General features: G+C 58.0%; 101 protein-coding genes, 1 tRNA gene, 3 pseudogenes and 1 riboswitch (1 of these 106 only partly in view). Of the genes and pseudogenes, 55 read left to right on the top strand and 50 right to left on the bottom strand.

Annotated features, from left to right (window positions below):
- The 5 genes and pseudogenes from WD823_RS09010 to rsmG form a co-directional block, all read right to left on the bottom strand.
- A pseudogene (locus tag WD823_RS09010) lies at positions 1-197 on the bottom strand (hypothetical protein); the annotation flags it as partial.
- A 63-nt stretch (positions 198-260) separates the two neighbouring features.
- Positions 261-638: a hypothetical protein gene (locus WD823_RS09015; RefSeq protein ID WP_368429152.1), complete on the bottom strand. Its 378-nt coding sequence runs from the start codon at positions 636-638 to the stop codon at positions 261-263.
- Between the two features lie 79 nt (positions 639-717).
- A complete protein-coding gene (locus WD823_RS09020; RefSeq protein ID WP_368429318.1) occupies positions 718-1,527 on the bottom strand; it encodes a ParB/RepB/Spo0J family partition protein in 810 nt (269 codons plus the stop codon).
- 41 nt (positions 1,528-1,568) lie between these two features.
- A complete protein-coding gene (locus WD823_RS09025; protein WP_368429153.1) occupies positions 1,569-2,345 on the bottom strand; it encodes a ParA family protein in 777 nt (258 codons plus the stop codon).
- A gap of 21 nt (positions 2,346-2,366) precedes the next feature.
- Entirely contained in the window at positions 2,367-2,951 is a 585-nt protein-coding gene (rsmG, locus tag WD823_RS09030) for a 16S rRNA (guanine(527)-N(7))-methyltransferase RsmG (protein ID WP_368429319.1), read from the bottom strand.
- 183 nt (positions 2,952-3,134) lie between these two features.
- On the opposite strand from rsmG, the gene WD823_RS09035 reads away from it, so the two are divergent.
- A complete protein-coding gene (locus WD823_RS09035) occupies positions 3,135-3,710 on the top strand; it encodes a DUF2914 domain-containing protein (RefSeq protein WP_368429154.1) in 576 nt (191 codons plus the stop codon).
- Here WD823_RS09035 and WD823_RS09040 read toward each other — a convergent pair.
- The 3 genes from WD823_RS09040 to WD823_RS09050 all read right to left on the bottom strand — a co-directional run bounded on the left by WD823_RS09040 (position 3,672) and on the right by WD823_RS09050 (position 6,874).
- On the bottom strand, positions 3,672-4,307 hold the full coding sequence (locus WD823_RS09040; protein ID WP_368429155.1) for a hypothetical protein: 636 nt from the start codon (positions 4,305-4,307) through the stop codon (positions 3,672-3,674). The genes WD823_RS09035 and WD823_RS09040 overlap by 39 nt on opposite strands.
- A 195-nt stretch (positions 4,308-4,502) precedes the next feature.
- Entirely contained in the window at positions 4,503-6,377 is a 1,875-nt protein-coding gene (mnmG, locus tag WD823_RS09045) for a tRNA uridine-5-carboxymethylaminomethyl(34) synthesis enzyme MnmG (protein WP_368429156.1), read from the bottom strand.
- An 83-nt stretch (positions 6,378-6,460) separates the two neighbouring features.
- Complete coding sequence (locus tag WD823_RS09050; protein ID WP_368429157.1) at positions 6,461-6,874, bottom strand: hypothetical protein; 414 nt, start codon at positions 6,872-6,874, stop codon at positions 6,461-6,463.
- Positions 6,875-7,134: 260 nt separating this feature from the next.
- Between WD823_RS09050 and WD823_RS09055 the strand changes: the two genes are divergently transcribed.
- From WD823_RS09055 to WD823_RS09065, 3 genes are read left to right on the top strand one after another with little or no spacing between them, the layout of a single operon-like run.
- Complete coding sequence (locus tag WD823_RS09055; protein ID WP_368429158.1) at positions 7,135-8,070, top strand: AAA family ATPase; 936 nt, start codon at positions 7,135-7,137, stop codon at positions 8,068-8,070.
- Positions 8,070-8,987: a DUF58 domain-containing protein gene (locus tag WD823_RS09060; RefSeq protein WP_368429159.1), complete on the top strand. Its 918-nt coding sequence runs from the start codon at positions 8,070-8,072 to the stop codon at positions 8,985-8,987. The genes WD823_RS09055 and WD823_RS09060 overlap by 1 nt, the downstream gene beginning before the upstream one ends.
- A complete protein-coding gene (locus WD823_RS09065; protein ID WP_368429160.1) occupies positions 8,984-10,963 on the top strand; it encodes a DUF3488 and DUF4129 domain-containing transglutaminase family protein in 1,980 nt (659 codons plus the stop codon). Before WD823_RS09060 ends, WD823_RS09065 begins: the two co-directional genes overlap by 4 nt.
- Positions 10,964-10,984: 21 nt before the next feature.
- Here WD823_RS09065 and mnmE read toward each other — a convergent pair whose 3' ends face one another.
- From mnmE to rpmH, 5 genes are read right to left on the bottom strand one after another with little or no spacing between them, the layout of a single operon-like run.
- Positions 10,985-12,331 (bottom strand): tRNA uridine-5-carboxymethylaminomethyl(34) synthesis GTPase MnmE, encoded by a 1,347-nt coding sequence (mnmE, locus tag WD823_RS09070; protein WP_368429161.1) that lies wholly within the window; start codon positions 12,329-12,331, stop codon positions 10,985-10,987.
- Between the two features lie 10 nt (positions 12,332-12,341).
- Complete coding sequence (gene yidC, locus WD823_RS09075; RefSeq protein WP_368429162.1) at positions 12,342-14,012, bottom strand: membrane protein insertase YidC; 1,671 nt, start codon at positions 14,010-14,012, stop codon at positions 12,342-12,344.
- Positions 14,005-14,256 carry a membrane protein insertion efficiency factor YidD gene (gene yidD / locus WD823_RS09080; RefSeq protein ID WP_368429163.1) on the bottom strand — a complete coding sequence of 84 codons (252 nt, stop codon included), beginning with the start codon at positions 14,254-14,256 and terminating at the stop codon, positions 14,005-14,007. The genes yidC and yidD overlap by 8 nt, the downstream gene beginning before the upstream one ends.
- Positions 14,241-14,606 (bottom strand): ribonuclease P protein component, encoded by a 366-nt coding sequence (gene rnpA, locus WD823_RS09085; protein ID WP_368429164.1) that lies wholly within the window; start codon positions 14,604-14,606, stop codon positions 14,241-14,243. Before rnpA ends, yidD begins: the two co-directional genes overlap by 16 nt.
- A gap of 1 nt (position 14,607) precedes the next feature.
- On the bottom strand, positions 14,608-14,742 hold the full coding sequence (rpmH, locus tag WD823_RS09090; protein ID WP_368429165.1) for a 50S ribosomal protein L34: 135 nt from the start codon (positions 14,740-14,742) through the stop codon (positions 14,608-14,610).
- Positions 14,743-14,954: 212 nt separating this feature from the next.
- Between rpmH and dnaA the strand changes: the two genes are divergently transcribed.
- From dnaA to gyrB, 3 genes are all read left to right on the top strand, one after another.
- Positions 14,955-16,301 carry a chromosomal replication initiator protein DnaA gene (dnaA, locus tag WD823_RS09095; protein ID WP_368429166.1) on the top strand — a complete coding sequence of 449 codons (1,347 nt, stop codon included), beginning with the start codon at positions 14,955-14,957 and terminating at the stop codon, positions 16,299-16,301.
- Between the two features lie 237 nt (positions 16,302-16,538).
- A complete protein-coding gene (gene dnaN, locus WD823_RS09100) occupies positions 16,539-17,639 on the top strand; it encodes a DNA polymerase III subunit beta (protein WP_368429167.1) in 1,101 nt (366 codons plus the stop codon).
- Between the two features lie 90 nt (positions 17,640-17,729).
- Positions 17,730-20,165, top strand: a complete 2,436-nt coding sequence (gyrB, locus tag WD823_RS09105) for a DNA topoisomerase (ATP-hydrolyzing) subunit B (RefSeq protein WP_368429168.1) — start codon at positions 17,730-17,732, stop codon at positions 20,163-20,165.
- A gap of 124 nt (positions 20,166-20,289) precedes the next feature.
- Here gyrB and apaG read toward each other — a convergent pair whose 3' ends face one another.
- From apaG to WD823_RS09145, 8 genes are all read right to left on the bottom strand, one after another.
- Positions 20,290-20,673: a Co2+/Mg2+ efflux protein ApaG gene (apaG, locus tag WD823_RS09110; protein WP_368429169.1), complete on the bottom strand. Its 384-nt coding sequence runs from the start codon at positions 20,671-20,673 to the stop codon at positions 20,290-20,292.
- A gap of 57 nt (positions 20,674-20,730) precedes the next feature.
- A complete protein-coding gene (locus tag WD823_RS09115) occupies positions 20,731-21,138 on the bottom strand; it encodes a DUF2784 domain-containing protein (RefSeq protein ID WP_368429170.1) in 408 nt (135 codons plus the stop codon).
- Positions 21,135-21,968 (bottom strand): symmetrical bis(5'-nucleosyl)-tetraphosphatase, encoded by an 834-nt coding sequence (locus WD823_RS09120; protein ID WP_368429171.1) that lies wholly within the window; start codon positions 21,966-21,968, stop codon positions 21,135-21,137. The genes WD823_RS09115 and WD823_RS09120 overlap by 4 nt, the downstream gene beginning before the upstream one ends.
- Complete coding sequence (gene pip / locus WD823_RS09125) at positions 21,968-22,930, bottom strand: prolyl aminopeptidase (protein WP_368429172.1); 963 nt, start codon at positions 22,928-22,930, stop codon at positions 21,968-21,970. The genes WD823_RS09120 and pip overlap by 1 nt, the downstream gene beginning before the upstream one ends.
- 205 nt (positions 22,931-23,135) lie before the next feature.
- Entirely contained in the window at positions 23,136-23,981 is an 846-nt protein-coding gene (gene metF / locus WD823_RS09130; protein WP_368429173.1) for a methylenetetrahydrofolate reductase [NAD(P)H], read from the bottom strand.
- Positions 23,982-24,061: 80 nt separating this feature from the next.
- Complete coding sequence (gene ahcY / locus WD823_RS09135) at positions 24,062-25,486, bottom strand: adenosylhomocysteinase (protein ID WP_368429174.1); 1,425 nt, start codon at positions 25,484-25,486, stop codon at positions 24,062-24,064.
- A gap of 16 nt (positions 25,487-25,502) precedes the next feature.
- Positions 25,503-25,590, bottom strand: a riboswitch (S-adenosyl-L-homocysteine riboswitch).
- Between the two features lie 33 nt (positions 25,591-25,623).
- Complete coding sequence (metK, locus tag WD823_RS09140) at positions 25,624-26,811, bottom strand: methionine adenosyltransferase (protein ID WP_368429175.1); 1,188 nt, start codon at positions 26,809-26,811, stop codon at positions 25,624-25,626.
- 100 nt (positions 26,812-26,911) lie between these two features.
- On the bottom strand, positions 26,912-27,322 hold the full coding sequence (locus tag WD823_RS09145; RefSeq protein ID WP_368429176.1) for a rhodanese-like domain-containing protein: 411 nt from the start codon (positions 27,320-27,322) through the stop codon (positions 26,912-26,914).
- A gap of 66 nt (positions 27,323-27,388) precedes the next feature.
- On the opposite strand from WD823_RS09145, the gene WD823_RS09150 reads away from it, so the two are divergent.
- Positions 27,389-28,153 carry a tRNA 2-thiocytidine biosynthesis TtcA family protein gene (locus tag WD823_RS09150; protein WP_368429177.1) on the top strand — a complete coding sequence of 255 codons (765 nt, stop codon included), beginning with the start codon at positions 27,389-27,391 and terminating at the stop codon, positions 28,151-28,153.
- Between the two features lie 84 nt (positions 28,154-28,237).
- Here the strand turns inward: WD823_RS09150 and WD823_RS09155 are convergent, their stop codons facing one another.
- From WD823_RS09155 to WD823_RS09165, 3 genes are read right to left on the bottom strand one after another with little or no spacing between them, the layout of a single operon-like run.
- Positions 28,238-29,077: a M48 family metallopeptidase gene (locus tag WD823_RS09155; protein ID WP_368429178.1), complete on the bottom strand. Its 840-nt coding sequence runs from the start codon at positions 29,075-29,077 to the stop codon at positions 28,238-28,240.
- Between the two features lie 11 nt (positions 29,078-29,088).
- A complete protein-coding gene (locus WD823_RS09160; RefSeq protein WP_368429179.1) occupies positions 29,089-29,595 on the bottom strand; it encodes an SH3 domain-containing protein in 507 nt (168 codons plus the stop codon).
- Positions 29,592-31,442 carry a CHASE2 domain-containing protein gene (locus tag WD823_RS09165; RefSeq protein WP_368429180.1) on the bottom strand — a complete coding sequence of 617 codons (1,851 nt, stop codon included), beginning with the start codon at positions 31,440-31,442 and terminating at the stop codon, positions 29,592-29,594. The genes WD823_RS09160 and WD823_RS09165 overlap by 4 nt, the downstream gene beginning before the upstream one ends.
- 74 nt (positions 31,443-31,516) lie before the next feature.
- Here WD823_RS09165 and WD823_RS09170 point away from each other — a divergent pair, with 74 nt between their 5' ends.
- On the top strand, positions 31,517-32,482 hold the full coding sequence (locus tag WD823_RS09170; protein WP_368429181.1) for a lipid A biosynthesis acyltransferase: 966 nt from the start codon (positions 31,517-31,519) through the stop codon (positions 32,480-32,482).
- Positions 32,475-33,389: a lysophospholipid acyltransferase family protein gene (locus WD823_RS09175; RefSeq protein ID WP_368429182.1), complete on the top strand. Its 915-nt coding sequence runs from the start codon at positions 32,475-32,477 to the stop codon at positions 33,387-33,389. The genes WD823_RS09170 and WD823_RS09175 overlap by 8 nt, the downstream gene beginning before the upstream one ends.
- A gap of 85 nt (positions 33,390-33,474) precedes the next feature.
- On the opposite strand, the gene WD823_RS09180 is transcribed toward WD823_RS09175, so the two are convergent.
- The 7 genes from WD823_RS09180 to def form a co-directional block, all read right to left on the bottom strand.
- A complete protein-coding gene (locus tag WD823_RS09180; RefSeq protein WP_368429183.1) occupies positions 33,475-33,786 on the bottom strand; it encodes a tetratricopeptide repeat protein in 312 nt (103 codons plus the stop codon).
- A 2-nt stretch (positions 33,787-33,788) separates the two neighbouring features.
- Positions 33,789-35,156: a sigma-54-dependent transcriptional regulator gene (locus tag WD823_RS09185; RefSeq protein WP_368429184.1), complete on the bottom strand. Its 1,368-nt coding sequence runs from the start codon at positions 35,154-35,156 to the stop codon at positions 33,789-33,791.
- On the bottom strand, positions 35,153-37,534 hold the full coding sequence (locus WD823_RS09190; protein ID WP_368429185.1) for an ATP-binding protein: 2,382 nt from the start codon (positions 37,532-37,534) through the stop codon (positions 35,153-35,155). Before WD823_RS09190 ends, WD823_RS09185 begins: the two co-directional genes overlap by 4 nt.
- Positions 37,516-38,085 (bottom strand): DUF4390 domain-containing protein, encoded by a 570-nt coding sequence (locus WD823_RS09195; RefSeq protein ID WP_368429186.1) that lies wholly within the window; start codon positions 38,083-38,085, stop codon positions 37,516-37,518. Before WD823_RS09195 ends, WD823_RS09190 begins: the two co-directional genes overlap by 19 nt.
- Entirely contained in the window at positions 38,063-39,412 is a 1,350-nt protein-coding gene (rsmB, locus tag WD823_RS09200; protein ID WP_368429187.1) for a 16S rRNA (cytosine(967)-C(5))-methyltransferase RsmB, read from the bottom strand. The genes WD823_RS09195 and rsmB overlap by 23 nt, the downstream gene beginning before the upstream one ends.
- A complete protein-coding gene (fmt, locus tag WD823_RS09205) occupies positions 39,412-40,341 on the bottom strand; it encodes a methionyl-tRNA formyltransferase (RefSeq protein WP_368429188.1) in 930 nt (309 codons plus the stop codon). Before fmt ends, rsmB begins: the two co-directional genes overlap by 1 nt.
- Before the next feature lie 63 nt (positions 40,342-40,404).
- On the bottom strand, positions 40,405-40,992 hold the full coding sequence (gene def / locus WD823_RS09210; protein WP_368429189.1) for a peptide deformylase: 588 nt from the start codon (positions 40,990-40,992) through the stop codon (positions 40,405-40,407).
- A gap of 308 nt (positions 40,993-41,300) precedes the next feature.
- Between def and WD823_RS09215 the strand changes: the two genes are divergently transcribed.
- From WD823_RS09215 to WD823_RS09235, 5 genes are all read left to right on the top strand, one after another.
- On the top strand, positions 41,301-42,410 hold the full coding sequence (locus WD823_RS09215; RefSeq protein WP_368429190.1) for a LysM peptidoglycan-binding domain-containing protein: 1,110 nt from the start codon (positions 41,301-41,303) through the stop codon (positions 42,408-42,410).
- Between the two features lie 156 nt (positions 42,411-42,566).
- Positions 42,567-43,697, top strand: a complete 1,131-nt coding sequence (gene dprA / locus WD823_RS09220) for a DNA-processing protein DprA (protein ID WP_368429191.1) — start codon at positions 42,567-42,569, stop codon at positions 43,695-43,697.
- A gap of 26 nt (positions 43,698-43,723) precedes the next feature.
- Positions 43,724-44,206, top strand: a complete 483-nt coding sequence (locus tag WD823_RS09225; protein WP_368429192.1) for a DUF494 family protein — start codon at positions 43,724-43,726, stop codon at positions 44,204-44,206.
- A 211-nt stretch (positions 44,207-44,417) separates the two neighbouring features.
- The gene (topA, locus tag WD823_RS09230) at positions 44,418-46,745 is read left to right on the top strand and encodes a type I DNA topoisomerase (RefSeq protein WP_368429193.1); all 2,328 of its coding nucleotides are present in this window, start codon (positions 44,418-44,420) and stop codon (positions 46,743-46,745) included.
- 144 nt (positions 46,746-46,889) lie between these two features.
- On the top strand, positions 46,890-48,083 hold the full coding sequence (locus tag WD823_RS09235; protein WP_368429194.1) for a murein transglycosylase A: 1,194 nt from the start codon (positions 46,890-46,892) through the stop codon (positions 48,081-48,083).
- Positions 48,084-48,123: 40 nt separating this feature from the next.
- Here WD823_RS09235 and rnd read toward each other — a convergent pair whose 3' ends face one another.
- The gene (gene rnd, locus WD823_RS09240) at positions 48,124-49,242 is read right to left on the bottom strand and encodes a ribonuclease D (RefSeq protein ID WP_368429195.1); all 1,119 of its coding nucleotides are present in this window, start codon (positions 49,240-49,242) and stop codon (positions 48,124-48,126) included.
- Positions 49,243-49,326: 84 nt separating this feature from the next.
- Here rnd and WD823_RS09245 point away from each other — a divergent pair, with 84 nt between their 5' ends.
- From WD823_RS09245 to lpdA, 6 genes are all read left to right on the top strand, one after another.
- Positions 49,327-49,854 carry a hypothetical protein gene (locus WD823_RS09245; RefSeq protein WP_368429196.1) on the top strand — a complete coding sequence of 176 codons (528 nt, stop codon included), beginning with the start codon at positions 49,327-49,329 and terminating at the stop codon, positions 49,852-49,854.
- Complete coding sequence (gene mpl / locus WD823_RS09250; RefSeq protein WP_368429197.1) at positions 49,854-51,209, top strand: UDP-N-acetylmuramate:L-alanyl-gamma-D-glutamyl-meso-diaminopimelate ligase; 1,356 nt, start codon at positions 49,854-49,856, stop codon at positions 51,207-51,209. The genes WD823_RS09245 and mpl overlap by 1 nt, the downstream gene beginning before the upstream one ends.
- A gap of 55 nt (positions 51,210-51,264) precedes the next feature.
- Positions 51,265-51,909, top strand: coding sequence for a thiol:disulfide interchange protein DsbA/DsbL (locus WD823_RS09255; protein WP_368429198.1), 645 nt, complete (start codon positions 51,265-51,267; stop codon positions 51,907-51,909).
- 192 nt (positions 51,910-52,101) lie between these two features.
- Positions 52,102-54,951: a 2-oxoglutarate dehydrogenase E1 component gene (locus WD823_RS09260; protein WP_368429199.1), complete on the top strand. Its 2,850-nt coding sequence runs from the start codon at positions 52,102-52,104 to the stop codon at positions 54,949-54,951.
- 18 nt (positions 54,952-54,969) lie between these two features.
- Positions 54,970-56,244, top strand: coding sequence for a 2-oxoglutarate dehydrogenase complex dihydrolipoyllysine-residue succinyltransferase (gene odhB, locus WD823_RS09265; protein WP_368429200.1), 1,275 nt, complete (start codon positions 54,970-54,972; stop codon positions 56,242-56,244).
- A gap of 121 nt (positions 56,245-56,365) precedes the next feature.
- Positions 56,366-57,814 carry a dihydrolipoyl dehydrogenase gene (lpdA, locus tag WD823_RS09270; protein WP_368429201.1) on the top strand — a complete coding sequence of 483 codons (1,449 nt, stop codon included), beginning with the start codon at positions 56,366-56,368 and terminating at the stop codon, positions 57,812-57,814.
- Between the two features lie 269 nt (positions 57,815-58,083).
- Here lpdA and WD823_RS09275 read toward each other — a convergent pair.
- Positions 58,084-58,160 (bottom strand) — tRNA-Arg (locus tag WD823_RS09275).
- A 489-nt stretch (positions 58,161-58,649) separates the two neighbouring features.
- Here WD823_RS09275 and WD823_RS09280 point away from each other — a divergent pair.
- A pseudogene (locus WD823_RS09280) lies at positions 58,650-58,898 on the top strand (cytochrome c5 family protein); the annotation flags it as partial.
- Positions 58,899-59,081: 183 nt separating this feature from the next.
- Here the strand turns inward: WD823_RS09280 and WD823_RS09285 are convergent.
- Positions 59,082-60,596 carry a YifB family Mg chelatase-like AAA ATPase gene (locus WD823_RS09285; RefSeq protein WP_368429202.1) on the bottom strand — a complete coding sequence of 505 codons (1,515 nt, stop codon included), beginning with the start codon at positions 60,594-60,596 and terminating at the stop codon, positions 59,082-59,084.
- A 78-nt stretch (positions 60,597-60,674) separates the two neighbouring features.
- Entirely contained in the window at positions 60,675-60,914 is a 240-nt protein-coding gene (locus WD823_RS09290; protein WP_368429203.1) for an accessory factor UbiK family protein, read from the bottom strand.
- A 272-nt stretch (positions 60,915-61,186) separates the two neighbouring features.
- Here WD823_RS09290 and WD823_RS09295 point away from each other — a divergent pair, with 272 nt between their 5' ends.
- Genes WD823_RS09295 through WD823_RS09305 form a run of 3 tightly spaced genes read left to right on the top strand, consistent with a single transcriptional unit; the run spans position 61,187 to position 63,727 of the window.
- Positions 61,187-61,921, top strand: a complete 735-nt coding sequence (locus WD823_RS09295; protein ID WP_368429204.1) for a TorF family putative porin — start codon at positions 61,187-61,189, stop codon at positions 61,919-61,921.
- Between the two features lie 60 nt (positions 61,922-61,981).
- Positions 61,982-62,320, top strand: a complete 339-nt coding sequence (locus WD823_RS09300) for a P-II family nitrogen regulator (RefSeq protein ID WP_368429205.1) — start codon at positions 61,982-61,984, stop codon at positions 62,318-62,320.
- A gap of 30 nt (positions 62,321-62,350) precedes the next feature.
- On the top strand, positions 62,351-63,727 hold the full coding sequence (locus tag WD823_RS09305; RefSeq protein WP_368429320.1) for an ammonium transporter: 1,377 nt from the start codon (positions 62,351-62,353) through the stop codon (positions 63,725-63,727).
- Between the two features lie 54 nt (positions 63,728-63,781).
- Here the strand turns inward: WD823_RS09305 and WD823_RS09310 are convergent, their stop codons facing one another.
- From WD823_RS09310 to speE, 3 genes are all read right to left on the bottom strand, one after another.
- The gene (locus WD823_RS09310) at positions 63,782-65,203 is read right to left on the bottom strand and encodes a YdgA family protein (protein ID WP_368429206.1); all 1,422 of its coding nucleotides are present in this window, start codon (positions 65,201-65,203) and stop codon (positions 63,782-63,784) included.
- A 71-nt stretch (positions 65,204-65,274) separates the two neighbouring features.
- Complete coding sequence (locus WD823_RS09315) at positions 65,275-65,511, bottom strand: CDGSH iron-sulfur domain-containing protein (RefSeq protein ID WP_368429207.1); 237 nt, start codon at positions 65,509-65,511, stop codon at positions 65,275-65,277.
- A 132-nt stretch (positions 65,512-65,643) separates the two neighbouring features.
- Positions 65,644-66,495 carry a polyamine aminopropyltransferase gene (speE, locus tag WD823_RS09320; protein ID WP_368429208.1) on the bottom strand — a complete coding sequence of 284 codons (852 nt, stop codon included), beginning with the start codon at positions 66,493-66,495 and terminating at the stop codon, positions 65,644-65,646.
- Between the two features lie 91 nt (positions 66,496-66,586).
- On the opposite strand from speE, the gene speA reads away from it, so the two are divergent.
- From speA to WD823_RS09350, 6 genes and pseudogenes are all read left to right on the top strand, one after another.
- Complete coding sequence (gene speA / locus WD823_RS09325; protein WP_368429209.1) at positions 66,587-68,479, top strand: biosynthetic arginine decarboxylase; 1,893 nt, start codon at positions 66,587-66,589, stop codon at positions 68,477-68,479.
- Between the two features lie 93 nt (positions 68,480-68,572).
- Positions 68,573-69,685: a PQQ-dependent sugar dehydrogenase gene (locus WD823_RS09330; RefSeq protein WP_368429210.1), complete on the top strand. Its 1,113-nt coding sequence runs from the start codon at positions 68,573-68,575 to the stop codon at positions 69,683-69,685.
- A 247-nt stretch (positions 69,686-69,932) separates the two neighbouring features.
- Positions 69,933-70,301, top strand: a pseudogene (locus WD823_RS09335) (arginine decarboxylase); the annotation flags it as partial.
- Between the two features lie 111 nt (positions 70,302-70,412).
- Positions 70,413-70,946 carry a Panacea domain-containing protein gene (locus WD823_RS09340; protein ID WP_368429211.1) on the top strand — a complete coding sequence of 178 codons (534 nt, stop codon included), beginning with the start codon at positions 70,413-70,415 and terminating at the stop codon, positions 70,944-70,946.
- Between the two features lie 3 nt (positions 70,947-70,949).
- The gene (locus tag WD823_RS09345) at positions 70,950-71,411 is read left to right on the top strand and encodes a hypothetical protein (protein ID WP_368429212.1); all 462 of its coding nucleotides are present in this window, start codon (positions 70,950-70,952) and stop codon (positions 71,409-71,411) included.
- Between the two features lie 3 nt (positions 71,412-71,414).
- Positions 71,415-71,510, top strand: coding sequence for a hypothetical protein (locus WD823_RS09350; protein ID WP_368429321.1), 96 nt, complete (start codon positions 71,415-71,417; stop codon positions 71,508-71,510).
- A 71-nt stretch (positions 71,511-71,581) separates the two neighbouring features.
- On the opposite strand, the gene WD823_RS09355 is transcribed toward WD823_RS09350, so the two are convergent.
- From WD823_RS09355 to WD823_RS09365, 3 genes are all read right to left on the bottom strand, one after another.
- Positions 71,582-72,766: an AIPR family protein gene (locus tag WD823_RS09355; RefSeq protein ID WP_368429213.1), complete on the bottom strand. Its 1,185-nt coding sequence runs from the start codon at positions 72,764-72,766 to the stop codon at positions 71,582-71,584.
- Between the two features lie 177 nt (positions 72,767-72,943).
- Positions 72,944-73,579 (bottom strand): DNA-3-methyladenine glycosylase, encoded by a 636-nt coding sequence (locus WD823_RS09360; protein ID WP_368429214.1) that lies wholly within the window; start codon positions 73,577-73,579, stop codon positions 72,944-72,946.
- Positions 73,580-74,121: 542 nt separating this feature from the next.
- The gene (locus tag WD823_RS09365) at positions 74,122-74,748 is read right to left on the bottom strand and encodes a hypothetical protein (protein ID WP_368429215.1); all 627 of its coding nucleotides are present in this window, start codon (positions 74,746-74,748) and stop codon (positions 74,122-74,124) included.
- A gap of 258 nt (positions 74,749-75,006) precedes the next feature.
- On the opposite strand from WD823_RS09365, the gene WD823_RS09370 reads away from it, so the two are divergent.
- A complete protein-coding gene (locus WD823_RS09370; protein WP_368429216.1) occupies positions 75,007-75,450 on the top strand; it encodes a DUF4124 domain-containing protein in 444 nt (147 codons plus the stop codon).
- Positions 75,451-75,515: 65 nt separating this feature from the next.
- Here the strand turns inward: WD823_RS09370 and WD823_RS09375 are convergent, their stop codons facing one another.
- The gene (locus WD823_RS09375) at positions 75,516-76,367 is read right to left on the bottom strand and encodes an alpha/beta fold hydrolase (protein WP_368429217.1); all 852 of its coding nucleotides are present in this window, start codon (positions 76,365-76,367) and stop codon (positions 75,516-75,518) included.
- Between the two features lie 53 nt (positions 76,368-76,420).
- On the bottom strand, positions 76,421-77,314 hold the full coding sequence (locus WD823_RS09380) for a hypothetical protein (RefSeq protein WP_368429218.1): 894 nt from the start codon (positions 77,312-77,314) through the stop codon (positions 76,421-76,423).
- 186 nt (positions 77,315-77,500) lie between these two features.
- Between WD823_RS09380 and WD823_RS09385 the strand changes: the two genes are divergently transcribed.
- Positions 77,501-77,686 carry a hypothetical protein gene (locus WD823_RS09385; RefSeq protein WP_368429219.1) on the top strand — a complete coding sequence of 62 codons (186 nt, stop codon included), beginning with the start codon at positions 77,501-77,503 and terminating at the stop codon, positions 77,684-77,686.
- Here the strand turns inward: WD823_RS09385 and WD823_RS09390 are convergent.
- Both WD823_RS09390 and WD823_RS09395 read right to left on the bottom strand, forming a co-directional pair.
- The gene (locus WD823_RS09390) at positions 77,667-78,449 is read right to left on the bottom strand and encodes a transporter (protein ID WP_368429220.1); all 783 of its coding nucleotides are present in this window, start codon (positions 78,447-78,449) and stop codon (positions 77,667-77,669) included. The genes WD823_RS09385 and WD823_RS09390 overlap by 20 nt on opposite strands.
- Positions 78,450-78,555: 106 nt before the next feature.
- On the bottom strand, positions 78,556-79,023 hold the full coding sequence (locus WD823_RS09395) for a cytochrome C (RefSeq protein WP_368429221.1): 468 nt from the start codon (positions 79,021-79,023) through the stop codon (positions 78,556-78,558).
- 710 nt (positions 79,024-79,733) lie between these two features.
- On the opposite strand from WD823_RS09395, the gene WD823_RS09400 reads away from it, so the two are divergent.
- From WD823_RS09400 to WD823_RS09410, 3 genes are read left to right on the top strand one after another with little or no spacing between them, the layout of a single operon-like run.
- Positions 79,734-80,693, top strand: coding sequence for a tripartite tricarboxylate transporter substrate binding protein (locus tag WD823_RS09400; protein ID WP_368429222.1), 960 nt, complete (start codon positions 79,734-79,736; stop codon positions 80,691-80,693).
- Positions 80,694-80,736: 43 nt separating this feature from the next.
- Entirely contained in the window at positions 80,737-82,245 is a 1,509-nt protein-coding gene (locus WD823_RS09405) for a tripartite tricarboxylate transporter permease (RefSeq protein ID WP_368429223.1), read from the top strand.
- Positions 82,238-82,699 carry a tripartite tricarboxylate transporter TctB family protein gene (locus tag WD823_RS09410; protein WP_368429224.1) on the top strand — a complete coding sequence of 154 codons (462 nt, stop codon included), beginning with the start codon at positions 82,238-82,240 and terminating at the stop codon, positions 82,697-82,699. The genes WD823_RS09405 and WD823_RS09410 overlap by 8 nt, the downstream gene beginning before the upstream one ends.
- 158 nt (positions 82,700-82,857) lie before the next feature.
- Here the strand turns inward: WD823_RS09410 and WD823_RS09415 are convergent, their stop codons facing one another.
- From WD823_RS09415 to WD823_RS09430, 4 genes are all read right to left on the bottom strand, one after another.
- Complete coding sequence (locus WD823_RS09415; protein ID WP_368429225.1) at positions 82,858-83,445, bottom strand: SPOR domain-containing protein; 588 nt, start codon at positions 83,443-83,445, stop codon at positions 82,858-82,860.
- A gap of 114 nt (positions 83,446-83,559) precedes the next feature.
- Entirely contained in the window at positions 83,560-85,320 is a 1,761-nt protein-coding gene (gene argS / locus WD823_RS09420; protein ID WP_368429226.1) for an arginine--tRNA ligase, read from the bottom strand.
- 112 nt (positions 85,321-85,432) lie between these two features.
- Complete coding sequence (locus tag WD823_RS09425; protein WP_368429227.1) at positions 85,433-86,101, bottom strand: hypothetical protein; 669 nt, start codon at positions 86,099-86,101, stop codon at positions 85,433-85,435.
- Positions 86,101-88,632 (bottom strand): penicillin-binding protein 1A, encoded by a 2,532-nt coding sequence (locus WD823_RS09430; protein WP_368429228.1) that lies wholly within the window; start codon positions 88,630-88,632, stop codon positions 86,101-86,103. Before WD823_RS09430 ends, WD823_RS09425 begins: the two co-directional genes overlap by 1 nt.
- A 259-nt stretch (positions 88,633-88,891) precedes the next feature.
- Here WD823_RS09430 and WD823_RS09435 point away from each other — a divergent pair, with 259 nt between their 5' ends.
- From WD823_RS09435 to WD823_RS09510, 16 genes are all read left to right on the top strand, one after another.
- Positions 88,892-89,968: a pilus assembly protein PilM gene (locus tag WD823_RS09435; protein ID WP_368429229.1), complete on the top strand. Its 1,077-nt coding sequence runs from the start codon at positions 88,892-88,894 to the stop codon at positions 89,966-89,968.
- A complete protein-coding gene (locus WD823_RS09440; RefSeq protein WP_368429230.1) occupies positions 89,965-90,540 on the top strand; it encodes a PilN domain-containing protein in 576 nt (191 codons plus the stop codon). Before WD823_RS09435 ends, WD823_RS09440 begins: the two co-directional genes overlap by 4 nt.
- Positions 90,537-91,163 carry a type 4a pilus biogenesis protein PilO gene (locus WD823_RS09445; protein ID WP_368429231.1) on the top strand — a complete coding sequence of 209 codons (627 nt, stop codon included), beginning with the start codon at positions 90,537-90,539 and terminating at the stop codon, positions 91,161-91,163. Before WD823_RS09440 ends, WD823_RS09445 begins: the two co-directional genes overlap by 4 nt.
- Positions 91,164-91,166: 3 nt before the next feature.
- Positions 91,167-91,685 carry a pilus assembly protein PilP gene (locus tag WD823_RS09450; RefSeq protein ID WP_368429232.1) on the top strand — a complete coding sequence of 173 codons (519 nt, stop codon included), beginning with the start codon at positions 91,167-91,169 and terminating at the stop codon, positions 91,683-91,685.
- A gap of 28 nt (positions 91,686-91,713) precedes the next feature.
- Entirely contained in the window at positions 91,714-94,335 is a 2,622-nt protein-coding gene (gene pilQ / locus WD823_RS09455) for a type IV pilus secretin PilQ (RefSeq protein WP_368429233.1), read from the top strand.
- A gap of 81 nt (positions 94,336-94,416) precedes the next feature.
- Positions 94,417-94,959, top strand: coding sequence for a shikimate kinase AroK (gene aroK / locus WD823_RS09460; protein WP_368429234.1), 543 nt, complete (start codon positions 94,417-94,419; stop codon positions 94,957-94,959).
- On the top strand, positions 94,940-96,025 hold the full coding sequence (gene aroB / locus WD823_RS09465; RefSeq protein ID WP_368429235.1) for a 3-dehydroquinate synthase: 1,086 nt from the start codon (positions 94,940-94,942) through the stop codon (positions 96,023-96,025). The genes aroK and aroB overlap by 20 nt, the downstream gene beginning before the upstream one ends.
- Positions 96,025-97,173, top strand: coding sequence for a deoxyguanosinetriphosphate triphosphohydrolase (locus tag WD823_RS09470; protein WP_368429236.1), 1,149 nt, complete (start codon positions 96,025-96,027; stop codon positions 97,171-97,173). Before aroB ends, WD823_RS09470 begins: the two co-directional genes overlap by 1 nt.
- A gap of 456 nt (positions 97,174-97,629) precedes the next feature.
- Positions 97,630-102,180 (top strand): glutamate synthase large subunit, encoded by a 4,551-nt coding sequence (gltB, locus tag WD823_RS09475; protein ID WP_368429237.1) that lies wholly within the window; start codon positions 97,630-97,632, stop codon positions 102,178-102,180.
- Positions 102,173-103,618, top strand: coding sequence for a glutamate synthase subunit beta (locus WD823_RS09480; RefSeq protein ID WP_368429238.1), 1,446 nt, complete (start codon positions 102,173-102,175; stop codon positions 103,616-103,618). The genes gltB and WD823_RS09480 overlap by 8 nt, the downstream gene beginning before the upstream one ends.
- Before the next feature lie 85 nt (positions 103,619-103,703).
- Positions 103,704-104,771: a uroporphyrinogen decarboxylase gene (hemE, locus tag WD823_RS09485; RefSeq protein ID WP_368429239.1), complete on the top strand. Its 1,068-nt coding sequence runs from the start codon at positions 103,704-103,706 to the stop codon at positions 104,769-104,771.
- Between the two features lie 349 nt (positions 104,772-105,120).
- The gene (locus WD823_RS09490; protein ID WP_368429240.1) at positions 105,121-106,464 is read left to right on the top strand and encodes a GGDEF domain-containing protein; all 1,344 of its coding nucleotides are present in this window, start codon (positions 105,121-105,123) and stop codon (positions 106,462-106,464) included.
- A gap of 102 nt (positions 106,465-106,566) precedes the next feature.
- On the top strand, positions 106,567-107,832 hold the full coding sequence (locus WD823_RS09495; RefSeq protein WP_368429241.1) for a GGDEF domain-containing protein: 1,266 nt from the start codon (positions 106,567-106,569) through the stop codon (positions 107,830-107,832).
- 94 nt (positions 107,833-107,926) lie between these two features.
- Positions 107,927-108,478: a hypothetical protein gene (locus WD823_RS09500; RefSeq protein ID WP_368429242.1), complete on the top strand. Its 552-nt coding sequence runs from the start codon at positions 107,927-107,929 to the stop codon at positions 108,476-108,478.
- A 62-nt stretch (positions 108,479-108,540) separates the two neighbouring features.
- Positions 108,541-110,514 (top strand): bifunctional aldolase/short-chain dehydrogenase, encoded by a 1,974-nt coding sequence (locus tag WD823_RS09505; RefSeq protein ID WP_368429243.1) that lies wholly within the window; start codon positions 108,541-108,543, stop codon positions 110,512-110,514.
- A gap of 212 nt (positions 110,515-110,726) precedes the next feature.
- Positions 110,727-111,119 carry an MAPEG family protein gene (locus tag WD823_RS09510; RefSeq protein ID WP_368429244.1) on the top strand — a complete coding sequence of 131 codons (393 nt, stop codon included), beginning with the start codon at positions 110,727-110,729 and terminating at the stop codon, positions 111,117-111,119.
- Between the two features lie 204 nt (positions 111,120-111,323).
- Here WD823_RS09510 and WD823_RS09515 read toward each other — a convergent pair whose 3' ends face one another.
- Positions 111,324-112,007 carry a hypothetical protein gene (locus WD823_RS09515; RefSeq protein ID WP_368429245.1) on the bottom strand — a complete coding sequence of 228 codons (684 nt, stop codon included), beginning with the start codon at positions 112,005-112,007 and terminating at the stop codon, positions 111,324-111,326.
- Between the two features lie 337 nt (positions 112,008-112,344).
- On the opposite strand from WD823_RS09515, the gene WD823_RS09520 reads away from it, so the two are divergent.
- From WD823_RS09520 to WD823_RS09530, 3 genes are all read left to right on the top strand, one after another.
- Positions 112,345-112,923 carry an ANTAR domain-containing response regulator gene (locus tag WD823_RS09520; protein WP_368429246.1) on the top strand — a complete coding sequence of 193 codons (579 nt, stop codon included), beginning with the start codon at positions 112,345-112,347 and terminating at the stop codon, positions 112,921-112,923.
- Positions 112,924-113,191: 268 nt separating this feature from the next.
- Complete coding sequence (locus WD823_RS09525; protein WP_368429247.1) at positions 113,192-114,625, top strand: CmpA/NrtA family ABC transporter substrate-binding protein; 1,434 nt, start codon at positions 113,192-113,194, stop codon at positions 114,623-114,625.
- A 37-nt stretch (positions 114,626-114,662) separates the two neighbouring features.
- A protein-coding gene (locus tag WD823_RS09530; RefSeq protein ID WP_368429248.1) for an ABC transporter permease crosses the window boundary here: on the top strand, positions 114,663-115,343 show its 5' portion. It continues 309 nt past the right edge of the window; the window shows 681 of its 990 coding nt (coding positions 1-681); it begins with the start codon at positions 114,663-114,665; the stop codon falls past the right edge of the window.

Genomic DNA, 115,343 nt, shown 5'->3' on the forward strand with positions numbered 1-115,343 from the left:
AGCATGCCGACGTCGGTGTTGCACGGCATTAATTCAAATTCGCCTTCGAAACGGCGCGCCAGAAAATCAGATGGCAATGACGTCCGCAAGGTAAGCCGCAATTCTGGCTGGCGACGACGCCAAGCGTTGACCACGGCCGCCGCTTTGGCAGCGTGGCCGAATCCGTGCGACGACAGGGCAACCAGGAGATGAGTCATGCGAGGGCAGCCAGCGCTTCCGCTATACCGCGTGATTCAGAAACAAGAATTTTCTGAAACGGATTACTTCTGTTCCCCCGGCGTCGCCGGGATGGATTCCGTTTTTCCGGTTATTTTTTCAGATTTTTTTGTAGCAAGTTCGCGGGAGAGTTTTTGCGCCGCGTCAATTTCTTCCGCAGTCATCTGCGCCTTCAGGACATCGCGGCGTTTGACCGCCAGCGCATTGCCGTTGTCCGCGGCACGCAGATACCATGCTAGCGCCGTGACATTGTTCTTCGGCATGTTGAAGCCGAACTCATACAGGATGCCCATTTCCAGTTGCGTGTCGACATTGCCTTGCTCCGCCGTCACACGCATTTTTTCGAGTGAAGCGTCGTCGGCCGCGCTCGATATGCCGGTAGCGAACAAACATAAGATGAACACCGCGACAGCCTTTCTCATCAGGTCCTCCGATACCCTTACCCGAAGCTTCCCTCTCTACATATTTATAGTCTGCAAATCGAGGCCTCGGCAAGGCGGATCAACGGATATGCGCCAAAATCCCGTCAAGTTCGTCGAGGGTATTGTATTCGATCACCAGCCGGCCCTTGCCTTTGGCATTGTGCTGGAAACGAACCTTGGTTCCCAAGGTGTCCGACAACCGCTGCGCCAACGCGCGGGTATCGGGGTCCATGCGCCCGCCGGACGATTTGTGCCCCGGAGGTCTCGCGAGCAGACGACGTACGAGATTTTCCGTCTCGCGCACGGATAATCGCTTGTCGACCACCTGCCGCGCTGTCTGGATCTGTTGCTTGCCTTCGAGAGCAAGCAGGGCACGCGCGTGTCCCATGTCCATATGTCCGTTGTCGAGCAGGTCACGCACTTCGCTGTTCAGCGTGAGCAGCCGGAGCATATTGGTGACGGCGGCGCGCGAGCGGCCCACGGCCTCGGCCACCTGCTGGTGGGTCATGTGAAAGTCATCGATCAGACGCGTGAACGCGTTAGCCTCTTCGATGGGGTTCAGGTTCTCGCGCTGAATATTTTCAATCAGCGAGATGGCGATGGCCGCTTCATCCGGAATCTTGCGCACCACCGCGGGCACAGTTTCAAGGCCAGCAAGCTGCGCTGCGCGCCAGCGCCGTTCGCCGGCGATGATTTCGTATTGCCCTCCGGACAGCGGGCGCGCCACGATCGGCTGCACCACGCCCTGGGCCCTGATCGAGGCGGCGAGTTCCTCCAGCGCTTCGGGATTCATGTGTGTGCGCGGCTGGTATTTTCCGCGTTGCAGCAGGTCGATCGGTATCTGGCGCAGCTCTTCCCGTTCCGCCGGTGTTTCATAGGCGCTGAGCAGGGCATCGAGACCACGACCGAGGCGATGTGGTTTTTTGGTTATCACGCGGCCACCGATTTATGGTCGCGGCGCAGCATCTCGCCCGCGAGCGCGAGATAGGCCTGGGCGCCCTTCGATTGCATGTCATAGGTGATCACGGGCTTGCCGTGCGACGGTGCTTCGGCCAGCCGGATATTGCGCGGAATGATGGTGCGATAGAGTTTGTCGCCGAAGTGTTGTTTCAATTGCGCCGAGACTTCGTTGTCGAGATTGTTGCGCGGGTCGTACATGGTGCGCAGCAATCCTTCAATCTCAAGCGAAGGGTTCAAGGTTTCGCGAATCTTGCGAATGGTGTTGAGCAGCGCGGTGAGCCCCTCCAGAGCATAATACTCGCACTGCATGGGAATCATCACCGCTTGGGCCGCAACCAACGCATTGATCGTAAGCAGGTTTAATGCCGGCGGACAATCCACAAACACGTATTCATACTGCGCACGGATATTCTCGAGCGCAAAGCGCAGGCGGCGTTCGCGCCGTTCGAGTTCGATCAGCTCCACCTCGGCGCCGGACAGCCGGCTGTTCGACGGCACCAGATCGTATCCGCCCTCGACGGTCACGAGCGCGGCCTCGATCGGCTGCAGGCCGAGCAGAACTTCATAAGTGGTGATGGGATGGGCTTCCTTGTTGATGCCGCTGCCCATCGTGGCGTTGCCCTGCGGGTCGATGTCGATCAGCAGCACGCGTCTTCGCGTCTTGGCCAGCGAGGCCGCCAGGTTGATGCTGGTCGTGGTCTTGCCGACCCCGCCTTTCTGATTGGTGATTGCGACGACCTTGCCCATCGGGCAGACACTCCTTCCCCATTAATTTGTCGGCGCCAGGATGACCAGATGCCGCGCGGCATCCAGGCCCGGTATGCGCAGTGCCCGCACTTCCGCCTGGTAGCCGTCCGTAACCGCCGCCAGTTCTTCCTGTGGAAACACGCCTTTCATGACCAGAAACCGGCCCTGGGTTGTACACAGGTGCCGGCTGGCGGCCAGCATATCAGGAATGGACGCGAATGCGCGAGCAATCAGCGTATCGAATTTTGTCTCCGGATGGAATTTTTCGACGCGCTCCTGCACGACCGCAACGTTTTTCAGCCCCAGGTCGTGCATTGCCTGGGTGGCGAAACGCGTTTTCTTGGCGTTGCTGTCAAGCAAGGTAAATTCGAGATCGGGACGGGCCAGCGCCAGCGGTATACCGGGGAGGCCCGCGCCGGTGCCGATATCCAGCACCCGGAGGCCATGCAGGAACGGCAGCACCGTCAGGCTGTCGAGCAGATGCCGCGCTACCATCTGCTCGGGCTCGCGCACCGCCGTGAGATTATAAGCCCGGTTCCACTTTTCAAGTAGTTCGAGGAATAGCACCAGCTTGGAACGCACCGGGGAGTCGAGCTCAAGGCCCATCTCGCGTAAACCCTGCTGCAATTGCTTCTCAAGTTTCAAGCCATCCCTGCCTTTATTTTTGAAGATTATTTCCTGTCTCCGGTCCCGGAATCCATGCCGTTGCTCCACCGGCGCTACCGGGAGCGTCATTCGTGAACTAAGCTCGCCTTAGAGACCGGTTAAAATCGAGCCAACGGAGAAACCGTGAAAGTCGTATATTCAACCATTATTCTTGCCGCCCTGGTGGCGCCATTCTATGCGCCGGCGACTGAGAACGCCCCTCCGCCGTCCAGTGGTCGTGAAAACAGGGCGGAAAGCCCGTACCCGGGGGGCGGCGAAAATCCGTCGGTGGTGCGGGATGGCCAGGTGACACATGCCGTTTTCACCACCGCTGTAATCAACCGTGAGCCGATCGACAGACTTTTCAGCCTCACCAACGATAAGACCCGGGTGTATTATTTCACGGAAATTCAAAACATGGCCGGTCAGACGGTCCGGCATCGGTGGGAGTATCAAGGCGAGATTGTGCTCGATTACCTCTTTGAGATCGGCACGGATTCGTGGCGGATTTATTCCGTCAAAACCCTCGACCCGGCATGGGTGGGGGAATGGAAGGCCTCGGCTGTGGATGCCGCGGGCAGCAGTCTCTGCGTCAATACGTTTACCTATCTGGAACAGCCGAATGCCGAGAAGGGCACACCGGATAATACGGGCAGCAGACGGGCGGCGGGCAACGCGTCCTCAGATGTGGCGCACAAACCACCACAACACGATCGCTGAAAACAGGGCGAGCAGGGTGATCAGGCCACCCCAGAGACGGGGTTGGGTGCGCACCAGGTTATCGAGCGGGTAATGCGGCGTTTCGAGCGGTTTGGACGCCTGGCGCATTGATACCCAGCGATTGACGGCTTCGGCCCAGCCCCGCAGCGTGCCGAGTTGAAACAGCGCCATCAGCCCCACGACGAGCGCCAACACCGCTCCGAGCAGTATGACGATGATCGTGCCGATCCAAATCAGCTCCCATGCACCGCTCGAAAATGCCACGCCGCTGTAAAGGCGGGCGATCAGTCTGCCACCTTCCGGGATGCTGACCGCCGAAATAAAGATCGTCCCCTTGATCAGGATGAGCGCGGCGCTGACGAGCAGAATCGCGCCGAGTATGCGTGGATATCGCAGCAAGGTCCGATCCGTCTGATGCGGGGTGGCGAGCGGTTTGGTCATCGCGCGCGTTGAAATCCAGCGATTGGCAAAACTGAAAACGCCGCCCAGCTTTTGCGGTGCCACGAGCAGCAACACCCCTATGAAAAAAGCAAACAGATTGCCGGCAATGAGCAGCAGGACCAGGTAATACAGCGGGCTGTCCGGGGTGATCGACATTATGTCGCCTCCTGTGCGATATCGTAGACGGGTATGCCACCGTCCTTTCCAGTTTAGCCGCTGAGATAGGTCGTGCAGGCCTGCGCACTTACCCGAGGCGACACCTTTTTATATCGTTTTATATCGGCTGTGGCGGCCGTGCTTCGAAAAAGCAATGCCTCGGACGGGATCCGCGATCCGCCTCGAGAGTTTGTACTAGGCGCTGCGGCGGCGCATGTGCACCAAGAGCAGCGAGACGGCCGCGGGCGTAATTCCAGAGAGGCGACTGGCCTGACCCAGGGTGGCGGGGCGGTGCGCCGCCAGCTTTTGGCACACCTCGATCGAAAGTCCGCGCACGTTCTGGTAGTCGAAATCCGACGGCAGCGCGGTTTCCTCGTGCCGCCGGTGCAGCGCAATCTCCTCCTGCTGGCGATCGATGTAACCGGCGTACTTGGCCTGGATTTCAAGCTGTTGCGCCACGTCAGGTTCGGGTATGGCGGAATCTTCGCCGCTCACGGACGTGAGCGCCGCATAAGAAACACCGGGACGGCGCAACAGCTCCATGAGGGTCGCGGCGTGTGCCAGCGGCTGTCCGAACACGCGCACGGCATCCGCTTCGGTCAACGATTCCGGCACGAGCCAGGTTTTATTCAAGCGTTCCTGTTCGTGCGCGATGGCATCACGCTTCTCGCTGAAACGCCGCCAGCGTGTCTCGTCGATCAGGCCGAAGTCGCGGCCGATCTCGGTCAGACGCAAATCGGCGTTGTCCTCGCGCAAGGCCAGACGGTATTCGGCGCGCGAGGTGAACATGCGATAGGGTTCGGTCACGCCGCGCGTGATCAGGTCGTCGAGCATCACACCGAGATAAGCCTGATCGCGCCGCGGCCACCACGGTTCCAGTCCGCGCACCTGGCGTGCGGCGTTGAGACCGGCGATCAAGCCCTGTCCGGCGGCCTCCTCGTATCCGGTCGTGCCGTTGATTTGTCCGGCAAAGAACAATCCCGTCAAGGCCTTGGTTTCCAGCGTGGGTTTCAGATCGCGCGGATCGAAATAATCGTACTCGATCGCATACCCCGGGCGCGTCAGCTCCGCGCGTTCAAATCCCTTGATGGATCGCACCAGGTCCCACTGCACGTCGAACGGCAGGCTGGTGGAGATGCCGTTCGGGTATACCTCGTGGGTGTTGAGCCCTTCGGGCTCGACGAAAATCTGATGCCGGTCCTTGTCGGCGAAACGCACGATCTTGTCCTCGACCGAGGGGCAGTAGCGCGGTCCCACGCCCTCGATCACGCCGGTGTACATCGGCGAGCGGTCGAGTCCGGCGCGGATGATCGCGTGCGTGCGTTCATTCGTATAAGTGATGTGGCAACTCACCTGGCGCGGATGCTCATCGCGCGAACCCATGAACGAAAATACCGGCGTCGGCTCATCGCCCGGTTGTGATTGCAGCACCGTGTAGTCAATCGTGCGGCCGTCGAGCCGCGGCGGCGTGCCGGTTTTCAGGCGTCCGACGCGAAACGGCAGTGCGCGCAGGCGCGCGGCCAGCGCATTCGACGGCGCATCGCCGGCGCGCCCGCCCTGGTAGTTCGACAAGCCGATGTGAATCTTGCCGCCAAGAAAAGTGCCGGTCGTGAGCACCACCGCGCGGGCGCGGAATTCGATGCCCATTGCCGTCACGACACCGATGACGGCCTGTCCTTCCACAACCAGGTCTTCGACGCTTTGCTGGAACAGGGTGAGATGGTGCTGATTTTCCAGGAGCGCGCGCACCGCCGCCTTATACAGTGTGCGGTCGGCCTGCGCGCGCGTGGCGCGCACCGCCGGGCCCTTGCGCGCATTCAATATGCGGAACTGGATGCCGGCACGGTCGGTGGCGTGCGCCATCACCCCGCCGAGCGCGTCGATCTCCTTGACCAGGTGCCCCTTGCCGATGCCGCCGATCGCCGGGTTGCACGACATCTGGCCGACGGTTTCGATATTTTGCGTGAGCAGCAGGGTCTTGGCGCCCAGGCGCGCGGACGCCGCGGCGGCTTCGGTGCCGGCATGGCCGCCGCCGATGATGATGACATCGTAATGTTCCGGGTGCAGCATGGAATCAAAGACAGGCTAGGTGCGTGACATCATAGCAAGGATGCACCGAGGTGCCTATGCGCTCCGTCAGTCTACAGGCGGGTTTAGTAGTGAAAATGGTCCAGTAATAATCCAGCTCCTGTCAGATTTACGTCCTCCTTCACGGTTTTCAGGATCTCAAGCTCGCCGATTTTGGGCCGCTTGAGATCGTGCAGGATCATGTCCGGGCGCGGGCTTTTCGCGGGGTCCTGGTAGTCGCCGCGGCGGTAGAAATAATCGAGCGCCCGCTCACCGTCGCTCACGACGTGAACCGGGTTGGCCAGGCGGACTTCTTTGAACGCAAGCAGGGTCAGCTTGAGTGTGCGTCGTTGTCCTCCACCGGCAAGATGTGGACCGGTGCCGCGGTCTCGCCCAGGCGGGACCGATTTCTTCGTCGATTTTTTCTTCCGTTGCGCGACCACTTGAATCCTTTTAACCGCGGTCATCGTAATGCGCAGGATGTCGGATCCCAAATCCATTTGGCGCCATCGCCTCACTCCCCATCCTTAAAGAAAGCAATTTATTGAAAGCACGCACTGCATCGCCAACATGCATACTCTCGAATTAATGTTGGTCACCCCTTTCATTGGCAAGTCGCATGGTTATAGCCCGACTATTCATGGGTCGGCCCCAGTTACTTGCCCTGCCGGAGACGGAACCGTCCGGAACGGGGATGTGCCACAGGCCCCACTTTGGGCTAGTCTTATGGCGATAGCCGCTTCAATCGAATGGAATCGCCATGGCCCTTGCTCCCGAAAAACACGCAAAACCAGCCCATATCCTGGATACGGTGATCAACCGTATCGGGCACATTGTCCTGGGCAAGGAACACCAGGTGCGACTGGCGCTTGCCTGCCTGCTGGCCCGCGGTCACCTGCTGATCGAGGACCTCCCGGGCGTGGGCAAAACCACGCTCGCCCACGTGCTGGCCAAAGTACTGGGGCTGCAGTTCAAGCGCATCCAGTTCACGGCCGACCTGCTTCCGGCCGATATCCTCGGGGTGTCCATTTACCAGGCCGAAGGAAAAAATTTCGTTTTCCATCCCGGGCCCCTGTTTACCCAGCTGGTATTGGCGGATGAGATCAATCGCGCCACACCCAAAACCCAAAGCGCGTTGCTCGAGGCCATGGAAGAGCGCCAGGTTACGGCCGAAGGCGTGACCCACAAACTGCCCAAGCCGTTTTTCGTCATCGCGACGCAGAACCCGCATCATCTGATCGGAACCTTTCCGCTGCCCGAGTCACAACTCGACCGGTTTCTCATGCGCATCGAGATGGGTTACCCGGATCGCGCCGCGGAGCGCGCTCTGCTGAAAGGCCGTGACCGGCGCGAACTGGTTGAATCGCTACAACCCGTTATCGGCCCCGACACACTGGCGAGCCTGCAGCCGGTGGCCGCGTGCGTCCACGTGGCGGAACCGTTGCTCGACTACATTCAGAATTTGCTGGATGCCACCCGCCGCGCTGGCGCATTCGCCGAGGGGCTATCGCCGCGCGCCGGACTCTCCCTGCTGGCCGCCGCCCGATCCTGGGCCATGCTGGCGGGGCGCGACATGGTGCTGCCGGAAGACGTGCAGGCGGTAGCGCCGTCCGTGATCGGGCACCGCCTGCGTTCTCCCGCCGGAGATCGCGCGGTTTCTATCACGCGACTGCTTGAATCCGTGCCGATCCCCTGATGTCCGCCGTGCCTGCGCCCAATGACGTGGTGCTGGGGCGCCGGCAGCTGTTCATGCTGCCGACCCGCTTCGGGTTGCTGTTTGCGGCGCTGCTCGTGGTGCAGTTGCTCGCCGCCATCAATTACGGCAACGGGCTCGCCTACGCCCTGACCTTTCTGCTTGGTTCGCTGGCCGTGGTGTCAATGCTCTACACCCACCGCAATCTGATCCGCCTGCGACTGGTCGCCGGAATCTCCGCTCCGGTGTTCGCCGGCGAATCCGCCGTGTTCCGGATTAATCTCATGAACGACAGCGACACGCCGCGTTTCGGCGTCATCGTGATGCACGATAAAAACGCGGTCGCCCGCAGGGACATCATGGCGCGAAGCTCCGCCGCGATCGAGCTGCCGGTGCCGGCCGGGAAACGCGGTTATCTCAAGATGCCGCCCATTACCGTGACCACCCATTTTCCGCTGGGCCTGCTTTACTCGTGGTCGCGGCGTGTGGAGCTGAATCAATTTTGCCTGGTCTATCCGCGTCCCGCGGAACCCACGACGCGGCATACCCGCGCGCTGGATTCATTTGAGGCCACACAGGGACTTGACGCCGGCGGTGACGATTACATCGGCACCCGCGAATTTCGTCCCGGTGATTCGCCGCACCATGTTGACTGGAAGGCGGCGGCACGCGGCAAAGGCTGGAGCATCAAGCAGTTCGGCGGCGGCTATCACTGCTCCGTGTGGTTGGATTGGGACACGCTTGAAGGCCTGGATGTCGAACCGCGATTGCGCGTACTGACGCGCTGGGTGCTGGATGCCGAACACGAAGGCATGCTTTACGGCCTGCGACTGCCGGATAAAACCGTGTCACCTTCGAACGGCGAACATCATCAGCAGGAATGCCTGCGGGCACTCGCGCTGTTTGGACTTAAGCCATGAACACCGTTCACGACCGGAGTGTGCTACTCAGTCTCCTGGTTGCGGGGGTCGGCGCAGTCGCGCCCCATGTGCCGGAAATGCCGCCGTGGATCGTGGCGGTGTTTGCCGCGGGCGCCGTCTGGCGCTATCTCATCGACACGCAGCGATGGCACCGACCGGGCCGCTTCGTGCGTGTGGCGCTGATGGTGCTGGTGATCGTGGGGATTTTCCGGCAATACGGCACGCTGCTCGGACGCGATCCGGGAATCGCGTTGCTGATCACCCTGCTAGGGCTGAAGTTTCTCGAGCTCAAAACCCAGCGCGATGCGGTGGTCACCCTGTTTGTTTATTATCTCGTCATTCTCGGCAGTTTTCTTTATTCGCAATCGCTGTGGCTCGGTTGCTGGGCGCTGGTTGCCGTGACCGCGAGCACGATGGCGCTTATGCATCTCATGCAGCCAACGGGACTCACCCTGTTTTCGCGTCTGCGACTGTCCGCCGTTATGCTGGCCAAGGCGGTACCGCTGATGATCGTCGTGTATCTCCTGTTTCCGCGCATCAGCGGCACGCTCTGGGGGTTGCCGGCAGACGCCTACAGCGGCCTGACGGGCATGTCCGACATCATGCAGCCGGGCAGTATCCGGAGCCTGAGCGAATCGTCCGAGATCGCCTTCCGCGCCACCTTTGAGGGCGCGCCTCCCCCGCTGCGCGAACTCTACTGGCGCGGGCTGGTGCTCACGGATACGAACGGACGCGGCTGGAGCCGGGCCGCCCCCGCGTCCCCGGCGGAATCGATTTCGTTCACCCCGTTGAACGATCCGGTGACATACCAGGTAACACTCGAACCGAGCAACAAGCCGTGGATGCCGGCACTCGAACTGCCTGGCATGCGGCCGAAAGGCGCGCGCTACCAGCCTGACTTCACGCTGGAACACCGCGATGCGATTCGCGAACGCTTGAACTATACCCTGACGTCCTACACCCGTTACCGCACCGGTGAACTGGCTGTCGCGGAGCGCGCGAAGACACTGCGATTGCCCGAAAACGTCAGTCCGCGCACGCGGGACCTGGCCGAACAGTGGCGCCGGGAGAATTCGAATCCGGCCTCGGTGGCGCGGGCGGCGCTGGATTATTTCAACCGGGAGAACTTTGTTTACACACTTAACCCGCCCTTGCTCGGCGACAACCCGGTGGATGAATTTCTGTTCACCACGCGCCGCGGATTTTGCGAGCATTACGCGGCGGCATTCGTGACGCTCATGCGCGCGGCCGGCATACCCAGCCGCGTCGTCATCGGTTACCTCGGCGGCGAAGTCAACACGGCCGGAAATTATCTGATCGTGCGCCAGTCCGATGCGCACGCCTGGGCGGAGATTTGGTCGCCGGCGCGCGGCTGGATGCGCGTGGACCCGACCGGCGCCATCGCACCCGAGCGCATTGAACTGGGATTTGACGCGGTGCGCCGACTCGAGCTGCAAGGCGTAGCGCTGGGCCGACTGCCCACCGATGCCGTATTGCGCGCGCTGCAGCTGGGTTGGCTTGAATACGTCGCGCTGCACACGCGCTGGTATTGGGATATCTCCCATTTGGCCTGGTACCGCTGGGTGGCGGACTACGGCAAGGAACGCCAGGAAAAATTTCTCATGTCCCTGGGCATTGAAAAAATTTCCTGGGGCCGGTTGTTCAGTCTGTTGCTCGCATGCGTGCTGCTGATCACCCTGGGGTACGCGCTCGTGTTGTGGCGCACGAAGAAATCTTCTGATTTTGCGCTCGCGCTTTATCGGCGGTTCTGTGGAAAACTCGCGCGCGCCGAGTTAGTGCGCGCGCCCCATGAAGGCCCGCTCGATTTTGCCCGGCGCTGCGTAAACCGGCGACCCGATCTGAGCCAACAGGTGCGCATCATCACAGACAATTACCTGCGCGCGCGTTACGGCGCAACGGTGCAATCGGATACCTTGCGCGCGCTTAAGCGCGAAATAAGAAGATTTCAGGCATAAGCAAAACGATCCGCGCGGATATTATTTACCGATGCAAAAACTGGAAAAGATTCGCCCGAGCAGATCATGCGGCGTGAATTCCCCGGTGATTTCTCCCAGCGCCCGCTGAGCAAGGCGCAATTCCTCCGCCAGCAGTTCGCCCGCACGCGATTCCTTGAGCTGTAACCGGCCGCGCGCAATGTAAACTTGGGCGCGGCGTAGAGCGTCCAGGTGCCGGCGCCGGGCGATAAAAGTGCCCTCTCCTGCGGGTTGAAACCCCATGCATTCCTTGAGATGCCGGCGCAGCACATCGAGCCCGGCGCCCGTTTTCGCCGAGAGCGAGATTTCTGTCGCCTCGGGGGGGCCGGCAATCCCGGGTGCGCGCCCGGTCAAATCGATTTTATTGCGGATCACGGTACGGGAGAGACGGGGCGGAAGAAGTTTCAGTACTTCAGCCGGGATACTCCCGCCGAGGGTATCGTCCAGCACCAGCAACACCCGGTCCGCGCGCTCCATTTGATCGCGCGCGCGGCGGATCCCTTCGGTCTCGATCTCGTCGCGCGACGCGCGCAGGCCGGCGGTATCCACCACGTGCAGCGGCATGCCGTCAAGGTGGATGCGCTCGCGCAGCACATCGCGCGTGGTGCCGGGAACGGGACTGACAATCGCGGTATCGGATTGCGCCAGCGCGTTCAGCAGGCTCGACTTGCCGGCGTTCGGCGGGCCGGCCAGCACCACCGTCATGCCGTCGTGCAGCAACACCCCCTGCTGCGTGGAGGCCAGAAGCTTCTCGATGTCCCGCACTAGCATCTCGAGCTCCTGCGTCACGCGCTCATCCGCCAGAAAATCGATTTCCTCTTCCGGAAAATCGATCGCGGCCTCGACATACAGGCGCAGGCGCGTGAGACCTTCGACCAGCGCGTGCACGCGCCGGGAAAATTCACCCTCGAGCGACCGCATGGCCGAGCGTGCCGCCGATTCGGAGCCGGCCTCGATGAGATCGGCCACCGCCTCGGCTTGAGCAAGATCGAGTTTGCCGTTCAGAAACGCGCGCTCGGAAAATTCACCGGGGCGCGCGGCTCGCGCGCCAAGTGCGAGCGCGCGGTCGAGCAACATGTCCAGCACCACCGGGCCGCCATGTCCGTGAAGTTCCAGCACGTCTTCGCCGGTGAAGGAATGCGGTGCGGGGAAAAACAGTACCAGGCCCTGATCGATGGGCTGGCCGGCGGCGTCGAAAAATTTTGCGTACGTGGCGTGGCGTGCGCCTGGGAGTCGGACCAGCATGTCTTTAGCGATCGTGCGCGTCTGCGGGCCGGAGAGCCGGACGATGCCGATGCCCCCGCGTCCGGGTGGTGTGGCGATGGCCGCGATGGTATCGGTGCCCGCCACGGTATTTAGGCTATTTCGCCTGGCCCTCGACGACGCGGGTGATGCGCCACTGCTGCGCGATGGACAAGATGTTGTTCACGGTCCAGTACAACACCAAACCCGCGGGGAAAAACAGGAAGAACACGGTGAACATGAACGGCAGGATCATGAATACCTTCTGCTGGACCGGATCGACCGGTTGGGGGTTCAGCTTTTGCTGCACGAACATCGATGCACCCATGATGATCGGCAGGATGTAATACGGGTCCTGGGCGGAAAGGTCCTTGATCCACAAAATCCACGGAGCCTGGCGCATCTCGACGCTTTCCAGCAGCACCCAGTAAAGCGCGATGAATACCGGGATCTGAATCACTATCGGCAAACAGCCACCGAGCGGATTGATCTTCTCCGTTTTGTATAGCTCCATCATGGCCTGATTAAGTTTCTGACGATCGTCGCCGTATCGTTCCTTCAGTGCTTGCAATCGCGGCTGCATCTTGCGCATGTGCGCCATGGATTGGTAGCTCTTTGCCGACAACGGATAGAAGGCCGCCTTGATCAGTACGGTGAGCACGATGATGGCCCAGCCCCAGTTACCCAGCAGCCCATGAATGGCGGACAGCAACCAGAACAATGGCGCTGAAATTACCGTAAGCCAGCCATAGTCCACGGTAAGGTCCATCCCTTCGGGCAGGGTCTTGAGTATCTTGTGTTCCTTGGGGCCGACATAGAGACTCACTCCGATGATGCCGGTTTCACCCGGAGCCACTTTCGTCGGTGTGATATTTTTGAATCCAAGAACATAACGGGCGCCCTCCAGCACCATGGTATAAAACTCGTTGCGCTGATCCTTGGGCAGCAGCCACGAGCCCACGAAATAATGCTGCAACATGGCCACCCACCCGCCGGTAACCTCGCGCTTCAGCGGTTTGCTGGCCATGTCGTCGAGCGAAATCTTTTCGTACTTGTTCTCTGGCGTGTAGATCGCGCCGCCGGTATAGCTCGGGATTACGGTTAAGAAACCCCCCGTTTCCACGTGCCCGCGTTGAAATTGGCCATAGAGGTATCCAGCCCACTCGTTATGGGTGACATTTTTTACTTGAAACTCGAGATCCACCACATAGCTGCCACGGCGAAAAATATAAATCTTGGTGTACTGCACGCCATCGGGGGCGCGATAAGCGAGCGGTACCCGCAAAGAGTCCTGACCGTCCGTGAGAATGAAACGTTCGGCATTGGCCGAAAAATTAGTTTTGTGATTCGGGAATTCGCCTTTCGATCCGATAAGACCCGACTGGGCCACATACAGATCTTTGCCTGCCTCCTGCATCAGCGGAAAGGGTTGTTCGGGTTTATTCAGTTCCACCGGATATTGGCGGAGATACAGTTCGCGCAGATCACCGCCGTAGGTATCGATGATCGCGTCAAACAGATCGGTGCGGACCTGAAGTCGACTGCCCCGGGTCAAAACCTCTGTGGGTCTGGGTGCCGGGCCGGTATCCGGGGCGGCGGTGAGTGCCGGCGCTTGGGGGAGATCGGGCGCGGGTGTCGAGCCGGCGGAAGGCGCCATTTTAGTGGTTGCGGGTGGCGCCGAAGTTGCCGTGCTCCCGGGACCGACAGTTTTTTCCTGCTCCCAGGCCTGCCAGATGAGCATCAGGACCATGGCGAGCGCAAAAAACAGAAACAGACGTTGATTATCCATGTTTGGCCGTGGGCATTCGCCCGGCGCGGTCTGCGAGTGGAACCGGATCGTATCCCCCGGGATGCCACGGGTGACAGCGGGCAAGCCGGCGCGCGGCCAGCCATAATCCGCATGCCGTGCCGTGTGTTTCGATGGATTCCACAGCGTATTGGGAGCAGCTGGGATAGAACCGGCAATGGTTGCCCAGCCAGGGGCTCAGAAGATAGCGGTATCCGCGGATAATTCCGATCAGGATCTGTTGCACTGAAGTTCGACCTTTTCCCAAAATTGATCCAATGATGTTCGCAACACGGCGGTCTCTGCCCCGCCCGCCTTCGGGCTGGCTACGACCACAATATCCAGCCCGTTCAGTCTTTGCTGGCTACCACGGAATGATTCGCGTATCTGGCGCTTGACGCGGTTGCGAACCACCGCCCGGGGAGACGTCTTGCGGGAGACGATGATACCCAATCGCCCGTGGGGACGAGGGGTGCGAAGCGCGTAGACACCAAAAAAAATATCGCGCCACCGCCAATCGCTTTTCAGAGTCGCCGTGTATTCCCCCGGCCGCAGCAGCCGATGCGATTTGGGCAGTCCGCTGCGGGCATTCGTCAATCTAAACGCCCAGTCGTGTGCGACCCTTGGCGCGGCGCGCGGAGATTATCCGTCGGCCACCCTTAGTTTTCATGCGCGCGCGAAATCCGTGTGTGCGTTTGCGTTTAAGCACGCTTGGCTGATATGTACGTTTCATCGGGTTCGGTTCTTAACTCGTTGTTGGATTGTCGCCGCGGTGTTCAATCTCGCAGCAAAGGGCGGCAAACTTACTGCCTCCCGTCAACGTTTGTCAACAGAATATTGCGCTAACTGTTTGTAATCACAGATGTCGGATTCTTCCTGTGGATAACTCATCGGTTAGCGGTTAGACTTCACTCTCCTCTTGTAAGCGTAAATTAAAACTCGAATGTGATGTCGCCCGTCTGGAAAAAGTGCCTGGAACGGCTCGAGGAGGAACTGTCTGCACAACAGTTCAACACTTGGCTGCGCCCGCTGCATGCCGTTCAGGATGGCCAGTCACTTCGCTTGCTGGCCCCGAACCGGTTTGTCATGGATTGGGTCCGTGACCGCTTTTTTGAACGTATTGCGGAACTGACCGGCGAATACAGCGGGGGAGCGCTTACGGTACAAGTTGAGGTAGGAAGCCAGTTACGAATAAACGACAGTGTGCGAATATCGAAAGCTGTCGTCAGTACCCGTCCGGCGGCAACCGCTGCCACGCGATTACCTTCCATTATCGGGCGTCTGGATCCCGAATTTACGTTTGAAAATCACATAGAAGGGAAATCCAATCAGCTGGCGCGGGCGGCAGCGAAACAGGTCGGTGAAAATCCTGGTGGGGCGTTTAATCCGCTTTTTATCTACGGCGGCGTGGGCTTGGGGAAGACACATCTCATGCAAGCGGCGGGTAACCTGATGCTAAAGCATCGACCGGATGCCACCGTGGCCTATATTCACTCCGAGCGTTTTGTCGCCGACATGGTTAAGGCGCTGCAGCATAATGCGATTGGAGAATTTAAGAAGTTATATCGAAATCTCGACGCTTTGTTGATTGACGATATCCAGTTTTTTGTCGGCAAGGAGCGATCTCAAGAAGAATTATTCCACACTTTCAATGCATTACAGGAGTCCAAGCGGCAGGTTATCATCACCGCAGATCGTTTTCCCAAAGAGCTGGTTGGAGTTGAGGAACGTCTAGTTTCGCGTTTCGGTTCCGGTTTGATCGTCTCGATTGAACCGCCTGAATTAGAAACGCGAGTGGCCATACTGATCAAGAAGGCGAAACAAGAAAGTGTAGAGCTCCCGGAGGATGTTGCTTTTTTTATTGCCAAGCGAGTTCGGTCAAATGTCCGTGAACTGGAAGGGGCGCTCCGCCGCATCCTTGCCAGTGCCTTCTTTACCGGTAAGGCGATCGATGTCTCCCTCGTGGGTGAGAGTCTCAAGGATCTTATTTCTTTCCAGGAACGTTTGGTTACGATAAATAATATCCAGAAAACAGTCGCTGAGTATTTCAAAATCCGGGTTTCAGATTTGCATTCGAAAAACCGCTCACGCCACGTTACGCGCCCACGCCAATTCGCCATGGCGTTGTCGAAAGAACTGACTGACCACAGTCTGCCTGAAATAGGCGATGCCTTTGGGGGCCGCGACCATACTACGGTATTACATGCCTGCCGCAAGGTGGTGGAGCTTAAAGCAAAGGATTCGCACGTTAATGAAGATTACAGCAACCTGCTCAGGATACTCACCACCTGATTATCAGGTTTGCTTTTTCTGGTGATAACTATGTGAATGGTATTTATAGAATCCCAGCGTCCCGGTATTATTCAAGTTCTATTGCTGTTACTCACAGGCGCGACACTCGATACACACAAAGTTGCCAGACCCAAAATAACTTGTGTTACCGTTGCAGAATGAGTTACACACAGATTAATAGCTCAATAACTACTACTACAGAACTACATATATAACACCAGAACAAACAACATACGAATGCAAATAACACTTACACGTGAAGAATTGCTTAAACCACTAGGATATGTCGTGGGTGTTGTAGAACGCCGGCAAACACTTCCGATCCTTTCCTATGTGTTGATGCGAATTCAGGACGATGAGCTCACTCTGACTGGTACGGATTTGGAGATTGAAATTATTGCTAAAGTAAAGGATGCGAGTGGCGGCAACTTTGAAATGACTTTGCCCGCACGCAAGCTTTTTGACATTTGCCGTTCGCTACCAATTGAAGCAGAAATCGTAATCAAGAAAGAAGGCGAGCGGACAACCGTCAAATCAGGAAAAAGCCGGTTCACTTTGGCAACCGCTGCCGTAACGGATTTCCCGTATATTCAAGCATTACCGTGGGAGCAAGCGCTTACTCTCTCTCAAGGAAAAATACGCACCTTGCTCGAACAAACTCACTTTTGCATGGCACAGCAAGATGTGCGGTATTACCTTAACGGGCTCTTGCTGGAATTGGTTTCCAAAAAGTTGCGTGCCGTTGCTACCGACGGTCACAGAATGGCAATTAGTGAAATAGTTTTGGATTCAACTCCTAAAAGCGAGAAGCAAGTCATCATTCCACGCAAAGGAATACAGGAGATTCTAAGATTACTTGAAGACTCCGATGAACCTATTCAGCTACAAATTGGCGTGAACCATATCAGGGCAAAGACAACGAATTTCACATTTACTTCGAAGCTTATTGACGGTCGATATCCCGATTATACGAAAGTGGTTCCCCAAACTGAACTGAAGAAACTAACGTTGACACGTGAGTCGTTCCGCGAAACGCTTGGGCGTGTTGCAATCCTTTCCAGCGATAAATACCGTAGCGTGAGAATAAGTCTTAAAAATAAGCTTATGCAAGTTACCGCCCACAACCCAGAACAGGAAGAAGCGCAAGAAGAAGTCATAACCGATTACACGGGAGAAGAACTGGAGATAGGATTTAACGTTAATTACATGATGGATGCTATTTCAGCGTTAAAAAGCGAATCCATAAACTTCGGCCTAAACGATCCCAACAGCAGTTGTACCCTTTCATCGCCCGACACGCCGTACCCACAATACGTTATAATGCCCATGCGACTCTAGACAGGGCCGGATGTATTGTTTCACGTGGAACATCCCAGTCGTCCTAAACTCTTTCAGCGTTCCACGTGGAACGCAACGAAACAACCATCCATGACACAAGCAAAAAAAAGGGGCGCTCCTGTATCAACATATGACTCACGCAGCATCCAAGTACTCAAAGGCTTGGACGCGGTGCGCAAGCGGCCTGGTATGTATATCGGTGATACTAATGACGGTACTGGCCTGCATCATATGGTTTTTGAAGCTGTTGATAACTCAATCGATGAAGCGCTTGCCGGCCACTGTAACCAGATCCAGGTCACCATCCATGCAAATGAGTCCATTACCGTTTCAGATAATGGCCGCGGCATACCCACTGAGATAATCCCTGAAGAAGGCCGTTCCGCTGCGGAAGTAGTTATGACGGTACTGCATGCCGGTGGAAAGTTTGACCAGAATTCGTACAAGATTTCTGGCGGACTCCATGGTGTGGGTATCTCTGTGGTTAACGCGCTTTCAGAGACACTTGAGCTGACCATTCGTCGTGGCGGCAAGGTACATCACCAGAAGTACCGCTTGGGGGAACCTCAAACCCCTCTCAAGGTAATTGGTGAGAGTAGTGAAACAGGCACGGATGTCAGATTTAAACCCAGCACCAAGATTTTTTCCAATACGCAGTACAACTATGATGTTCTAGCAAAACGCTTACGCGAGCTTTCTTATTTAAATTCCGGGGTACGGATCTCACTCATCGATGAGCGAGTTGGGAAAGAAGATATTTTCGAATACAAAGGCGGTATCGCAGCGTTCGTTAAGCATTTAAACCGCAATAAGACCCCGCTGCACGCCAAGCCTATTCAAATTACGGCAGAACGCGACCGGATCATGGTTGATCTATGTATGCAGTGGAACGATTCTTACCAGGAAAACATTTTTTGTTTTACCAACAATATTCCACAGCGCGACGGCGGTACCCACTTGGCCGGTCTGCGCGCGGCCATGACACGCACCCTTAACCAGTACATTGAGAAGACCGGACTGGCGAAAAAAGAGAAAGTCGAAATCAGCGGTGACGATGCCCGTGAGGGCCTGATCGCTGTGCTCTCCGTCAAGGCACCCGATCCTAAGTTTTCCTCGCAAACCAAAGACAAGTTGGTTTCGTCCGAGGTGAAAGGGGTGGTTGAGTCAGTGGTAAACGAAAAGCTCTCGGAATTTCTGGAAGAGAACCCGGTTGACGCCAAAGGGATAGCGATCAAAATCGTTGAAGCGGCACGTGCACGCGAAGCCGCCCGCAAGGCACGCGAGATGACACGGCGCAAGGGCATCATGGATGTCGCCGGGCTTCCCGGCAAGTTGGCGGATTGTCAGGAACGCGATCCGTCCAAATGTGAACTTTACCTGGTAGAGGGTGATTCCGCCGGCGGTTCGGCGAAGCAGGCCAGGGATCGGAAATTCCAAGCAGTGCTGCCGCTCAAAGGCAAGATTTTGAATGTTGAACGTGCACGATTTGACAAGATGCTCACTTCGGTGGAAGTCATGACTTTGATAACCGCGCTGGGCACGGGTATTGGTAATAATGACTTTGACATCAATAAGTTACGTTACCATCGTGTGATTCTCATGACGGATGCCGATGTGGACGGCTCACACATCCGGACCTTACTGCTGACATTTTTTTACCGGCAGATGGGCGAGCTGATCAGTCGCGGCAATGTGTATATCGCCCAGCCGCCGCTGTTCAAAATCAAGCAAGGTAAACAGGAGCGCTATCTTAAAGATGAAACCGAGCTGCAGGATTATCTGCTCGATACGGCCCTGTCTGAAGCGGCACTCCACACAGCCGGAAGCCAGACGTTGAAGGGGGCGGAATTAGCCAATCTTTGTCGAAGCTTCCTGGCTGTGGAACAAACCATCAAACGTCTCGCGCGACGCTACGACACCGAAGCGCTACGAAAGTTAATCTACATGCCGCGAATCACGCCGGTCCTGTTAAAAGATAAACGACAGGCCGGTCATGTTGTGGAAGATCTCAAAGGCCGTCTGGCTAGCGACACCAATCACGGCAGCCGCTATGAAGCAACGCTTGGCATTGACACGCGCAATAATCTGCATGAAATAGTGGTAACGCGCCATGAACACGGCACCGCCACCCGTACCAAGATTGATGCTGAATTTATCTCATCCGGCGAATACGCCTCGCTGCGCGCCTTGGGAGAACGCCTGGAAAAGTATTTTGCATCCGAGGCAACCATTGAGCGATCGGACAAATCTCAAAAAGTCGCCAGCATCGACGCTATGCTTGAGTGGCTCATGACGGAAGCTCGCCGCGGACAAACGATTCAACGCTATAAAGGGTTGGGTGAGATGAATCCAGCGCAGTTGTGGGAAACCACCATGGACCCGAAAACCCGTCGATTATTGAAAGTCAGCGTAGATGATGTGGTCGCCGCGGAAGAAGTATTCACCACACTGATGGGCGATCAGGTTGAACCGCGCCGCGAGTTCATCGAAAAAAATGCGCTCTCCGTTTCAAACCTCGATATCTAAAAATACCTTCAATGCCATATCTGGCACACACTAGTACTGCCTCTCCGGGACCAGTAAACAGAGTGCTTGTTACTTGCACATATAATATATATGGTTATTATGGGTTGGCCTTGTTGAGGCCTAGCTAGTGAAGTGTGCGTGGAATGCTGAGAGTAAACGAGGGTATTTCTGCGTCGAATGAGGTGCCATCGTCTGCAATCATCTGGTAACTACCCTTCATCGTGCCGACTGGCGTTTCGAGGATCGTGCCGCTTGTGTACTGAAAACTTGTCCCGGGTAATAGATAGGGTTGTTCGCCAACCACACCTTCGCCTTGAACCTCCCGGATTCGGTCGTTGGCGTCGGTAATTATCCAGTGCCGCGTCATAAGCCGGACCGGAACCAGACCGCTGTTCGTGATCGTGATGGTATACGCGAAGACGTACCGGTCCTCTTCGGGCGCTGATTGACCCGGGAGATAAATCGTCCGCACGTCAATCTGTATCTGATGTTTTTCGTTGGTCGACATATTTCGTTTACCCTGCACAACCACGTCTATTTTGCATCAGTTTAAGACTTATGGGTATTACCGGGGTTTCCATCTCGGGGGATGAAACACCCACATTACGATAACGAATGCGAAGAAAACAGAATAAATGATAGTGAATACCCACTCTGGAGCCGAATAGAAAATCAGGCGATCCAACCAGTGTCCGATAAAGCTCTGTTCATATACCCCGGTACCCACTTCGGCGCGCAAGCGATTTTCAAGAACCGTCAGCGGACAAGCCAATCCGACCCAGGCTTCGAGCAGCACAAAACCGATTGCTCCCAGATGCAGCAGTCGGAAGATGAATTGGCGTGTCCAAAACCATCCGAGCGCCCAGCCTGTCATAATCAGTATCTGGCCGGCAACGACAAACAACACATACGCAGCATGTACCACGAGTACCACGGCGGCAAACAGATGCAGCGTGTCCGGCTCTAGTGTCATGAAAGCGGCGTCAGACAAGACGGGCAGGGCACGCTGAAAAATTTGACGGGATCATTGTCCAACCGTACCGCCGAGAGCGATTTTCCCCAGAGGCAGCCGCTATCCAGCCCGATCACCCCGTCCCCTTGCCACAACCCCAACGCGGACCAATGACCAAAGACAATCCGCAGGTCTTGGCTGCGACGCCCGGGGACCTGAAACCACGGCATCAGATCCGGTGGCTGGCTGCCGGGGGGACCTTTCGGTCGCAAATCCATGTTCCCCTCCAGGTCGCAGTAACGCAGACGCGTGAAGGCATTGACGATCACGCGCAGCCGATCAGCGCCGCGCAAATTTTCATTCCAGTGATCAGGAAGATCGCCATACATGTGATGAAAAAAATCCATCATCAAGTCGCCGCGCAACAAATCCTGTACTTCTTGGGCCAGGCGCTTGGCATCGGTGAGCGTCCAGGCGGGGAGCAGACCGGCATGGATCAGCGTGTAACCAAGCCGGTCATCGTGATGCAACAAAGGACGGCGGCGCAACCACTGAAGCAGCTCGTCCTTGTCGGGCGCAGCCAAAATTTTTTCCAGGGCGTCCCGTTTTTTTGGTTTCGCGGCGCCTGCAGCCATCGCCAGCAAATGCAAATCATGGTTGCCTAACACGCAAATAGCGCGATCACTCAGCGCTTTGACATACCGAAGCACTTCCAGTGATTGCGGTCCACGGTTTACCAGATCCCCGGTAAACCACAGCGAATCTCGCGTCGGGTCGAAACGGATCTCGGTCAGCAACGCCCGCAGGGGCTGATAACAGCCCTGCACATCACCAATCGCATAGACAGGCATTAGGATACCTGGGGCCCAAGTTGATCCGCCATTTTTGTCGTAGCCCTGACCAAGGCATTGATAATTCCCGGTTCCACGGCGGCATGACCGGCGTCTCGAATGATCTCAAGGGTCGCCTCCGGCCACGCCTGCGCAAGTTCCCAGGCACTCTGAATCGGACAAACGGTGTCATGACGCCCGTGTACGATCGTGCCGGGAATTCCACTAAGACGATGCGCGTTGCGCAGAATCTGATCGGTTTCCAGAAAACTACGGTTAACAAAATAATGCGCCTCGATCCGCGCCAGGGATAATGCCGTGTGCGGCGAGCCGAAAAAATCGACCACGTGTTTGTTGGGCAACAATGTTGCCGTTCGTCCTTCCCACAAAGACCAGGCTTTGGCACACGCCATGCGCGCAATTTCATCCTCTCCAGTCAGTCGACGGTAATAGGCTGCCAGGAGATTATGACGTTCATGTTCCGGTATCGGCGCGATAAAATCCTGCCAGTAATCCGGAAATAAACGGTTTGCGCCCTCCTGGTAAAACCAGTGAATCTCCCACGGCCGACACAGAAAAATCCCGCGTAAAATGAGGCCCAACACGCGATCCGAATGAGTCTCCGCGTAGACCAATGCCAGGGTTGAACCCCAGGATCCCCCGAATAACACCCAGCGGTTAATGCCCAGAAGTTCGCGAATTTTTTCGATGTCTTCCGTGAGGTGCGGCGTCGTGTTGCGTTCGAGACAGGCATGAGGAGTGGATTGTCCCGCGCCGCGCTGATCATACAATACGATGCGATAGACGTTGGGATCAAAGAACCGGCGGTGATATCCCTCGCACCCGGCGCCGGGACCGCCGTGCAGGAAAAGCACGGGCAACCCTTTTTCATTTCCGCATTCCTCGACATAAAGTTCGTGCAGGGAGTCAACCTTTATCCGGTGCATGGCATAAGGTTTGATGCTCGGAAAGAGTTTAAGCACGATCGCAACTCAAAAGCGGTTCTGCGCTGATAGCAGAAGACGGAAATGTTTGCGCCGCGCGCCGCTTTGATACCGTCCACGACAAACCGCGGGATGACTCGCGGAAATCAGGGTCCGGCGGGGCATGAAACGGTTTGCTGTCTTGAAGTTCTGATGCGGCACGTTTCTGATCTCAAACCGGGACCCTACACATGATTGCCGCAGGTCAAAGGCCAAGTCGTTCCCAAACGGTGCACGTGGGGCCGGCGCGGTTCAGGGTGTAGAAATGCAATCCCGGGGCGCCCCCGTCCAGCAGCTTGTCGCACAGGTCCGTGGTGACATCGAGTCCGAAGGCGCGAATCGAGTCGAGATCATTCCCGTACCCTTCGAGCCGCTTGCGTATCCAGCGGGGGATTTCAGCGCCGCACGTATCGGAAAACCTGGCGAGTTGCTTGAAATTCGTGATCGGCATGATGCCCGGCACAATCGGGACATCAACCCTCATGGCTTCGCATTCATCCACGAAACGCCAATAGGCATCGATATTGAAAAAATACTGGGTAATGGCCGAATTGGCCCCGGCCTTGACCTTGGTCACGAAGGCGCGGATGTCGGCCTCGGGGCATGGCGCTTCGGGGTGGAATTCCGGATAGGCGGCAACATCGATGATGAATTCATCCCCGGTAGCGTCACGGATGAAGGCCACCAAGTCGCTGGCATAGCGGAAATCCCCAGTCTGTGGCGCGTTCTTCGGGAGGTCGCCGCGCAAAGCCACCAGGTGACGGATACCCAACTGCCGGTAGGCATCGAGCAAGGCGCGAACCTCCGGGCGCGTGGTTCCCATGCAGGAGATATGCGGAGCGGCATTTTGTTTTAAAGCCAGAATCTGCTTCACCGTTTCGTAGGTGCCTTCGCGCGTGCTGCCGCCAGCCCCGAAGGTTACGGATAAAAATTTCGGCTTGAGCTGGGCGAGTTGGTTTATCGTTTCGCGCAGACTTAACTGTGCCTCCGGAGTTCGCGGTGGAAAAAATTCGAAACTGAAAGTGCGCGGGTATTTTTTTTGCGAGTCCATGGCGTTAACGGGCGATTCCGTACTCAGCCCGGTTCAGGCACCTTGTACGAGCGTGCGTTGCGGTGCACCACGCTTTCGTATCAGTAACGGTAGTGATCCGGTTTGTAGGGCCCGTCCACCGACACATTGATGTATTGGGCCTGTTCCGTGGTCAGGCCTGTGAGCTTGGCCCCGATTTTCATCAGGTGCAGGCGCGCGACTTTTTCATCCAGTTTTTTAGGCAGTACGTAGACCTGATTCTTGTAGTTCTGGTAATGGCTATAGAGCTCGATCTGCGCGATGACCTGATTACTGAACGAGGCCGACATTACGAACGACGGATGTCCCGTGGCACAGCCCAGGTTCACGAGACGACCCTTGGCCAGCACGATGATCTTTTTCCCGTCGGGAAAGATGACGTGATCCACTTGCGGCTTGACCTCTTCCCAGCGGTAGTTTTTTTCCAGCGATGCCACGTCTATTTCCGAATCGAAGTGGCCGATATTGCACACGATGGCCTCGTGCTTCATGGCTTTCATGTGGCTGTGGTTGATGACGTGCACGTTGCCGGTGGCGGTGACGAAGATGTCGCCCTTGTCCGCCACTTCGTCCATAGTGACCACGCGATAGCCTTCCATGGCTGCCTGCAACGCATTGATGGGGTCGATTTCGGTGATCCATACGGTCGCGCCCAAGCCGCGGAACGCCTGGGCACAACCCTTGCCGACGTCGCCGTAGCCGAGCACCACGCAGATCTTGCCGGCGATCATCACGTCGGTGGCACGCTTGATGCCGTCGATGAGTGACTCGCGGCAGCCGTAAAGATTGTCGAATTTGGATTTGGTGACCGAGTCATTGACATTCATCGCCGGGAACATCAGCTCGCCGCGTTCCTGCATCTGGTACAAGCGGTGCACGCCGGTCGTCGTTTCTTCGGTCACGCCGCGTAGGCCCGACGCGACCTCGGTCCACTTCTTCGGGTTGGCGGCGAGACTCTGCTTGAGCAGCGCCAGGAACACCTTCCATTCCTCGTTCGCGTTCTGCTCGGGATTCGGCACTTTACCGGATTTCTCGAATTCCACGCCCTTGTGCACCAGCATGGTGGCGTCGCCGCCGTCGTCGAGGATCATGTTCGGCCCTTTGCCGCCCGGCCAGGTGAGCGCCTGCTCGGTGCACCACCAGTATTCCTCGAGCGTCTCGCCCTTCCACGCGAATACCGGGGTGCCGGCGGCGGCGATCGCCGCCGCGGCGTGATCCTGGGTGGAGTAAATGTTGCACGACGCCCAGCGCACTTCGGCCCCAAGCGCCACGAGAGTCTCGATCAGCACCGCGGTCTGGATGGTCATGTGCAGCGAGCCGGAGACGCGCGCGCCTTTGAGCGGTTTCTGCGCGCCGAACTCCGCGCGCAAGGCCATGAGACCCGGCATCTCGGTCTCGGCGATCTGGATTTCCTTGCGGCCCCAGTCGGCGAGCTTGATGTCCGCGACCTTGTAATCGGTGAACTTCGGATTGACGACAGCGTTCATGATGCTAGCTCCGTGAATTGAGCGAGCGCCGTTGTTTTAACCGGCGTTCTCTCCGAGCCTGGCCCCAGCGAAAAGCTTTGGGGGTTGCAACGCTCCTCGGAGAGCAACGCCTCACCGTCATGGCGACATGTGAAATATTATGCGGAAGCCGCGCTCCGCGCCTTGATACCGGCGGCATCACGCAAGAGTTCGGCTTTGTCGGTGCGCTCCCAGGTGAAAGAGGGTTCGGTGCGGCCGAAGTGACCGTAGGCAGCGGTCGGGAAATAAATCGGTTGCAACATGTCGAGCATTTGAATGATGGCCTTGGGGCGCAAATCAAAGTGCACGCGGATGAGTTGTTCAATTTTATCGTCCGGAAGCTTCCCGGTACCGAAGGTATCGACATGGATCGACACGGGTTGTGCCACACCGATGGCATAGGCCATCTGGATTTCGCAGCGCTCCGCAAGACCGGCGGCGACAACGTTCTTGGCCACGTAGCGTCCGGCGTACGCGGCCGAGCGGTCCACCTTGGACGGATCCTTGCCGGAAAAGGCCCCGCCGCCGTGTCGTGCCATACCGCCGTACGTGTCCACGATGATCTTGCGGCCTGTCAGTCCGCAATCGCCCACCGGACCGCCGATCATGAAGTTGCCCGTGGGGTTGATGAAATATTTGATATCTTTGCCGAGCCATTCGCGGGGCAGGACGGGTTTCACGATTTCCTCGATGACCGCCTCCTTGAGGTCAGCGTACTTGGTACCCGGCGCGTGCTGCGTGGACAGAACCACGGCGTCAATTCCGATGGGCTTGTGGTTGACATATTTGACCGTCACTTGCGATTTGGCGTCGGGACGCAACCAGGGCAGTTTGCCACACTTGCGCATTTCAGCCTGTCGCCTGACCAAGCGGTGCGCGAGCGTGATCGGCATCGGCATCAACACATCGGTTTCGTTGGCGGCGTACCCGAACATCAATCCCTGGTCGCCGGCGCCCTGTTCGAGGTCGAGTCCTTTGCCTTCGTCCACGCCTTGCGCGATGTCGGGTGACTGCTTGCCCACGGCGCTGACCACGCCGCAGGAATCCCAGTCAAACCCCATGCCGGCGGAATAGCCGATGTGCTTGATGGTTTGGCGCGCGATCTGGTCGAAGTCCACAATCGCGTCGGTCGTGATTTCACCGGCAACCACCACCAGGCCGTTTTTTACCAGGGTTTCACAGGCCACGCGCGCCATTTTGTCCTGCTTCAAAATGGCGTCGAGGACCGCGTCGGAAATCTGGTCACAGACCTTGTCCGGATGTCCTTCCGATACGGATTCAGAGGTAAACAGAAAACTGTCTGTCATAGCCACTCCATCTTAGCTCAATTATAAAACTGCAGGACCGCGCAGTTTACCAATCCGGCTCGCGTTTGACACGCTTTAACTCCCCTCGCGAGCGGGTGTCTCAACACTGTTCCCAGGGAAGACCGTGATAACGCCAGCCACCCTTGCTGCTGCGATGATGGTGTTCGTCAAGCGCCCCTTCAAACCCCCCGGCGACATTGTAAACATCCTTGATTCCTGCCTTGATCAATACTCGCCCGGCCTCGAGCGAGCGTACCCCGCTGCGGCAGATCAGCACCACGGGCGCCGCCCCGCTGGCACCCCCGAGCATGGCCTGGCGTACCAGGGTGATGAAATTCGGGTTTACTTTCCAGTCCGGTTCGTCAATCCACGGGATGTGGATTGCCCCCGGCGGATGACCGACAAACAGGTATTCCATATGCGAACGCACGTCGATGAACACGGCGTTCGGATGTTCCTGGATGAACTTATAGGTCTCTTTGGGAGACAGGGTTTTGACTTCTTCGCTCATGTTGGCCTTAACAAATGTTACTCTGCCCTATGCACAAATTATTCTGATTGGGCATACTGGGAGAATATGCTAGCTCCCGATACGCTACCCATACCGGTTTCCATTCCTCGGCCGCCCCGTCCCCTGTTGCGCGCCGCCAGGGAAGCCATCGCCGATTACAGCATGATCCATCCGGGCGACCGTGTCTTGCTGGGCCTGTCGGGCGGCAAAGACAGCCTGTCGTTGCTCCACGTACTGCGGCATTTGCGGGACAAGGCACCGGTTCGCTTCGAGCTCGGTGCGGCCACCGTGGATCCAGGCATCGAAGGTTTTGATCCGTCGTTCTTGAAAGAATATGTCCCCGCACTGGGCGTTCGCTATTTTTACCGCCGTCACGATATCGTGGGCCGCGCGCTCAAGACCATGCGTGGCAATTCATTCTGTGCCTATTGCTCCCGCATGCGCCGTGGAATTCTCTATGACACAGCACGCAAACAGGGCTTCAACGTCTTGGCGTTGGCGCACCATTTGGATGATCTCGCGGAATCATTCCTGATGAGCGCCTTTTTTGGCGGCCGCCTACACACCATGAAGGCTCATTATGTGAACGATGCCAAAGATCTGCGCGTTATTCGTCCCTTCATCTACGTGCGCGAACGCCAGACCGCTGATTTTGCCCGGCGCGGGAATCTCCCGGCTATTATGGACAATTGTCCGGCCTGTTTCCGCATGCCCTCGCAACGGATGCAGATAAAATCGTTATTAGCTCAGCAGGAAAAAACCAATAAGACCATATTTTCAAGTTTACTGACAACAATCAAACCACTGATAGTCGATAAAATACATTATTAATTTAAAGTTATCCCACTTTTCTATAATTTTTCAGATAAAACAGGATGCGTTATTCTTAATTATGTTAAATGTTGTAAACACATCCTATTTCTGCGGCTTATATCTGGAAATGTGGGATTTAATTATCTCTGAAAAGCGATTTTCCACCTTGGGTTGGCTAATATAGCGGTCAAAATGGGTATCCATGGAGTCTGTAAGCAACTCCAGTCGTGTTCCAGAATCGGGGTGGGTTTTGAACATGAGCGCCACCGCATTATCCTTCGGATTAATGGAGGAAAGTGTTTGTAGCACGGATGGCAGCCCATAAGGATCGTATCCAGCCCGCGACGCGAGTACTACACCCATGCGATCGGCGGCAAACTCATCCTCCTTATCCAGTCCACGCGCGAAGATTTCAGTCCCGGTGCTGACCAGCTTGGCGTATTCAGGTTTATTGCGGCTCAGAGCCTCACCCGCCATGCCGGCCAGAGCCCCTTTGCGCATGGTGTTCAGGGCATGCTTTTCGACTACGTGACTGATTTCATGCGCCAGCACCCCGGCCAGCTCGGCTTCATCCCGCATGCGCAGCAGCATGCCACGCGTGATGAATACAAATCCGCCCGGTGTCGCGAAGGCATTGACACCGTCCGTGTCCAGCACGCCGAAATGCCAGGGTAAGGTCGGCCGGTCGGAATGGAGCGCGATCCACATGCCGATTTTGTTGACATACGATTGCAACGCCGGATCGTTCACCGGCGGTGCCGCGCCGAGAAGGTTGGCGGCCACGTCCCTGCCAAGATTGATTTCATCTTTTTCCGAAGTCGACTTGAGCGGCTCGAGTTTCTTGCCGATGTCACGCAATTTGTCGAGATTGAAGGCTGACGCCGGCAGTGGCACGGCCAACGAGAGCGCAATAAGGATCAACGCCGTTTTGAAAATCGTCATGGATTCATCCTTCATGGCTTATTCAGATACGGCACGTCCGTGTCTTTTAACCCTGCCTGCCGCGCATAATCCCTGACTGTTGCATCGTTGGCGCGGTGCCCCGCCAAGGCTTCCACTGCTTTGGGATTTGGTTTCGCCGACTTAAGTTCTTCGGCACTCAGTCCGCGGATACCGGTGGTGGCGACAATCCCCGATGATCCCGACCGTCCTGTCTTGCCGACATTTTTCAGCATCTCCAATCCTTCGCCGGAGCCCTTCGCTTCCGGTCCTTCGCCAGATCGGACCTGGTGCAGCCGTACCCAGCCGGTCTTGTTTTTCCCGGATATCTTCAGCCAACCGCCGCGACGCTCGAGGATCACCACCGAGGTGTTCGATGGCAGTTGTCCGGCCTGCGCCGCATCGCGGTACGGCGTGGCCATCAAATCCACGGCCGTGCGCGTGGTGCCCGCTTCCTTGGCAAAAGCGGCACCAAGGGCAGCGAGCCCGATGGAAAATACGAAGGACTGTAATAGTTTCATGATGACTCCCATTTCGGCTCGTAAAGTTGAACTTCGGATTCCTTGCCCTTGAGTTTCACGAGTCCGTGATCAACAAAAGTGTATTGCGTTTGACACGCGTCCCGCACGGCGGCGGATACCAGTATCCGGCAGCGTCCGCGCGTGGCACCCTCGATGCGGCTTGCGGTATTCACCGTATCGCCGATCACGGTGTAATCCTGGCGGTGCTGCGGTGAGCCGATAAATCCTACCACGGCTTCACCGGTGTGGATGCCGATACCGACGTCAAAGTATTCACCGTCGGGACCGACTTGCTGCTTGAAGCGTATCAACGCCTGTTCCATCTCGCGGGCGCATGCCAGCGCGCGCAGCGCATGATCCGGCTGTTCCGTTGGGGCGCCCCAAAAGGCCATGATCGCATCGCCGATATATTTGTCCAGCGTCCCACCGTGCCGAAAAATAATCTCCACCTGGAGGCTGAAATAGCGATTGAGCAGTTCCACGATTTCCGGCGCCGATTTGCGCTCCGAGAGCGCGGTAAATCCCTGAATGTCGGAAAACAGCACCGTAATCTCCCGCTTCTGACCGGAAAGCGTGTCATGAGTTTCCCCCTGCTCCACCAGATCGGCCACCACGCGCGGATCGAGGAAGCGCGAAAAAAGCGTGGTCACGCGCTGACGGTTCTGGCGCTCGAGACGCCAGGCCCGCAGCGACGCCAGAAGATAGTAGAACCAGCCGCCGAACACCAACGGCACGACCACCGGTATTGCGAGGCGTGAATACACCAGCGCCGCCCAACAACCGATGGCGACCGCCAGCGTAACGCCGAGCCAGCTCACCCCAATCGTTAGCACACTCATGCCGCGCGCGAACGCCAGCGCCAGCATCGACAGAAATATGCCCGTCAGCAACGGCGCCACCCACCAAGCCAACTGATGGATACGCGCGCCGTTTTTAAGATTGTCGAGGGTGGTGGCGAGCACCTCGGTACCGGGAAAATTCGCTCCCATGGGTGTGAGCTTGAGGTCGTGCAGGCCCGAAGCGGTAGTGCCGATGATGATAATCTTGCCGCGGAACTCATCGCGCGGCCGTTGTGGTCGGCGACGTTCGAGATCGGTGAAAACATCGAAGAAAGAAACCGCCGTATAGGATTTGGCCGGTCCGTGCCAGGTCAGCATGATGTTCGCAGTATCCGCCACGGCATATCCCAGATCCTGCGCCACCCGGGCGGGCAAGGAGGGAATGTGCCAACCATATGCATCGAGATACAGGGGATAACGGCGGATGACCCCGTCGCTGTCGGCAAAGACATTGATGGTCCCGATCCGTCCCGTTTGGGCCAGCCCCGGCATGGGTAGCAGCAGGGAGGCGCGTGCCTCGGGGTCGGCCCCCGGTCCGCGCCGCGCGTTACCAAGGTTTTTCAAAGGAAAACCTTTTTCCCGGTCTGCCGGTTCCGGCGCGTCCAGGCGCACCATGGGAAAATAGACGTAGGGCAGGGCGGCGGCCGTACGAATGAAAAAAAGATCGTCAGCCACATGCTCTTTTTGCGGATCAATGAACAGGATATCGAACACGATCGCCGCCGGTTGCTGGCGCGCGAGCCCCTCCACCAGCTGGCCGAATACGGCGCGGGACCATGGATAACGCCCGTACTCGGGGACCATGGCCTCAAGCGTGGGCTCGTCGATATCGATCATGACGATGGCGGGGTCGGGGGGGAATCGCTCGGCGAGGCGGCGCAGGTTCCAGTCGAGGTAAAGGTTATCGAGCCGGCTGACGACGTCCCATTGCGAAGCCACCAACGCCACGATCCAGACGATGACGGCGAGAACAAACGGGGTGCGCCGCCGCGCCGTTTTTGCAATCATTGGTAAAGACTAACCCACCATGGAGCGGAGTCCAAGCCGCCGGGCGAACACACCCGGCGCACCATCGCCAATCGATGAATTCCACCGGCACAGCAAAAACCAAAACACCGGATCGTTCGTATTCTTCTCAGGCAGGCAAGCCCGCTCGCAGAAGTTATGCGCCGCGCTACTGGCCGAGCTGGCTATGGATATTTTTCTTGCGGTGGCTAGCGATGCTGCCGCTGTCGTGGTCGCGGCTTGCGGGCAGCGCGTTGGGTTTTCTCATGATGATCTCGAATAAAAAACGCCGCGAGATTGCGCGCATCAACATCGAGATGTGCTTCCCCCGGATGGAGCCGCGGGCGCGCCAGGAACTGCAGCGCGCGCATTTCCGTGTCACCGGCCAGTCGTATGTCGATCTCGGGTTTCTGGCATGGGCCGCGCGCGCGCGGCTTGAGCGCAAAACCGAGTATCTCGGATTGGATCATTATCAGGCCGCACTGCAAAGCGGGCGTCCCGTCATTCTGCTGGTGCCGCATTGCGTCGGAATAAATTTCGGCGGGGCGATGCTGAGCCGCTGGCATCCGGCGTGCACCATGGTCAAGGCTCAGCCGAACCCAGTCATCAACTGGTTGCTGGCGCGTGGCCAAACCCGCTATGGCGCTCGGCTGATTGAGCGGCGCGAAGGGTTGCGTCCGGTGCTGCGCGCGCTCAACCAGGATTTGAGTTTTCACTATTCCCCGGACGAGGACTTTGGCGCGGCACGCTCGGTGTTCGTCGACTTCTTCGGTGTGCCCACGGCGACGTTGCCCATCCTCGGGCGCCTGGCGCGTTCGGCGAATGCGCTGGTGGTCCCGTGCATGACGCGCCTGACCGACAAGGGATATGAAGTAAAGTTTTGGCCGGCCCTGGCAAATTATCCGACGGGAAACGAAATGATGGATGCCGCGCACATGAATGCCGCCATGGAGGCCGGCCTGCGTGAGATGCCGGAGCAATACATGTGGACTTTCAAGATCTTCAAAACCCGTCCGGGCGGCGCTCCCTCACCTTATGGATAAGGACAGTCTGACCCGTTATTTACGGCCGCGATACGGGCTCTCTTGGATCGGGCTGGGTTTCATGCGCCTGATGAGCTGGCTGCCATTGCCGCTGATTGCCGTCTTGGGTGGAGGCCTCGGGATGTTGCTGTATGCATTACATGCACCGCGCCGACACATCGTGCACGTCAACATCCGGAGATGCTTTCCGGAACGGACGCCGGCGGAACAGACGCGGATCGCGCGCCGGCATTTCCGCGCTTTCGGCCAGACGCTGCTCGATATCGGCGTTTCATGGTGGGCGTCGGAATCGCGCCTGCGGCGGATCACCCGATTTCGCGGCCGCGAACATTTCGACAGTGCCCTGCGCGACAAGAAAAACATCATCTTGCTCGCACCGCACTTTCTCGGGCTCGACATCGGCGGCATACGCATCTCGGCGGACAGGCCGATAGTTTCGGTGTTCCGCCATCCGGTCAATAAGCTGTTTGCTGCTGTCGTATATCGGGCTCGCACCCGCTTCGGGGCGCATTTGGTGGAGCACAACAAGCCGTTCACCACGCTGGTGCGCATGGTTCGCTCCGGTATGCCGCTTTACTATTTGCCGGATCAGGACGCCGGCCGGCGCAACTCGGTTTTCGCCCCGTTCTTCGGCATTCCCGCCGCGACCTTCGTGGTGTTGCCGCGGCTCGCCGAGATGACGAACGCCGTGGTGATTCCGTGCCTCACCCGCCAACTGTACTGGGGGCGCGGTTACGAGATCGAGTTCCGCCCGGCGTTGAAAGATTTCCCCTCCGGCGATCCGGTTGCCGACACCACGCGCATGAACAAGGAAATCGAAATTGCGGTGAGGGAAAAGCCGGAACAGTATTTTTGGCTGCATAAAAGATTCAAGACCCGCCCGAATGGCGAGCCGGATTTTTATTAGTGAGTCGGCTGCGCCGACGATGAAAAGCTAATGGCGGAGCTACCCGCAAATATGCAGTTGAGCGCGGGCGAAGCCCGCTCCACATTTACTTCTGCAATCGTTTCAAAAAAACCGTCATCTCTTTTGCCGCCTGAATGTCGCCTTTTTCTTCCGCCACTTTAATCCCGTCTTCATAGGCACTGATCGCTTCGGCTTGTTGTCCAGCTTGAGCGAGAGCCTTGCCGAGCAGCTTCCACGCGGCGGAGTATTTCGGGTCTTTCGCCACGGCTTGGCGCAGTTGTACAGCGGCCTTGTCGGGCTGGTTGAGTTTCAGGTATTCGGCGCCGAGGCTGTAGCGCAGCAGCGCGCTGTCCTGGCCGCGCGCGAGCATGGCTTCCAGGTTATCGACAATGGCCATCGTTATTCCCTGGGCGGTTTGGGATTTACGCCGAGTTGCTTGAGTTTTCGATACAGGTGGGTGCGTTCCATGCCGGACAGGCGCGCCACCTCGGCGACGTTGCCGCCGGTGCGCTTCAGGTGATGCTCGAGGTACGCCTTTTCGAAATGGTCGCGGGCGTCACGCAGCGGCAATTCCATCAGTGTCGGCGGGTAGGCCTCGGCGGAGACCGGGGGCGATCCGCCCAGCGTCTGCTCGACCTCGGCTTCCGTCACTTCTTCCCCGCGATTCAGGATCAGCAACCGTTGCACCATGTTTCGCAATTCGCGCACATTGCCCGGCCATGAGTAATTGCGCAGCAGGTTGAGCGCGCCCGTGGTGAACTTGCGATACGGCAGGTGTTCATTGTCTGCCATCCAGTTGACGTAGAAATTAATGAGTTCCGGCACGTCTTCGTGGTGTTCGCGGAGCGAGGGCACGCGCAAGGGCACGACGTTCAGGAGATAGTAAAGGTCTTCGCGGAAAGTTTTTTCCTCCACCACCGTCGGCAAATTCTTGTCGCTGGCGGCGATGATGCGCACGTCGAGTTCGATCGGCTCGTGTCCGCCGACGCGTGTAAATCGCTTCTGTTCGAGGACATCGAGCAGCCGTGCCTGTGTGGTGGAATCAAGATGGCTTATTTCATTCAGCAGCAAGGTGCCGGTCACCGCCTGCTCGAAGCTGCCCGGATTGATCGTCCCTCTTTGCTCCTGTCCGAACAGCTGCGCCGCCAGCTGCGCGGGGGAAACCGCGGCGAGACTGACTTCGACGAAGGGGGAGTTTTTGCGCGCGCTGTGTGCGTGCAGGTAGCGCGCCGCGTTCGCCTTGCCGCTGCCGGGCTCGCCGGTGATGAGCACCCACGCGTCGGTTGCGGCAATCCGCTCGATGTCCTCCCGCAGTTGCTGCATGAGCGGGCTTTTGCCGATCAGCGTGCTGGCCGGTTCGGATTGGCGGCGCAGTCGCAGGTTCTCGCGCCGGAGCTTGTCGTTTTCCAGCGCGCGCTCCACGGTGACCAGCAGCTTGCCCGTGGATAGGGGTTTTTCAATGAAATCGTAGGCGCCGAGCCGGGTAGCCTCGACCGCCGTCTCGACCGTTCCGTGTCCCGAGATCATGATGACCGGTATTTCGAGATTGCCGGAATCGGACCATTCCCGCAGCAGGCTGATGCCGTCGGTGTCCGGCATCCAGATATCGAGGAGCACGAGGTCCGGCCGCTGCTTCTTGAAAGCGTCCCTTGCCGCTCCGGCGTTTTCCGCCGTGACCACCTTGTAGTGTTCGTCCTCGAGAATTTCCTGCACCAGGCGGCAGATATCCGGTTCATCGTCCACCACCAGGATATATCCGGGATTCATGCCTTTCCGTCCTTGGGTCCGTAAGCGTGCCATTCGTGTCGCACTTCTTTCTCCGCGCGCGCGGACGATTGGTCATAGGACGCATCGCCCGTCAGCGTGCTTTCGCCGATCGGCAGGCGGATGACGACACAGGCGCCGCGTTCGGCGAGATTCTCGACATAAATGATTCCCCCGTGTTCCTCGACGATGCGTTTGACGATGGCCAGTCCCAACCCGGTGCCCTTTTCCTTGGTGGTGACATACGGTTCGTACAGGCGCGACAGCAGCGCCTCGGGGAAGCCGGGCCCGTTGTCTTGCACCTTCAGTTCGACAAAACGATGGACATTTTCCGCCACCAGGCGGGTGCTGAGCTGGATCCGGGGGTTGGGTGTCGACGTAAGCGCATCGTGCGCGTTGATCAATAGGTTGTGCAGCACCTGTCGCAACCGGCCCGGATCGGCCGAGATGCGGGGCAGGTCGGCATCAAGATGGAGCTTGGTTGCCATGGGTCGAAGCAGTCTCACCAAATCATTTTTTTCCGCGGCCCGGCGCAACGGAACCACGCCTTCGACGGCTTGTCCGTGTTCGTTCTTGTAGAGCTCCACCACATCACGTATCAGTCCGTTCAGGTCGACCGGCTGCGACTGCATCTGGGCCGAGCGCGCGTACTCGGAGAAATCCTTGACCATGGATTTTAGCGCTTCGACCTGTTCAATGATCGTGCGCGTGGCGCGGTCGAGCGCGATCCGCTCGTCGTCCGACACCGCGCGAAGATATTTGTGACGAATGCGCTCGGCGGACAGCTGAATGGGCGTGAGCGGATTCCTGATTTCGTGCGCCATGCGCCGTGCGACCTCGCCCCAGGCCGCGTCGCGCTGCGCCTGGATGAGCATGGTGATGTCGTCGAATACCACGACATAACCGCCGCGTTTCCCGCGCCAGGAGGGAAGCGAAGTGCCGTGCAGCATCAGCGTTCGGCGCTGATTATTCACTGACAGCTGGATCTGTGTCTGCCACTCGTTTTCGCCGGCGGCCGCCGCCCGCTGGACGATCTCGGTGAGCGGCCGGAGCGCCGGATAGGTCTCGCCCAGCCAGGCCAGCGACTTGCGCTCGGCAGTCTTGAGATCGGCGCCGAGAATCTGGCCGGCGGCCGCATTATGCGTGCGCAGCAGCAGGCGCTGGTTGAATGTCAGCACGCCCGAGGAAAGGTGACCCAGCACGGTTTCGAGGTAGGCGCGCTGAATCTCGGCTTCCTGCTGGCTGCGCTTGGTCTGCGTCTGCGCGCGATGAATGCGGTGCGTCATCTCGTTGAAGGATCCGACCAGGATCCCGATCTCGTCCTTGCTTGTGACCGGAATCTGCATCTGGTAATCGCCCCGTGCCACCGCGCGCGTGCCCTCGGCCAGTTCGCGGATCGGCGTGGTGAGACGGCGGGCGGAGAAGATCGCCGCCCAAACTGCAATCAGCAGGGTGAGCAGGGCGATCAGGGACAGCGTGAGCGTGAACCCGAACTTGAGCGGCCCGCGCAGGTACACGAGCTTTTCATATTCGGCGAAGGCCGTTTGCACCGATTCGCCCAATTTTGTATAGCGTGGCGGCAAGGCTTGCAAAACCTGCAATACCCGCAGCGGCGCGCTCACATCGCGTGTACGCACCGGAATCACGACGCGCAATCGCAGGCCCGATTTGCCGATGGCGTCGATGTTGGCGTAGGTCTGTCCTTGACGCGCCTGCGCGAGGACCGTGTCGCTGGGACGACTCGGCACCAGCGAACCGGTTTCGAAATTTGCCTCGCTCACCGAGGCAATGATTCTTCCATCCTGGGAGAAAAGCGTCAGTTCCGTGATGTTGTATTGTTCCCGCAGCAGGCTGAGCAGGGACAGCTCCGAGCGACCCGGAACCGGCTTCTCGCGCGGCAGCATTTCCAGTTCCACGGCCATTTCCTGAGTGTTTTTCACCAGGTCAAGTTTGAGCGCATCGAGCGCCGTGCGCCCGAGCAACAGGGCATCATCGAGGGCGCGTTCGATCCGGACGTCAAACCAGTTGTCGATTCCGCGGTTGAGCGTCTGGATCGAGAAGAAGAACACCACTGAGACCGGCAGCACCGCCAGCACCACGAACATCAACATCAACCGCAGGGTAAGCCTTGTGCCCATGACACGGGCGCGGTACTGCTCTACGAAATGCAACAGATTGAGCAAGATCAGCGCGAGCAGTAACAGCACGCCGAGAATATTTACCAGCAATAGCACTGAATACAGTCGCCCAAAAAGCGCCGAGTTCTGGGCCGCCGCGTTCATCATGACAAAAGCGGCGATCAGCAGCAGCGACAACACCACCAGCGGTGTCAATCCGGTGACATGGCGTGAGACGTAACGATTCAGTGCACTACTTTCCATGAGGTCCATCCACTGTTGAGATGCCAGGCAAACGAGGTGTAGGCCACCGGCCGCAGCGGGGTGGGCAGCGCTTCGATATCCAGGCTGACGCGAATATCCACGGAATAACCATCATCAGCGGGGATTTCGGGAAGTTCGAGTTTGAGATCATTCAGCGTGCCAAGTTGTTTGAGCGCCTCCGAGAGAGTCAGCAGGCTTTCACGGATTTCCGCATCGCCGGTGCCTGAACTGACCAGGTACTGGCCCGAAAGTGCGTGATACTGGATGCGTCGCTGCACCGTCCAGAAAATAATTTTTTTATCCCAAAAAAAGCGTCGCTGCTGGTACAGTTGAATTTCGATGACCACGTCCAACGGAATGCCCTTGCCCAGCGCCTCCTCGACTTTGGGGCTCAATCCCAAATCGAGATTGCCCGCAAGGACAAGAGATTTCTCGACGAACTTCGGCTGCACGTCGGTGACCTTGAATTCAGCCGTGACCTCACTCGTGAATCCCAAGGCAAGCACAGCGGCCGCAACGTATCGCCAATCACCGCTTACTAAGGCACGCATAGTAAAATCCATCCATTTCCGACTCCCCCGGTAAAATCTGTCGTCCGATCACCCGCGCCCGCCCGCTGTTCATCGGCAGGGATACTGCCACCGCCTCCGGATGACGCCGCAGGAAGACGGCCACCTGATCTTCGTTTTCCGCCGGCAGAATCGAGCAGGTCACGTACAGAAGCTTACCTCCGGGCTTGAGCAAGGGCCACAGCCCTTCAAGAATTCGTGCCTGCGCCGCGACGAGCCGCGGCAGGTCCTCGGGACGCCGCCGTACCTTGATATCCGGGTGCCGGCGGATAACGCCCATGGCGGAGCAAGGCACATCCACCAGTATCCGGTCAAACGGCCGGCCGTCCCACCAATCCGACGGTTCGCCGGCGTCACCGGTAAGGACTGTCGCCGGCAATCGCAAGCGCGATAAATTTTCATCGATCAACACCACTCGTGCCGGCTCCCGGTCGAGCGCCACCAGTTCGGCCAGCTCAGGTGTGTGCTCACGCAGGTGTCCGGTTTTTCCACCCGGCGCGGCACAGGCGTCGAGCACGCGCTCCCCCGCTTTCGCATCGAGCAAGACCGCGGCGAATTGTGCCGCCGCGTCCTGCACCGAGACCTCGCCTTGACTGAAACCGGGCAATTTGCTCACCGGCATGGGATTGGGCAGCAGGACCGCAGTTTCACTGTCAGCTAGCGGTTGGGCGGTGATGCCGCATGATGCGAGATGCGCCAGATATTGCGCGCGCGTTCGCTTTAGCCGGTTGACTCGTAGCACCATCGGCGGGCGTTCATCGTTCGCCCGCAGAATTTTCTCCCAGTCCTCGGGCCAGTGAGAACGGATTTCATCGAGCATCCACGCCGGATGACTGAACGCGGCCGATTCATTTGGGGCGATCTTTGCCTGGATGTCCGTTTCTTCCCGCAGGTAGGTCCGCAGGCAGGCGTTGATAAAATTTTTCGCCCAGGTTTTTTTCAGTGCGGCCGCGGCGCTCACCGTTTCTGTTACGGCGGCGTGTTTGGCCACGCGCATGTGGCGCAATTGATAAAGGCCCACGAGCAACAGCGCCTGCACATCCCGGTCTTTATCCTTGAGCGCTTTAGCGATGAGCAACCCGGCGATGAACTCAAGTTGGTGGAACCAGCGCAACACCCCGTATGCCATTTCCTGAATAAGCGCCGCCTCGCGTTGCTGTGCCGGTGGCAAGGCCAGGAGTGTTTCCTCCAGCACCGTGTCGAGGTAACGTGAATGCCCGACCACGGTTGCCACGACTTTGGCCGCCAGCGCACGCGGATTGATTCGTTTGGCAATCGGCCTATTGGCGCGCGTCGCAGTGCGTGTCATTATCCCAACCGGTCTCCCGCCGCGAGTTTGTGCCCATTGAGAAATTCACCCGCGGTCATAATTTTTCCACCTTCGGTTTGCAGCCGCGTGATCGTGATCGCTTCGTCACCGGTCCATACTAGAATGCCGGTGGCATCGGCCCGAGCGACCGTGCCGGGCGTGCCCGCAGGAGCACGGCCATGTTCCGGTGAGGCCGCATCCCACAAACGCAGGGTTTTGCCGTGCCAGGTAGTACAGGCCACCGGCCAGGGAACGAACGCGCGAATCTTGCGGTGCAGGACCCGGGCGGGCTGACGCCAGTCGATCGGCGCTTCCTCCTTGAGCAATTTCGTGGCATAGCAGGCATGGGCGTCGTTTTGCGGACGCGGCGTTATTTCGCCGCGCGCCAGACGGTCCAGAGTTGCGATCAGGGTCTCGGCGCCAAGCCGTGACAAACGATCATGCAGCGTTTGCGCCGTGTCATGCTCGTGAACGGGAGTCTGTGCTTGCGCCAGCACCGGACCGGTGTCGAGGCCAATTTCCATTTGCATGATGGTGACTCCCGTCACGGCATCACCCGCCTCGAACGCGCGCGCGATCGGCGCCGCGCCACGCCAGCGCGGCAGCAGCGAGGCGTGCACGTTAAGGCAACCGAACCGGGGAATGGAGAGAACACTGGCCGGGAGAATCTGACCGAAGGCGATGACAATGATGGCATCCGGCGCATCCGCGCGCAGACGAATGACTTCACCGATAAGGTTTTCCGGTTGGCGGATTTCGATGCCGTGTTTTTCCGCGCATTGCTTAACCGGACTAGAGATCGATCGGCGTCCGCGCCCGGCGGGACGGTCGGGCTGGGTGTATACGGCGATTATGTTATGCCCGGCGTGCTGCAGCGCTTCGAAAGCGGGGACGGAAAATTCGGGTGTCCCGGCAAATATCAGATTCATCGGCATGCATTTACCCCCCGGTTTGCACCACGCCTGTCCGAAATCGGGTTTAACAGCAGCCTTCTATAATATTTTGGAATTCAACCGGCCGGCGGCTGCCGACGGCTGGCGGTCGTCCGCGTACTGCCTGCGGGGTTCTCCGGCTCCCGGCCCTTGAGTCCGTTCGCGTTTTTGGAGTTTTTTGCGTATCCGCGTTTGTTTCAGGCGCGAAAGATAATCGACGAATACTTTGCCTTCGAGATGATCGATTTCATGCTGGATGCACGTGGCGAGCAGACCTTCGGTCTCCCGTTCGAACGGTTTGCCGTCACGATCGAGCGCCGTCACACGGATACGCCGGGCGCGTGTCACCGGCTCGAATATTCCGGGCACGGACAAACAGCCTTCTTCAAGCTCCTGTTCGCCTTCCCGGAAAGTAATTTCCGGATTGATGAAAATCTGGAGCTGATCGCGACCCTCGGAGATATCGATAACAATAATCCGCCATGGCTCGTTGATCTGGATGGCGGCGAGACCGATACCCGGCGCCTGATACATGGTTTCAGCCATGTCATCGACCAGCACGCGAACGGCATCGGTGACTTCCGCTACGGGATCGGCCCGGCGCCGCAAGCATGGGTCGGGATAGTGCAGGATGGTGCGAACCGTCATGGTTTTTTCAGCCCGGTGGCTAGCGCCACGGGATCCGGCGGCTAGCGCCCAGGGCCCGAGGCGAACGCTCCTTCGGCAATGGGCGCAGGTAGCCGCAGTGAACCCGGTTTCCTTGAGCGCTCCTGCCGCCGTCTCCGAAAGCGCTGCGCCACGGGATCCGGCGGCTAGTTTACTTCCTGTCAAATCGCATTATTATCAGTCTGGATGCTACTGAATAACAACAAAATTTGACGATAAATCAGGCTTGGCGTTGCACGCCAGCATGGACTACACTCAAACCGATATCAGATTACACGGAATGTGGACGAATGTCGCCTAAGCACCGATTGGGATTCAGATTCACCCCTTTTATTATTGCGCTGTTCCTGCTCTTTCCGGTACTCACATCGGCGGACACGGTGCAGCTCAAGCCCGATCACCCCGAACGCTACACGGTGGTCAAGGGAGACACGTTATGGGATATCTCGACGCGTTTTCTTAAAAGCCCCTGGCTATGGCCGAAAATCTGGAAGATCAACCAAGAGATCAAAAATCCCCATCTGATTTATCCCGGTGATGTGGTCGTGTTGCGCATGGTGGACGGCAAACCGGAGTTGTCCGTGTTACGCAAGGAAACTTTGCCGGTGCTTCCTGCTGTGATACCCAGACCGATGGAGGCCATGCCCGCGCCGGGAGACGGCCGCACGGTGAAGCTGTCACCGAGAGTACACAGTGAACCGCTCGACTCCGCCATCCCCACCATTCCTCCGAATGCCATCTTGCCTTTTCTGACGCGCCCGCTCGCGGTTGGCGAAAACGAACTCGATAAGGCGGGTTACATCACGATCGGTCTCGATGACCGTATTGCACTCGGTAACGACAGTCAATTCTACGCCCGCGGTCTGCAGGAAAACGAAACCGAGTTTTATCACGTCTTCCGTCCCGGGAATGCCATCCGTCATCCCGATACCGGTGAGTTGCTGGCATACGAGGCACTGTACCTGGGCGACGCCCGCCGTCTTGAGCCGGGCGACCCCAGCAAGCTCGTTATCACCCAGGTCAAGCAGGAAATCCTTCCAACCGATCGCCTGTTGGTGGCGCCGAAAAAGCCCTCGTTGCCGTATTACTATCCGCACGCGCCCAAAACCCTGGTGGAAGGCAGAATTGTTTCGGCGCTGAATGCGGTGGCGGAAATCGGGACTTATGCCGTGGTCGGTATTTCGCTCGGCACGCGCGAGGGTATCGAAGAAGGCACCGTGCTGCGGGTCATGCGTCATGTGGGGACGCACATGGATCCGATCACGCGCGAGCGTTACAAGTTGCCGGATGAGGAATCCGCACTGGTTTTGGTGTTCCGCACCTTCGAGAAAATAAGCTACGCGCTGGTCATGTCTTCCACACGCCCGGTGCATATGCTGGACGCGGTCATCACGCCCTAACGCCCTAACGTCGCGCACCGGGAGGCGGATTTTTTCGAAGGAAATTCTCCGGGCTGCCACAAGCGACAGTGTTCATTGAGTCGCCATGCCGAAAGTGCTGCGCAACGGCAACCGGCGGCTACATAAATTATTCCACCTTGGAGTAAACTGCGCGCCATGAACGGCGCGCCGACGCAAGCTGGTTCTCACGATTCCCTCAGTCTGTGGCTCACGCTGCAACGCCTGCCGGGCGCCGGATTGCGCACACAGCACGAACTGCTGGCACATTTCGGGTCGGTTGAAAAAATTTTTTCCGCTGGTCGCGGTTTGCTGGAACAGGTCCTAACCGGGAAAAACGCGGCCATCAACTCCATCCTTTCCGGACCCGATACAGCAGCGCTGAAGACTGATTTCGAGTGGTTAGGCGAGCCCGAGCATCATCTGCTCACCTGGGATGATCCCGATTATCCGCCGCTGCTGCGTGAAATTCCCGATCCGCCGGTCATGCTTTATATCATAGGTCAGCGGCGGATCCTCGCGCACCCACAGCTGGCCATCGTGGGCAGCCGCAATCCTACCCCCATGGGACGGGAAAATGCGCAGGCATTCGCCAAAGCACTGGCTCGCGCCGGGCTGGCGATCACCAGTGGTCTGGCGCTGGGGATCGATGGCGCGGCGCACCGCGGCGCGCTCGGGGCGGGGGGAAATACCATCGCGATAGCCGGAACCGGGCTGGACCGCGTATATCCGGCGCGGCATCGCGATCTGGCACACGACATTGTCAGGCATGGCGCGCTCGTTTCCGAATTTCCGCTGAATACACCGCCGTTGCCGGAAAATTTTCCAATACGCAACCGCATCATCAGCGGACTTTCGCTCGGCACGCTGGTGGTTGAGGCGGCGTTGCCAAGCGGCTCGCTGATCACGGCGCGCCTGGCAGGCGAGCAAGGCCGCGAAGTATTTGCGATTCCGGGTTCAATCCACGCACCGCAGAGCCGCGGCTGTCATGCGCTCATCCGTCAGGGCGCCAAGCTCGTGGAATCCGCGCAAGATATTCTTGAAGAGCTGGGACCGCTGGCCAGCGTGACGTTACCGGTCGAAAATGAAATCACCACCGCGCCACCCCTTTCCGATGCAAACATGAAGGCGCTGCTCGATCACATCGGGCACGATCCCGTCAGTGTCGACACTCTGATCGATCGCAGCGGATTGACGGCGGATGCCGTTTCCTCCATGCTGTTACAAATGGAGCTGAACGGATTCGTGTCACGGGGCCCGGGTGGCAAAGTCCACAGGATAATCCGTTAACACCATAGAGAGAGCACAGCCCACTGATGAAAGAAAATGTTTTCGATGTGCTGATGTATTTGTTCGAAAACTACATGGATGAAGGCGCTGAATTTCAGCCTGATCAGGAAGCACTCACCAATGAACTGACGCAAGCTGGATTTCGCCGCGGCGAAATCCGCAAGGCCCTTTCCTGGCTCGATGGATTGTCAGAATTGCGTGAGCACACCCATGTCACTTCACGGCCGGAAATTTCAGTCGCGATCCGGCATTACACGCAGGAGGAACGGGAGAAGCTTAATCCCGAATGCCGCGGTTATCTTCATTTCATGGAAGCCGGAGGCATGATCAATCCCGCCATGCGTGAGCTCGTGATTGATCGGCTGATGGCATTGGAAGTGGATGAAATCGCGCTCGATCAGCTCAAGTGGGTGATGCTGCTGGTACTGTTTAACCAGCCTGGACAGGAACATGCCTACCACATGCTCGAGGACATGGTGTTTGATGAAATGCAGGGACATCTGCATTGACCATCATCCTCCGGTCCCCTCATTTGTTGTTGCTTGTTCATTGCCTGTGTACTAGGACTTGACAAGACCCGCCTGTTATCGTCAACAATTCGCGCTTGACCGGTTCCGGGCGCCGAATAGGCAACGGGTCCTGTCGGCGGCGCGCGATACCGCCGCATAATTTTTTTCAATTGAATCGCGGTGGATTTTTATTGAGGGATTAGATTAAAGAATGTCAAAACATCTTATCGTAGTGGAATCGCCGGCCAAGGCGAAAACCATGAACAAATATCTGGGCAAGGATTTTACCTGTCTGGCCTCCTATGGCCATGTGCGCGATCTCATCCCGAAACAGGGCGCCGTTGAGACGGAGAACGATTTCGGGATGAAATACGAGTTGATCGAGAAGAATAAAAAGCACGTTGATGCCATCGTCAAAGCCATGAAAAAGGCCGATGCGCTGTATCTGGCAACCGACCCGGATCGCGAAGGCGAGGCCATATCCTGGCACCTGCACGAAATTCTGAAGGCGGAAGACGCCTTGGACGGTAAGCCGGTGCATCGGGTGGAATTCTTCGAAATTACCAAGAGCGCGATCCAGCACGCCATCACCCAGCCGCGGCAGTTATCCGAGAACCTCATCAATGCCCAACAGGCGCGCCGCGCGCTCGACTATCTCGTCGGCTTCAATCTCTCGCCCCTGTTGTGGAAAAAGGTGCGCCGCGGGCTGTCGGCGGGACGCGTGCAGAGCCCGGCGCTGCGTCTGATCGTTGAGCGCGAAGAGGAAATCGAGCGTTTTCAGGCACGCGAATACTGGACGATCGAATCCGACCTGGCTGCCCAGGGCAAGGATTTCGTCGCCCGGTTGACCCACTTCAACGGCGAAAAACTCGAGCAGTTTTCCATCGACAACGGCGCCCGTGCCGCGGAGATCGACACGGCCCTGCTAGCCGCGGCGCAAGGCCGGCTCGTCGTACTTTCAGTCGAGAAAAAACAGCGTCGCCGCAACCCGGCGCCGCCCTTCACCACCTCCACCCTGCAGCAGGAGGCCTCGCGCAAACTGGGTTTTTCCGCCCAACGCACCATGCGCACGGCACAGCAGCTGTACGAAGGCGTGGATCTCGGACACGGCGAAATCGTGGGTCTGATCAGCTACATGCGCACCGATGCGGTAAATCTGGCCAACGAGGCCGTGACCGAAATCCGGGACGTCATCAAAGACCGCTACGGCGCCGAAAACCTGCCGGACGAACCGATCCTATACAAGAACAAATCCAAGAATGCCCAGGAGGCGCACGAAGCCATCCGCCCGACTTCGGCGGCGCGGGCACCGGATTCCATCAAGGGCCACTTGAAGACGGATCAATTGCGTTTATACGAACTGATCTGGAAGCGTACCGTCGCCTGCCAGATGATGCCGGCATTGCTTGATACCGTCACCGTGGATCTCGCAGCCGGCGAAGGGAATGTTTTCCGCGCCAACGGTTCCACGGTGGTAAAATCCGGTTACATGTCGGTGTACCAGGAAGACATCGACGACAAACCCGCAGACTCGCCAGAAACCGCCGCCGACGAAAAACTGCTGCCCCCGATGGAGCAAGGCGAGTCCGTAGAACTCAAGCTATTGCGCCAGGAGCAGCACTTCACCGAACCGCCGCCGCGTTACTCCGAGGCGAGCCTCGTCAAGGCGCTGGAGGCCTACGGCATCGGCCGCCCGTCCACGTATGCGTCCATCATTGTCACGCTGGAGCGCCGCGAATACGTGACGCTTGATAACCGCCGGTTCCGGCCCACCGATGTTGGGCGCGTGGTTAATAAATTTCTTTCCGAACATTTTTCCCATTACGTGGATTACGACTTCACCGCGCGCATGGAGGACGATCTCGATGCCATCTCGCGCGGCGAGAAGGAATGGAAGCCGGTGCTCCAGGAATTCTGGACCGACTTCAAAAATCAGGTGAAGGACAAGGAAACCGTGGATCGCCCGGGTGTGGAGATGATGGACGAGGATTGTCCCAAGTGCGGCAAGAAACTGGCCAAGCGCCTCGGGCGCAACGGTTATTTTATCGGCTGCACCGGTTACCCGGATTGCAATTACACACGCAACGTCGACGACGCCGTGGGCGCCTCGAACGAACCCGAGATTGTGCCCGATCGCATGTGTCCCAAGTGCGAATCCCACCTGGTCATCAAGCGCGGACGTTACGGCCGCTTCATCGGCTGCAGCAACTACCCCAACTGCAAGCACATGGAGCCGCTCGAGAAACCAGCGGACACTGGCGTGGAATGCCCGGAGTGCAAACAGGCAACCATGCTCAAACGCAAGTCGCGCTACGGCAAGGTATTTTATTCCTGCGCGCGCTATCCGGATTGCAAGTACGCAGTCTGGAATCCGCCCATCAACGAACCCTGCCCCGACTGCGGCTGGCCGATCCTTTCCATCAAGACGACCAAACGACGCGGCACCGAAAAGGTCTGTCCGCAGAAGGAATGCCATTTTGCCGTTCCCTACGATGGCGAGATTCCGATCGCCGAGCCCAAGATTGCCGCTGGCGCGTGAGCTGCTCCGGCGGTGTGCCTGTCTGCTTTTCCTGATCACCGGCGTTCCGCCGACCTATCCGATTGTGTGCCCGGGCGCGGACGAGCCCACTGGACACAGGCCTGGCGGCAGCCGTGAATAACCAAATTGTTGGATAATCAGGCAATGCTTGATGTCATCCACAGCCACCTGACTACGCATGCGAAACGATGCACCGGTTTGCTGGTCACCACCGGAATAGTCTGTTTCCTGGTCTCCTGCGTGAGTGTACCCCGGCAGGCCCCGGGGATCGGGCAACCGATTCCCTGGACGGAACTTCCCGGTTGGCGGGAAGATCAGCTCGCCCAGGCCTGGCCGGCGTTTATGAGCAGTTGCCAGAGATTGGCATCGCGGGCGGAACAATGGCGGGATCTCTGTGCCGATGCCGCGCTCTTTTCCGATCCCGATAATGAGATCGCCCGCGCCTTTTTTGAAACGCGCTTCGTTCCGCACAAAGTGGTCGGTGACGCCGGCGCGACCGACGGACTGATCACCGGCTACTACGAACCGTTGCTGTCGGGGAGTCTCGCCCGCACCGAACGTTTCCGTTATCCGCTGTATCGACGCCCCGACGATCTGTTGATCATTGATCTGGGCGACCTCTATCCGGAATTGCAGGGCAAGCGGTACCGCGGGCGTCTGCAAGGCAGCCGCGTGGTGCCGTACTACTCGCGTGACGAGATCACCGGCCCGCTAGAACGAAAACAAAAGTCATTGACAGATGCGCTTTCGGGGCAGGAGATCGCGTGGGTGGATGACCCGGTGGCGGTGTTTTTTCTCGAGGTTCAGGGTTCCGGGCGCGTGCAGCTGCCGGACGGGCGAATGCTGCACGTGGGTTATGCAGATCAGAACGGCCATCCTTACGTGGCGATCGGCCGCACGCTGGTTGAGTCCGGCGCCCTGACGCTCGAAGCAGCAACCTTGCCGGGCATCCGTGCGTGGCTCGCCGCGCATCCCGACGAGGCCCGGAAAGTGTTGAACAGCAATCCGAGCTACGTTTTCTTCACCGTGCGTGAAGGCGATGCGCCGGGTCCGGTGGGCGCGCTCAACGTGCCGCTGTGGCCGGAACGATCGATCGCCGTGGATCCGGCATTCATCCCGCTCGGAAGTCCGGTGTGGCTTGACACCACTTTGCCCGACGACAAGTTGCCTGTGACTTACCGGCGTCTCGAGTTCGCGCTCGACACCGGTGGCGCGATCCGCGGCCCGACTCGCGCGGATCTTTTTTTCGGTTTCGGGGAGCAGGCCGAGCGCCTGGCGGGGACGATGCGCCAGCGGGGGAAAATGTATGTGCTTTTGCCCGCCGCGCGCAATTTGTGAAGCCATTTCGATCCGAGATTTATGCCAACAATGTTCAAAATCAGGTAACGACCGCCGAACCCTTCTGGCCGCCGCACCGCCGGAGGAGTTCTGCGCCGACGCATTCGCGGCGCCAGCCGCGTGCCAGTCCACTGGACATGTCACCGGACATCAGCTTCAGGAGTTCCCGTCGCGGCGCCAGCACGGTCGGGCTGATTTTGAGTTGTGTCGCTACCGTGCGTATCCTGGCATGCCATCTTTCGTACCGTGCCTGCTGATCGCGGTCTGGGCGCCGGGGTTCTTCCCACAAGCGCTCAGGGACCCGCGCCAGGCCATGCCGCACCGCTTGCAAGATTTCTTCGCGCCATTTCCGGACTCCCCCGCTGCTCAGGCCGGAAATGTGATAGAGCATTTCGATGCTTTGTGGGACGGCCTGGGCGATTTCCAGCAAAGTGGCATCGGGCGCCACCCAACCGCGCGGGAGATTGTTTTGTTGCGCGGCCCGTTCTCTCCATGCCGCCAGTTCGCGCAAGACCATTTGCGCCGCGGGTACCAGATTCTGGCCTTGCCGCAAGCGGCGATACGCCAGGCGCGGATCGTTCCGGTATAGCGCAGGATCGGTAATCGCGGCGCAATCTTCGACGAGCCATGAGGTTCTCCCGAGTTCTTCCAATTTCTGCGCGAGAAACCGGTATACATCGCGCAGGAAGCGGACATCGTCTTCGGCATAGCGCAACTGCTCGGGCGGGAGCGGGCGCGCCTCCCAATCGGCGCGCGTGTGCAGTTTAGGAAGTTTATGGCCGGTGATGGATTCAACCAGAGTTCCGTAACCGATCTGATCGTCAAAACCGCACAACGACGCCGCTATCTGGGTATCGAAAACCGGAGTGGGTGGGCTCCCGCGGATATCGGTGAGCACCTCCAGGTCTTGCCGCGCGGAATGAATGATTTTCAATACGCACGGCGAGTACATTACCTCAAGCAGCGGCTCAATGGCGGACAGCGCGAGCGTATCCACGCAGGCCACGACATCGGGCGAGGCGACTTGCACCAGACACAGGCGCGCATAGTACGTCCGGCTGCGCATGAATTCTGTGTCCAGTGCAATCCACGATTGCCCGCGGAGCCGTTCACACAAGCGTGTGAGCGAGGCAGTGTCCTGGATCAGCGGTTCCAGCATAGGTGAAGTGTATGCATTTCCTCCGCCAGCCCCAAACATGGACTTGGCCGGTTTATTGGTTTATCAGTAAGCTATGATTCGGTGATGCTAAAAACTTGGTTGAATCCTGATTTAATGTTGCTTAATAAATTTATTGACATCTGTCTGCTGCGCAAGAATCCGCAGGATTTGCCGGTCTCTCATCCGCTGATGATCGCGGCCGTAATCGCCTATGGAATAACGGACGTCATCGGTGTGCTCGATTCCCTGACATTCGGGAGCGCCCTGCTCGCTGCCGCCGTGGACACGTTGCTGCTCGTGGCCGTAACGCATCTGGTGCTGCATTGGCGTGATCTGGAGCTCCGGGTTCCACAGACACTTTCGGCGCTGGCAGGGTGTGGCGCGCTGCTTTCGATCGCGGCATGGATATGCGCGGGCCTGACACGGGAATGGCTGCCTCCCCTCTGGGTATGGGGACCATTTCTGGTGTGGTATATCTTCGTTTTCGGTCATGTGTTACGGCACGCCCTGAGTATCTCATTGGCGGCCGGAGTGGCCGCGGGCCTCATGTATCTGATGCTGTCGATGGTCGTGACCGGCCTGCTTGTGACACCGGTGTCGGTGACGGACTGATGCGCATCCATATTCTGGGGATTGGCGGGACTTTCATGGGCAGTTTGGCGCTGCTCGCGCGCGACCTCGGCCACGAGGTAACCGGATCGGATGCCAGAGTCTATCCTCCCATGAGCACACAGCTCGAGGCACAGGGGATCCGGCTCATGGAAGGGTATCTTCCGGAACACCTCGATATCGCCGACCCCGATCTCGTGATCATCGGCAACGCCCTGTCGCGCGGCAACGCGCTGGTGGAAGCGGTGCTCGACCGAAACATTCGCTACACCTCCGGCGCACAGTGGGTAGCTGAAAATATTTTACCGGGGCGCTGGGTGATCGCCGTGGCGGGGACTCACGGCAAAACCACGACCGCGAGCATGCTTGCCTGGATTCTGGAACATGCCGGGCTCAAGCCCGGTTTTCTGATCGGCGGTGTACCGGAGAATTTCGGCGTGTCGGCGCGCCGCGGGACGGATCCGTTCTTTGTTATCGAGGCCGATGAATACGACACGGCCTTCTTCGACAAGCGATCCAAATTCGTTCATTACCGCCCGCGCACCGCTATCCTGAATAATCTTGAATTCGACCATGCCGATATATTTCCCGATCTGGGTGCCATTTCACTTCAGTTTCACCACTTTGTGCGTACCATTCCGGCGTCGGGCAGGTTGATTGTGAACGCCCAGGATAAAAATCTGTCAGAACTGTTGATTAGAGGATGCTGGACGAAAGCGGAATATTTTGGCACGGAAAAGGACTGGCAGGCCGTGCCCCGAAATCGCGACGCGAGCCGGTTTGAGATTTATAGGTGCGGCACGCGTCAGACGGAAGTTGCCTGGCCGTTGCCCGGTGAACACAACATGATGAACGCACTCGCGGCCGTGGTTGCGGCACGCCACGCCGGTGTACCGGTGAATACCGCGGCGGCGGCACTCGAGAAATTTCGTAACGTCAAGCGCCGGTTGGAAGTACGCGGCAGCGTGCGAGGTATCACCGTTTACGATGATTTCGCACATCATCCGACAGCGATCGCGGCAACGCTTCAGGCCTTGCGCGCGCGCGTGGGCAATCGCCGCATCCTGGCGGTACTGGAATTACGCTCCAATACCATGCGCACAGGCGTGCATCGTGACACCCTGGCGGGATCCCTGATGCTGGCCGACAAGGTTCTGGTGCTCAAGCCGGCGGATCTCAACTGGAATCTTGAGCGCGTCACGAGCGCGTTGGCGGGCCGCGCAGAAAGCTATGGCACGGTAGCAGAGATTATTGAGACGCTGGCCGCGCAAGTCCGCCCGGAGGATCACGTGTTGATCATGAGTAATGGCGGATTTGATAATATTCATGCACGGCTGATAGAACGGTTGCAGACTTGACGCTAATCCACCGCCGCAAATTTTTCACATTGATGAACGAAGCATGGAGAATTAAATGAGAAGACTGATATATGGTTGGTTCATGGCCCTGATGTTTCTGCCGCTTTACTCGCACGCCGACAGCACGGCCGGTCGTTATGTCCAAGCACCATTTCCGGCGTCGGTCGAGACCGGAAACAAGATCGAGGTGCGCGAAATTTTCTGGTATGGCTGTCCGCATTGTTATGTCCTCGAACCGGGACTGGCGCAATGGGTGAAAAAACTGCCCGCAAATACCCAATTCGTGCGTACCCCGGGTACCGCCTCGCCGCGTTGGGCAATACATGGCCAGGCGTATTACACCTTTGAAGCGCTCGGCATCACGGCAAAAGTGCATGCCGCCTTCTTCAAGGCGGTCCAGGAACAGCGCGGCGCGTTCAATGATGAAAAAGGGATTGCCGACTTTGCCGCGAGTCACGGCGTGGACCGGAAAAAGTTCGTCGAGACATTCAATTCGTTCGGGGTCAGACTGAATCTTGAAAAGGCCAAGCAACTTAATCAGGATTTAAACATCAACTCCGTGCCCACGATCATCGTTGACGGCAAATACATAACCAGCCCTGAATTGGCCCATGGTGAAAAACCCATGTTTGAGATATTGGATCAACTCATCGTCAGGGCGGGGAAGGATCGCAAAATCAAGGCGGCGAAACCCAAATGACACGCTCCGCCGCAACCATTGGTGGCGCAAGTCTTTTCCACCTCGATCTTGAGAATGGCAACTGTTTTGTCGTTATTCGTGGTCCGCGGCCATAAGGTTGAGGCCGTAGGTCATGCTATTATAGAATTAAAACGGCAGCGTGAAGGAACCGCCCGAGGGGTCGTTCCCCGCTACATAAACATCTGAAGGAAAATGAGTAACAGAATTGTTGATCAGGGTCTGCGTGCCCTATGGCGTTCTTCACCGCTGGCGGGAGGTAACGCTGCGTATCTCGAGCAACTCTACGAACAATTTCTCCACGACCCCGATTCGGTACCCCAAGCCTGGCGCCAATACTTTGAAAACCTCCCGCGCGTGGACGGGGTCACACAAGATATCCCGCATTCGATAATCCGAGAAGAATTTCGCAAGCGTGCGCGACAGTTGCGGTCGCTAGCCAGGCCGCGAGCCGAACAAGCCGCCGTAACTGCCGACCAGGCGCACAAGCAAGTCAAGGTGCTGCAGCTTATTAATGCCTACCGCTATCGCGGTCATCAGGCCGCGAAGCTCGATCCGCTCGGGCTCCGGGAAGTTCCGATGCTCCCCGATCTCGAACTAGAAACGGTCGGATTAAGCGAATCGGATCTCGACACCGTGTTTGAAACCGGTTCGCTCGTCGGCCCAAAGCAGGCCACCCTGCGTGAAATCATTGCGCATTTGCAGGCAACCTATGTCGGAACAATCGGTGCCGAGTACATGCACATCACCGACACTCAGGAAAAACGCTGGATCCAGAGCAGCCTCGAAAGCATGCACGGCGTTCCCGATTACCCGCCCGAGGTGCGTGTCAACCTGCTCAAGCGGCTGACGGCGGCCCAGGGCCTCGAACATTATCTGCACACCAAGTACGTGGGACAGAAACGCTTCTCGCTTGAGGGCAGCGAAAGCCTGGTCCTCATGCTTGATGAAGTGATCCAGCGCGCAGGCGCGATGGGAGTGAAAGAGATTGTTATCGGCATGGCGCACCGCGGACGACTTAATGTGCTGGTGAATATCCTTGGCAAGAGCCCGGCTGAGTTGTTCCGGGAATTCGAAGGGAAAAATGATAATAACGGCGGTACCGGCGACGTGAAATATCACTTGGGTTTCTCTTCGGATATCGAGACGGAAGGCCGTAACGTGCACGTGGTGCTCGCTTTTAATCCGTCCCATCTCGAAATCGTCGGACCCGTGGTGCAAGGCTCGGTGCGCGCACGTCAGGAACGCAGCCATGACAAACGAGGCAATCGCATCCTGCCCGTGGTCATCCATGGTGACGCGGCGTTTTCGGGCCAGGGCGTGGTAATGGAAACCTTCAGCATGTCGCAGTCGCGCGGCTACTCGACCAAGGGCACCGTGCATATCGTGCTGAACAACCAGATCGGGTTTACCACGAGCAACCAGCAGGATGCGCGCTCCACACTTTACTGTACCGACGTGGCGAAAATGGTTGGGGCACCGATCTTCCATGTCAACGGTGACGATCCCGATGCGGTGCTGTTCGTCACGCAAATTGCACTCGATTACCGCATGACCTTCCACAAGGACGTGGTGATCGATCTCTTCAGCTACCGCCGTCACGGCCATTCGGAAGCCGATGAACCGTCGGTGACCCAACCGGTCATGTATCAGCGCATCCGGGAATTGCCCACGACACTCGCGCTCTACAAGCGCGTCTTGGTGGAAGATCGGGCCATCACCGAAGAACAAGCGGCGGAAATTACTCAGACTTATCAGAAACAGCTTGATGACGGTGTCTGTGTCGCACCGCATATCGTGCCCAAGGAGGAAGCCGGTTACGCCTTTAACGCCGACTGGAGCGCGTATTCCTCCGGGACAGGCGAATCTTTGCCCGAAACGGGTATCAGTCTCGAGACATTGCGTGCTCTCTCCGAAGCCATGCTTCGTGTTCCGGAAGGATTCGAGCTGCATCCGCAAGTCGTCAAGATCTTCGACAGCCGCCGCAAGATGGCAGCCGGCGCGCTGCCGGTGGACTGGGGATTCGCTGAAAATCTCGCGTACGCCTCGTTGCTCAAGGATGGCTACGGCGTGCGACTTTCCGGCCAGGACTCGGGGCGCGGCACATTTTTCCATCGCCACGCCGTGGTCTATCACCACAAAACCGGCGAGGCCTACGTGCCGTTACGTAACATCTTCGATGAACAGCCGAATTTTCTGGTGATCAATTCGCTGCTGTCGGAAGAAGCGGTGCTTGCCTTCGAATACGGTTTCGCGACCGCCGATCCCAAAACGCTTACCATCTGGGAGGCCCAATTCGGGGATTTCGCGAATAACGCGCAGGTAGTGATTGATCAGTTCGTCTGCGCGGGCGAGCAAAAATGGAATCGTCTGTGCGGACTGGTGCTTTTTCTGCCTCATGGCTACGAAGGCCAGGGCCCGGAACACTCCTCGGCACGACTCGAACGGTATCTTCAGCTTTGCGCCCAGCAGAACATGTTTGTTTGCGCGCCGACTACACCGGCGCAGTTCTTCCATCTGTTGCGCCGCCAGATGCTCTGGCCGCGCCGCAAACCGCTGGTGATCATGACCCCGAAAAGTCTGCTGCGTCACCGGAATTCTGTCAGCACCCTCGAGGAGTTGACGCAAGGCCGGTTCCGGGCGTTCCTCGGGGAAATGGAACCGCTCGATGACGCCGCCGTCAAGGAAATAATCTTCTGCAGCGGCAAGGTTTACTACGATCTTCTCGAGCGGAGACAAACATTGCAACGTCGCGATAGCGCCATACTCCGAGTCGAACAGCTCTATCCATTTCCGGAAGCGGATTTGCGACAAGAATTGCAACGTTATCCTCGCGCCAGTCGTTTCATCTGGTGCCAGGAGGAATCACGGAACAAGGGCGCGTGGTACCAGACTCAGCATCGCATCCATCGTATTCTGCCCAAAGGGATGCTATTAGAATATGTCGGACGCCCTACGGCTGCGGCCGTTGCCGTAGGCAGTTATCACCTGCATATCAAGCAATTGAATGAATTTCTTGATCAGGCACTGGGAGCCGTGAAGTGACTTCGGACAAAATCAATCATGTCCGCTGAAATAACGGTTCCCATATTTCCGGAATCCATCACCGAAGGCACTGTCCTCTCTTGGCACAAGCAGCCGGGAGAGAAATTTTCGCGCGGTGAATTGCTCGCCGAGGTTGAGACGGACAAGGTGGTTTTCGAAGTGCCGGCCCCCGACAACGGTATGTTGACGGAAATATCCGTCCCGGCCGGCGCTACGGTGAAATCGGGCCAGTCAATCGCCCGTTTCGATAAAGGCGTTAATACGAAAGACGTTAAAACGGAGGCAACGACTTCAACGGTCGTCAAAACCGTGTCCCCGGCGCCACCCGCCACTGTTACTGTTTCCAAAACCGCGCCGGAAAAAACCGTATCCGAGGCGGCCGCGGTCATGCCGGCGGCGAAACGTCTCATGGATGAACACGGAATGGATGCCCGGAAAATTACCGGCAGCGGCAAGGGCGGTCGAATCCTCAAAGAAGACGTGGCGCGTCAGATTGGAAAAAATGAAATCGAACCCGAACCCGAAACTGAACCGGTAAAAACCAAACCGGCCGTCGCCCAACCACCCACAACGCGGCCCGTGACCGCGGGTGAGCGGCCCGAACGTCGTGTGCCCATGACGCGCCTGCGCGCGCGCATTGCCGAACGGCTGGTCGAGGCACAGAGCACGGCGGTTATTCTCACGACTTTCAATGAAGTAAATATGCAACCCGTGATGGAATTGCGGACCCGCCATCGGGAACGTTTCGAACAAGAATACGGCGTACGCCTTGGGTATATGTCGTTTTTCGTCAAGGCCTCGGTGGAAGCAATCCGGCACTTTCCCGAAATCGGCGCGTCCATCGACGGCAATGATATTGTTTACCACGGCTACTACGACATCGGTGTTGCCGTCAGTACCCCGCGTGGCCTGGTGGTGCCGGTATTGCGTGACGCCGATCGGCTCAGCCTGGCCGATATCGAATCCGGCATCAAGGATTTCGGAGATCGCGCCCAGAACGGACGGCTTGCGATTGAAGAAATCACGGGCGGAATCTTCACTATTACCAACGGCGGCGTGTTTGGTTCGCTCATGTCCACGCCGATCCTGAACCCCCCGCAAACTGCGATTCTCGGCATGCATAAAATCCAGGAACGTCCGGTGGCAGAAAACGGCCAGATCGTCATCCGGCCGATGATGTATCTCGCGCTGTCCTATGATCACCGTTTGATCGACGGGCGCGAGGCAGTGCAGTTCCTTATCATGATCAAGGAGCTGCTTGAAGATCCGACGCGCCTGCTGCTGGAGGTTTAATTTCATCCCGGGGAATCCAGCGGATCACAGATCAAGGCCGGGCGTGAACTATTGCAAATTTTTTCCATTGTGTTGTCGATCTCTGTTCATCTCGGTTACATTCTCATAAAGGAACCGTGTCGTGGCGACTGAACGATTTAATGTGGTGGTGATAGGCGCCGGCCCTGCCGGCTACACGGCGGCGATCCGGGCGGCACAGCTCGGCCTCAAGGTGGCCTGCGTGGACGACTGGCACGATCCGAAGGGCAAGCCCGCCCTGGGTGGGACCTGTCTCAACGCCGGATGCATTCCTTCCAAGGCGTTGCTTGAGTCCTCGGAGTTTTATCTGATGGCGCGCGAACACGGACCCGGGCGCGGCATCAAATTCACCAATCTGTCGCTCGATTTGCCCGCCATGATGACACACAAGGACAAGGTAGTGTCCGAACTCACGGGCGGGATCGCCATCCTTTTCAAAGCCAACGGCATTACCTGGATACCGGGACGGGGCAAACTGTTGCCGAATAACATCGTGGAAATTTCGAACGATTCGGCGCACCGCCGGGTCGAAGCGGATCAGGTGATTCTTGCGAGCGGTTCGATCCCCTCCGGGCTTAAAAGCGCCGCGTTTGACGGGAAGTCAATTGTTGATTCGCAGGCGGCGCTCGAGTTCAGGGAAGTACCACGCCGTCTTGGCGTGATCGGCGCGGGCGTGATCGGACTTGAGCTCGGCAGCGTGTGGCGGCGACTTGGGTCTGAAGTGGTGCTGCTTGAAGCGCAGGAGACGTTCCTGTCCATGGCCGATGAACAATTGGCGCGGGAATCACTCAAGCAGTTTACCGCCCAGGGACTCGATATCCGCCTTGGCGCGCGGGTTCTCGGAAGCCGGGTTGAAAAAGGCACCGTGGCCGTACGCTACCAGGATAAAAACGGCGAGCACGAGGACACCGTGGATCGCCTCATTGTTGCGGTCGGCAGACGACCCAATACCGACGGGCTTTACGACAAGGAAGTCAGATTGTTGTTGGATGAATGGGGTTGCGTGCACGTGGATGCGCATTGCCGCACAAACCTTCCCGACGTCTACGCGATCGGTGACCTGGTCCGCGGACCGATGCTGGCGCATAAGGGAATGGAAGAAGGCATCATGGTGGCTGAACGGATTGCCGGACAGACGACCACGGTGAACTACGATATCGTCCCGTCCGTGATTTACACTCAGCCTGAAATCGCCTGGGTGGGAAAAACCGAGCAGGAGCTGAAGAGCGCGGGCGAGTCCTATCGCGCCGGTGTCTTCCCGTTTGCGGCCAACGGCCGCGCCAGGGCCTTGGCATTGGGCGAGGCCGTTGGTTTTATCAAGATCCTCGCGGGAAAAGACACCGATCGTGTACGCGGTGTGCACCTGGTTGGTCCGGGTTGTTCCGAGCTGGTCGCCGTGGCCGCGTTGGCGATGTCATTCAACGCCACCAGCGAGGACATCATGCTCACGATGTTTGCCCATCCCACGCTGTCGGAAGTCATGCACGAGGCGTCGCTGGCCGTGGCCGGGCACGCAATTCATATGGCGCAGCCCCGGCGCGCCCGATCTTGAACGAATTTTCCGCCACGGGAGTAGTTGCTTGATTGCCAGGATGCGCGGCGCCACGGGTAAGTTTCGACGCCTTGAAGGGATGGCGCGCCTTAGAGGATTACTCGGCCCTGCGGGCCTCGCCCCTTCGGGGCCAGCGTCGCTACGCTCCGCTGTTCAGAACGGCCGCGCCGTTCTGTCGAACCGCTGTTTGATAAGACAATGGTCAGCGGTTCGAAAGTCCCAACACCTGCCAACAAAGCGAAGGAGGCTGTTGGCCCCCTTCGCTTTGTTGGCGCGCCCTAGAGGATTCGAACCTCTGACCTTCAGCGTCGGAGGCTGACGCTCTATCCAACTGAGCTAAGGGCGCTAATTGAAGTAATGGTAACACCCGGGGTCGATGTACTGAAGTGAAACCCGTCAGCATCCCCGTGCCACCCAGTTAAGCTGAGCGCGCAACGCGTGGTTAGCATAACAGCCGGAACAGACAGCGTTTATCGGGGATATCATGAAAAGGGTTTTTTGAATAGTGAATAATTAGGATATACTGGGTGCCGAATGATTCCAGGCTCCGCCATCCGGCGGGTTAAAACTCAATTATTTAAGTTTAGTGCAAGGGTAAAACATGACTGATCGTGCATTTATGAAATCTTTTGGGGGCTTGATCTTGGCGCTGGTGTCGTTGACCGTGATTCTATTTATCATCGCCCAGATCGTCGGTGGCAAGGAGTCAAAATCTGTCGAAGCCACGGCAGATGCCAAAACCATCGCCGAACGCATCAAGCCGGTAGGTGAAGTCAGCGTCGCGACCGCGGCACCCGGCAGTCCGGTCATGGAGGCCATCATTCCTTCGGCTATTGCCGCGGGGGATGACAAGGGGAAGAAAGTCTATGACGCCAGCTGCGCGGTGTGTCACGCCGCGGGAGTGGCGGATGCACCGAAACTCGGTGATAAAGCCGCGTGGGCGCCGCGACTCAAGGCCGGCATGGATGCCGTCTATGCCAATGCCATCAAGGGCAAGGGCGCCATGCCACCGAAAGGGACCTATCAGGGTCCGGACGCCGATGTCAAAGCAGCGGTTGACTATATGGCATCTAAAGCGAAATAACTTTCAAATATTTTCGGAAAAAGCGGCCGCAAGGCCGCTTTTTTTTGCCCCAGCCCCGGATCGGCACAATCGCGCGCGTACTCTACCTCGGCAGGCCCGATGACAACCTCGATTTAAATACTTAGCACTCGAAAGCATTTCTTTGTTTTAGAGTGGAGTGAGTGGTGGTCGTAGTTGACGCATTCACGAATATATCCTTTCACGGTCGAGGCAACGATACTGCACGGCTTCGGCCACGTGCGCGGGGCGAATAAACTCCTCCGCGGCCAGATCGGCGATGGTGCGCGCCACCTTGAGTATACGGTGATAGGCGCGCGCGGAAAAACCCAAGCGATCCATGGCCTGTTCCAGCAGTTGTCGTCCGGATTCATCCAGCCGGCAGGCGCTCTCGATCTGCTGGTTGGTGAGCGCAGCGTTGTGACAACCATTACGATGGCGTTGCCGTTCGCGCGTCTGCTCCACTCTGGTGCGCACCTCTCCCGAGGATTCACTGGTGCGTGTCGCCCGATCCAGCAACACTTCGCGCGGCACCGCCGGAACTTCGATATGGATGTCGATGCGATCGAGTAATGGACCGGAGATCCGAGCACGATATTGATTCACTTTGTCCGGTGTACAGCGACAGCGTCCGGAGGCGTCGCCGTAATAGCCACAGGGGCAGGGATTCATTGCCGCCACCAGCTGGAATCGGGCGGGAAATTCCGCCTGTCTCGCGGCGCGGGAGACGGTGACGGTGCCGGATTCCAGCGGTTCACGCAACACTTCCAGTACGTGGCGATTGAACTCCGGGAGCTCATCGAGAAATAGCACCCCATGATGCGCGAGCGAAATCTCGCCCGGATGTGGGTTACTGCCGCCACCCACGAGCGCTACGGCGGAAGCCGTATGGTGTGGCGCGCGGAACGGGCGTTGTTTCCAGTGCTTGAGTGAAAACCGTTTATGCAGAGACTGTATTGCCGCGGCTTCGAGCGCTTCGTCATCATCGAGCTGCGGCAGAATGCCGGGCAACCGCGCGGCCAGCATGGTTTTGCCCGCGCCGGGGGGGCCAATCATCAGCAGGCTGTGGCCGCCGGCGGCAGCAATTTCCAGGGCCCGGCGGGCCTGATGTTGTCCCTTCACGTCACGCAAATCGGGCACCCCGGAAGCATCGGGCTGCGGTATTTTCGCTTCCTGCCGCGCAAGTAGCGAACCACCATTGAAATGAGCCGTAACTTCGAGCAGATGTTTCGCCCCGCGGACATCTCCCCCAACCGCGAGGGCGGCCTCAAGCGCATTGGCTGCCGGGAGAATCAGGACACGATTGGATTGACGCGCTTCCAGTGCCGCCGTGAGCGCACCGAGCACGGGTCGAAGCTTTCCGGTCAGTGCCAACTCGCCGATGAATTCGTATCGGTCGAGATCGCGCTGTGGAATCTGACCGGATGCCGCCAGGATACCGATGGCAATAGGAAGGTCGAAGCGCCCGCCTTCCTTGGGAAGATCGGCGGGTGCGAGATTGATGGTAATGCGCCGTGCCGGAAATTCAAACCGCACATTCTGCAACGCCGCGCGCACCCGGTCCTTGCTTTCCTTGACCGCCGCTTCGGGCAGCCCCACGATGGAAAGATTCGGCAATCCGTTCGCCAAGTGAACTTCCACCGTAACTGGCGGTGCTTCCATTCCAATTTGGGCGCGGCTGTGAACAACAGCAAGTGTCATGATGGGTTATCAGCTAGTTTTTTATTTCTTGGTCTATTTATTTCAGACCAGAAGCAATATTTTATTGAAGCTGTCGAATTATTGTTGTTTTAGTTTTCCTTCGAGTTCGGCAACTCGCTTTTCAAGCTCCTGGACACGTTCGCGGGTTCGGCGCAGCACCTGTTCCTGCACCTCGAGTTCTTCGCGTGAAACCAGTTTGAGCCGGTCGAATACCCCCTGGGACGCGGCGCGAACTTTTTTTTCCAGATCCTTCGGTCCCTCGGGGAGGATCCGGGTCAGCGCTGCCACCATCTGATCGATGATTTTCGTGTCGCTCATGGCGCGGAATTATAACAAGCCCTCTGCTCGCGATCCGGGTCACGGGTTTCGGCTTTGCACACAATTGGTGCAGCGCCGATAAATCGATTTCTATCTTGGTGCATAAATCCCAGGCTCCGCTCCCGCAAATTCATGCAACTTGCTGTTATCAAAGGGAATATGACTCTGGCACAGAATCTGCTTTAGAGCGCGCGAGATCGGAGAAATACGACTGGAATCTCAACGACTACGTTATTAAACCACTTTTGCGCCGCAAGGCCGGGAGAGAGAACATGCTGAAGTTGCATAAAACTGTTGTTGCAAGCGGTTTGTTGGTTTTGGCATCGGTAGCCGTGGCGGCGGAAAAATCGCCCGTCTCTGCCAATGTGGCGCTGACCACGAACTACGTTTGGCGCGGCGTATCCCAGACGGCCGAAAATTCCGCCATTCAAGGCGGGTTCGACTACACCCATAGCGGCGGTTTTTACCTCGGCACCTGGGGTTCGAACGTCAATTTCGGTAATGACGCCGTAACCTCGTCAGATGGCGACGGGGCTTCCATGGAGCTCGATTTTTATGGTGGTTATAAGTTTACCGCTGCGGGCGTGAACTGGGATGTCGGTGCGATCCGGTATCTGTATCCCGACGCGAACAGCAGCCTGGAATATGATTTCACGGAGTTTTACGTTGGCGGCGGGTACGGACCGTTCAGCCTCAAGTATAGCAATGCCAGCGATTACCAGGGCGTAACCACCAAATCCGGTACTTACCTGGATGCCGCATTCAGCATGGAGCTGTCGCAGGGATTGGCGCTCGCGCTGCATGTCGGCAAGTCGGGCGGTGACGGTGTCCAGGCGGCCTTCGGCAAGAAATACACCGATTACAAGATCAGCCTGACCAAGGAAGTCGGTGGCGTTGGCATCGGACTGGCCTACACCGATACCAACATGAGCGGTGCCCAGGAGATCAAGAAAGGCGTCAGCGCCAACGACGGCCAATGGATGTTGACCTTCTCGAAGAGCCTGTAACCATGACCCTCCCGGCCGGTCCTTGGCCGGGAGGGCACACATTAATCTGGAGAGTGCGATATGAAATTCGTTACAGCCATTATCAAGCCATTCAAGCTCGACGACGTGCGCGATGCACTGGCTGAAGTCGGGGTTCAGGGTGTCACCGTGACCGAAGTCAAAGGCTTCGGCCGGCAGAAGGGACACACCGAGCTTTACCGCGGTGCGGAATACGTGGTGGATTTTCTACCCAAAGTGAAGCTCGAGGTAGCCATTGACACCAAGATGCTGGATCGCGTGATTGAAGCCATCGTCAAGGCGGCCCGCACCGACAAAATCGGTGACGGAAAAATATTCGTTACTGACCTCGAACAGGTCGTCCGTATCCGCACCGGCGAAACCGGCAAAGATGCGCTTTGATACACAGGAGAAAATTCAATGTCTAAGTCAATTAATCTGAAAAAGGTGCTCGGGGTTATGGGCGTCGTGGTTCTGGCGGCATTACCCATGCTGGTTTTCGGCGACGAAACCCCCGCATCGACGGCACCCGCCGTCGCGGCCCCGGCCGTTCCCGCGGCCCCGGCCACTCCGACGCTCAACTCGGGTGACACCGCCTGGATGCTGACCTCGACGGCATTGGTGCTGTTCATGACCATACCGGGATTGTCACTGTTCTATGCCGGGATGGTGCGGTCCAAAAACGTCCTGTCGGTGATGATGCAGTGTTTTGCGATCACGGCGCTGATAACCGTGCTGTGGGTCTTGTATGGTTACAGTTTGGCGTTTTCGACCGGCGGGATGGCCAAGGGCGTTACCAACTTGTACTCATTTGTCGGCAATTTCGACAAGGCATTTCTGACGGGCGTCACGCTTGACAGCCTGACGGCGGCCGTGCCGGAGACCGTGTTCTTCACGTTCCAGATGACGTTCGCCATCATCACGCCGGCGCTGATTGTCGGAGCCTTCGCCGAGCGCATGAAGTTTTCAGCGATGCTGTGGTTCATGGGGTTGTGGATGACGCTCGTGTATGCGCCGATCGCGCACATGGTATGGAGCGGCGACGGCGGCTTCATGTGGGACCTTGGCGTGCTCGACTTCGCCGGCGGCACGGTGGTGCACATCAATGCCGGTATTGCCGGTCTGGTGGCGGCGCTGGTACTGGGTCCGCGCAAGGGATATCCCAAAGTAGCCATGATGCCGCACAACCTGGGTTACACCCTGATGGGGGCCTCGATGCTCTGGGTTGGCTGGTTCGGTTTCAACGCCGGCAGCGCGGTCGCCGCCAACGGAGCCGCCGGTATGGCGATGGCCGTCACGCAGATCGCCACCGCGGCGGCGGCGCTCGGCTGGATGTTTTCCGAGTGGCTGTCACACGGCAAGCCGAGCGTGCTGGGTATCGCCTCGGGCGCCGTCGCGGGCCTGGTGGCCATTACTCCCGCCTCCGGCTTTGTCGGACCCATGGGAGCCCTAATTATCGGCGCCATCGCCGGATTCGGCTGTTTCCTGGCTTCCACGAAGATCAAACGTTCTCTGGGCTACGATGATTCACTCGATGTGTTCGGCGTGCACGCCATCGGCGGAACGATCGGAGCATTGCTGACCGGTGTGTTTGCCATCAAGCTGGGCGGTCTTAAGCCGGAGCTGACGGTTGGCAGCCAGGTATGGATCCAGTTCATCGGTGTGGCAATGACCGTGGTCTACTGCGCGGTGGGAAGTTATGTCATCCTGAAAATTGTGGACAGCGTTATCGGCTTGCGGGTTACCGATGAACATGAAACCGAAGGTCTCGATATCGCGTTGCACGACGAGCGCGGCTACAACATTTAACCGATCCTCCTAAGGCAGTTGAAATTTTTCGGGCGCTTCGGCGCCCGATTTTTTTCACTGAGGAAGTGTGATCCGCGCCGGGGCATGCCAGGGTTTGCCGTTAATCATGACTTGTCCGCGCGCGATCGAGAGATCCAGCTTGTACCGCCCCCCCTCTTCGACCAATAGCCGCGTGAGTTCATGGCGCGCGAGATACTGCGGAAATGCCTGATCCACGATTTCCGCCATGGTATCCGCATCCAGACGCGCCATCTCTCTGGCGGTCAGGGCACCGCTTTGGCGATAGGCCTCGATGTCCCGGCGTATCGCTGCTGCGATCAGACGTTTAAGCAGCGGTTCGGGGATCAGAATCTCCAGATTGCCCCTCAAGGTGGTCAGCAGTTTCACCGGACTGTCGGTCAGGTTTCTTTTCCGTCCATCGAGGACAAATTTAGCCTTGCCGCTGATCTCGCCTTCCCGGGTCTTGAAACTGAGTCGCGTGATTTCGAACTCGGGCGCTTTTTTGGCCAGCTCGGCGAGTAACGCCACCGTTTTGCCGGCGACCGTCAGCGCCATCCGGGGCGCGATGGTGCCCTCCCGGTCGATGGCTGCAACCTCTTTTTTGAATTTCACCAGTGAAGCCACGTCGAGTCGGCGCGCTTCGAAAACCATGATACCGGGTCCGAAACGCTCCTCCGCGACGTTGGCTTCGTCAAGGGAGTAACGCAAAACCATATTGATGTTGTCGTCAGCCGGTTGTGTTGAGGCGGACAGCGTGAGTCCTTTCACGCCGACGCGACCGGAGGTTTGACCGATTTCGAGCTTGCCGACACGCAGGCTGACCTCGCCGAAGAAATAACCCGCGATCCCTTCCTGGGTGTCGGAATGCATGATGACCTTGGACAGCATCACGTCACCCTGTTGTCCCGAAGCGGCCACGGTCAGCGCCGGCAGGCGCGCATCGAACTGGATTTTCCGCCAGGCCTGGTCGAACGTTATATCCGCGCTGAATCCGCGCCAATCGATGATTTCGCCTTTGGCGCCGGTGGTTTTGATCGGCGGCATCTCGGCATGCAGGGTGCCGTCGCCATTCAGTCGGACTGTCGTCTCGGCGGAGAGCGGCGGCCAGGAGGAGGTGTTTTGCTTTTCCGGCGCGGCCAAGGAAATCTGGCTGGTGATGCGTGCCTGCACCGGGGTGTGACGCCAATCGCCTTCCAGGAATCGGTCCAGCGGAAACGGACCGTGGCTGATGCGGTGCCGGGCCTTGAATTCGAGCGGAATTTGCGGATGGCGGAAGGTGGTTTCGGCCGTGGAACTCAGCCAGCCGTGTTCATAATGTTTGGCCGTGAAATGGATTCCGCTGCGTCCCGACAATTGATCGAGCATCTCGTGGTAGGTTTTTTCCGCTTCCCGCCCAAACCAGAATGGGAGCGCCAGGATGACCAGAACCGGCAACAGGATGATCGTGGTGACAGCAGCAAGAACATATTTTTTCATGCGTAATCCGTGATTCATTGCCGCCGTGATAGTTGACGAATTACTCTCCCGCCGGTTAGCGCGGGAATGACTTACAAGAATTTTTTGTGGGTCCCGTCACAACGGGGTTTGTTGGCAGAGTGTTTGCAGCCGCACAGGGCCCATTTGACTCCCTGATCCAGCTCGAATTTGACCGGCTCGAAGCCGCTGCCCTTGTGCGAGCCGTCACAGAATGGCTGATTCTTCGACTGGCCGCAGGCACACCACCAGTAGGTACCGGGTTTCAGCTCAAGTACGTAAGGACCTTTTTGGGCAATTTTCGGATCCATGACTGTTCACATTGTTGGGATATATGCAGTGAATTTCGCTTTCAGATGTTTTTATACGCTGAATGGCGTTCGCCTTCAATTGCCTGCCAACCTTCATAAATGAATGAAGCCAGAGACAGCTGTGCCTGAAAATCAGGTTAATAACCGGCGCAGGAATTCCGGACATGCCAGCGCCGCGGCATGTATGTCGCGGTTGTAATAATGCGTGGTAAAGGTCTTCGTGGCCGCCTCTCGGGAACGAAATAGGCTGACCGGGCCGTCCTTGCCGGCGAGGGTGGCGCTCCACCATCCGGAAGGATAGGCGCACTGCGGAAAATTGAGTGTGGCAATCTCGAGAAAGCCCGCCGATTTGAGGGACCGGTGTACCGAGGCAATCAACTCGGCATGGAACAGCGGCGATTCGCTCTGTCCCACGATAAGTCCGCGCGGCCGCAACGCCCGATGACAATTCTTATAGAAGGCCTCGGAAAAGAGACCGGCGGCCGGCCCCACCGGATCGGTCGAATCCACGATGATGATGTCGTAAATACCGGGTTGGGCGTCCGCCACCCATTTAATCCCGTCGGCAAAGTGCAGGCGCGCGCGCGGGTCATGGTTAGATTCGCACAGTTCGGGAAAGAATTTTTCCGCCACCCGCGTGACGCGCTCGTCGAGTTCGACCTGCTCGGCGATTTCCACCGTCTTATGTTTCAGCACTTCGTGCAGCGTGCCGCAATCGCCGCCGCCGATGATCAGCACCCGCTTGGGATCGGGATGGGTGAACAACGTCGGGTGCGACATCATTTCGTGATAGATGAAATTGTCGCGGTCGGTGACCATGACGAGGCCGTCGAGCGTCATTAGCGTGCCGAAGGTTTCGGTCTCGTAGATCTCGATGCGCTGGTACGGCGACTTCTCGTCATGCACCTTGTTTTTGATCTTGAGCGAGATGGCCGAGCCTTGTCCGGCCCATTCCTCGGTGTACCAGTTTTTGTCTAAGGTCATGAGTAGCAAGTAACAAGTTTCAAGTTGCAAGATTGTAATATCTACCGCTTACTACTTGCCACTTGTTACTTGCTACTTGATACTTCGTTTTATGATCGACTGGTCCATACAAAAAGCCCGCGATGTCTACAACATCGCCCACTGGAGCGGCGGCTATTTCGACGTCAACGGCAAGGGTCACCTCGTGTGCCGGCCGGACGGCCGCGCCGACCATGCCGGCATCGATCTGTTCGAGCTTTCCAAGGAGATCAAGGCCGCGGGCCTCTCGCTCCCGGTGCTGGTGCGCTTCTCCGATATCCTGCGCCATCGCGTCGAGACCCTGTGCGACGCTTTCGATCGCGCGATGCAGGCCGACGGGTACCGCGGCGATTACACCTCCGTTTACCCGATCAAGGTCAACCAGCAGAAGAGCGTGGTCGAGAAAATTCTCGCGCGCGCCGACGGACGAGTGGGGCTGGAGGCCGGCTCCAAGCCCGAACTGCTCGCGGTGCTGGCGCTGTCGCGTCAGGACGGTGGCGTGGTGGTGTGCAACGGCTACAAAGACCGCGAGTACATCCGCCTCGCGCTCATCGGCAAGGAGCTCGGGCACCGCGTTTACATCGTCGTGGAGAAACCCTCTGAACTTGAACTCGTCATCGAGGAATCGCATAACCTCGGTGTAACCCCGCTCATCGGGCTACGCATGCGGCTGTCCTCGATCGGCGCCGGCAAATGGCAGAACACCGGCGGCGACAAATCCAAATTCGGTCTCTCCGCCTCGCAGGTGCTGGACGCCATGGCACGCCTGCGCGCGGCGGACCTGTTGCCGAGCTTGCAGATGATGCACTTTCACATGGGCTCGCAGATCGCCAACATTCAGCACATCCAGCTCGGCATGCGCGAGGCGGCGCGCTACTACGCGGAACTGCGCGCCATCGGCGCGGACATCCGCTGCATCAACGTAGGCGGCGGGCTGGGAGTGGATTACGAAGGCACGCGCTCGCGCAGTTTCTGTTCCATGAACTACTCGGTCTCCGAGTACGCGCACAACATCGTGCACGCGCTCACCGAAATCTGCGCGGAAAAAAACCTGCCCCATCCCGACATCGTCACGGAATCGGGCCGCGCCATGACGGCGCATCACGCGGTGCTGGTGACCAACGTGGTGGGCACCGAGTCCGCCCCGGGTGCGGATTCGGTGCCAAAGGCGACCGAGAACGAACCCGCGATCATTCGCGATCTGTGGCAGTCGCTCGCGACAATTTCAGACCGCTCCGTCGTCGAGGCTTATCACGACGCCGCCCACCGGCTGACCGAGGCGCAGGGCATGTTCAGCCACGGAGTGCTCGCGCTCGCGCAGCGGGCGCGTGCCGAACAAATTTATTTCACTATTTGCTGGAAGGTGCGCGAGCTGTTGCAACCGGCCGCGCGTTCCCACCGGGAGATTCTCGACGAGTTGAACGAGAAGCTCGCGGACAAGTATTTCTGCAATTTCTCTCTGTTCCAGTCCATGCCCGACCACTGGGCCATCGATCAGATTTTTCCGGTGGTGCCGCTAAATCGCCTGAACGAGCCGCCCACGCGCCGCGGCGTGATGCAGGACATCACCTGCGATTCCGACGGGCGTATCGATTTGTACGTGGACGGTGAGGGCATCGAAACCACGCTGCCGCTGCATCCGCTGCGCGAAAACGAGCCCTATCTGCTCGGGATTTTTCTGGTCGGAGCCTATCAGGAGATCCTCGGCGACATGCACAACCTGTTCGGCGACACCGATTCGGTTCATGTCGAACTGAAACCGGACGGTGGCCATCAATTGTCACAAGCGCAGCAAGGCGACACGGTGGACTCGGTGCTGCGCTACGTGCACTTCAACGCCGACGACCTGCTCGCGACTTACCGCGCCAAGATCAAGCGCGCGAAATCACTCAGCCCGAGAAACCGCGAGGCCTATCTCACAGAGCTAGCCGAAGGATTGAAGGGATATACCTATTTAGAGGATTAGTGATTTACAAATCACAATGAGACAAAACTTATTTTTCAAAGACTTGACCCCATTGCTTTTGCGCATCTCCCGATTGTGCGTCAAGATCGCCGTATGAAAACTTTCCTCCTGTTCTGGGCCGGCGCGCTCGCCGCGTTCCCTGCCGCCGCCCAAACCATTCAGTCCGAGGAACACGCGTTCCGCGTCGTGACATTGGTGCGTGGCCTGGAGCAGCCCTGGTCGCTGGCCTTCCTTCCCGATGGGCGCATGCTGGTCACCGAGAAGGCCGGACGGCTGCGCATCGTCAAGGATGGGAAGCTCGATGCGCAGTCCGTCGCGGGACTGCCCGAAGTCACGGTGCACGGGCAAGGCGGCCTGATGGACGTCGCGCTGCACCCCGGGTTTTCCAAGAACCGCCTGGTCTACATCTCCTACGCCGCGCGCGGCGCCGACGGCGTCGGCACCGAGGTGGCGCGCGGCAGGCTCACCGGCCACCGGCTCGACGACGTGCAGGTGATTTTCCGGCAAAGCCCGAAGGGCAACCGCGGCCAGCATTTCGGCTCGCGGATGGTATTCGACCGCCAGGGCTACCTCTACATTACGCTCGGCGACCGCGGCGAGATGGAGCGAGCGCAGCGGCCTGACGATCACGCCGGCTCGGTGATCCGCCTGCACGACGACGGACGCGTGCCGAAGGACAATCCGTTCGTGGGCAAGCCGGGATGGAAGCCCGATAAGTACACTCTGGGCAATCGCAACCAGCAAGGCGCGGCGCTGCACCCGCGGACCGGGGTGCTGTGGACCCACGAGCACGGGCCGCAGGGCGGCGACGAGGTGAACGTGATCCGTGCCGGCGCAAACTACGGCTGGCCGGTGATCACCTACGGCGTCAATTACGGCATCGGCACGAAGATCGGCGAGGGCACGGCGAAACCCGGCATGGAGCAGCCGATCCACAAATGGGTACCCTCGATCGCGCCTTCCGGTATGGCGTTCTATACCGGTGACAAATTCCCGAAATGGCGCGGCGACCTGTTTGTCGGCGCGCTGCGCGCCGAGCTGCTGGTACGCCTGCGGCTCGACGGCGAGAAGGTGCTGCGCGAAGAGCGGCTACTGCAGGGCGCCGTAGGGCGCATCCGCGACGTGCGCGCCGGGCCCGACGGCCTCATCTACCTGCTGACCGACGAGTCGCGCGCGGTGCTGGCGCGCCTCGAGCCGGCGGGCTGAGGTTATATTTTCTTACGTAAGGTCATCATCGTTTTACGATTGCCTCACAGACTGGCGCCGCATTCCCCAACTCTGCAAAGGAAACCTCGTGAATCAGGGTCTTGCATCTTCCCGTGGCACCGCTGCTTCAAGCTTGCCACCCTGTCCACCGCGGCGGCCGGATTGGCGGGCCTCGGCCTTCGCGCGTGGCGGCCGCCGTCCGCGGCATGACGGACCCGGGGCGGCGATGGTCGGGAGTCTCGGCCTGTACGTGGACAGCGAGGGCATCGAAACAACGCTGCCGCCGCATCCGCCGCGCGATAACGAGCCCTATCTGCTCGGGATTTTTCTGGTCGGAGCCTATCAGGAGATTCTCGGCGGCAGGCACAATCTGTTCGGCGATACCGACTCCGTTCATGTCGAACTGAAACCGGACGGCAGCCACCGGCTGCTGCAACCGCAGCGCGGCGACACCGTGGACTCGGTGCTGCGCTACGTGCACTTCAACGCCGACGATCTGCTCGCTTCCTACCGCGCCAAGATCGAACGCGCGAAATCACTCAGCCCGAGAAACCGCGAGGCCTATCTCACAGAGCTAGCCGAAGGATTGAAGGGATATACTTACCTAGAGGATTAATGCTGTTTCTCGTATGTTTTCATGTAGTACCCGGGTTGCGATACAATAGTTTCATCTGATGAGGCTATACTTTACATCCGTTATCCTTCAGTTAATCTGCCGGGATTAGGAATGGCAAAACATAATCCATTCAAATTTGATCCGGAAAAAGCGGTTGAGGTAATTCTGTATATCGCCAACCGGGCACCGAAACGCGATATCTATCACGTTTTAAAACTGCTCTATTTTGCTGATAAAGCACATCTGGAACGAAATGGCCGTTTCATTTGTGGCGATTCCTATGTTGCGATGAAGAGCGGCCCTGTTCCGAGCGGAACCTACGACATTATCAAAGACATCCGGGGCGATGGTATACATAGCTTTGCCGAACATGCTCGGCATGCGTTTACGGTAAAAGATAATTACGAGATTTCACCTTTACGGGATGCCGATTCAACATTTTTTAGTGAGTCAGATATTGAATGCCTTGATGAATCGATAAAAACGTATGGCTCACTATCCGGCGCAGAGCTTAAGAAGCACAGTCACGACGATGCCTATAAAGCGGCCGATGAAAATGACTTCATTGACATAGAGCAGATCGCCAGGATGTTCCCTGGCGGAGAGAAACTAATTAGACATCTGCAAAATCCGTATCCGGGATGATCCGTGATTCTTGGCGATCACTTCCCATCAGACGTAAAACTCAAAACCATCAAAGAGAAACTCCAACCCGGGCGGGTTGTGTATCTCTTCTGCGAATTCACCGTTCCAAAGCCGAAGGATAAGTATCTGTTGCTTTGTTGTATTGATCCTCTTCCGCTTTTTTTCGTTATCAATTCTGAAGTGAGTGATTTTATCCAAGAGCGCGCCCATCTGCTTCGTTGTCAGGCCAGGCTCGATGTCGCGAGCCACGATTTTCTGGATCATGACTCGTTTATAGCTTGTCACGAAGCCAAGTCCGAATTCAGCGTGGACGACATCAACAAACAACTGTTGAGCGACATGGATCGAATCAAGGGAATGATCTCAAATGATGTGCGCGACCAAGTTCTTGCTGCAGTAAAGGCGTGTACCGTTTTGCCGAATCGTGAAAAGGTATGGATTCTTAAAGCGCTTACCACTGCATAAAGGATCGAACGCGCGAAATCACTCAGCGCGAAAAACCGCGAAACTTATCTTGCCGAGCTGTCGGAGGGATTAAAGGGATATACGTATCTGGAGGATTAAAGCGGTTTGGAGATGTGCTAAGGCACCCCAGTATTGGAGTGCCCTAGCGATACATACAACGTATCAATGATCTATGTTTTTAAGTACGTTACCTCTGCTGCCTGATAACATGCCTGCCATACGAGCGGTGATTTACCTGTCTTTGACGGGTTCTTCGCGTCAAGCGCGAAATTCCCAATCGTGTCCGCAAGTTTCTGCCCAAGCTGGCCCTCAAGAAGTTTGACCGGATCGAGATTTTTCCCCCAGATATACCTGCCACCCTTTTCTTCAAGAATGGCGCGAAAAGCTCCGAGCATTGGGTAGACAAATCCACTCGGCACACCGTATGACGATTCCTTGCCGATAAACAGCAACTCCGCTTTGCGCTTTCCCTTGTAGGTTGTGACACCAGTGAGTCTACCAAACTTTCCTCCAGCCACGTCACCCCCCTTGCCACGAACAGTGTTGTAGAGATCGGGCAAACGCAGATGGATATAGTCGTAGAGTTCGAGAATATCTCTCGCCAAGGGATAGATCTTTTCATAGGACTTCATGTTCACTTTGAAGTGCTGTAGACACGCCGCTTTCGATCGGTAGGCGTTGATAGGATGGTTCTCGGAACTAAAATGTTCCCGATCAAATGCAGTCAGGATGGCTATTACATCCCTCACATCAATTGGCTTCGGGGTTCCATTCGGATTTTCTTCGTACTCCTTATACGCGATCAGATCATGATAGGGCGCACCTTTCAACGCCTTCTGCAACTTCTCGAATTCACCTGCAAGATTCATCAGACTTTCATCGCGAACCTGGTTCGACGTGTTACGCGCGTCAACGACGTTTGTTATGTCGTCCTGCTTGAATCCTTCGAGTAGCTCCACTCGAACGTATTGTGGATAGTCGAGACCCTCACGCTCATGTACGAGGATCTTGTATGTGTGTCCACCATCGAGGAGACCGTGCAAATTCCGATCGCGAAGACCAACGGTGACGGCGGATTTCTTGTTATCAAATGAAACTGATTCAACAGATAGAACGATCCCTCTGTTCATGAAAAGGAACATGTCAGGGTTATCGTGCAGACTCTGGCGAATGGCTTCCGGAACTGCGCCCGTGAGCTTGGGATCACGGACATTGATCTTCCGCCAGTCCGACAGGTCGGGAAGATCCTTGATATCGACTATAGCGAAATAGTCGCGGTAGCCCTGCTTGTTAAATGGTGTTTCTAAATGACGGAACGATATGGCGGGAAAAGAAAAAGAAGTGAGCTGGCTCATATTATGCCTCATGTTAAGTAAAGGTTGACCTTTAACTCTATATCCCGAGGGGCGGACCCCTACGGCCACTAGCTAGCCAAAACGGCTAAGCTATCTCAATTAGAATGCGCCACTCCGACGAAGGAGTCAAGGAAAGTTGCGGTACCGAGACGCACCGCACCTTCGTCGGCGTGATGGCTAGCGTTTCTTCAATCCGTCAGCATGACGCCAGAGGTACCACGATCCGACCGAGCGGAACGGCTGCCAGCAATCGGTCACGCGCTGAAAATCGGCTTTGGTGGGTTTGCGGCGGAGTTGGTAGGCAGCCTTGAAACCGCTCTGGATGCCGAAGTCGTCGACCGGCAGCACATCCAACCTGCCGAGTGTGAAGATCAGCAGCATCTCGACCGTCCAGCGTCCGACGCCGTAAATCTCGACGAGGCGGAGAATTAATTCTTCATCGTCGAGGCGCCGCGCCTGCACGCGGGTCGGGACAATTCCTTCGCGCGTTTTGTCGGCGATGTCGCGTATGGACTTGACCTTGTTGCGCGAGAACCCGACCGAACGCAGTCGCGCAAAATGTGTCGCCAGCACCTCGTGCGGTTCGGGGAATGGCTGGCCCGGATAGAGCGCGACGAAGCGGCCGAGAATCGTTTGGGCGGCGCGGCCGTTGAGTTGCTGGTGCGCGATGGCGCGCGTCAGGCTTTCGTAGGGCGACCGCCGCAGGGGGCGGAGCACGCACGGACCGATGTCGCGGATCAGCCGCGCCATGGTGCGATCGACGCGGGCCAGGTGGTTTACGGCGGCTTTGAGTTTGTCGGCAAAAGTTGGCACGGGAACCCGTTCACGAAGGTCAAAATAAGCGGGTCAGGTCATGAATTATAAGATTGTCCATGTGCCACCGCGCAGTTCCCGATACGACCGAGGCATCGTCAGATCGCCACAAACGCTGACCGGTTGTAATCGCGGTTCCTGTTTCTTCACCGCCGACGATTATCCGTTCTGCCTCGAGTGTCGAAGACAGGGCTCCGGCGGGGCTCTCCGGCCTCCCCACGCGTCAGAGCACAGCGAGGCTTACTGACTACCGGAGGAAAATCAGGTACACAAAAACCGCGATTAGAACCGCAAGAATCACATAGTTTTGTTTCTTGCTTTCCTTCATAACGAGCTTTGCCATGTTGTCCTCTCCGTGGTCGCATTATGAATATTTAGTGAAAACAGCGAAACCATAGGAAACGCCATCGAGGTCAGGCTTGCAAAGAAACATTCAATCAAGAACTTCCCGCAGTGGCCGCCGACAAGCATGTTCTTGGCTCGGGGTGAAATCAAGTCATGGCGGCGTACCGCGGTTATGCGGCTGCTGAGCGGTAGTTTCGTCAGCCGGATGGTTTCGTGGCGATGGTTTTCACTGCCCTGGTTCGCAAATTGACCTGGAAGGATTTCCGGACGAACAGGAACCGGCCGATATCCGCACGGTAGACGTTGGTATCGGGAGTGGGATGCAAGATGATCCAATCGTTCGGCGCTTTCGCACTGACATAGCCGCTGCGCGCGTCGTCGAAAATGGGGATTCGTATTCGCTGCTCGGTACCGCCGCGCGTGACGACCAGGTATTCACGATGAGTGATAGTCCCCGGATTGTGCAGCTCCAGACGGTACCGAATGGTCTGACCGTGCGCGTTGAGCACCGTGGTGCCGCTGGTTTCAACTTCCGCCGTGGCGAGCGACGGGAGCCATTCCCCGTAGGCGGCGTGATGCGTCTTCGCCACATACCAGCCTGAACCGAGGACGATAGCGAGGAGGGCCACGGTAAGCCACTCATTTTCCCGCCGGTAGGCCATCACGGCCACGACCAGCACGATGGGAATACTGAATACCAGGGTTGGCACGATGACCGATCCCTCAAACAACAGCGAATCGCGCAACCAGTTGGAAACAAAACCCAGCACCACGAGCGTCGCCGTGGTGTAGCACAGGGTAACGAGGACGATGAATTTACGCATGCGTGCTATCTCGTTGATTCAAAGTCGGCACATTCGTTAAGAGTATAGATGTATCGCTTTATTCGAGCGGCAGTTTTGCTTCGCGCGGGTCAGTTGGGGTGTCGAAACCATGAGATTACACAGGGGTATATTAAGGTTAAATATTGACGCGCCTTGCGGAAAGCGTATCTTGATACGTTAAACCGTTGGGCCTTGGTTGCCGGTACGAAATACCAGCACGAGAGTGAGCGACGCCAATACCGATTCGGGCTAACAGACATGGGCGTTGACCGTAAGACAATTGTCATGATGTTCGCGATCGCCGGGTGGCTGGCGATGAGCGTGAATGCGCCTGCAAGTGCCGAGGAAATCTACAAATCCGTCGATAAAGCCGGCAAGGTCACGTATTCAACAGCACCGCGCGCGGACGCCGTGATCATGAAAAAGTTGGAGCCACCCCATCAACCGACGCCGGAGGAAGTCAGCGCCGCGGAAGAACAACATCAATTAATCGAGACCTTCGGCGCGGAGTTGGAAAAAAACCGCAAGCAGCGCGAGGAAGATCTGGCGCGTAAAGCGGCCGAAGAGCGCGCGCAACAAAATGCCGGCCGCATCGCGATCGTATACCTGCCAGTGCCGGTGTTGGTGTCGCCGGTCCACCCCATATCGCATTTCAAGTCTCGATTTCCTCTGGTCCGACCGCACGCGCGCGGTCGGATGTAAGCGTCAGGTCTTGCGGTGACGTACGCTGATTACTGCGAATCGCCCCGTCACCCTACCGCCCCGGGTCAGTTTGAATCGGAAACGTCGGGTGGGGTTTGCCCGGTGCGAATCCAAGATAGGATCGCCTTGATGGTCTTGATCTCCGTGCCGACGAAGCCATGCTGGGTACGTGCATCGCATGGATTGCCGCGAACGTCCTTCTCACCGGTCACCGTCACCAAAGGCGACTGCGTCTCTCTGGCGTAATTCTTTATCTGCCAATACGGCGTCCACTTGCAGGGATCGTGTTTGTGATGAACCCATAGCACCGGAACCGAGATTTTCTTGACATCCGATGCCTGAACGCCCCGCCCCGCATAACTCGAATTGACGAGCGACGACGTAAGCACGACCTGTTTGATTCGCGCCGACAACATCCGCCCCGCGTGGGCGGCGCTGACCGATCCCTCGCTCGTGCCGATAAAAGTCCATTCCATCCGGCCGTAGCGTTTTGAAATCGCGTCGAGCACACCATTGATATCCTCGCCATACCGTTGGGTTTCCCGAAACGAATGCGGAAAACTGCCTTGGTGGTCGCTCGGGGCATCGACCACAACGGTTAGGACATCGTCGGCGAGAAAATGCCGCCGTGCCCGAATCAGAAAGTTGCCGCCAAGTTTGTCTATCTTTACCCGGCCGCCTTCCATTCTGAGATTGCCATAACCAGGGCTACCCGGAAAAAGCGCAATCGCATGCGTGAACTTCGATGCTCCGGGCTTGTGAGTAATCAACGCCGCAATGTTCCGGCCCTGGAGCGGAACGACGATGACCTCGTTGAAGAGCGCGGCGTAAGGGTCATTCTGCGCCCACGCCTGCGGCAACGGTGACCAACAATACACCAACGACAGAATTAATATCCCGAACCAACGCCCGTGCATGGTACCTCCCTAGCTTACGGTATCGCGTGGGTATCTTGCTCGAAACCGACCCGCTATTTCGACTGCTTCAGGCGCGTGAGGAGCTGCGTCTTCATCGTGTCGGGCATGCCGAGAAAGTTCGTTTCCACCATTCCCAGCAGCGCCCGCCTGTTTTCCATGTCCCAGCCGCGAAACTCGGCGGCCATGGTTTCCACGTATTCGCCGCGCTCTGGTTCGGGCATTTTCGCGAACGTATCGCGCGCTTCGTCGAGGTTTTGCTGCATGTCGCGCATCGATCTCAGCAGCATGCGCAGTACCCCGCCGCCCATGGGCGAGTCCGAGGCCTGCTGCAGCACCGTCTTCAATTCTCCCGGTTTGCACCGGGGCGCGGCGGAAGGCATCGCCGTGCTCATCTGTTCCAGCAGCGTTGCCAGCTCTTCGACTTCAGCACTGGTCAGCGGCGGGCTCTCCTGCATGGCTTGCATGGCCGTTGCCATGTCCGGCATGGCGCCCGGCGTCCCGAGGCCTTGATTGTCCTGGTCGTTAGCGCCGTGCTGGGCCTGTTCTTTCGCCATCATCGCCTGTGCCTGCGCCATCTGGTCTTTCATCATCTCCTCCATGCCCGGCGGCATGGCCATGCCGCCGCCCATGCCGGGTATGGCAGGAAGCCCGCCCCGGGCCGTGCCGGCAGCACCCGAGCGCGGCAACTTGCCCGCGCCCGGTATCGAACCCAGGCCAGGCATGGTCCCGCGCCCGCCCAACATGCCGGCTAACCCGGCTGCGCCCGGGCCTGCGATCGGCAAGCCGCACGGTCCGGCACTCGCGAGTATTTGATTAACCTGTCCCTCGACGAAGCTCCTGACAATGCCCTTCACCAGGTCCCTGGCCAAGAGCGCGAGCGGCCCGACGGCCTGGACCGGAAGGGAAAGCAAGGCCACCAGCAGGAAGTATCCGGCAATGCGCTTCATGGTTCCTCCTCAGCGGGCTTTATGATGGACGCGGTATTATCGGTGCAGGTTGGCGCGTCGAATTTTCCAGTATACAGCGCGGCGCGAAAAATAGCGGCGGACGGCCGGACTGCCGAGAAATAGGCCGCCATCTAAATCGAAGCCACCGGATCAAACTCGATTGCATCGGAGAATCCCGGGGCCCGAGTGAACAGCCTCGACTGTGACGCAGCGGGATTATCCGGACTCGCCTGCTTTGACTTTCAATCGCAGCGCCATGATGCCCATCTGTTGCCATTGCCGAGCGGTGGCAAAGCGGCCGCGCACATCCCGCGGCTCGACAAGCTTATTTATCGCGTGGCCGATGGGCTAATTATCGAAACCGCCAGGTGAGGCCGGCGGTCACCTGCGTCGTGCGGGTGCTGCCGTCCATGACATTGCGCACGATCCCGAAAGCGAGGTCGAGATCCTTGCTGGGAGCATAGATGGCGCCGAGCTCGACGAAACCCATGCGCGCCTTGGCGGCCAGGTCCGGGTTAGTCATGATGCCGGCGTCGAGCGCCAGCGTCCAGCCCTCGGCGACATCCCATACCGGCGCCACCGACAATTGATAGAGCGTGCGGCGCTCGGCGGCGTTGAGTGCATCGTCGGCGTAATTCACCCGGTCGACCAGCAGGTTCGCATGCACCGCGCCAAAACCGGTCTCCTGGGTCAACAACAAACCGACTCCGTAAGCGGCGCGCGCTGTGCCGAGTCCCCGCGCTTCGCTTTCCTTCGAGACGGGGAATTTAACCTGCGGTTTGAAGGCGAGGCTTAATTTGCTCGCCTCGTTTTCGTGGAAACGCCACTTGGCGCCGAGGACCGGGTTCACCTCGCCGCGCTCCACGGTCGCCGGGGCATCCGGTATGATTTTCTGGCGGCCGAGACCGATAAAAATATCTAGCGCGTCGGTGATACCGCGCGTAAATCCGACGGGCACCTCATGCGTGGTGGTCGCTTCGCCAGGCACTCTGTCGGTTGAACGGTTGTAAGCGGCTTCCATCTGATTGCCGCCGGCGCCTTGCGTGCCGGTATCATCGGTCACCAACGGCTGAAAGGCCGACGCGGCGACCGGCAACAGGACAACGCCGGCAAGGGGGGTGATTGATAATTTCATTGGCCGCGAGCCTCGCGCTGAATTCCGATTGTGCATTGCCCATCGGCACACCGGCATTCTCACCCGGTCGATCGGTGTGAGTTGTGGCCGATGCATGTCGTGATATTCAGTATTTCACTTTGATCTTGTCCACATCCTCCTTGGTGATGGCCGGTACATCGCCTTTCGCTTTCCACCGGTTAAGTTTCCAGGCATCCTTCCCCACCCACTCCTTGAAAAGATTCAAATTTTTCTGGCGCTCTTCCTCGGCAGCGCCCAGGAATTGATACATATTGCCCGGCTTGCCACCGGCGTTTTTCCCGTCGTCGAGCCGTCGCATGATGGCGCCGGTATCAGGCCAGCCGATATAGAAAATCAGATCGGCATAAGTATCCATTCTTGGCCCCTTCAGCATGGCCTCAAATTTTTTTTGATCCTCCTTGAAATCACCGAGATAGGGGGCGCTCGCTCCATGGCAAGCCGAGCATTTTTGCTCCCACAGCGGTCGGATGTCTTTACGGTAAGTTACTTCGTCGGCGAAGCTGGCAATTGAAATACCAAAAACAGCAAAAATCGCGAACCCGGTCCGTAACATGGTTTATTTCCTCAAAGGTTAAGAGATATTTTGAAACAAAAATTACGTGCGGATGCATAATTAGTGTAACCCGTAATGCTCGCGGTGCTTTGATTTGGATCAAACCGGCACCGGTTTGCTGTCGACCGTCTGATGCAGGTCAGTCGGCTGATCTGGAAAGCTTTACGGTTCTCGAGGATTGAGCCTAGCCCGTTGTCGAAGTATCGACATCTTCCGCACGGGGAGAATAACCCCGCGGATTCCGGTTATCGCCGGGCCTGCGGAAGGGGGACCAGATACCCCCCAAGATATCAATATTCAAAGGGGTCTCGCCGGCGCGGAGTCATTTCAGGTGGACTGACGGGCAACGGACGACCCGACGATGTTTGCCTGCAAACGCAATCCTTTTTCATCCAGCGACGTTATCTCATTATACCGCTGTGGTTCCGCAAGCTGTTCGAGGAGGTCGGATGGTAAACCGGCCTGGGAGTCTCAATGGTGAGCGTGTACGTCTTGTGGCCATGGCTGGTACTATGGGATATTGCTAGGCCCTGAATGGCTCAGTGTTAATACCTTTTCGCTTTCGTATAAACCGATGGGATTTAACCTTCCAGGCAAAGAGGGGCGGTGGGCTGTGGCCTCGCGACGCGATAGGAGGTGACGCGCGTGCGCTGTCACCGCAGAATGATGCAACACCAGGTGATATATCGACCAACACAGGAGAACCGATCATGAAGAAAACTACCAAATTGATCACCGCCGTCCTCGGGCTGTTCGGGGGGCTAGTCGCCGCGCTGGCGATCGCGGCCTATCCGGATAAGACGATCAGTTACATCATCGCCTTCGGCCCGGGCGGCGAGTCCGACGTCTCGGCGCGCCTGCAGGAGCCGTTCTTCAAGAAATTCACGGGTCAGAACATCGCCATCCAGTACAAGCCCGGAGCCGGCGGCGCCTCGACCTGGTCGCAGCTCAACGGCATGCCGGCCGACGGCTACACCATCGTCGGCACCAACATTCCGCACATTGTTCTGCAGCCGCTCGAGAAAGATGTCGGCTACGAGACTGCCGATGTGGTTAACGTGTACTGGTTCCACTACACGCCGGATGCGATCATGGTGCCCGCGGACAGCCCGTACAAGACGCTCAAGGACCTGGTCGAGGCCGCGAAGAAGGCACCGGGCACAATCACGTTCTCCGGCTCGGGCACCAACTCTGCCAACCATCTGGCGCAACAGCGCTTCGACAAGCTCGCCGGTATCAAGACCACCTACGTGCCATTCAAGGGCACGGGCGCGTCGAACACGGCGCTACTCGGCAAGCAGGTGACCGGCTCGTGGGGGTACACCACCGTGCAGATGATGCTCGGCGAAAAGGCCCGCTGCCTGGCGGCGGCGATGGAAAAGCGCCACCCCAAGATCCCCGACTGCCCGACGTTCAAGGAGCTGGGCTATGACCTGATCGGCGGCGCCTACCGCGGGATCGCCGTGCCGAAGTCCACGCCCGACAACGTCAAGAAGGCCGTCTCCGACCTGATCGGCAAGATCAACAAGGACCCGGAGTTCATCGCCAAGATGGAGGAGAACGGGTTTGCCATGGTCGACGTGAGCTTGGCCGAGATGCCCAAGTTCATGGACCAGATGCGCCAGCTCTACACCGGGCTCGCGGTCGATATGGGCATTAAGAAGCGCTAGCCGCTTCAACTGATGAATTCGGTGGCGACGAAGCCGGACGGCGATGCCGGGCATCGAGTTTCTGGTTGACGCGCTGACTCCGGTCAATCTGCTGCTCGCGGTTGTTGGCGTTGCGGCCGGGACGATCATCGGTGCGCTGCCCGGCCTCACCGCCACCATGGCGGTGGCAGTGCTCGTGCCGTTCACCTTCGGAATGCCGCCGGCATCGGCGTTGATCGTCCTCGGGGCGATTTACACCGGCGCGATTTACGGCGGTGCGTATTCCGCGATTCTGCTCAACACCCCCGGCACGCCCTCGGCGATCGCCACCACCTTCGAAGGCTACCCCATGGCCAAGCGAGGCGACGGCGATCTCGCCATCACGCTCGCCTGTCTGGCTTCGGTCTTTGGCGGTCTGGTGGGTGCGCTATTTCTGCTTGGTCTCGCGCCGCCGCTGGCGGAGGTGGCGCTGAAGTTCGGACCGGTCGAATACTTTTGGCTCGCGATCTTCGGACTGACGCTGATCGGTACCCTGAGTGAAGGTAACATGCTCAAGGGCTTGATCGGCGGTTGTGCCGGGTTATTGCTGTCCATGATCGGTGTGGCGGAGGTGGGCGGCGACATCCGCTACACCATGGACCTCAAGATGCTGCTCGGCGGCGTCGACGTGGTGTCGGCCCTCATCGGCCTGTATTGCATCCCGGTGCTGATCGATCTGGTCGCAACGCCGGATCCGCACCTGAAACTCGGCAACCAAATAGCCGGCTACCGTTTGCGCGAGGCGCTGTCGATCTCGTTGCGCTCCAAGGTTAATCTCATCCGCAGCTCCGTCGTCGGGACATTCGTCGGCATCCTCCCGGGCGCCGGCGGATCGATCGCCTCGCTGGTGGCGTACTCGGAAGCACGGCGCACATCAAAGCGATTGACGAATTTCGGCAAAGGCGAGCCGGACGGGGTATTGGCCACCGAAAGCGCAAACAACGCCACCGTGGGCGGTGGCCTGATTCCCACCCTGGTGCTTGGCATTCCCGGAACCCCACCCGACGCTGTCATCCTTGGCGCCCTGCTGGTTCAGGGCATCCGCACCGGGCCTTCGCTGTTCGGCGAGCAGAGCTCGATCGTGTACACGTTTATTTATGGTCTCATCATCGCCACGTTGCTGATGCTGCCGATGGGGTTGCTGATCGGACGTTATGCATTCAAGTCGATCGTGACCATCCCGAAGGCGGTACTGGTGCCGGCAGTCGGTTTTCTGACGGTGATCGGCAGTTATGCCATCAACAACAACACAGATGATGTGCTTGTGATGGTGGTACTCGGCATCATCGGGTGGGTCCTCAACCGTTTGGGTTACAGTCCGTCGCCGATCGTGCTCGGCGTGATTCTCGGCCCGATCGCGGAGGCGGGATTCGTCCAGGGTTATCTCATCGGCGGCGCGCGCGGAAGCGTACTGGCCGAGTTCTTTTTCCGTCCGATCTCCATGGCGGTCATCGGTTTTATCCTGTTGTCCTTGTTCTACCCGTACCTGACACGGCGATGGCACATGCGCCGAGGGGTGGTGTCCGGTGACTGAGCGACCCGCGCGCGACATCGCGAGCCTGCTGTCCGCCGTCGGATTTATCGTCGTCGGGGCGCTGGCGCTGTATTACACCCGCGACATGACCCCGCTCGGGTCGGTGTTCCCGCGCACCATCGCCTCGGCGATGATCATATTTTCAGTTATCTATATTGTCTGGCGTTTCTTCAAGCCCCACGTCGGTGTCGAGCCACCGGCGCCGGGCTCGATCCCGCGCCGGCTGTTGCTGGTCGCGGTAATGGTCGCATGGGCGCTGTTGCTCAACCGCATCGGGTTTTTGGTTACCAGCGTAGTGGCGGCGCTGGCGCTGTTGCTGGTCGCCAACTGGGACCGCTGGACTGTGCGCCGCGCCATCGTCTACGCGCTCAGCACGCTGGCCTTGGTCGTCGGACTGTACGCGGTATTTGCTTTCGGACTGAAAGTGCCGCTGCCGACGGGCGCCCTGATGTAGCGTTAAACAAGTCCTACCCTGATATATTTCAGCAGTTCGGCACTTTCGTCGATGGTATATCCCGTTGCAGAACGACTACGTGCGCCTGCCCGGCATTGTTGGTTTCGGTTTCGAGGCCAAGACGGATCTGTAGGGATCATGGCGCCGCTGGCGCGCGCCTAACCGGCATCGGGCGCGTCGGCCGGCGCACTTTTAACCTTGAGCGCGAGCGGCTTGGAGATGCCGAGCTGCTTGAGCCGTTGCTCGGCGGCGTCGAGATTCTCCAGCTTGTCAAACGGGCCCAGGCGTACCCGATAGTAGTCCCCCCGCCCCTCGATGGTGACTTTCTGAATCTGCGCGACCAGGCCCGCGAGTGCGAGCTTGGCCTTGAGATGATCGGCCTCTTCAAAGCCGGCGAATGAGCCTGCCTGCAGAATGTAACTGACGCCCTCCTCCGGTTTGGTTTTGACCGGTTTGGCGCGCGCACGCCGTTCGGGCAGCACCGTCTCGGTTTCCGGAAGGATGGTGTAGAAATCGAATTTAGGCTTCGGAAGTTTCGCCGGTTCAGGCGCTCTTTTTGCTGGTTTTTCCGCCGGTTTGTTGAAGCTGGAAAAGAGGTTCGAGAGACCGCCACGGCCGTCGGCGCGATGCGTGAGCATTTGTGTCAGCATCACACCGGCCACGCCGATGCCGATGCCGACCAAAAGCAGCAACCAGCCGCGTTTGTGCCACCGAGGTCCGGAAGATCTTCTGCGCCCCTGGGTCATGGAAAGCTATTTAGCCACAGCGGGCCGAAAGAACACAGCGGAAAGAAACAAAATGATCATATTCATTTAGGGTCTTGCTATTCCCTGTGCGCTCGGCGATGCCGTTCGCGGAATCTACATACTTTCCGGCGCCGACACACCCAGGAGCGCGAGCCCATTGGCAATGACCTGGCGTGCGGCCGAAATCAAGTTAAGACGCGCATCGCGCACCGCGGCGTCGTCCACCAGAAAAGTGTGCGCCCCGTAATAGGTATGAAAATCGTAGGCGAGTTCTCGCAGGTAGTACGCGAGTTGATGCGGCTCATAGGCCAACGCAGCGGCCTCCACCATTTCGGGATAGCGCGCGAGGCGCTCGATGAGCGCCAGCTCATGAGGTTCCGTGAGGCGAGTGAGATTCCGGTCGCCGTTGGACGGATCATGAGCGAGCCCTTTTTCTTTCAGTTGGCGATACACGCTATGAATACGCGCGTGCGCGTACTGCACGTAATACACCGGGTTGTCGCTGGACTGTGACTTGGCCAGATCGAGATCGAAATCCATGTGTTGTTCACATTTGCGCAGCACGTAAAAAAACCGCGCGGCGTCATTACCCACTTCGCTCCGCAAGGTACGCAGCGTGACAAATTCGCCGCTGCGCGTGGACATCTGCATGCGCTCACCTCCTTTATACAGGATGGCGAACTGGACCAGCAGTACGTGCAACCGCTCCGGGTCATCACCGATCGCGGCCAGTGCGGCCTTGATACGCGGAACGTAACCGTGATGATCCGCTCCCCAGATGTCGATGACCCGGTCGAAGCCGCGTTCGAGCTTGTCCATGTGGTAGGCGATGTCGTGGGCGAAATAGGTTTTCTGGCCGTTTTCGCGCACCAGTACGCGGTCCTTTTCATCGCCATAGTCGGTGGAACGGAACCACAGTGCTCCCTCTTTTTCATACGCATGATCCGATTGCTTTAGGCGGACGATGGCGCGATCGGCGGCGCCGTCTTCCACCAGTGCGCGCTCGGAAAACCACTGATCGTACGTGACACCGAATTCCTCTAGATCCTGGCGGATGTCATCGAGAATGACCCGCAGTCCGCGATCGAATACCTGGCGATAGTCGTTTGGGCCAAGGAGCGATTTGGCCCGCTCGATCAGCGCGTCGATGTGTTTCTCCTTGTCGCCGTTTTTGGGTTCATCCGGCGGGATGTTTTCGAACAGCACCGCCGCCGGTCGGCGAAACTTGTCGCCGTTTTCCCGTCGTACGGCGGCGCTGATGTCGTGCACGTAGTCGCCCCGGTAACCGTTGACGGGAAAGTCAAATTTCTCACCACTCAGCGCGAGGTAGCGCAGCCAGACACTGGTGGCGAGAATGTCCATCTGCCGGCCGGCGTCGTTGACGTAATATTCGCGATGCACCGCAAAGCCCACGGCGTCCAGCAAATTGGCCAGCGTGGCCCCGTAGGCCGCACCGCGCCCGTGACCGACGTGCAGCGGGCCCGTGGGGTTGGCCGAAACGAATTCCAGCTGGATTTTACGGCCCGCGCCGATCCGGCTGCGGCCGAATCGTTCGCGATGCGCCAGCACTTCACGGATGACATCGAGTTGGGCATCGGACGTGAGAAAAAAATTGATGAAGCCCGGCCCCGCAATCTTAACCTTGGCGATTTTTTCAGAAGCCGGCAGGGCTTTGCGGATTTTTTCAGCGAGCTCGCGCGGCTTGGCGCGCACCACTTTTGCCAGGACCAACGCTACATTGCTGGCAAAATCGCCGTGTTCCTTGGATTTCGTGTGATCGACATCGATGGTGGCGCCGTGATCTTGCGGCAGCACGCCATTGGCCTCGAGGCCCGCAAGTGCCGAGGCAATCAGATTTTCGATGTGGTGTTTCAAGATGGTTTGTTATGCGCCCAAATGTCGCCGATTCTACCGGGCCGTTCGCGGTGCGAGAAGCGGTGTGGCTGGCCGGGAGATTTTGGCACTACCGGCTTATTAATTTTTTAATTTATGTTCCGGCGGCGGTGTCGGTCGCCCCGTTGATCAGCATTTCCACCTCCCGCCGGTTCGCCCGTTTCATCGGTTTGCCGTCGACCGGACTTAATGGCGTTTCGCGCGCTTGACGATGACCGAAGACACACAATTCCACGGGTACACCGTCGGCGGTAAAGCTGTAGGCCGGGTAGGCTTCATATCGGTCACCGCCGAAGCGCAGACGCCGGTCCGCCTGTTTGTAGGGAATGCCATGGTCGTCCAGCCAGAAGCCGATTTCTTCCGGTGTGTCCGCGGTGAGGTGCAACTCGATGGCGCTGGTCGAGGTGACGGTACCGCTCAACACCGGTCCAACCAGCCGCGGTTCGAATTTTTCGAGGAAATGCATGGCTTCGGCGGCGAGTTCACGCAAATGCCGGACAGTCTGCGTGAGTCGTCCACTGTGAAACAGACGCAGGTGTTCTTGGAGGGCCATATCCACTTCGTCGTTGCCCGGGAGATGTTTGGTTTCGGGCAGACCGAGGCGTTCCGCGGCCTTGCGCTTTGCGATCTGGAAATCGCGCACGCCTTCTTCCGCCATAATACGTGCGGCGTCCGTTGCAATGTGCCTGCGTAGCGTATCCGCACCCGGCACGTGCGACTTGTTGCGACGCCCGGTGGGAAGCGAGCGTGATTTGATGCCCATTAAAATAATTTCTCGCGGATGTTTTCCGGTACCTTGGAAGGCGGCGCGTCTGGGCCGGCTTCACCCTCGATACCGGGCAGGTCGTGTGGCTTTTCCGTGCCCTGGATGAAATATTCTTCCACTGCCAGCGGATCATCCATGGTCGTCGGTTTCCCGGTCTCGCTGTTGATGGTAAGGCGCAGCACCGTGTCCGGGGGGATCAGCGGTTTCTCGGGAATATCTTGCAGTGCCGTGCGCATATATTCAATCCAGATGGGAAGCGCGGCGCGTCCGCCGGTCTCGCCGCGACCCAGTGATGCCGGTTGATCGAACCCCACCCACACGGTGGTGGCGATATCGGCGTTGAATCCGGAAAACCAGGCATCACGGTATTCGTTGGTGGTGCCGGTCTTGCCGGACAGATCCTTGCGTCCCAGCACGAGTGCCCCCCTACCGGTGCCCTCGCGAATCACATCCTGCATCATGCTGGTCATGAGGTATGCCACCTCGGGACTCAGCAAGCGAGGCGCGAGCGCGGGGGGAGGTTCCAGCTTGTCTGTGGGAACGTGGACCGGTGGGTTTGTTCCTGCCGTAGCGGCCGGTATGGCGGTGGCGGAGGCCTGGTCTGCCGGAACGGCACAATCGGGGCAGATGACGGCAGGTTTTGCCTGTTCCAAAACAGTATGATTGGCGTCCTCGACACGTGTGATGAAATATGGCGTGATGCGGAAACCTCCGTTAGCGAACACTGCGAACGCGGTCGCCATCTGCATCGGTGTGGCAGAGGCCGTACCCAGCGCCAGTGACAGATTGCGGGGTATTTTGGCAGGATCGAACCCGAATCGTTCGATGTACTGAGCCGCGTAGGATACGCCGATGGCACGCAGCAGTCTCACGGCAACCAAGTTGAGCGATTGGGCTAACGCTTTCCGCAGCCGCGTGGGGCCGTAGAATTTTTTGCTGTAATCTTCAGGCCGCCATTCATCTTCTGGAGTTTCACCTTCCATGACGATCGGTGCGCCGCTGACCGTGGTCGCGGGCGTGAATCCTTTGTCCAGCGCTGCGGTAAATATAAAGGGTTTGATGCTTGAGCCCGGTTGGCGCTCCGCCTGGATTACACGATTGAACCTGCTTTGGAAAAAATCAAAACCACCGGTCAGCGCCATGATGGCGCCATCGGCAGGACGCAATGACACCAGCGCGCCGGCAATTTCCGGAATCTGGGCCAGACGCCACGATCCGATATTCTGTTTCTTTTCCGGCTCCTCGATGTATTCGAGGTAAATCACATCTCCCGGCTGCACCACGTCGGAGGCCGTCTTGGGAGGGGCACCCTGAGCGTTATCGTCGATATAAGCCCGGGCCCAGGATAATCCGCCCCAACCGATTTCCGCGATGGCGCCGTCCTGGGTGTAGACTTGCACACTTTGTTCGTCCGTGGTGATCACGATGCCGGGAAGTAAATCTCCCACCACGCGATAATCCTTGAGCACGTCGTCAAGACGTTCCTTGTCCGGATCGAGGCCAATCGACACGTGACCGACCGGTCCCCGATATCCATGCCGGCGCTCATATTCGAGTAAACCGTAACGCAGGGCTTTGACCGCGGCCTGCTGGTCTTTGGATTTGATCGTGGTGTAGACGTGGAACCCGCCCCCATAGGTTTTCTCGTCGTAGTTATGAATCATGTACTGGCGCACCATTTCAGCCACATAGGGCGCATCGACGCTGAATCGGTAGGATTGCTTCGAGGCGGCCAGCGGCGTATTCGTGGCCACGGTGTACTGGGCCTCATCGATAAAATCGAGGTTGTGCATCTGACGCAAGATGATGTTGCGCCGCTCGAGGGCGTTTTCCGGATTGGTGAGCGGGTTGTCCCGTGAGGGCGCCTTGGGCAGGCCGGCGAGCATGGCCATTTCCGGTAGCGTTAATTCCTTAAGATCCTTTCCGTAATACACTTGGGCGGCGGCGGCAAAGCCGTAAGCGCGGTGTCCGAGAAATATTTTATTAAAATAAAGCTCCAGGATTTGCGGCTTGGTTAATTCGCGCTCGATCTTGAAGGCCAGCAATATTTCCCTGAGCTTGCGGGTGTAGGTTTTTTCCGGACTGAGAAAAAAATTCCGCGCGACCTGCATGGTGATAGTGCTTGCGCCCTGTCCCGCGGTCTGGGTCCGAAAGTTGTGCCACGCCGCGCGCACAATGCCCAGGAAGTCCACGCCATGGTGATAGAAAAAGGATCGGTCCTCGGCGGCGAGTACCGACTTGACGAGCAGATCCGGAATTTCATCCATTGTTACCGGTATGCGCTTCTCTTCGCCGAATTCGGCGATCAGTTGCCCGTCAGCCGTGTATACCCGCATCGGCACCTTCAATTGCGCGCCCGAGAGGTCTTCAAGCGAAGGCAAGGTCGGCGTCAGAACGAGCGCCACCAACGCCAGCATCACCACGCCGCTGACGAGCAGGCCAAACAGTCCGATCAGTGCCAGTTGCCACCGTTGTGCGAGAAGATGCTGGCGGAACCAGCGGGAGAAAGCGCTCCCTGAATCATTCATGGCGGGTGAGACTTAGTTGGATTTAGTCAGGAAAATCCGGATTCCGGCGTACCGAACAGTATAAACCACCACCATCAAGCACTGGCATTTTCGGGAGTTTGTGGGCCGTTTCAGGCGAAACCCGGTGCTGAAACCCGTGAAAACCAGCGTAAAACCCTAATTTGTCATTTCCAATTTCTATAGTCTATATTTGTCTTTAGCATTTAAACAACATTAATATGTATTAATTATAACTCATGGAATCTAAGAGGAAAATCAGGTGAAGGGGCTTTCTGATTTGTTTAGCAAGAAAAAGCCGCAACTGATCGGGATCGATATCAGCTCTTCGGCGGTAAAAGTTCTCGAACTGAGCCGGTCGGGCGATCACGTGCGTGTCGAACGCTATGCCGTGGAACCACTTCCGCAGAATGCCGTGGTCGAACATGCGATCACGGAAGTCGAGCAAGTCGCGGATGTTGTTGAACGCGCCGTCAAGAAATCGGGCACACGTGTGAGACACGCCGCCGTAGCGGTGCCGGCCGCACACGTGATCACCAAGACCATCAAGATGGCAGCAAACCTGAATGATCAGGACCGCCAGATGCAGGTGGAAATGGAGGCGGATCACTACATTCCCTATCCGTTGAATGAAATCAATCTCGACTTTCATATTCTTGGTCCGACGGAAAACAGCCCCGATGAAGTAGACGTGCTGATGGCTGCCTGCCGCAAGGAAATAGTCGATGATTACCTCGCCGTGATTCAAAGGCCGGGCCTAATACCGCTCGTGGTGGATGTCGAAACCTATGCCATGGAAAACGCTTTTTCGCTCATCACCAGCCACATGCCTGGCGGCGGTTTGGAAAAGACGATCGCGGTATTGGATATCGGCGCCACCGCGACCACAATCAACGTCGTGCACAACAACCGATCGGTATACACCCGCGATCACGCATTCGGCGGACGGCAATTGACCGAGGAAATTCAGCGCCGTTACGGCCTGTCATATGAGGAAGCCGGGCTGGCGAAAAAGCAGGGCGGTTTGCCGGACAACTATCAAACGGATGTCCTGCGGCCTTTCATGGAAGCCATGTGCCAGGAAATCATGCGGGCGCTGCAGTTTTTCTATTCATCCACTCCTTTCAACAGCGTGGATCAACTGTTGCTCGCCGGCGGCTGTGCGCAGGTGGCGGGTATCGATGAACTCGTAGCCGCGCGTATCGGTGTCCCGTCGATGGTGGCCAATCCTTTTGCGAGTATGTCGCTCGCCTCGCGCATCAAACCACAGCATCTGTCCAACGATGCCCCCTCGCTCATGATCAGCTGTGGACTTGCCCTGCGGAGCTTTGACGAATGACGACCCGCATCAATCTTCTGCCATGGCGCGAAATGCAGCGCAAAGAGCAGGACCGGCAGTTGCTCTCGATCGCCGTGGGTGCATGGATTCTCATGGGTGTAGTCATCTTCTATGCTCATGTGCACGTGAGTTCTCTCATCGAGAACCAAAACCGGCGCAATGACTTTCTCAACCAGGAAATCGCCAAGGTAGATAAGGAAATCAAGGAAATTGCCGCGCTGAAAAAACAGCGCGCCGCCCTGATTGCACGTATGAATGTCATTTACGAACTGCAAAGTGACCGCACCCAGGTGGTGCATTTATTCGATGAGCTCGCGCGCAAGCTGCCGGAGGGCATTTACTTCTCATCATTAAAACATACCGGCAATAACATCGCCTTGCAGGGCATGGCACAGTCGAACGCCCGCGTATCGGCGCTGATGCGCAATCTTGCCTCATCCGACTGGTTCGCGAACCCAGAACTTGAAGTAATCACTTCTAAAGCCGCGGGCAGTGATCGCGTCAGTTCCTTTTCACTGAACGTCAAGCAGTCCGAAAAACAAAAGAAAAAGTTGACGGATACCGGCTCATGACCCTGGACGAACTGAAAAATATCGATGTCAACAACCTTGCCTCCTGGCCGGTGCCGATCAAGATCGGCGGAATTCTGTTTGTGTGCGCGCTTATTCTTTTTGCCGGATATTGGTTTCTCATACAGGGTGAACTCGATCAATATAGAGAGGCACAGCAAAGGGAAGTGAGCCTGCGCGAAACTTTTATGAACAAGAAAGCGCTCGCGGTCAATTTGCCGGCCTACCGGCAGCAAATGGAGGAGATGGAACAGACCTTCGGCAGTCTGCTGCGGCAGCTGCCCAATACAACGGAAGTGCCCGACCTGCTGGTTGATATCACCCAGGCAGGTCTGGGTCGCGGACTGGAGTTCAATCTGTTTCGTCCGGAGAAGGAACAACCCCGGGATTTCTATGCCGAAATGCCGATCAGTGTCGAAGTCAAGGGTTCGTATCACGAACTGGCGCAATTCATCAGCGATGTTGCCGCCCTGCCTCGCATCGTGACCTTCGGCGATATCAATATCACTTCAAGCGGCAAAGACAGCAAATTGACCATGTCGGCGAAGGCCAAAACTTACCGTTACCTGGATGAAGGCAAAGCCGTGAAACAAGACACGGGCAAGCCTCGGGCGGTGAGGAGATAAAATATGAATAACAAAAAAACACTGCTTGTGTCGGGATTCCTGTGTATCGCGCTCGCAGGCTGCAGCAGCGATGGCTTGGATGATCTGCGCGATTTCGTAAAAAGCGCGTACGCCGACCGCAAGCCGAAGGTGGAGCCGCTGCCGGAAATCAAGATGCAGGAAACGTTTATCTATAATTCCACCAACCTCCCTGATCCTTTTGCCTTATTCAATCTCAAGCCGCAGGCGCAAAAAAGTGCCAGTGGTCCGCGACCTGACCCGATCCGGCGCAAGGAACCGCTTGAGGACTATCCTTTGGATTCATTGAAAATGGTTGGCACCCTTATGCGCGGCAAGCAGGCATGGGCCGTCATTCAGGCGCCGGACGGTACCGTGCATCGCGCGCAACTGGGGGATCATCTCGGGCAGAACTCCGGGATGATCAGAAAAATTACCGAAGAAAAGGTTGATTTGATCGAATTGATTCAGGGCGCGATGGGTGATTGGGTGGAGCGTGAAGCCAGTCTGGCACTGATGGAATGAACCGGAATATTAAGGAAGGTGGGATGACATGAAACTGCACACACGGATCTTGCGAAATGTTGCCGCCACGGCTGGTATCTATCTGGCGCTTGTGGCGGCCACGCTCGGAATGAACACCGCTGCATATGGCGCGGAGATACAGTCCATCGCCTGGGAACCGGGCAGCGACACGCCGGTGCTGCAAATACGCATCGCCGGTGACACTAATTATCTTACCCAGGTGCTGGAAGACGGTCAGCGCCTGCGCGTCAGCTTTCCGAATAGCACCATGGGAACATCGCTTACGGAAATTTCAGGCCGGGACACTGTCAAGGGGGTTTATCCCTATCTTGCCGATAACGGCACCGCCGTGGTGATCGATTTACTGATGACCGAACCCGGGCAGGTCGATGTGCAGAAAGCCGATTACGGGTATCGAGTGTCAACTGCCATTATGACACCGGCATCATCACCCCAGGTGGCGGCCGCTTTACCTGCCACTGTGCCGGAAGCGACTGCCAAATCCGATTTGCCACCTCCCGAATCATCCACCGCGGCGGACACGACCAGCCAGGCGGTCAGTGATAAAAATATTATCGAGGACATTCTTTACGCGAAATTGCCCGGTGACCGGATTCAGATTACGTTAAAGATGACAAAACCACCGGTGGAACCGAACACTTTTTCCATCACCAACCCGGCGCGAATATCGCTTGATTTCCCCAACGCCCGCGTAGGACTGGCGAAAAAAAGTATTTCCGTCAGGGAGGCCGCGGTAACCAGTGTTACCGCCATTGAGGCGGAAGACCGGTCACGCGTCGTGCTGAGCCTGGTCAAGCTGGTCGCCTACACAACGAGTATCGACGGCAATAACTTTATTTTGACCGTGGCAGCACCGGTCGGAGCCATCGCCGGCGCGGTAGAAGCTAAAACCACGCATTTCGCCAGCAGCCGCAAGGCCGGGAAATACAGCCTCAAGGGAATCGATTTCCGACGCGGACCGCACGGGGACGGAAAAATTATTGTTAATTTGTCCGATCCCTCGGTCGGCATCGATATCCGCGAACAGGCCGGTGAAATTCTGGTGGACTTCCTGAATACCTCGGCACCGTCCGACCTGCAACGGCGACTCGACGTGGTGGACTTTGCGACTCCGGTCCAGACGATCGATACGTTTGTGCAGGGCAAGAACACCCGTATGATCATTACCCCGAAGGGCAAGTATGAGCAGCTTGCCTATCAGACCGGGACGGCTTTCACCGTCAACGTCAAGCCGGTGATTGAAAAAGCGGATGAAAAAAAGGTCGACGAATTCGGATATTCGGGCGAGAAACTTTCGCTCAATTTTCAGAACATCGATGTGCGGGCCGCGCTTCAGGTCCTGGCTGATTTCACGGGACTCAATTTTGTCGTGAGCGACACGGTCAAGGGTTCGCTGACCTTGCGGCTGAAAGACGTACCGTGGGATCAGGCGCTGGACCTCGTTCTTGACAGCAAGAACCTGGCCATGCGCCGCAAGGGTAACGTGCTCACGATTGCACCCGCCCCGGAAGTGGCCGCCAAGGAGAAAGCCGCGCTGGAAGCGACCAAAGCCGTGATCGAATTGGAACCGCTGGTTTCGGAACTGATTCAAATCAATTATGCCAAGGCCGATGATATCGCAGCCCTAATAAAATCGATCAAACCCGTAGGCGGCGCCACCGCAATAGAACACCCGGTATTCGGCAGCACGGCTACCGGTGCGACGACGCAGATTGCCACGCAGTCGAATACGCTGTTATCACCCCGCGGGCAGGTTACCGTGGATGCGCGCACCAATTCGATCCTCATCCAGGACACACCCGGCAAGATCCGGGAAGTGCGCAAGCTGATCGCACAGCTGGATCAGCCCGTGCGCCAGGTCATGATCGAATCCCGCCTCGTGGAGGCCACGGATAATTTCAGCAAGACCCTCGGATCGCGGTTCGGGGCCAAATACACGGACACCGCAAACTCCGGTCGTTCAGGAGCGGTATCCGGCAATGTCACCGACAGCTCATCAATTGTTTCCGCCGGGACGATGTCATCAAATGCGAGTGGTTTGAATGTTAACCTGCCATCGGCCGGCATCGGTGCCTCACCCGCCGGCTCCATCGGGCTTACCTTCGCCAAACTGGGCGCCAACGGGGGATTATTGAATCTGGAGCTTTCGGCGCTCGAGCAAGAAGGCAAGGGCAAGGTTATTTCCAGCCCGCGGGTGATCACGGCCAATCAAAAACAGGCGCGTATCGAACAAGGCCAGGAACGTGTGTTTACCACCAACGTTCTGGGCGTGGGATCCGTGGTTACCAAGAAGGCGACTCTCAAACTCGAGGTAACTCCGCAAATTACGCCGGACGACCGTATCAATCTGGATGTAAACATAACCAAGGACAATTTTGCCGACGCTGTCACGGGTGTCCTGAACGTCAAGGAGGTTAAAACCCAGGTACTCCTCGACAACGGCGAAACCGTGGTCATTGGCGGCATTTATGAGCAGGACAAAACCGATACCCTAACCAAGGTACCGTTTTTCGGCGATATTCCGCTTCTGGGCTGGCTGTTCAAGAGCAAGGAAGCCAAGGACAATAAAACCGAACTGCTCATCTTTCTGACACCGAGAATCCTCTCGGAAAACCTCAGCATGCGCTAACCAGGCAGTTATTCGAACCGGCCTCCCGCGAAGGGGCCGGTTCGCTTGATTTATGTCCGGGATGCTGGCATACCAGCGGCCATGAGCCGGGCGGACAATATTTTTTTGATCGGCGCGATGGGCGCGGGTAAATCCACCATCGGGCGGCATCTGGCCGAACTGCTCGGCAAGGAGTTCCAGGACTCCGATCAGGAAATCGAGAAACGCACCGGTGCAAGCATTCCGCTGATCTTCGAAATCGAAGGCGAGGCCGGTTTCCGCATCCGGGAATCTTCCATACTCGACGATTTGACGCGCAAGTCCAACATGGTACTTGCCACCGGAGGCGGCGTTATCCTGTCAGCGGACAACCGCCGGATTCTGCACGCGCGCGGCGTGGTGGTTTACCTGCATGCCCCGCTTGACACCATCCTGCAACGCACGCGTCGTGACCGCCACCGCCCCTTGCTGCAGACCGCCGACCGCCGCCGCACACTGGAAGCCATCCTCAAGGCTCGTGAACCGATTTACCAGCAGACGGCGGATATCGTGGTTGAAACGGCGCACCGCTCGCCGATGAGCGTGGCGCGCGAGATCGCACGCAAACTGGAAATCCTGGATATCGATGAAAACATTGTCTCTTGACCTCGGCGTACGCAGTTATCCGATTTACATCGGCGCAGGTCTGCTCGGTGATTCCACGTTGTTGACACGGCATGTCAAGGAAAGCCGCATCGCCATTGTTACCAATACAACCGTGGCACCGTTGTATCTTGCCAAGTTGCATGCCGCCATGGCATCACTTAATCCGGTCGAGGTGATCTTGCCGGATGGCGAGCAGTATAAAACGCTTGAAGTGCTGAGCCGGATTTTCGATGCCATGCTCTCCGCGCATTGCGACCGGCGCACGACAGTCGTGGCGCTGGGGGGCGGTGTCATTGGCGACATGGCTGGATTTGCCGCGGCCTGTTATCAGCGCGGTGTGTCCTACCTCCAAGTGCCGACCACTTTGCTGGCACAGGTGGACTCCGCCGTTGGCGGCAAAACCGGCGTCAATCATCCTTTGGGTAAAAACATGATTGGCGCTTTTCACCAGCCGCGCGCGGTAATAATTGATACCGATACGCTTAGAACGTTGCCCGACCGTGAACTCTCGGCTGGCATGGCCGAGGTCATCAAGTACGGACTGATCCGCGATCCCGATTTCTTTTCCTGGCTTGAAGCCAACCTGGAAAAATTGCTCATGCTCGATCCCGAGGCGCTGTCCTTCGCCATTCACCGTTCGTGCCGGAACAAAGCCGAAGTGGTTGCCGCGGACGAGCACGAATCCGGCGTGCGCGCCATTCTTAACTTGGGCCATACCTTCGGTCACGCCATCGAAACCGGTCTGGGATATGGAAACTGGCTGCACGGCGAGGCGATTGCAGCGGGCATGATCATGGCAGCCGACCTGTCGCGACGTCTCGGGTGGTTGTCCGCCTCGGACGTCGCGCGCCTGGAGGATCTTATTCAGCGTGCGCGTCTTCCGGTACGCGCGCCGGCACAGCTGCAGACCCCACGGTTGCTTGAACTTATGTCCGTGGATAAAAAGGTACAGCAGGGACGTCTGCGGCTGGTGCTGCTCAAGCGCATCGGTGAGGCGGTGGTGACCGATGATTACCCGCGCGCGGACCTCGAAGCGACCCTCGCCAGCCGGCGGGAAGGGGCGTAATGCTGGCACCATTCGCGGCGCAGGATGCCAGCTCGCGCGGACGGCAATACCCGGAGCCCCCGCCCGGCAACCGCTCGGAATATCAGCGCGACCGCGACCGCATCATTCACAGCGCGGCGTTTCGCCGGCTGGAATACAAAACCCAGGTTTTCATCAACCACGAGGGCGACCTGTTCCGCACACGCCTGACACACTCGATCGAGGTAGCCCAGATCGGCCGTACCATTGCCCGGGCGCTTTCGCTCAACGAAGATCTGACCGAGGCCATCGCCCTGGCCCACGACCTCGGGCACACGCCATTCGGGCATTCCGGTCAGGACACGCTGAACGAATGCATGCGGGACTACGGCGGGTTTGAGCATAATCTGCAATCACTGCGGGTGGTGGACGAACTTGAAGAACGCTACGCTACTTTTCCTGGCCTCAATCTGACGTTTGAAACCCGTGAAGGCGTGCTGAAGCATTGTTCGGCAAACAATGCCCGGAAGCTCGGCGAACTGGGAAAGCGTTTTTTGGAAAAAAACCAGCCCGGCCTGGAGGCCCAACTGGTCAACATCGCCGATGAGATCGCCTACAACAATCACGATGTGGACGACGGGTTGCGTTCCGGTTTGCTGAGCGTGGATCAGCTCATGGAGGTAGCCTTGTTTGCCAGACAATACCAGGAGGTGCAGCGTCGTTATCCTGACATTGCCCCGCGCCGCGCCATTTACGAAACCGTGCGTCGCATGATCAACTTTGTGGTGACGGATCTCATCGAAAACAGCCGGAGCCTGATTGCAGCATCGGGGATCAAGCACATCGAGGATGTTCGGCGCCAGACCAAACCGTTGGTGGCGCAATGCCCGGAAGCGGGAGAAAGATCCCTCGAGCTGAAGCGTTTTCTGCGTCAGAATCTGTATGCACACGAACGGGTGTCTCGCATGATGCGCGAGGCGGTCAGGATTGTCCGCGAATTGTTTGAGACATTTATGCAAGATCCCCGGCGGATGCCGCCGCAGTATCAGGAAAAACTGCACGCGCAAGAAGCACCGCCGGCGCGGGCCCGGATCGTGGCCGACTATATCGCCGGCATGACCGATCGCTATGCCATGCGTGAATATGCACGGCTGTTTCATGATCCAGCACGGAATAACTTGAACGACTGAAGTTAACGCCTCAGGTTACGGTACTGCTGTTTTGGCGGTACGGTAGTACAGACACCAACCGCACAAAAAGTCACACCGGGGATCATGCCGGGGTGAGATCGCCGGGTTCGGTTAGCTGCATGCAGTTGCTTTTCAAGCACTTCCATCCAATTCAATTGCCTTAGATTTACCAACGTTCGACTGTTCGGTGACCCAAAATTGATTTGATTCCCCTGATTTCCGCTGGGTGAAAAGCCAGATCGCCAGCCGCTTCCATTGAACCGGCCCAGACGGGCCGGTATACTTTTCCCCCCTTTTGCTAATGCTTTTTTGCAGATTTCCCGGGCAAAAGTATAAATTTCCCTGGTCTGGGCCGGATTTCGCTGACGGGCGCGAGAGATAAAATCGGCTGATCGGCATTTGCAGGGTGGATTGAAGTCGCGATTGACAACTACGAGGCGGAAACGGTGAATTAAATTGAAACAGACACATCACACACGGCAGCAAGGTCTGTATGACCCGGCTTTTGAACACGATGCCTGTGGCGTCGGTTTCGTCGTGGACATCAAGGGCCGACGTTCGCATCGCATCGTTACCCACGCAATAACCATCCTCCGAAATCTCATGCATCGCGGCGCTTGCGGCTGCGAGGAGAATACCGGTGATGGCGCCGGTATTCTGATCCAGATCCCGCATGTTTTTTTCAGCCGCGAATGCGCCAAGCTGGGTTTCACGCTTCCCGCGGCCGGTCGCTACGGAACCGGGCTGGTATTCCTGCCGCGTGACCCGGTGGCGGCAAGCCGCTGCCAGGAAAAGTTTGCGGCGGTGGTGCGCGAGGAAGGACAAGCGGTCCTTGGCTGGCGTGATGTCCCGGTCGATGACTCACTGGTGGGGCCCACAGCCCGGTCGGCAGAGCCCGCCTTCAAACAGGTTTTTATCGCTTGTGACCCGGACATCTCGGATGTTCAGACCTTCGAACGCAAGCTCTACGTCATCCGCAAGCGCATTGAGCACACTATCTTAAATTCGGACCTAGCAGAGCATTCGCAGTTTTACATCCCGAGCCTTTCCGCCCGCACGCTGATTTACAAGGGCATGCTCACGCCGACTCAGGTGGAACCGATGTTTCCCGATCTGGCCGATCCCGCGGTGGAGTCGGCATTGGCGCTCGTGCATTCGCGATTCTCTACCAATACCTTCCCGTCCTGGCCGCTCGCACATCCCTACCGTTACATCGCCCACAACGGCGAGATCAACACATTGCGAGGAAATATCAATTGGATGCGGGCCCGCGAAGCTTTGTGCCAGTCACCGGTGTTGGGCGACGATCTAAAGAAGATTCTTCCGATAGTGATCGAGGGAGGTTCGGATTCGGCCGCCTTCGACAATGTGCTCGAGTTCCTCTTCATGGCGGGGCGTGAGTTGCCACATGCCGTGCTCATGATGATACCGGAGGCCTGGAGCGGTCACGAAATGATGGACGAGGATCGCAAGGCGTTTTACGAGTATCACGGTTGCCTGATGGAACCGTGGGACGGTCCGGCCTCGATTGCATTCACCGACGGCGAGGTCATCGGCGCGGTGCTTGACCGCAACGGCCTGCGCCCGTCGCGCTACTACGTGACCAAGGACGGAATGGTGGTCATGGCGTCCGAAGTCGGTGTGCTCGACATTCCCCCGGAAAACGTGCTCATCAAGGAACGCCTGCACCCCGGCCGCATATTCCTCGTGGACACGCGTGAAGGCCGCATCATTGACGATGCCGAACTCAAGCAACGCTACATCGCCATGTACCCGTACCGGGAATGGTTGCGGTCGAACCTGGTGCTGCTCGATCACCTTCCCGAACCGGCAGATGTGCCTGAGCCGGATCACGCGACCGTGCTGCAGCGGCAGCAGGTCTTCGGTTATACCCATGAGGACCTGCGCATTCTCATGACGCCCATGGCGCAAAAAGGGGAGGAGCCAGTGGGTTCCATGGGTAACGACGCCGCACTGGCGGTGCTCTCGGACAGACCGCGGGTACTCTACGACTATTTCAAGCAACTCTTCGCGCAGGTGACCAATCCGCCGCTGGATGCGATCCGCGAGGAGCTGGTCACGCAAATCGAAACGCCGCTCGGCCCCGAAGGCAATCTGCTCGAACCGGCCCCCGAGAGTTGCCGGATGCTCAAGCTTAAGACGCCGATTCTCGGCAATGGAGAATTGGCGAAAATTCGCCATCTCGATCGCCCGGGTTTCAAGACCATTACCCTTCCCGTGCTGTTTCCGGCCGGCTCGGGAGGGGTGGGCCTGGCAAGGGCGCTAACGGAATTGTGCCGCAAGGCCAGTAAAGCCATCGACGAGGGTTACACCTTCATTATTCTTTCCGACCGGGGAATCGACCAGACTCATGTGCCGATACCGGCGCTCCTCGCCACCGCGGGTGTGCATCATCATCTGGTTCGCGCCGGCACCCGTGTCAAAGCGGGGCTCATCGTGGAATCCGGTGAACCGCGTGAAACGCACCACATGGCGCTGCTGCTGGGTTACGGTGCCGGCGCCATTAATCCCTATCTCGCCTTCGAGACACTGGATGATTTGATCCGCCAGGGACAACTCGCCGGCGTGGATCATTTCGAAGCGCTCAAGAACTACATTAAGGCGCTGAACAAAGGCGTGGTCAAGGTCATTTCCAAGATGGGGATTTCCACCATTCAGTCCTACCGCGGCGCCCAGATTTTCGAGGCCATCGGTCTCGACAAGGCGTTCGTGGACAAATATTTCACCTGGACCGCTTCTCGGGTCGGCGGCATCGGCATCGATGTTGTGGCGCAGGAAGCGGGCTTGCGTCACCGCCTGGCATACCCCGAACGGCCGGTGGGTCCCGCCGAGCTCGAATGGGGCGGTCATTACCAGTGGCGCCGCGACGGCGAGTTTCACATGGTCAATCCGGATACCGTGGCGAAGCTACAGCAGGCTACGCGCGCCAACTCTTATGCGATGTTCAAAGAGTTCTCGCATGCCTGCGACGACAAGGCGCGTCACGTGGCCACCTTGCGAGGATTGATCGAACTCAAGCTCGCCGATCGGCCTATACCTCTCGACGAGGTAGAGCCCGTGGAATCCATCATGACGCGTTTTGGGACCGGCGCGATGTCCTACGGCGCGATCAGCCAGGAAGCGCATGAGGCGCTCGCGATCGCGATGAACAAGATCGGCGGGCGCTCGAATTGCGGCGAGGGCGGAGAGGACCCGGAGCGTTATGGAACGATCAAGAACTCGCGCGTCAAGCAGGTGGCATCCGGTCGATTCGGCGTTACGAGTCATTATTTGATCAATGCCTCGGATCTTCAGATCAAAATCGCACAAGGCGCCAAGCCCGGCGAGGGCGGCCAGTTGCCCGGACACAAGGTTTATCCGTGGATCGCCAAGGTGCGTTATTCCACACCCGGCGTGGGCCTCATTTCGCCACCGCCGCATCACGATATTTATTCCATCGAGGATCTGGCCCAGCTTATCCACGATTTGAAAAACGCCAACCGGGAGGCACGCATCCACGTCAAGCTCGTCTCCGAAGTGGGTGTCGGCACGGTCGCTGCCGGTGTCGCCAAGGCGCACTCGGATGTTGTGCTGATTTCCGGCCACGATGGAGGAACAGGTGCCTCACCGCTGTCATCCATCAAGCACGCAGGGTTGCCGTGGGAACTGGGCCTGTCCGAGACCCAACAGGTACTGGTCATGAACAAGCTGCGCGACCGGATTGTGGTGCAGGTGGACGGTCAGCTGAAGACCGGTCGCGACGTGGTGGTCGCCGCGCTGATGGGCGCCGAGGAATACGGATTCTCCATCGCACCGCTCGTGGTGCTGGGTTGCATCATGATGCGCGTGTGCCATCTGAACACCTGCCCGGTCGGCATCGCCACCCAGGACCCGGAGCTGCGCAAGAAATTTGCCGGCGATCCCGCGCACGTCGAGAATTTTTTCCGGTTTGTGGCGCAGGAAGTACGTGAATGGATGGCGCAGCTCGGGTTTCGCAGCATGGAAGAGATGATCGGTCGCGTGGACCGCCTCAACGTCACAAAGGCGATCGATCATTGGAAGGCACGCGGCCTCGATTTTACGCAGATTTTCTTCCAGCCGAAGGTGGGTCCGGAGGTGGCCATCCGGCGCGTGCGCGATCAGGATCACGGGCTCGACAAATCACTCGATGTGACAACCATCCTGCCGCTGTGCCGCGAAGCGCTTGAGTCGAAAAAACCCGTGGACATTATCCTGCCCATCCGCAATGTCCACCGTACGGTCGGAACCATACTGGGCTCGGAAGTTTCCCGGCGTTTCGGATCGGAAGGATTGCCCGAGGACACGATTCGCATCCATTTCAACGGCTCCGCCGGCCAGAGCTTCGGCGCGTTCCTGCCCCACGGGATAACGTTCACGCTCGAAGGCGATGCCAACGATTACATCGGCAAAGGCCTGTCCGGCGGGAAACTCGTCGTCTTTCCGCCGCGTCAGTCGACCTTCGTGCCGGAAGAAAACATTCTGATCGGAAACGTCGCGCTTTACGGCGCCACCGGCGGCGAAGCCTATTTCCGCGGGGTTGCCGGCGAGCGATTTGCCGTGCGCAATTCCGGCGTGTACGCCGTCGTGGAAGGCGTGGGCGATCACGGGTGCGAATACATGACCGGCGGCCGGGTGGTGGTGATCGGCTCGACGGGCCGCAACTTTGCGGCGGGAATGTCCGGCGGCGTGGCTTACGTGCTCGATACTTCCGGAGATTTCGGACGCCACTGCAATCTGTCGATGGTGGAGATTGATCCCCTGACGTCCGGCGAAGACGTGGACCAGGTCAAGGACCTGCTCAAGCGCCACGCGCACTTCACCGGCAGCGCGGTGGCACAAAACATTCTGGCCCAGTGGAAGGCCATGCAACCGAAATTTGTGAAAGTGACGCCCAAGGACTACAAGCGGGTACTCGCCGCCATTTCCAAGGCTCGCCAAACCGGCATCCCGGAAGAGCAGGCAGTGATGGAAGCGGCGCATGGGTAAGATTACCGGTTTTATCGAATTCCACCGTGCCAAACAGCCCTACCGACCCGTTGCCGAACGCATACGGGATTGGCGTCAGGTCATGCTTCCTTACTCCGAGGCGGAACTCAAGACCCAAGGGGCGCGTTGCATGGATTGCGGCATACCTTTCTGTCAACAAGGTTGCCCGCTCGGAAACATTATTCCCGATTGGAACGATCTGGTTTACCGCGGCCAATGGCAGGAGGCCATCAATCGTCTGCATGCGACCAACAATTTCCCGGATTTCACCGGCACGCTTTGCCCGGCACCGTGCGAGGGATCGTGCGTGCTCGATATCATCGATGATCCGGTCACGATCAAGGCCATCGAGTTGGCCATCAACGATCATGCCTTCGAACAAAACTGGGTCAGGCCGCTCCCGCCGAAAGTGCTCACCGGGAAAAAAATCGCGATCGTGGGTTCCGGTCCCGCGGGTCTCGCGGCCGCACAGCAGCTGCGCCGCGCGGGTCACGAGGTTGTCGTGCTGGAACGCGATGACCGGATCGGCGGCTTGCTGCGTTACGGCATCCCGGAATTCAAGATGGAGAAGCACGTGCTTGACCGCCGGCTGGATCAGCTCCGGGCCGAGGGGGTGACGTTCCGTACCCATGCCCATGTCGGCGTAAATGTGTCCACGGAAGAACTAAAAAAGGATTTCGACGCGATTTTGCTCGCTGGCGGCGCCTGCGCCCCACGTGATTTGCCGGTTCCGGGGCGCGAGTTGTCCGGCGTGCACTTTGCCATGGAGTATCTGACCCAGCAGAACCACCGATGCGAGGGCGATACGATACCCGCTGATCACGCAATCACCGCCAAGGGCAAGCATGTGGTGATAATCGGCGGCGGCGACACCGGCGCTGATTGTCTGGGGACGGTGCACCGTCAGGGCGCGGTTTCGGTGCATCAGCTGGAAATCATGCCGCTGCCGCCGGCACACCGCGCACCGAATAATCCCTGGCCTGAATATCCGCATATTTACCGGGTCTCGGCGGCGCACGAGGAAGGCGGCGTTCGGGTCTACTCCGTCTCGACAAAACGGTTTACGGGCGATGACCAAGGCCGACTGCAAGGGCTTGAACTGGTGAAGCTGGAGCCGGTTCGCGCAGGCGGTCGCCTGTCCTTCAAGGAAATCCCGGGCAGTCAGTTCACGCTCCCCTGCGAGCTGGCCCTGTTAGCCATGGGTTTTGTCGGTCCGGAACAACCCGGGATGCTGCAGCAACTCGGTGTGAAAATCACCGAACGCGGCAACGTGTGGCGCGACGCGAACTGGATGACGAACGTGCCCGGGGTATTTACCGCCGGGGACATGCAGCGCGGTCAATCGCTGATTGTCTGGGCCATTGCCGAGGCGCGCTCGGCGGCGCGCGGGATTGACAAGTTTCTGACGGGCACCTCTGATTTACCGGCGCCGCTCTAAAGCCAAAACGGTCCATGGCAACGAGCTTGCAGGCACCCTGCATGCGCATCAAGTTCCGTAATCAGAATTTCACGCCGGGCATAGCATGGTTGAAATAAAGAACGACAGATTACTCCGGGCATTGCTCCGGCAGCCCGTGGACGTCACGCCGGTATGGATCATGCGCCAGGCCGGACGCTATCTCCCGGAGTATCGCGCGGTACGGGAGCAGGCCGGCGATTTTAAAACACTCTGCACCACACCGGAACTGGCCTGCGAGGTGACACTGCAACCGTTGCGGCGTTTCCGATTGGACGCCGCAATCCTGTTCTCCGACATTCTCACCATCCCCGATGCCATGGGGCTCGGACTCTATTTCACCGAAGGTGAAGGCCCGCAATTCAAGTATCCCGTGCGGACGGCCCAGGACGTGGAGCAGCTGTTCGTTCCGGATCCTGAAAGGGAGTTGCGTTACGTGATGGAGGCGGTACGGTTGATCCGGCGCGAATTGAACGGCGAGGTGCCGCTGATAGGATTTGCCGGCAGTCCGTGGACGCTCGCGACATACATGGTCGAGGGCGGGGGCAGCAAGGAATTCAGCCGGGTCAAGCGCTTGATGTTCGACCAGCCTCCGCTCATGCACCGAATGCTCGATACCCTTGCGCGCGCGGTGACGGCATATCTCAATGCGCAAGTCGCGGCCGGGGCGCAGGTGTTGATGTTGTTCGATACCTGGGGCGGCGTGCTTTCACCCCGGGATTATCGCGAATTTTCGCTGCGCTACATGGAACAAATCATCCGTCATCTCACGCGTGAGCGGGAGGGCCGCCGCGTGCCAGTGATACTGTTCACGAAAAACGGCGGTCAGTGGCTGGAGGTCATGGCGGAGTCCGGCGCCGAGGCGCTGGGAATCGATTGGACCACATCGTTGCACGATGCCCGCGTGCGCGTGGGGTCGCGGGTGGCGCTGCAGGGAAACATGGATCCGTCGTTGTTGTACGCATCACCGGAACGCATTCGCCGCGAAGTGGCAACCATTCTCGCGAGTTTTGGCCATGGCTTGGGTCACGTTTTCAACCTGGGGCATGGCATCCAGCAACACGTGGATCCGGATCAGGTCACGGTCCTCGTCGAGGCGGTTCACGAGCTGAGCCGTGGCTATCACTCGGCGTAATGGACGGACGTGGAAACCTGTTTCGCAGGAAAAGCTGAGTTTAAGTCGCTACGTTCAGACTTACGCATGCCGCGATCACCGGCATTTGACCGGCACTACGCTTAAGACAGGTTCTTTAATATCGTCGATAAGTCCTTGAAGCGCGTGGATTGATCCGACATGGAAAACAGATGCGTTGTTATTTGGAATATGCCCGAGTAGATTCTCATCTCAGCTGCTGAAAACGGACTTCAGACTTTAAAATAATTTCAGTTTCTGCGGCCATTCCACAGGGATTCGTTGTCTGTGTCGCGCATGAGTCGACAGCGTATTTTACCATATGCTGTCGCCGGGACAGGAGGTGGGGACTGTGGTGCAGAACGAATCGGAAGCGGATCGGGCGTCGGCATCGAAAAAAATGCTCGCTCTCCTCGAAGGGCTGAAACGGACATCCGTCGGTACCGTCATTTACGATCAGATTGCGCGCCTCGTGGAAGAACAGGAGAGCGTGCAGGCCAAACTCGACCACACCTACGCCTCATTGCTCCATCTGTTGCTGGATGCCTACGCCCGGGATCCCACCGCTGATCACATCACCCGGATCAACGCGCGCCTGATCCAGTTGCGACGGTCTTCCGCTGTCCCGGCGGGGGATTCGCCCGGAACTGTCGATGACCGAATTCACAAGGCGGCCTCGGTGGTTACCTCCTCCGCGGGGGGCGCGGTACCTGAAAAGCCCGTTCCGAATTCTGCCGGAAAACGCACAACCACGGCGCCGGTGGAAAATGCCGGGACAACGGCCAAGACTGTAAAGAACGCTGAAGTGCAAGCGGATCGGCGCGTGAACACGGCTTATCGTTTGCACCTTGACCGCCAGCGAAATGAGATAGACAAGCTCCAGAAAACCCTGGCAAAAAGTGTAACCGAGGCCATCACCCAGAACCGCGAATTCGGAGCTTTGCTGCAAATCGAGCTGCGGGCATTGCAGCAGGCCGAGAGCGACAACGAGATCGCGCATATGCGCGAGATTCTGATCGGAGGCCTGGAGGAACTGATCAACGGGCAGAATTCGCTCGAGACCAAGCTCCATCGCACGGAAAGCTATTTAAAGCTCATCAAGGACGACAGCGAACAACTGCACAACGAGCTGAACAAGGTTCGATTGCTTTCGCTCACCGATGATTTCACCGGACTGCCGAACCGGCGCGCGTTCATGCGGCGGCTCCAGGATGAGATCAGCCGCGCCCAGCGTTACGGCTTGTCACTCGCGCTCGCGATGATTGATCTGGATGAATTCAAGGCGATCAATGATATCCATGGCCATGCGGCGGGCGACCTGATCCTCCAGTGTTATGCCACCGAAGTCCTGACCGTGCTGCGTCATCATGACATGGTCGCGCGCTATGGCGGCGAGGAGTTTGCGGTGTTGCTGCCCAATACCAAGGAGGAGGGCGCAATTGCCGCGATAAACAAGGTCAAGAATCGCGCCCGGGCGACGAATTGCGAGTATCAGGGAAATATCCTTCCGCTGCCTACTTTTTCCACCGGCATCGCCTTGTACGTACCCGGCGAAAGCGGCACCGACCTGATCGACCGTACCGACCGCGCCTTGTACCGCGCCAAGCGTCTCGGCCGCAACCGGACCGAACTGGAACTGACCATCTCCCCCCCACCCGGCCCGCCGGAAGGTCTTTCACAGGATAACGGGGCATAAAAAACCCCTTTCCGGTGGTTTGCAGGTTGTGGTCCGAGGGTCCGGAGTCTAATCTCCTTAGGTAAGTGCAGATTACTCTGCAGCTGCAATCAGGAGACCGGCGTGACGGATTCCCACACTTCTGCAGATCCGTCCTTACTGCAAAGCCTCAAGCACCACCTGGAAGGATTAAAGCGGACCGAGCACGGCCTGATCCTTTACAACCAAATCCAGCGTGGCCTGCAACGGTATGGAGACGAAACCGGGCGTATCGAGCTCGTCTTCGTCACCTTCCTGCACGCGTTGCTCGGCAAGTATGCCAAGAGTACGACCTGTGATGCGGCCACTCGCGTCAAGGCGCGGCTCATTCAGCAGCGGTTGACCCTGTACTTGCCCACGAAACCGGTTTCCCCGGCAGCGCGCGCGACGCCGGTCGTCAAGACACCTCCGCCCGTTGTATCGGTGCGCCAGCCACCGCCGGCCGCAGACGCCGAAAGAATTCCCCCTAAGGTAGCAGCGACTCCTGAGATCAAAAGCACGCTGCCGCCAACTGCAGCCAAGATCGCTCCGCCCAAAGAGCCGGTGCCGACGCGACAGGATAAAATCGAAAAACTGGAGGATACGCTTGCGGAAAAGGTTACGGAAAGCATCACCATCGATAAAAAGTTTGGCGAGTTGCTGGAAACGGAACGTAAAGTTTTGGAAAACCCGGAAAACCCGCTGGGCGACTTCAATGACCTCAAGAAAATCCTGGTCAACGGATTGAACGAACTGATAGAGGAACGACAGGCGCTCATAGAAAAACTTTCCAGTGCCAGCGAATACATGAAGTCCGTAGAGTCGGACCGGGAGTGGCTGCGCCAGGAACTGAGTCAGGCACGCAAGCACAGTATGACGGATGAATTGACCGGCCTGCCGAAGCGTGACGTGTTTGTCAGGCAGCTTGAGTCCGAGATCGGCCGCGTGAAACGCTACGGGTTCGCCCTCGCATTGGCGGTAATCGACATAGACAATCTTGAGTCGGTTAACCGGCGCCACGGACGGGCGGCTGGGGATGCCGTATTACGCTGTTACGCCGGCGAAATTCTTGCCAAGTTCCGCACCTATGATCTGGTGGCACGCTACGGCGGCGATGAATTCGCCGTGCTGTTTCCGAACACACAAAAGAACGGCGCCATGCACGCGCTGGAGAAGGCACGCAAATCCGCCGGCGCCACCTTTGTGCACAAGGATGGAAGAAATATTCCGCTGCCCAGTTTCTCGAGTGTATTGACGCAATATTCCCCGGGGGAGCCGGTTAGCACGCTGCTGCAACGCGCGGATGAAACGCTCAATCAGGCCAAGCTGGGAGGATTCAATCGCATGGTGGTGGCGCTTCCGACGAACTAGCCGCGGTTCCCGCAGCGTTGGCACGAGTTCTGGTCCGCATAAAGATGATCGGTTACTATTACTGCGTCGATCTTTTTATGGAGGAAAAGAATTCATGCATTTGCGGATTTTTCTTGCATTGATCACGGCAGGTTTTTGTGCCCCCGTTATGGCCGATGCGCTCGATATCAATCTCAACGATGAAACCATCCAGGCGAGTTACGCCACCAACTGGCGTAACGCTCAATTCAGTCTCGGATTGTTGTCCAATACCGATCAAAACGACTGGGTGGCCAGCGTGGGTCTGTTGGCATTGGGCGAGAAACAGACCGGAGATGGCCGCACCGAGGCGGGCCTTGGCGGAAAAATATACCTTGCTGACGTCGGTAACAAGGACGTGCTGGCGCTCGGTCTTGGCGGCCAATTCCGCGTTTTTCCCACCAGCGGCCCGGTCGGTTTCGGGGGCTTTCTGTTTTATGCCCCGGACATCGTGACGGCTCTCGACGGGGAGAAATTCTGGGAATGGGGCGCGCGCATCGAACTGGAAGTCATCAAGCGAACGGCGAACGCCTATCTTGGTTATCGCAAGGTCCGGGCTGACCTGGATAACAACACTCGGGTTACCGTGGACTCCGGCATTCATCTGGGCGTAAGAATCAGTTTCTAGCCTCGCTTGTCCTTCCTCAGTGCTGGCGCGGTGCAACCCGTGATATTGTCTGCGCCAGCGAAATGAAAAGCCTCTGGAACGACAGCGAAGCCGCGCAATTCCCGGGTGAACTGGGATTACGCGTGTACACCACGCGCCTGTTCGGGCGCGAGAAGACACTGGTGCTGCACGGCGGCGGCAACACTTCGGTCAAGATCAACGAGACCAATCTGCTCGGGGAAGAGGAGACCCTCCTGTATGTGAAGGGCAGCGGTTGGGACCTTGAGCATATCGAGCTAGCCGGTTTTTCGCCCGTGCGCCTGGATCATCTGCTGAAACTTGCGAAACTCAAGGCGCTGTCGGACCCGCAGATGATCAACGAATTGCGCACGCACTTGACCCGTGCCTCGGCGCCGACGCCCTCGGTCGAGGCCATTCTGCACGCCATCCTGCCGCACAAATACGTCGATCACACCCACGCGGATGCCGTCCTGACCATTACCAATTCGGTTGACGGCCTGGCCCGGATCCGCGAGATATACGGTGACAATGTCGTCGTTATTCCCTATGTGATGCCCGGGTTCGAGCTGGCACGCGCTGTCGCTGCTCACTTTTTTACCGAGGCCCGAAAAAACACCATCGGCATGGTGCTGATGCATCACGGCCTGTTTACCTTCGGGAAAACCGCGCAGGAATCCTACGAGCGTATGATCGACCTGGTCACCTGGGCGGAGAATTATCTTGTCAGACATAAAGCCTGGACCATTCCGGTTGCGGAGGAAAAACCGGTGGCCATGCCGCTGCGGATGAAGTTGGCAACCTTGCGGCGTGCGCTTTCCGCATCCACCGGATTTCCGGTAATCGTGACGATCCATGATGATCCGGCGAGCCTCGCGTTTGCACGCCGCCCGGATGTAACCACGATATCACAGCAGGGTCCGGCGACGCCGGACCATGTCATCCGCACCAAGCGCCTGCCGATGCTTGGACGCAATATCCAGGCGTACGTCGAAGCCTACTCCCAATATTTTAATGAGTTGGCGCCCACGGCCACCGAACCCAAGACCATGCTTGATCCTGCTCCGCGTGTGATCATCGATCATGAGATCGGCGTGACGACCGTCGGACGCAGCGCTGGAGAGGCCGCGATCGTTTTCGACATATATGCACACACGATTGAAATCGTCCGGCGCGCTACTGAACTCGGCGGCTATCAGGCGTTGCCGGCAAAGGCCATTTTCGACGTGGAGTATTGGGACCTGGAACAGGCCAAACTGAAAAGCCGCGACAAACCGGCGATGTTCGCAGGCGAAGTAGCCCTCGTGACCGGCGCGGCCTCGGGCATCGGCGCGGCGTGCGTGGGGGCGCTGCTCGCGCGCGGGGCCGCGGTGGCGGGTCTTGATATCAATCCGGAGGTTGAACGCCGGCATCAGCGCCCGGATTACCTTGGCATCGTCAGCGACGTGACCGACGAAAAACAACTGGAGAATGCCTTGGAAAAAACCGTGCGTCAGTTTGGTGGGCTCGACATGCTGATTCTCAATGCCGGCCTCTTTCCACCGGGATGCCGCATCGAGTCCTTGGCCACCGTCGAGTGGCAGAAAGTACTGCGCATCAATCTTGATTCCAATTTGACGCTGATGCGCGAGGCGCATCCGCTGCTCAAGCTCTCGCCCCAGGGCGGGCGCGTGGTGGTGATCGGTTCAAAGAACGTCGCAGCGCCCGGTCCCGGCGCCGCCGCCTATTCGGCCTCGAAGGCGGCGCTCAACCAGCTCGCGCGCGTGGCCGCCTTGGAATGGGGCGCGGATAACATTCGTATCAACTCATTGCACCCGAATGCCGTGTTCGATACCGGCATTTGGAACGAGGAAGTTTTACAAGCACGTGCCAAGCATTACGGTCTCACGGTCGAGCAATACAAAAAGACCAACGTGCTCAAGACCGAAGTCACCAGCCGTGACGTCGCCGAACTCGCGGCCGAAATGTGCGGCCCGCTGTTTGCCAAAACCACCGCCGCCCAGGTGCCGGTCGACGGCGGAAATGAACGCGTTATTTGACGGGTTGTGAATACGATATTCCCGGTTTTTTCATTCTGTGGCGTGGCCCGTATACATTGAAATTCAACAAGTTAAGTTGATGACGCGGCGGGACCACTGTAATTTTCTCTTCGCCACGCTCATTATTAAAATCGCGTTTTGAGTCGGCCGGAGACATCACCGCTGGTTGACGTGTTTCTCCGTCTCTCGTGTAGTCAAAAAAGGAGGTAACAATGAAGACCGAACTGCTGTACCTGACGTTGGTAACCGCGTTAACCGGTTTGATATGGATTCCTTACATCTTGGACAGGATCGCAGTGTGGGGCCTTGTCGCCGCGGTCGGTTATCCCGAAAATCCCAAGCGGCAGTCCCCTTGGGCAATACGGCTTATGAAGGCGCATGCGAATGCCGTGGAAAACCTGGTGATATTCGCGGCCTTGGTGTTGGTGGCGCATCTTGCCGGAGTCTCGAACAGCGTTACCGCCGGGGCGTGCGTGGTGTATTTCTGGGCGCGCGCGGTGCATCTGCTGGCGTTCACCTTTGCCGTGCCGTGGGTACGCACGCTTGCCTTCGCGGTCGGATTTTTCGCGCAGGCCACACTTGCCTGGCAGCTTCTTCTCCGCTGACGGACTTCCTTCCCGTCACGGAGAGGCAACAGGAACTGGGGACATTCGTTATTTTTCGCCACCGGTGCCCGGTGCGGTCGTCAATTGGTCACGCAGGCGGTATTCACGGCGCGGACATTCGGTGCAATTATTTTTTTGTCCAGGCACGCCCGTCTTGCATGTAGTTTCGTTTCACCCGGAAATTCCAGAAGCGATTACCCGGGATTATTTCATGACATGCAGCAAACCGTTTTTTGCACCCACTTCGCGTAACTGAGCGCATTGCGCGCCCGTGAGTTGCGTATTTTCCGGTGCCGTTTGCTCACGCATCAGGTTTCCCGGCAGATCAACGTGTTGACCACTGTCCGAGAGGACGTGGACTAATTCGTGGGCGAGGGCGACACCCACGTCGCGCGTGGCGCGCGTCACCCACACGCTGTCGGCGAGTTCAGGGCGTGTTTGGCTGTTGCCCCGGCCAATGGCCTCGGCGTCAAAGGCCGGCCGGTGGCGGGTGTCGGTCACGAAATACACGGTGGGCTTGGCAAGCTGCAGCGTTCGCGCCAGCTCGCGTGATTTCGGCGTGTTGAGGTAATGATAACGACGTGGCGCATCGACTCGCACGAGCTCGACCTGCCACAGCAGCATGCCGCACCGTTCCAGTATTTCTGCGACTTTGCGGGCTGCTTCCACCATGGCATTGCGCGGCCAGTCGCTGCCGGTGAAATAAACCAGCGTCAGCGTCAACTGATGCGTCGCGTCGTGCCGTGCCGGATCGTGGCGATAAACCTGATCCGCCGCCAGTGTGTACCGATCCGCCACCTTGATCTGTATCGGTTCCTGCGCATTTGCCGGACTGAATGTCAGCACGATGCCGAAAATCAAGGCGGATAAGCGAAAACGCAGCCTCATGGGTGGCAATGTGGCAGGACCAGGCAGGTTCGGCAAGACTTGTATTCAGTACCGCCGGAAATGATATCGCCTGCTGGGGCTGACATATCAATGGTGGGCGCAGTCCGGAAAAATCATTATTTATTCACCTAAAGCAGTGATTTTTCTGCTTTCTCATAACCCACGCTGCCGTCGCGGTTTTTGCACCACTTCGGATCATGAACAGCATCCAACTCACAAGAATGGTGCATGGAGATGCGGTCTAGTGCTGAACAATCTACCTAAGCCGTTGATTTCAGAAAAAATGCATCTCTGGCACGGCGATTGCTTTTGAGAAGCGGCGTCAGAGGTTAACGACATGTCACTGTGTGTGCTGCTGGTAGAAAACGACCGCGCGCGGGCGGCGATCGTAACGCCGGCCCTGCGGGAAGCGGGTTACGAGGTGATAACGGTGGTTGATTTATCTACCGAGAAACTTGAACAAGTAAGGGCGCTGCGTCCGGACTTAATCATCATTGATCGGCAGTCGCCGGATCGAGACGTGCTTGAGCACATTCGCCTGTTAGCGCGCGACGAACCCCGTCCGATTGTCCTGTTCACGGATGACGGTGACCGCGATTCCATCCGGGCCGCCGTCAGGGCAGGGGTGAGTTCCTATGTCGTAGGTAATCCGTCCGCGGATCGCATCCGCCCGATCATGGAGGTTGCCCTGGCGCGGTTCGAGGAGTTCCAGCGGCTGCGAGAGCAGCTCGACAAGGCCAATCTCAGGCTTGCGGATCGCAAGCTCATCGAGCGCGCCAAAGGGCTGGTGATGCGGCAACGGGGTGTCAGTGAGGGGGAGGCTTACCAGCTTTTGCGCAAGACAGCGATGGATCGGAATCAACGTCTGGTCGAGGTGGCGGAAAATGTCATCGCCATGGCGGAGCTGCTGACATGAAGGACAAACACCTCTCGCTGCGGAAGCAGCCAGATTTGGCGGCCCACATCATGTTCAGCTTCTTGAGAGAGGCGGGACGGTAACAGAAAAGATTTACCCGCGGACGGCCCAACGACGGGCCGTAACGCGCGACCAGGTAGCGGCGGGTAGTGTAGGCCCGCAATTCGGACAACGGCGTCCATTATTGTCAGAAGCGTCCAAGAGGCGACTTCCGATCATAAATGGACGCTTTTTTTTACCAATTAATTCAGTAAAACGAGGACCACCAGTGATACGCAGAACTGACAAGCCAGAAGATTCCGTCGATGGGCAGGGCGTGGCCCGGCGCGGGTTTCTCAAGCGCGCAGCGGTCGCCGCCGCTGTGTTGGCGCTTGGCGCCATGGCGCCGGGCGGAGCAGCCGATGCGCTGGCCGCAACCGGAAAGGCCGAAAAAATCTCCCTCAAATTCGGTTTCATCAAGCTCACCGACATGGTGCCGTTGGCGATCGCCTACGAGAAGGGCTACTTCGAGGACGAGGGTCTGTCGGTCATGCTCGAGGCGCAGGCGAACTGGAAGGTGCTGCTCGATCGCGTGATCTCGGGCGAGCTCGACGGCGCGCACATGCTCGCCGGCCAGCCGATCGGCGCGACCGTCGGGTTTGGCACCAAGGCCGATGTCATCACCGCCTTCAGCATGGACCTGAACGGCAACGGCATCACCGTTTCCAACGCCGCGTGGGACGCGCTCAAGAAGAAGCTGCCGATGAAGGACGGAAGACCGGTGCATCCGATCGATCCCAAGTATCTCAAGGCGGTCGTCGACGATTACAAGAAGCAGGGCAAGGCCTTCAAGATGGGCATGGTGTTCCCGGTGTCCACGCACAACTACGAGCTGCGCTACTGGCTGGCGGCCGGCGGCCTGAACCCGGGCTATTACGCGCCGAGCAAGGGCGACATCAGCGGCACGCTCAAGGCCGACGTCCTGCTTTCGGTGACGCCGCCGCCGCAGATGCCGGCCACGATGGAGGCCGGCACGATCGACGGCTACTGCGTCGGCGAGCCGTGGAACCAGCAGGCGGTTTTCAAGGGCATCGGCGTGCCGGTCGCCACCGACTACGACGTTCAGGTGAACAATCCGGAGAAGGTGTTTGGCGTCACCAAGGCCTGGTCGGATGCCAATCCGAACACGCATATCCGCGTGGTCAAGGCGCTGATCCGCGCCGGTTACTGGCTCGATGAACAAAACAACATGAACCGCCCCGAAGCGGTGAAGATCATCTCGCGGCCGAATTACGTCGGCGCCGACGAGGCGGTGATCGCCAACAGCATGACCGGCACCTTCGAGTACGAGAAGGGCGACAAGCGCCCGGCACCGGACTTCAACGTGTTTTTCCGCTACCACGCGACCTACCCGTATTACTCGGACGCCATCTGGTATCTCACCCAGATGCGCCGCTGGGGTCAGATTCCCGACACGAAGCCGGACAGCTGGTACATGGAAATGGCGAAGAAAATCTACCGCCCGGACATCTATGCCGCCGCGGCCAGGGAACTGATCGCCGAAGGCAAGCTAAAGGCGTCCGATTTTCCGGACTTCGCCAAGGAAACCGGCTTCAAGGGACCGCAAAAGGGTTTCATCGACGGCGTTGTCTACGACGGCCGCAAGCCGAACGAGTACCTGGGCAAATTCAAGATCGGCCTGAAGGGCAGCGACAAGCTGTAGGCCACGCCCGATTCACGTCAACGAGGTGACTATGAGCATGACAGCACAAATCGCACGGCAGCGCCTGAGCGCGCTGGTGCAGCCGGGTGTCGACGGCAAATCGAAGCTGGTGGCTATCATTCGCAGCATTTCGCCGCCGTTGCTCGGCGTCATTGGTTTTCTCATCCTCTGGCACGTCGGGGCGAGCGGTGTCCAGACGTCGCTCGGCGCGCTTCCGGGCCCGGCGGGCGTTTGGGAACAGGCCGGCAACCTGTACCAGGAGGGTCTTGCGGAACGTGAACGCGAGGCCGCATTCAACAAACGCCAGGAGGCGCGCAGGACGGAATTCCTGGCGCAAAATCCCGGACAGGCATTCAAACCGCTGCCTTACACCGGCAAACCGACCTACCTCGACCAGGTCTTCACCAGCCTCTACACGGTGTTTGCCGGATTCACGATAGCAACGCTCGTCGCCGTGCCGCTGGGGATATTCTGCGGCTTGAGCCGGACGGTGCAATCGGCGCTCAACCCGCTGATCCAGATTTTCCGGCCGGTGTCGCCACTGGCCTGGCTGCCGATCGTCACGCTCGTGGTCAGCGCCGTTTACGTCAGCGCCGATCCCCTGTTCCAGAAATCCTTCGTCATCTCGGCGATCACCGTGACGCTGTGCTCGCTGTGGCCCACGCTGATCAACACCGCGGTGGGTGTGGCGTCGATCGACAAGGACTTGCTCAATGTT

The organism is Sulfuricaulis sp. (genome assembly GCF_040901545.1).
In the GTDB taxonomy this organism is placed as follows: Bacteria; Pseudomonadota; Gammaproteobacteria; order Acidiferrobacterales; family Sulfurifustaceae; genus Sulfuricaulis.

Coding starts and splice junctions, on each gene's coding strand:
- WD823_RS09015 (WP_368429152.1), bottom strand. CDS start 638: ATGAGAAAGGCTGTCGCGGTGTTCATCTTATGTTTGTTCGCTACCGGC.
- WD823_RS09025 (WP_368429153.1), bottom strand. CDS start 2,345: ATGGGCAAGGTCGTCGCAATCACCAATCAGAAAGGCGGGGTCGGCAAG.
- rsmG (WP_368429319.1), bottom strand. CDS start 2,951: ATGGGCCTTGAGCTCGACTCCCCGGTGCGTTCCAAGCTGGTGCTATTC.
- WD823_RS09040 (WP_368429155.1), bottom strand. CDS start 4,307: ATGTCGATCACCCCGGACAGCCCGCTGTATTACCTGGTCCTGCTGCTC.
- mnmG (WP_368429156.1), bottom strand. CDS start 6,377: ATGCTGCACCCGGAACATTACGATGTCATCATCATCGGCGGCGGCCAT.
- WD823_RS09050 (WP_368429157.1), bottom strand. CDS start 6,874: ATGGATTTGGGATCCGACATCCTGCGCATTACGATGACCGCGGTTAAA.
- WD823_RS09055 (WP_368429158.1), top strand. CDS start 7,135: ATGGCCCTTGCTCCCGAAAAACACGCAAAACCAGCCCATATCCTGGAT.
- WD823_RS09060 (WP_368429159.1), top strand. CDS start 8,070: ATGTCCGCCGTGCCTGCGCCCAATGACGTGGTGCTGGGGCGCCGGCAG.
- WD823_RS09065 (WP_368429160.1), top strand. CDS start 8,984: ATGAACACCGTTCACGACCGGAGTGTGCTACTCAGTCTCCTGGTTGCG.
- yidC (WP_368429162.1), bottom strand. CDS start 14,012: ATGGATAATCAACGTCTGTTTCTGTTTTTTGCGCTCGCCATGGTCCTG.
- rpmH (WP_368429165.1), bottom strand. CDS start 14,742: ATGAAACGTACATATCAGCCAAGCGTGCTTAAACGCAAACGCACACAC.
- dnaN (WP_368429167.1), top strand. CDS start 16,539: ATGCAAATAACACTTACACGTGAAGAATTGCTTAAACCACTAGGATAT.
- gyrB (WP_368429168.1), top strand. CDS start 17,730: ATGACACAAGCAAAAAAAAGGGGCGCTCCTGTATCAACATATGACTCA.
- apaG (WP_368429169.1), bottom strand. CDS start 20,673: ATGTCGACCAACGAAAAACATCAGATACAGATTGACGTGCGGACGATT.
- WD823_RS09115 (WP_368429170.1), bottom strand. CDS start 21,138: ATGACACTAGAGCCGGACACGCTGCATCTGTTTGCCGCCGTGGTACTC.
- WD823_RS09120 (WP_368429171.1), bottom strand. CDS start 21,968: ATGCCTGTCTATGCGATTGGTGATGTGCAGGGCTGTTATCAGCCCCTG.
- metF (WP_368429173.1), bottom strand. CDS start 23,981: ATGGACTCGCAAAAAAAATACCCGCGCACTTTCAGTTTCGAATTTTTT.
- ahcY (WP_368429174.1), bottom strand. CDS start 25,486: ATGAACGCTGTCGTCAATCCGAAGTTCACCGATTACAAGGTCGCGGAC.
- metK (WP_368429175.1), bottom strand. CDS start 26,811: ATGACAGACAGTTTTCTGTTTACCTCTGAATCCGTATCGGAAGGACAT.
- WD823_RS09145 (WP_368429176.1), bottom strand. CDS start 27,322: ATGAGCGAAGAAGTCAAAACCCTGTCTCCCAAAGAGACCTATAAGTTC.
- WD823_RS09150 (WP_368429177.1), top strand. CDS start 27,389: ATGCTAGCTCCCGATACGCTACCCATACCGGTTTCCATTCCTCGGCCG.
- WD823_RS09155 (WP_368429178.1), bottom strand. CDS start 29,077: ATGACGATTTTCAAAACGGCGTTGATCCTTATTGCGCTCTCGTTGGCC.
- WD823_RS09160 (WP_368429179.1), bottom strand. CDS start 29,595: ATGAAACTATTACAGTCCTTCGTATTTTCCATCGGGCTCGCTGCCCTT.
- WD823_RS09165 (WP_368429180.1), bottom strand. CDS start 31,442: ATGATTGCAAAAACGGCGCGGCGGCGCACCCCGTTTGTTCTCGCCGTC.
- WD823_RS09170 (WP_368429181.1), top strand. CDS start 31,517: ATGAATTCCACCGGCACAGCAAAAACCAAAACACCGGATCGTTCGTAT.
- WD823_RS09175 (WP_368429182.1), top strand. CDS start 32,475: ATGGATAAGGACAGTCTGACCCGTTATTTACGGCCGCGATACGGGCTC.
- WD823_RS09180 (WP_368429183.1), bottom strand. CDS start 33,786: ATGGCCATTGTCGATAACCTGGAAGCCATGCTCGCGCGCGGCCAGGAC.
- WD823_RS09185 (WP_368429184.1), bottom strand. CDS start 35,156: ATGAATCCCGGATATATCCTGGTGGTGGACGATGAACCGGATATCTGC.
- WD823_RS09190 (WP_368429185.1), bottom strand. CDS start 37,534: ATGGAAAGTAGTGCACTGAATCGTTACGTCTCACGCCATGTCACCGGA.
- WD823_RS09195 (WP_368429186.1), bottom strand. CDS start 38,085: ATGCGTGCCTTAGTAAGCGGTGATTGGCGATACGTTGCGGCCGCTGTG.
- rsmB (WP_368429187.1), bottom strand. CDS start 39,412: ATGACACGCACTGCGACGCGCGCCAATAGGCCGATTGCCAAACGAATC.
- fmt (WP_368429188.1), bottom strand. CDS start 40,341: ATGAATCTGATATTTGCCGGGACACCCGAATTTTCCGTCCCCGCTTTC.
- def (WP_368429189.1), bottom strand. CDS start 40,992: ATGACGGTTCGCACCATCCTGCACTATCCCGACCCATGCTTGCGGCGC.
- WD823_RS09215 (WP_368429190.1), top strand. CDS start 41,301: ATGTCGCCTAAGCACCGATTGGGATTCAGATTCACCCCTTTTATTATT.
- dprA (WP_368429191.1), top strand. CDS start 42,567: ATGAACGGCGCGCCGACGCAAGCTGGTTCTCACGATTCCCTCAGTCTG.
- WD823_RS09225 (WP_368429192.1), top strand. CDS start 43,724: ATGAAAGAAAATGTTTTCGATGTGCTGATGTATTTGTTCGAAAACTAC.
- topA (WP_368429193.1), top strand. CDS start 44,418: ATGTCAAAACATCTTATCGTAGTGGAATCGCCGGCCAAGGCGAAAACC.
- WD823_RS09235 (WP_368429194.1), top strand. CDS start 46,890: ATGCTTGATGTCATCCACAGCCACCTGACTACGCATGCGAAACGATGC.
- rnd (WP_368429195.1), bottom strand. CDS start 49,242: ATGCTGGAACCGCTGATCCAGGACACTGCCTCGCTCACACGCTTGTGT.
- WD823_RS09245 (WP_368429196.1), top strand. CDS start 49,327: ATGCTAAAAACTTGGTTGAATCCTGATTTAATGTTGCTTAATAAATTT.
- mpl (WP_368429197.1), top strand. CDS start 49,854: ATGCGCATCCATATTCTGGGGATTGGCGGGACTTTCATGGGCAGTTTG.
- WD823_RS09255 (WP_368429198.1), top strand. CDS start 51,265: ATGAGAAGACTGATATATGGTTGGTTCATGGCCCTGATGTTTCTGCCG.
- WD823_RS09260 (WP_368429199.1), top strand. CDS start 52,102: ATGAGTAACAGAATTGTTGATCAGGGTCTGCGTGCCCTATGGCGTTCT.
- odhB (WP_368429200.1), top strand. CDS start 54,970: ATGTCCGCTGAAATAACGGTTCCCATATTTCCGGAATCCATCACCGAA.
- WD823_RS09285 (WP_368429202.1), bottom strand. CDS start 60,596: ATGACACTTGCTGTTGTTCACAGCCGCGCCCAAATTGGAATGGAAGCA.
- WD823_RS09290 (WP_368429203.1), bottom strand. CDS start 60,914: ATGAGCGACACGAAAATCATCGATCAGATGGTGGCAGCGCTGACCCGG.
- WD823_RS09295 (WP_368429204.1), top strand. CDS start 61,187: ATGCTGAAGTTGCATAAAACTGTTGTTGCAAGCGGTTTGTTGGTTTTG.
- WD823_RS09300 (WP_368429205.1), top strand. CDS start 61,982: ATGAAATTCGTTACAGCCATTATCAAGCCATTCAAGCTCGACGACGTG.
- WD823_RS09310 (WP_368429206.1), bottom strand. CDS start 65,203: ATGAAAAAATATGTTCTTGCTGCTGTCACCACGATCATCCTGTTGCCG.
- WD823_RS09315 (WP_368429207.1), bottom strand. CDS start 65,511: ATGGATCCGAAAATTGCCCAAAAAGGTCCTTACGTACTTGAGCTGAAA.
- speE (WP_368429208.1), bottom strand. CDS start 66,495: ATGACCTTAGACAAAAACTGGTACACCGAGGAATGGGCCGGACAAGGC.
- speA (WP_368429209.1), top strand. CDS start 66,587: ATGATCGACTGGTCCATACAAAAAGCCCGCGATGTCTACAACATCGCC.
- WD823_RS09330 (WP_368429210.1), top strand. CDS start 68,573: ATGAAAACTTTCCTCCTGTTCTGGGCCGGCGCGCTCGCCGCGTTCCCT.
- WD823_RS09340 (WP_368429211.1), top strand. CDS start 70,413: ATGGCAAAACATAATCCATTCAAATTTGATCCGGAAAAAGCGGTTGAG.
- WD823_RS09355 (WP_368429213.1), bottom strand. CDS start 72,766: ATGAGCCAGCTCACTTCTTTTTCTTTTCCCGCCATATCGTTCCGTCAT.
- WD823_RS09365 (WP_368429215.1), bottom strand. CDS start 74,748: ATGCGTAAATTCATCGTCCTCGTTACCCTGTGCTACACCACGGCGACG.
- WD823_RS09370 (WP_368429216.1), top strand. CDS start 75,007: ATGGGCGTTGACCGTAAGACAATTGTCATGATGTTCGCGATCGCCGGG.
- WD823_RS09375 (WP_368429217.1), bottom strand. CDS start 76,367: ATGCACGGGCGTTGGTTCGGGATATTAATTCTGTCGTTGGTGTATTGT.
- WD823_RS09380 (WP_368429218.1), bottom strand. CDS start 77,314: ATGAAGCGCATTGCCGGATACTTCCTGCTGGTGGCCTTGCTTTCCCTT.
- WD823_RS09390 (WP_368429220.1), bottom strand. CDS start 78,449: ATGAAATTATCAATCACCCCCCTTGCCGGCGTTGTCCTGTTGCCGGTC.
- WD823_RS09395 (WP_368429221.1), bottom strand. CDS start 79,023: ATGTTACGGACCGGGTTCGCGATTTTTGCTGTTTTTGGTATTTCAATT.
- WD823_RS09400 (WP_368429222.1), top strand. CDS start 79,734: ATGAAGAAAACTACCAAATTGATCACCGCCGTCCTCGGGCTGTTCGGG.
- WD823_RS09405 (WP_368429223.1), top strand. CDS start 80,737: ATGCCGGGCATCGAGTTTCTGGTTGACGCGCTGACTCCGGTCAATCTG.
- WD823_RS09415 (WP_368429225.1), bottom strand. CDS start 83,445: ATGACCCAGGGGCGCAGAAGATCTTCCGGACCTCGGTGGCACAAACGC.
- WD823_RS09425 (WP_368429227.1), bottom strand. CDS start 86,101: ATGGGCATCAAATCACGCTCGCTTCCCACCGGGCGTCGCAACAAGTCG.
- WD823_RS09430 (WP_368429228.1), bottom strand. CDS start 88,632: ATGAATGATTCAGGGAGCGCTTTCTCCCGCTGGTTCCGCCAGCATCTT.
- WD823_RS09440 (WP_368429230.1), top strand. CDS start 89,965: ATGACGACCCGCATCAATCTTCTGCCATGGCGCGAAATGCAGCGCAAA.
- WD823_RS09445 (WP_368429231.1), top strand. CDS start 90,537: ATGACCCTGGACGAACTGAAAAATATCGATGTCAACAACCTTGCCTCC.
- WD823_RS09450 (WP_368429232.1), top strand. CDS start 91,167: ATGAATAACAAAAAAACACTGCTTGTGTCGGGATTCCTGTGTATCGCG.
- pilQ (WP_368429233.1), top strand. CDS start 91,714: ATGAAACTGCACACACGGATCTTGCGAAATGTTGCCGCCACGGCTGGT.
- aroK (WP_368429234.1), top strand. CDS start 94,417: ATGAGCCGGGCGGACAATATTTTTTTGATCGGCGCGATGGGCGCGGGT.
- aroB (WP_368429235.1), top strand. CDS start 94,940: ATGAAAACATTGTCTCTTGACCTCGGCGTACGCAGTTATCCGATTTAC.
- WD823_RS09470 (WP_368429236.1), top strand. CDS start 96,025: ATGCTGGCACCATTCGCGGCGCAGGATGCCAGCTCGCGCGGACGGCAA.
- WD823_RS09480 (WP_368429238.1), top strand. CDS start 102,173: ATGGGTAAGATTACCGGTTTTATCGAATTCCACCGTGCCAAACAGCCC.
- hemE (WP_368429239.1), top strand. CDS start 103,704: ATGGTTGAAATAAAGAACGACAGATTACTCCGGGCATTGCTCCGGCAG.
- WD823_RS09500 (WP_368429242.1), top strand. CDS start 107,927: ATGCATTTGCGGATTTTTCTTGCATTGATCACGGCAGGTTTTTGTGCC.
- WD823_RS09505 (WP_368429243.1), top strand. CDS start 108,541: ATGAAAAGCCTCTGGAACGACAGCGAAGCCGCGCAATTCCCGGGTGAA.
- WD823_RS09510 (WP_368429244.1), top strand. CDS start 110,727: ATGAAGACCGAACTGCTGTACCTGACGTTGGTAACCGCGTTAACCGGT.
- WD823_RS09515 (WP_368429245.1), bottom strand. CDS start 112,007: ATGAGGCTGCGTTTTCGCTTATCCGCCTTGATTTTCGGCATCGTGCTG.
- WD823_RS09520 (WP_368429246.1), top strand. CDS start 112,345: ATGTCACTGTGTGTGCTGCTGGTAGAAAACGACCGCGCGCGGGCGGCG.